The organism is Streptomyces sp. D2-8, from assembly GCF_023184515.1.
Classification (GTDB): domain Bacteria; phylum Actinomycetota; class Actinomycetes; order Streptomycetales; family Streptomycetaceae; genus Streptomyces.
Genome location: NZ_JAAHBP010000020.1, coordinates 1 through 111,815, shown reverse-complemented (window position 1 = coordinate 111,815; position 111,815 = coordinate 1). Strand labels below are relative to the sequence as shown.

Here is a 111,815-nt window from a genome sequence, read left to right as displayed (position 1 = left end):
CGCACAGCTGCTGCACTCGGTCGTCGGGCCGGGCGACGAGGTCGTCTTCGGCTGGCGGTCCTTCGAGGCGTACCCGATCCTCACGGCGGTGGCGGGCGGTACGGCGGTGCGGGTCCCATTGCGTGCGCACGGGCTGGACCTCGACGACATGGCCGAGGCGGTGAGTGACCGGACCCGGCTGGTCTTCGTCTGCAACCCCAACAACCCCACCTCCACCGCGGTCGGCGAGCAGGCGCTGCGCGACTTCGCGGACCGGGTGCCGGAGGACGTACTGATCGTCGTCGACGAGGCGTACCGGGAGTACGCCGACCCGGAGCTGGTCCCCGACGCCCTCGCGCTGCTCGGCGACCGGCCGAACGTGGTGGTGCTGCGGACCTTCTCCAAGGCGTACGGCCTGGCCGGGCTGCGGGTCGGCTACTGCGTGGGCCCGCCCGGCATCGCCGCGCACGTCCGCAAGACCCAGATCCCGTTCAGCGTCAGCGCGCTCGCTCAGGAGGCGGCGATGGTCGCCCTCGGCGAGCACGCGGAGGTCGTGCGGCGGGCCGCCCTCACGGTCGCCGAACGGCAGCGGGTGACACGGCGGTTGCGTGCCCTCGGCTTCGACGTCCCCGACTCCCAGGCCAACTTCGTCTGGCTGCCGCTCGCCGCTGACAGCGGGGACTTCGCCCTGCACTGCCTCGGCGACGACGTCGTCGTGCGCCCGTTCATCGGCGAGGGCGTCCGGGTGACGATCGGGCTGCGGGCGGAGAACGACGCCCTGCTCACGCTCGCCGCGAGCTGGAGAGGCTGAGGCCATGCGCGTGGGGCCGTACGAACGGCATCGCGAGCTGCTCCAGCAGGCGGTACGGGCCGTGGCGGCCGGTGAGTGCTGCGCACCGTTCACCCGCGCGGGGCGGGGCGGCACCGATGCGGGCATGAGGTCGACACGGACCGCGGAGAAGGTGTTCGGCTCGCTGCTGGGCCGCGCCTTCGAGCTCGGCCAGCCCGGTGAACTCGGCCGGGTGTGCACCGAGTCCTCGCCGTACGGGGTCGCCATGGACATCGGCTATCCGCGGTGCGACCCCGCGGCGCTGGTGGCGGCGGCCGGCCGGGCGATGGCCGGCTGGCGGGCCGCCGGGCCGTACCAGCGGGCCGGGGTGGCGGTGGAGATACTGCGCCGGCTGAACACCCGCAGCCATGAGCTGGCGCTCGCCGTGCACCACACCACGGGCCGGTCCCTCGCGGCGGCGTTCCGGGCCGCCGGGCCGCCCGCCCAGGACCGCGCACTGGAGGTGGTGGCCCGCGCGTTCGCCGAGTCGGAGCGCGTTCCCGTGGACCTGCACTGGGAGAGTCCGCGCCGCCGCAAGGAACCGCTGGCGATGGCGGGCACCTGCGCCCTGGCGCCGCGCGGTGTGTCGCTGCTCGTCGGCTGCCCCGAGCATCCGACGTGGAACGGCTGGCCGGGGCTGTTCGCCAGCCTGGTGACCGGCAACCCGGTGATCGTGGCCCCGCATCCCAGGTCCGTGCTGCCGCTGGCGATCACCGTGCGCGTCGCGCGGCAGGTGCTGGCGGAGGCCGGACACGACCCCGACCTTGTCACCCTGGCGATGGCGGCACCCGGGGAACCCCTGCGGCAGCGGCTGGCCACGGACCCGGCGGTGCGCATCGTCGACTTCACCGGTCCGGCCCGGTTCGCCGACTGGCTGGAGCAACACGCCCGGCAGGCCGCCGTGTTCGCCCACCGGACCGGCCTGAACACGGTGGTCGTCGACTCCACCGAGGACTATCGGGGCCTGCTGCGCGGCCTCGCGCTCTCCCTGTGTCTGTCCAGCGGAACGGTCCGTACGACACCCCAGAACATCCTGGTGCCGGTGGCGGGCGTCGCGACCGACGAGGGGCGCAAGACCCTCCGGGACCTCGGCGCCGACCTCGGTGAGGCCGTCGACCGGCTGCTCGGGCACCCGGTACGCGTGGCGAGGCTGCTCGGCGCGATCGTCGACGACGAGGTGCGGACGGGACTGACACAGGCCGCGCGGTACGGCACGGTGGTGCACGCCTCCGGGGCGCTGCACCATCCGGACCATCCCGGCGCCGACCTGCGCAGCCCGCTCGTGGTCCGAATGGGGGCGCGGGACGAGCGGGTCTACGCCCGGGAGTGGCCCGGGCCGGTCTCCTTCCTGGTGGGCACCGATTCGACCTCGCACAGCCTGGAGATCTTCCGCCGCACGGTCGGCCGCCGCGGTGCGCTGTTCGCCGCGGTGCACTCGACCGACCCGCTGGTGCTGGCGGCCACCGAGGCGGCGGCGCTGGACGCCGGGGTCCACCTCGTGGAGAACCTCGCCGACGACCTGCCCGCCGACCCCTCCTCGGCCGCGCCCGAACCGCCGGGCGGCGGCGCGCACTTCGTCACCGGCCGGTTCCGAGTGGTGCGCTCGCGCGGCCGCCTCGCAACTGGCGTACGTCCGCCCGTGCGCCACCCCGAGGAACTCGTCGGCGCCTGACGGGCCGGCCACCCCTGCCAGGTCAGCCCGTCAGGGCCGGCAGCACCCCGTCAGCCCGTCGGGGCGGCCCGGCGCCGGTCAGTGTGGTCGAGGCGGCCGGTACCCCGGTCAGCCCGTCCAGTCCGCCCCGCGCCCCCGCACCTCGTCGAACACCAGCCAGGTCCGCGTCGCACGCACCCCGGCAACGCAGTGGATGCTCTCCAGCACGACCGACCGCAACACCTCGTTGTCCGGCGCGCGCACCAGCACCAGGACGTCGAAGTCGCCCGTCACCAGGGAGACATGCTCCACGTACGGGATGTCGCGCAGCTCGCGCGAGATGTTCCGCCAGGCAGCCTGCTCGGTGCTCACCGTGACGTAGGCGCTCGTGCCGAGGCCGGCCCGCTTGGGATTCAGCTGCGCGGTGAAGCCGGTGATCACCCCCTCGGTCAGCAGCCTGCCGATGCGTGTGTAGGCGTTGGCGCGCGAGATGTGCACCTGCTCGGCCAGCGCGCGGACCGACTGGCGGGCGTCCTGCAGCAGCCGGGCCAGGATCTGGCGGTCGGTGTCGTCGAGCGGGACGGCAGTTCGTCCGGGCACGGGCCCCGCCGGCGAGTCCATCTCAGACACATTGCTCTCCAGAACATTGGGATTCGGCACTTCATCTGCGGTTCACGCGAAGTCTTGAACACATATTCCCTCGTCGTCACCATTCTCCTGTCAAGCGTCCAGAGAAAGCGAGCGCCCTCCATGTCCGTGAAGAGCCTCCGACAGACGGTCCAGGGCCTCCTGCCGTCCCTCACGCCGGTGCGGTTCGTGGCCGAGGACGGCACCCCTGTGGCCAAGCCCCCGGCCGGCTACCGCGAGCCTTCGGTTCAGGCCCTGCGCGAGGCCTACCGGCGGATGGTCCTGGGGCGCCGCTTCGACACCCAGGCCACCGCGCTCACCAAGCAGGGCCGGCTCGCCGTCTACCCGTCCAGCCGGGGCCAGGAGGCCTGCCAGATCGGCGCCGTCCTCGCACTACGCCCGGACGACTGGCTGTTTCCGACCTACCGGGACTCCGTCGCCCTGGTCACCCGAGGCATCGACCCGGTCGAGGTGCTCACCCTGCTGCGCGGCGACTGGCACTGCGGCTACGACCCGGCCGCCACCCGCGTCGCCCCCCAGTGCACCCCGCTGGCCACCCAGGTGCTGCACGCCACCGGCATGGCGGAGGCGCAGCGCCGCAAGGGGGAGGACGGCGTGGCGATGGCCCTGACCGGCGACGGTGCCACCAGCGAGGGCGACTTCCACGAGGCACTGAACTTCGCGGCCGTCCTCCGCGCGCCGGTCGTCTTCTTCGTCCAGAACAACAAGTACGCGATCTCCGTCCCACTGGCCCGGCAGACCGCGGCGCCCGCCCTCGCCTACAAGGGCATCGGCTACGGGGTGCGCTCCGAGCAGGTCGACGGCAACGACCTGGTCGCCGTGCTCGCGGTGCTCACCGACGCCGTCGCGCACGCTCGCGCAGGGCATGGCCCCGTCCTGGTCGAGGCGCACACCTACCGCATGGACGCGCACACCAACGCCGACGACGCGACCCGCTACCGCGATGCCGAGGAGGTCGAGCGCTGGGGCACCGCGGACCCCCTCAGCCGGCTGGAGGCACACCTGCGGGCCCGTGGCGCCCTCACCGACGCCGACGCGGCGGCGGCACGGGAGGAGGCGGAAGCCCTGGCCGCGGACCTGCGCACCCGCATGAACGCGGACACCACCGCCGACCCGATGGAGCTCTTCGACCACGTCTACGCCGAGCCCACCCCGCAACTGCTGGAGCAACGCGCCCAGTTGGCGGCCGAGCTCGCCGAGACCGCCCTGACTCAGGAGGACTGACCCATGGCCGAGACCACCCAGGCCACCAAGGTCACCATGGCGCAGGCGCTCAACACCGCGCTGCGCGACGCACTGCGCGAGGACGACCGCGTGCTCGTCTTCGGCGAGGACGTCGGCCCGCTCGGTGGCGTCTTCCGCATCACCGACGGACTGACCCGCGACTTCGGCGAGGAGAGGTGTTTCGACACCCCGCTGGCCGAGGCCGGCATCGTCGGGCTCGCCGTCGGCATGGCGATGGGCGGCTTCCGGCCCGTGGTGGAGATGCAGTTCGACGCCTTCGCCTACCCGGCGTTCGAGCAGATCGCCTCCCACGTCGCCAAGCTGCGCAACCGGACCCGGGGGCGGCTCACGCTGCCCATGGTGATCCGCATCCCGTACGCGGGCGGCATCGGCGGAGTCGAGCACCACTGCGACTCCAGCGAGGCCTACTACGCGCACACCCCCGGCCTGAAGGTCGTCACCCCGGCGACGGCCGAGGACGCGTACTGGCTGCTGAGGGACGCCATCGCCGACCCCGACCCGGTGGTCTTCCTGGAGCCGAAGAAGCTCTACTGGTCGCGCGAGGACACCGACCTGGAGCGCCGGGGCGCACTGCCGTTCGGGCGGGCCGCCGTACGGCGGGAGGGCCGTGACGCCACGGTCGTCGCGTACGGGCCGTCGGTTCCGGTGGCCCTGGCCGCGGCCGAGGCCGCGGCGGCCGAGGGCATCGAGCTGGAGGTCGTGGATCTGCGCACGATCGTCCCCTTCGACGACGAGACGGTGACGGCCTCCGTACGGCGCACCGGGCGCTGTCTGGTCGTGCAGGAGGCCCAGGGATTCGCCGGGGTCGGGGCGGAGATCGCCGCGCGCGTCCAGGAACGCTGCTTCCATTCGCTGGCGGCACCCGTCCTGCGCGTGGCCGGCTTCGACATCCCGTATCCGCCGCCGAAGCTGGAGCACGCGCATCTGCCCGGCGTCGACCGGATCCTCGACGCCGTCGACCGCCTCCAGTTCGGCGACGAACCGGACACCCGGCATCTGCTGAAGGGAGCGGTCGCATGACCACGGCAACGCGCTTGGAGCAGTTGTTCCGGCTGCCCGACCTCGGCGAAGGGCTGACCGAGGCGGAGATCGTCGAGTGGAAGGTCGCCGTCGGCGACACCGTGACCGTCGACCAGGTCGTGGTCGAGGTCGAGACCGCCAAGGCCGCGGTCGAGGTGCCGGTCCCGTACGAGGGCACGGTGCTCCGGCTGCACGCGGAGGCGGGCACGGCGCTGGCGGTGGGGGAGCCGCTGATCACCGTGGGGGCCGACGCCCCCGCCGGGGCCGACGGACCCGCCTGCGGGCCCCGGCCTGAGGAGGCGGGTGGCGCACCGGAGCCGGTGGTGCCGGCCGACGCGGCGGCCGAGCGTTACCGGGAGGAGGAACAGGCCGGATCCGGCAATGTGCTGATCGGCTACGGCACCGGCCACGGCCCGACGACCTCGCGCCGCCGTCGCCGCGCCGCCGCAGCGGGCCCGTCCGCGAGCGCCGCGCCTGCCGGAGCCGCCTTGAGTGCCAGTGCCGCGCCTCGATCCGGCACGGTCGACAGTGCCGTACCGGCGTGCGGCGCCGTGACCGCGTCGCCTGCCGCCCCCGACACCTCGGCCGCCACTGCGTCGCACGCCCCCCGGGCGATCTCGCCCCTCGTGCGGAGGATGGCCCGGGACCACGGCGTCGACCTCACCGGCGTGTCACCGTCCGGCCCGGCGGGAGTCGTCCTCAGAAGGGACGTCGAGCAGGCCATCGCCCGGGCCGGGCAGACCGCGAGCCCGGACCCGGCCGACAGGGCTCCCGCCCCCGCCCCCGCACCACAGGAGCCGACCACGGCGGCCGGCCCCGAGCGCATCCCCCTGCGCGGAGTCCGCCGCGCCGTCGCCGACAAGCTCTCCCGCAGCCGGACCGAGATCCCCGACGCCACCACCTGGGTCGACGTGGACGCGACCGGGCTGCTCGAGGCCAAGAAGGCGCTGGAGTCCGCCGGAACCGGCACCCGCATCGGTCTGCTGGCGCTGTTCGCCCGCATCTGCGTCGCCGGACTGCGCCGCTTCCCCGAGCTGAATTCCACGGTCGACACCGAGCGCCGGGAGATCCTCCGCTACGACGGGGTGCACCTGGGCTTCGCCGCCCAGACCGAACGGGGGCTGGTCGTCCCGGTCGTCCGCGACGCCCACCTCATGACGACCGTTCAACTGGCCGCCGAACTCGCCCGGTTGACCGAGCTCGCGCGCGGCGGGAACCTGCCGCCGCATGCGCTGACCGGAGGCACCTTCACCCTCAACAACTACGGGGTGTTCGGCGTCGACGGATCCACACCGATCATCAACCACCCGGAGGCCGCCCTCCTCGGCGTGGGCCGCCTCGTCGACAAACCATGGGTCGTGGACGGCCAGTTGACGGTCCGCAAGGTCACACAGCTCTCCTTCAGCTTCGACCACAGGGTCTGCGACGGCGGAGTGGCCGGTGGCTTCCTGCGCTTCGTGGCCGACTGCGTGGAGCGCCCGGCGATCCTGCTCGCGGACGTCTGATCCACCGACCTCACCCTTAGGGGGCCTTTCGCTGTGCCCGTCCGGGTCGCGCGGCCTGGCACACCGCACCTCGCCGCGTTGCCGAAACGCCCACGTGGCTCCTCCCTCAAGCTCTCGGCTCCGCTCGAACAGGGGGCACCCCCATCGAGGCCGCTCTGGCGCCTTGCGATGCACGGCACCAGACCACGCGACCTGATCGGACGCTCATGTGAAAGGACCCCTTAGGCCCTCAGCCCGGCCCATCGCTCCTCAGCCCGTCGCCTCTCAGTCCCCGACCCCAGCCCTTCCGCGCATCCGCCCCTGGGCGGCCTGCGTCCACCGATCCACCGAACGTTCGGCAGGAGTTCCCGATGTCCACCGACTTCTACACCCGCCACGCGGACCTGCTCCAGCAGGCCGTGGAGCACGCCGCCGACCGCGGCTACTGGACGCCGTACCCGGAGACACCCAGCACCTCCGTCTACGGAGCCGAGGCGCCCCAGCAGGGCGAGGCCGCCTTCCACGCCCTCCTCGGCAACCCCTTCCCCCTCGAAGGACACCCCACCGCCGGTACCGTCCCCGCCACCGAGTACTCGCCTTACGGCTTCCCGCTCGACGTCAGCTACCCCTACCTCGCCCCCGACGCTGCCGTCGCCACGGCCAAGGCCGCCGCCGCGAAGTGGCGCGCCGCGAGCCCCGACACCCGGGCCGGAGTCGCGGCCGAGATCCTGGCCCGGCTGAACGCGGCGAGCTTCGAGATCGCGCATGCTGTGCAGCACACCACCGGCCAGCCGTTCGTGATGGCCTTCCAGGCAGGCGGCCCGCACGCCCAGGACCGCGGGCTCGAAGCGGTGGCGTACGCCTGGTACGAGCAGAAGCGCCACCCGGCCACCGCCCGCTGGAGCAAGCCGCAGCGCAGGGGCGGCCCGCTCGCCATGGACAAGACCTTCACCCCGGTCGGACGCGGCGTCGCCGTGCTGATCGCCTGCAACACCTTCCCCACCTGGAACGGCTACCCGGGCTTGTTCGCGAGCCTGGTCACCGGCAACCCGGTGATCGTCAAGCCGCATCGGCGGGCCGTGCTGCCATTGGCCATCACGGTGCGCATCGCCCGTGAGGTCCTGGCGGAGGCCGGATTCGACCCGGACGTGGTGCTGCTCGGCGCCCAGCGCCCCGACGAGCGCACCGCCACCACCCTGGCCACACACCCCGATGTGCGCATCGTGGACTTCACCGGGTCCAGCGAGTTCGGCGACTGGCTGGAGACCAACGCCCGCCAGGCCGCCGTGCACACCGAGAAGGCCGGACTGAACACCGTCCTCGTCGACTCCACCGATGACTACGCGGGACTGCTGCACAACCTGGCCTTCTCTCTCGCCCTCTACAGCGGCCAGATGTGCACCACCCCGCAGAACATCCTGGTCCCGCGCGAGGGCTTCACCACCGACCAGGGGCCGCGCACGGCCGACGAGTTCGCCACCGACCTGGGTACGGCGCTGGACAAGCTGCTCGGCGACCCCGCGCGTGCTGCCGGCACCCTGGGCGCCATCGTGAACGAGGGCGTCCTGAACCGGCTGGAGGAGGCGGCGACGGTCCTCAGCGGCCGTATCGCGCACTCTTCACGGGAGCTGGCGCACCCCGAGCACCCCGGCGCGGTCGTCCGCACCCCGTTGGTGGCCCGGCTTGACGCCGGGGCCGACGAGAAGACGTACAGCAGCGAGTGGTTCGGACCGGTCTCGTTCGTCATCGGCACCGACTCCACCGAGCACGGCCTGCGGCTCCTGCACGAAACCGTCCGGCGGTACGGCGCGCTGACCGCCTCCGTGTACACCACCGACGACGACGTGCTGGAGGCGGCCCGCGATACCGCTCTGGACGCGGGCGTGCACCTGTCGGAGAACCTGACCGGCGCCGTCTTCGTCAACCAGTCCGCCGCCTTCAGCGACTTCCACGGCACTGCGGCCAACCCCGCCGCCAACGCCGCCCTCACCGATCCGGCTTTTGTCACCGGCCGCTTCTCGGTGGTCCAGTCCCGCCGCCACGCCCCCGAGGAGGAGAGCAGCCGTGTCTGATGCCTAGGTCTATCTGACCGACGGGGCCCCCGCACCCCGCAGGGCCGTCACGGGGGCGCCCTGACCTCGGCACGCCCCGACGGCCTGGCCGCCCTCGTCGTCGGTGAGGCGGTACGGCGCTCGGCGATCTCGGCCGGCGCCGTGGACGAGGTGATCCCTGGCGCGGCCGACCAGGCCGGCGAGGACAACCGGGACGTGGCCCGTATGGCGGTACTGCCGGCCGTGTTGCCGCACACCGTCACCGTCAACGGGCTGTGAGCCTCCGCCCTGACGGCCGTGACGCGACGAGGGCGGCCTGACCGGGTGCCTGGGCGGACACGGCCGTCGTGCTGCCCCCTTCACTCGGCGCCCGGTCTTCCTGCGGTGCCGGCGCGAGTACCGCCGGTCCAGCCGGAGGGATCGGCGCGGCTGTCGCCTGTTCAGCAGCCGGATTCGGCGATGTCGAAGTAGCCCGGCGAGGTCTCCCGCAGTGTGTGCGAGACGGCGACGTCGTGCAGACCCATGTTCTGGTCGAGCCGTTGGCAGACGACCGGCGTGCGGAGGACGGCCGCGAAGTTCAGCGCCTCATGGAAGTCGCCCTCGCTGGTGGCACCGTCGCCGGTCAGGGCCATCGCCACGCCGTCCGCAGAAACGTCTTCACCTGGCTTACGCGCTGCCGTACGTCAGGAGGAGCGGACCAACCGCGACGGGGATCCCGTCGTCTGACTGCCCTCGTCCTCCAGGGTCAGGACGTCGGCGCCGGTCTTCGTCAGCGTGTAGAGGTTGCCCCGCGTGCACAGTACGCCTGCGGAGGGGTCGGTGGGAGCGCTCGTGACCGCCTCGAAGACCATGGTCGTTCGATGCGACTCTTGCAGGCGAAGAGTTTCCGTACACCCGATGTCCCGGCCCGTGGTGGCCTCGGTCACCTTGCTGACCTGTCTGCCAACGATCTCGCCTCGCTCCGCCGCATGGAGCGTGACGGTGACGGACACCTTGGTCGTGCGGGCGCTGGTGATGCCGTCACCGGAGGAGTTGCCGGGGCCGCTGCCCCGCCAGGTGCCCACCCACGACGCGGGCAGGGCATCCGAAGACGTCGAGGCGGAGGGGGTCGGAGATGTGGATGTGCCTTCGGTTCCATCCGGCCAGGTGATCGCTGCGGTGGCAGCCGCCGCCGTCACCATGCCCGCGAGGACGGCGACCGTAAGGGCGTGAGCCGACCGCCGACCGGGTGCGGGGCCGGATCCCATGCCGGGAGGGACGGAGGACGGAGGTCTCGGAGCAGTCCCGGGTGGGAGGGGCGGAGGGGGGAGGTAGGCCATCGGCGGTCCGAACCCCGCCGAGGGCGTCGGGTTCGGCGAGGGGGAGGGGACGGCATACCGCTCCAGCGCCGCTCGCAGCTCGGCCTCCCTCGCGGCGATCTCCGCCTCCAGGCCCGGTGACAGCGCCGTGACCCAGGCACGGGGGCCGGTGCCGAGCTGCTCGAGCAGTTCGTCCGTGGTGGGACGGGCCTGGGGCGACTTGTCCAGGCAGGCGGCCGCCAGTGGCATGAGGGCGGGTGGTACGCCGTCGAGCACCGGCTCCTCGTGAACAATCCGGTAAAGCAGCTGTGCCGCCGACAGATCCTCGCCGGGGCGCAGGAAGGGGCCCTTCCCGGAGGCCGCGTAGACGAGTACGGCCCCCAGGGCGAAGACGTCGCCGGGTTCGGCCGAGCTTCCTCCGGTTGCCTGCTCCGGTGCCATGTATCCGGGTGAGCCGATGACCCCGCCGGCCCGGGTGTGGCGGGTGTCTTCGGCGGCTCGGGCGATGCCGAAGTCGATGAGCAGGGGGTGGCGGCGGGCGAGCAGCACATTCGAGGGCTTCACGTCGCGATGCGCGAGGCCCGTCCGGTGCACTGCCCGCAGGCCCTCTGCGAGTTCCGCCGCGAGGGCGCGGACCACGGGCTCGGGCAGCGAGCCGTGCCGTTCCACCCAGTCCGCGAGGGAAGGTGCGGCGACGTACTCGGTGGCCAGCCACTGTGGCCTGTGTCCCGCGGGACTGTAGTCGACGACTGCCACCGTCCACGGAGAGCGCACCTGATTGCTGCTGGCGATCTCGCGGGCGAATCGTTCCTCGAAGCCCGGATCCGCGCCGAACTCGGTCCGTATGGTCTTGAGCGCCAATGGCCGGCCCGACACGGTACGGGACAGGAACACTTGTCCCATGCCGCCGGCGCCGAGCTGTGCCAGCAGAGGATAGCCGCCAATGGCCGGTGGATCCGTGGGGTCCAGGCTTCTCATGAACCTCTCCGAGCGCTACTTGGTCCACAGCAGGGCCGCACGTGCGGATGCCCGCGACCGACTGCCATCGCCATTGGCACGGGCTTGTGGGCTTGCCGTACGGATGATCAATTAATGTACTTTGCGTTGGTTGGGTGGGTGTGCGGTGGGGAGACTCGGCCGGCATACCTGCCGGCCAGTGCCCCGCCAAGCCGTGCGCATGGTCAGGCGGTACCGGACGGCATCTGTCCGCGGATCGCGAACCCTGTGGCAGTGGCCTCGGCCAGGTACATGCTCTGCCGCAGCCGGCCGTCGGCTCCCACCGAGACCCTGCCGCGCGGTCCGGCCAGAGTGAGACCGTGCAGGGCCCGGGAGACCTCACCGCCCCGCGGCGCCCCCGCTTTCCGCGCGGCCCGGGCGAACAGATGAAGGCCCTCGTACGCCGACTCCGTCAGCGCCGACGGCGACGGGGCCCAGGGACCGAAAGCGGCCCGGTAGCGTCGCAGGAAGTCGGTGTTCTCCGCCGTGTCCAGGGCGGAGAAATACGGCAGGCAGGACCAGAGCCCGCTGCCCGCGGCGCCCAGATGCTCTCGGGTGCTCTCCTCCAGCAGGGGTGCGAGCGTACGGATACGGCGGCGCAGCCCCGCGGCGTGGAACCGCCGCTCGAAGTCGATGGAACTCCACCCCACCAGGCTGGAGAGCACCAGGTCGGCGCCGGACGCCTCGATGTCCTCCAGCACGTCGTCGAAGGACGACTCGCCGAGCCGGACGAGGCGTTCGCCGACGACATGCCCGCCGTGGTGCTCCGCGATGCGGCGGCCTCGCGTGCAGACGGCCCGGGGCCAGGAGTAGTCGTTGCCGATCAGGTACCAGGAGCGACCGCCGCTCTCGCGCATCAGCGACGGAACCGCCTGCGCGAGTTGGTCCGCCACCGACTCACCGAGCCGGAACAGCGTTCCGTCCTGCACGCGGCTGCCCTCGTTCGCGGCGGTGTAGAGATACAGCAGACGTGACGCCCGCGCGTAGCGGCTCACCGCGTTGAAGGTCGCCGAGCTGTGTACGCCCACCACGGCCGCCAGGCCGCGCCGCTGGTCGAGTTCCCGCAGCCGGGCCAGCCCCGTGGCGGCGTGGGTGCGATCGTCGATCACCTCGATCCGCACCGGCCGGCCGCCGATCCCGCCCTCGGCGTTGATCTCCTCGGCTGCCAGCGCCGCGCAGTTGGCGGCGGCCCGGCCGAACAGGCCGGCGCTCCCCGACATACTGGTCAGCAAGGCGATACACGTCTCGTCGGTTCGGCTCTCGCTGTCCGGCGCCGCGCAGCCCAGGCTGCCCGTCATCCAGCCGAGAGCCTCCTGATCGAGTTCGGTGACCGTGCGCACCCGCGTGCCCCCGGGCTCACGGGCGAAGGTGATGGTGATCCGCCCGGTCCACGGCGTCTCGTGCTGCAGCACGATCCGCCGGTACGGCCGCATCTCCACGATGCGTGCCGTGCCCCGTACGGTCGTCTCGCCTCCTGGGGCCGCGAACGGCAGGGGTATGTCGACGCCGGCCACCGCGCCGGGCTCCGCGTGCTCGAACCGCGCGGAGAACAACCAGCCCGGGCCACCGGTTCGTCCGAACATGCCGAACGCCTCGTGCGGGGGCATACCGAGGTGCGTCTCGTTGACGAGGGCGATCTCGTGCATGGGCTCTCCTCAGCAGGCCGTGACAAGGCCCGGCTGACGGGCACGCCGGGAGGCGTGCCCGCGGCCGTCATCCGCTCTTCGCTTCACGCAGCCCGCCCTCCGGCCGGTCCGCTGCCACCCCTTGGTCCGTGGGCAGCGACTGCTCATAGATCTGACGCAGGAACGCGATCGCCGCGTCCGCACGGTTGGGGCCCAGGCGGTACCGCCGGTGTTTGCCGTCGCGGATCTCGGAAACCAGCTGCGCGTCCCGCAGGACCCTCAGGTGCGCCGAGACCGCGGTCCGGCCGATCGCCGGGAACGCGGCCGCGATGTCTCCGGCCGTGGGTTCGTGTTCCGAGGCCAACAGGGTCAGAATGGCCCGACGGGTCGCGTCGTTGAGGGCACGGAATACCAGGTCGCTCTCGTGGCTGTGGTCGATCACTTCCTGGGACCTCTCATCCTTTCGGAATGCGGCGGCACCGTGATGCGGCGACAACGTGCCAATGTATGTGTACCCGTTGACTTTACCCGTTTCCGTGCCCGCCGGGCCAGACCGGCGTGGATCCTCAGGGCGCCATCCGGCCCGCCACATGCCCGACGATTCCCTCGTGGACCTGCCCTTCCTCGGCGATCTGCCCCTTCTCCATCAGGTACCACCGGTCCGCTACGCCCAGCGCCATGTCCAAGTGCTGCTCAGCGAGGAGTACGCCGACGCCGGCGGCGGCGATCCGACGTACCGTCTCGGCGAACCGGTCCACATTGGCGGGCTGCTACTGCCAGGCGGGCCAGAAGCGGGTCGGTCCAGAAGGTCGTCAGGTTCTGCACCACCGCCAGACCCAGCGCTGCGATGAGCACCGGTGCCACGCGCCGTCCGGCCACGATGACCACGAGGAAGGCGGTGAGGACGTAGTCCAGGCCCATGTCGGGCTGGACGTTGGTGACGGGGTGCGACCAGTGCCCCGGCGGTCGCGGCGAGGCCCGCGCTCGCCGCGAACACCACGAGGTTCACCCGCGTGGAGCGCACCCCCAGGGTCTCCGACAGCGCGGTGTCGCTGGCGACTGCTCGGACCCGCAGCCCGAGGGAGGTGAACCGCAGCACGGCAAGCACCGCCACGACGACCGTCACCGCGAGCCCGGTGAGCAGCAGCTGGTAGGCGGGGAAGGGGACGCCGAGCACCTTCGTGGCACACAGCGGATTGGCAACCGTCCGGTAGTCCTTGCCGAACCCCAGCTGGATCAGCCGGCGGACGACGATCGACAGGCCGAAGGTCGCCAGGATGGACAGCTCCGGCGACCCGTACAGCCGGCGTACCGACAGCAGCTCGGTCAGGGCGCCCACCCCGAGCCCGACGGCGACGGCCGCCGCCAGGCCCACCGCCCAGGGCGGGCCGTGGTCGGCGGAGACGACGGAGCTGTACGCGCCGATGGTGAGGAACTCGCCGTGCGCCAGGTTGATGATGCGCATCAACCCGAAGGACAGTGAGAGTCCGACGGCCGTCAGTGCCAGGACGGCGGCGGAGGACAGTACACCCAGCGTCAGGGCGATGGTCTGGTCCATGAGTCCGTCACCCCGTGCACTGGCTGTCGGCCGCGACGTCCGGGAAGGTCTTCTTGATCTTGACGACCCCGTCGGTCACCTGCCGGCTTCTCGGCGCTCGACTTCCCGCTGTCGGTGGCGCAGCCCGTCAGGGCGAGCGCGGAAGCCGCCGTGACGGCGAGCCAGGTCCTGCTTTTCAGGTGATGGGGCTTGATGGTGGGCACTTTATCCTCCAACATGTCATCGCGTGAGCGAGCGATGACATGACCTTCAAGGGTGGTCAACCCTCGAAAAGCCGCAACCAAAGCCGGCCTCGTGCGGGCGGCGGCGCAGTGATCGTCCGTGAGCTGTCGAAGCGGATCCGCACGAAGGAGCAGGCCATGAGCGAACCGACCACGAAGGAACCCGGCACGCAGACCGGCCGGGCGGCGCTCGCGGGCGCGCGCAGCCGGCACGAGGCCGTGCAGACGTCCTTGGAACGCGCCGAGGAGGCGGCCTACCTCGGTGGCTTCATCACCCTCGACCGTGATGCCTCCGCCAAGATCTCCGATGAGCCGGGCCCGCTGTCCGGCATGACCCTCGCGATCAAGGACAACATCCACGTCGCGGGGCTGCCCAACACGGCCGGCACCCCCGCCCTGCGGGACTTCGTCCCCCCGTGCGACGCGCCCGCGGTACGGCGGCTGCGTGAAGCAGGTGCCGCCATCCTCGGCAAGGCCAACATGCACGAGCTGGCGTTCGGCATCACCAGCAACAACCAGGCGTTCGGCCCGGTCCGCAACCCGCGTGACCCCAGCTGTTTCGCCGGTGGCAGCAGTGGCGGGGTCGCCGCGCTCGTCGCGGCCGGGGTGGTGCGGGCGGGCCTGGGCACCGACACGGGCGGCTCCGTACGTGTCCCCGCGGCCGTCACCGGCACCTGCGGGCTGCGGCCCACGGTCGGGCGCTACCCCGGGGAGGGTGTGACGCCCCTGTCGAGCACCAGGGACACCATCGGCCCCATGGCGCGCCGGGTGGCAGACCTGGCTCTGCTGGACGGCGTCCTCAGCGGTGACGACGCCCCGGTCGTCGCCCGACCGCCGCGGTCGATCCGGCTGGGCGTGCCGACCGGTCACTTCACCGAGCCGCTGCAGGACGAGGTAGCCGTCCAGTGGGAGACGGCCCTGCGCAACCTGGAGGCGGCCGGTGTGGACCTGGTCCCGGTCGATGTCACCTCGTTCACCGCAGGCGAGTTCGCCACCGGTATGGCCATCGTGCTGTACGAGACCCGGGTGGAGCTGTCCGCCTACCTGGCGAAGCACCGGCCGCAGACGGACCTCGCCACGCTCGCCGCCCTCATCGCGGGCCCCGACGTACGCGGCGTCTTCGAGGGCTGCATCCTCGACGGGGCCCCGGGCCTGGTCTCCGAGGACGTCTACCGCGAGTGCCTGGCCCAGCGGCAGCGGCTGCGTGCGGCCTACGCGGAGACGTTCGCCGCGCACGGTCTGGACGGCCTGGCCTTCCCGACCACCCCGGCCACCGCTCTTGACCTGGCCACCTGCGACCAGGGCATGATTCTGTGCGGGGAAGACGCCGACACCTTCGCCACCTTCATCCGCAACACCGGCCCCGCCAGCGTCATCGGTGCTCCCGGCCTGAGCATCCCCATGGGCGTGGCGACCAACGGCCTGCCGACGGGCCTCGAGATCGACGCTCCCGTCGGAGCCGACCGCGAACTGCTCGCCCTCGGGCTGACCGTTGAGGAGATCTGCGGCTGAAGTTCCCTCGGGCCGGGGTGGGCGATGCGCTTCTCCAGCAGTCCGCCCAGGGTGCCGCGCCCGTCCGCTGTGAGCACCGGGCCCCGTCCTGCTCCGCGTCTTCTGACACCATGCGGCAGGAGCCGTCCGCGGGGGACGGACCGGCCACCGCTGTCGTGGTGGCCCTGTCCGCGGGTTCGGTGGTCTCGTGGACCGTGGTTGGCCTCGCGTCGCCGGGCGCGGCCCGGAGTTCTGTACGGATTGTGGCTCATCACGGCGCCATCCATCCGCATCGCGGAGTGACAGGGCGTACCCGGGCGGGCCCGGCGCACAATGGGTATGGACACCGGTGTCGTGCAGGAGGGCGTTCGGGTGGACGAGCACAGGGCCACGCAGATGCCCCGAGGCGCCGCCGCAGCCGAGGCGGACGCCAAGGGGCTGGTCACCGCGTGGAGCGACGCGGCCCGCAGCCTATTCGGCTTCGACACCAGGGACGTGCTGGGCCGCCCTGTGGCAGATCTGCTGGCCGAACCCCTGCCGCCTGATGCCCTGCACAGCCTCGCCGAGTCGGACGGGTGGACCGGTACGGTCACGGTCCGGCACCAGGACGGCCACCACGTCGAGGTGCGGCTCGAGGCATACCCGCTGCTGAACTCGGACAACGCGGTCCGCTGGTTCCTGACGGCCACCGTGCCGGAGCCGACTGCGCGCCTGCAGAAGTGGGCTTTGGAGCAGTTCCCCGTGCCGGTGGCTCTCTTCGACCGGGACGGGCTCATAGTGTCCACCAACTCCGCGATGGAGAGGGTGACGGGCAGCCCCTCCTGGCAACTGCAGGGCCGGCGGGTGGGCGAGTCCGCCGACAGCCTCCGGCGCCTTCCCGGATTCGAGGGTCTCGGCGACGCGGGGCAGCGAGTCCTGCGCACGGGGAAGACCGTGCCGTACGAGGCTTGGCTGCAACCCCCCGGCGAGCCCCGCGAACACGCCTGGCTGGTGTCCCTCAGCCCGCTGAAGGACAGTGCCGACCGCGTACGAGGCATGTGCCTGGCGGCCATGGACAGTACGGACCAGTTCCGCGCCCGACGCAGACTGAGCGTCCTGAACGAGTCCAGCGTCCGCATCGGCTCCACCCTCGACGTGACCCGCACTGCCGAAGAACTGACCGAGGTGTGCACGGAGCACTTCGCCGACTTCGCACTCGTGGACCTGCTGGATTCCGCGCTGGCCGGGGACGAGACGGCGCCCCCGCCTGCAACCGCGCCCGTCTTCCGTCGCACCGCCTGTCGCTCAGTGCTGGAGGGCTGCCCCGAGGTGACGATTCCCGTCGGCGCCCGCCACGGCTACCGCGAGGGCTCGCCGCAAGGGCGCGTGCTGACCGACGGCCGCGGCATGTTCCACGCGGTCGACGACGCAGGCCGACGCTGGTGGGCCGCGGACTCCCCTGACAGCGTCCGCAGCATCGACGAACACGGCATCCACGCCCTGTTGGTCGTGCCCCTGCGCGCCCGCGGTATTACTCTCGGCCTGGCAATCCTCGGCCGCCATCGAACCCCTGAGCCTTTTGACGACGACGATTTGCTGCTCGCCAAGGAACTCGCGGCGCGCGCGGCGGTCTGCGTCGACAACGCCCGCCGCTACACGCAGGAACGCGAAACGGCACTCGCCCTTCAGCGCAGCCTGCTCCCGCAGCACACTCCCCGGCAGGCGGCTGTCGAGGTCGCGTCCCGCTACTGGCCCACAAGCTCCCGTGCCGGCCTCGGCGGCGACTGGTTCGACGTCATCCCCCTGTCCGGAGCCCGGGTCGCTCTCGTCGTCGGCGACGTCGTCGGCCACGGGGTGCAGGCGTCCGCCACGATGGGCCGTCTCCGCACCGCCGTACGCACCCTCGCCGACGTCGATCTGGACCCCGACGAGCTCCTCACGCACCTTGACGACATCGTCCTGCGTCTGGACTCCGAGCGGGCACCGGACGCGGCCGGCGAACCACAGAGCCCGGGCGAGGTCGGCGCCACCTGTCTCTACGTTGTCTACGACCCCGTCTCACGCCGCTGTACCGCAGCCCGCGCCGGTCACCCCGTCCCGGCCATGGTCACCCCACATGGGCACGTCTCATTCCTCGACCTGCCGAGCGGACCCCCCCTCGGGCTGGGCGGTCTGCCGTTCGAAACCGCAGATTTCGAACTTCCCGAGGGCAGCGTCCTCGCCCTCTACACCGACGGACTGGTCCACGCCCCCGACCGCGACCTCGACGACGGACTGGCCCTGCTCCGCCGAGCCCTCGGCGAGCCCCGCCGCGCGCTGGAGGAGATTTGTGACGGACTCCTGCACAACCTGCCCGACCAACCCACCGACGACGTCGCCCTCCTTGTGGTCCGCACCCGCGCGCTGGAAGCGGGCCGGGTCGCCACCTGGGAGGTACCGGCGGACCCCTCATCCGTCGCCCAGGCCCGTGCGCTGGTATTCAAGCAATTGGCCGCCTGGCATCTGGAGGACCTCGGATTCGTCACCGAACTCGTCGTCAGTGAACTCGTCACCAATGCCATCCGGTACGGCGGATCCCCCATCCAGCTCCGCCTGATTCGTGAGACCGCACTCATCTGCGAGGTCTCGGACTCCAGCAGCACCGCCCCTCACATGCGCCGAGCCCGGGTCTTCGACGAGGGGGGCCGCGGTCTGCTGCTCGTCGCCCAGCTCACCCAGCGCTGGGGCAGCCGCCCCACCCGCACCGGCAAGACGATCTGGGCTGAACAGGCTCTCCCCACCAGTCCCGCGGGCCGTGGCTCGTGAGATGCCCGTCCCGGCCGCATCATGCGCGACCGGGAGGAAACCGAGCGTCAGTTTGTCTTGCGGGTAACCACCTACACACATACGCGCTCCGGCGGCGGCATACGAGGGCGCGGCCGGTCCGGCTTGTGTATGTTTCCATTCCGGGTCCCGTACGCAGAACACCGTCGAGACGGGCCGCGCACGCCTGCTGTGGGCACGGCATGCGGGGTGGAAGAAGGTCAACGGTGCGCGCGGAATCGCGGGAGGCAGTGCTACTTCGACCGGGCCGGACCGGACCGGGCCGGACCGGACCTGGCAGGGCCGGCACTGGCTCGTGGTGAGGCGGGCCACGATCAGTGGGGCGGCGGTCGGCGAGGAGGCCGGGTCGGGGCCGTGCCGGCCGCGGCTGGTTTGGCCTTGTGGGCAGGTGCCCTGCCGGCGGTCGAAGTCGATGTGGAAGGCGTCGCGGGCGAATCCTTCACCCCGGCGGTGCAGGCGGGAGGAGTTGGCCGGCAGCGGTCCGGCGAAGGTGATCCGGTGTCGCGCTCGGCCTTGCCCGGGTGAGGCGGAGAGGTGTAGCCGATGTCGACCAGCGGTTTCGGCTCACGGCCCGATGAGGACTGACTGCCGCGGCAGGCACACCCCGCGCTCGGCCTCGAATTCGTAGCGCCAGGACGCCAAGGACTTCGCAGGATCCAGCGTCGGCTCTCCGTACCGGCCGCCCGCGTCCGTGACGTGACCAACCTCGGGACTCCGGCCGAGACGCCTGGCGGTCTCCGCCATGCCCGTGCCGCCGACACCGCGGTCGTTGAGGATGGCGACAGCGACTTCCGGTGCGGGATCACGGTCGTGGACGGGCTGGTCACGACGGCCGGTACGGCCTCGTGCGGCCGTTCTGCTCAGTTGGCCATTTCTCGCCGGATCGGCTGTCACGCCCGCCGGAGATCCTTGACGCGACGGAGCTTGCCGAGGGACCGCTCCAGGGTCTCGGGGCCGACGATCGCCACCTCGACGGTGACGCCCACGCCGTCCTTGATGCCCTGACCGATCGACCTGGCGGCGGCCTCACGCTGTTCGGGGCCGGTGCCGGGGCGGGCCTCGACCTGCACGACCATGTGATCCATGCGTCCGCGCTCGGTGAGCTGGATCTGGAAATGCGGGGCGACTGCGGGCGTGCGCAGCACGATCTCCTCGATCTGGCTCGGGAAGACGTTCACGCCGCGCAGGATGATCATGTCGTCGCAGCGGCCGGTGATCTTCTGGATCCGGCGGAAGGCAGGCCGGGCCGTGCCGGGCAGCAGCCGGCTCAGGTCGCGGGTGCGGTAGCGGATGATCGGCAGGGCCTCCTTGGTGAGTGAGGTGAAGACGACCTCTCCCTCCTCGCCCTCCGCGAGCACGGTGTCCGTGACCGGGTCGACGACCTCGGGGTAGAAGTGGTCCTCCCAGACGTGCAGGCCGTCCTTGGTCTCCACGCACTCCTGGGCGACGCCGGGGCCGATCACCTCGGACAGGCCGTAGATGTCGACGGCGTGGATGCCCATGCGCTCCTCGATCTCGCGGCGCATCCCCTCCGTCCACGGCTCGGCCCCAAAGATGCCCACCTTCAGTGAGCTGGTGCGCGGGTCGATGCCCTGCCGCTCGAACTCGTCGAGCAGGGTGAGCATGTAGGACGGGGTGACCATGATGATCTCGGGCTCGAAGTCCTGGATGATCTGCACCTGGCGGGCGGTCATGCCGCCGGAGGCCGGGATCACCGTGCATCCGGCGCGTTCGGCCCCGTAGTGCGCGCCGAGGCCGCCGGTGAAGAGTCCGTAGCCGTAGGAGATGTGCACCTTGTGGCCGGGGCGGCCGCCGCCGGCGCGGATCGAGCGGGCGACCACGTCCGCCCACATGGAGAGGTCGTTGTCGGTGTAGCCGACGACCGTGGGGCGGCCGGTGGTGCCGCTGGAGGCGTGGATGCGCCGTACGTCCGCCACCGGTACGGCGAACATGCCGAAGGGGTAGGTGTCCCGCAGGTCGGCCTTGGTGGTGAAGGGGAACCGGGCGAGGTCCTCCAGCGACCGGCAGTCGTCGGGCCTCACACCGGCCTCGTCGAACTTCTTGCGGTACAGCTCCACGTTGTCGTAGGCGTGCCGCAGCGTCGATCGCAGACGGTCGAGCTGAAGTTCTCTCAGCTGCTCTCGCGTCAGGCGCTCGCCGTCGTCCAGCAGGTCGTGGGGGAGGGGTTCTCCCAGGCGGGACGCGGGGGCCGCCATGGCCGTCGTCTCGCTGCTCATCGCGACTCCTTCGTGGTCGTGCTCGGCGTCCTGTGCGCCGTCGTGTCCCTGGTCGACTCCGGTGGCGTGCCGACGATGCTGCGGCTGCGTCCGCGGAACTCCGCGATCACCTTTTCGCCGCGCCGGACGCTCACGCCGTAGATGCCGCTGCGGCCGAACCGGGTGCGCTCCTCGGCGGTCGCCACGAGCACGTCGCCCTCGTACGCCGGGGCGACGAAGGTGATGTCGGCGCCCGCCGCGACGGTCACGGGGCCGTGGCTGTTGCAGGCGCAGGCGAAGGCTGTGTCGGCGAGCAGGAACACATAGCCGCCGTGGGCGATCCGGTGTCCGTTCACCATCGCCGGGTTCACCGTCATGCGGAGCGCGGCGGTCCCCGGGCCGTGTTCGAGCAGCTCGATACCCACACCTTGGGACGCCTCGTCCGCGGCGAACATCGCCTGCGTAGGACTCGACTGAGTGATCTGAGTCATGATTTATGCCACCTTGTCTCCCGACCGAACATTCGGTTAGCCTGCGGCACGGCTTAGTAATCCAGTCGCACCGCTGCCTGTCAAGAGGTGGAATGCATGCCCCAGAACCCCCCTGACCGCCCGGACTTCTTCATCCGCCACCGCGCTCTGCTGGAACAGGCGGTCGCCGCCACCGCCGCCCGGGAGCATTGGACGCCGTATCCCGAGTCGCCCGGCAAGTCGGCGTACGGCGAGGACGCCGCCAAGACGGGAGAAGCCGCGTTCCGGGAGTGCCTGGGAGGCCACTTCGAGCTCCGCGGCCATCCGGGGCACGGCGCGGTACCGGCGACCGAGACGTCCCCGTACGGCCTTCGGCTGGGCGTGACCTACCCCCGTGTCGCCCCGAAGGAGGCGCTGGCCGCCGCGAAGGCCGCCACCGGTCCGTGGCGTGACGCCGGGCCGGACGCCCGTGCGGGGGTGGCCGCGGAGATCCTCGCCCGGCTGAACGCGTCGAGCTTCGAGATCGCGCACGCCGTGCAACACACCACCGGCCAGGCCTTCGTGATGGCCTTTCAGGCCGGCGGCCCGCACGCCCAGGACCGTGGCCTGGAGGCGGTCGCCTACGCCTGGGCGGAGCAGAAACGGCACCCGGCTGCGGCTCGCTGGAGCAAGCCGCAGCGCAAGGGCGGGCCGCTGGTGATGGACAAGAGGTTCACGCCCATAGGGCGCGGGGTGGCGCTGCTGATCGCCTGCAACACCTTCCCCACCTGGAACGGTTACCCGGGCCTGTTCGCCTCCCTGGTCACGGGCAATCCGGTCGTCGTCAAGCCGCACCCGGGCGCCGTCCTGCCGCTCGCGATCACCGTGCGCATCGCCCGCGAGGTGCTGGCCGAGGCGGGCTTCGACCCGAACGTGGTGATCCTGGCCGCCGAGAGTCCTGAGGACCGTACGGCGTCGGTGTACGCCCTCCACCCGGACGTACGGATCATCGACTTCACCGGCTCCACCGAGTTCGGCGACTGGCTGGAGACGCACGCCCGCCACGCCGCCGTGTACACCGAGAAGGCCGGTCTGAACACGGTGGTGCTGGACTCCACCGACGACTACCGCGGGCTGCTGGGCAACCTGGCCTTCTCGCTCTCCCTCTACAGCGGTCAGATGTGCACCACCCCGCAGAACCTGCTGATCCCGCGCGATGGCATCGCCACGGACCAGGGCGTCAAAAGCGCCGACGAGTTCGCCGCCGACCTCGGCGCCGCCCTTGACCGGCTGCTCGGCGACCCGGCCCGCGCGGCCGGCACCCTGGGCGCCGTCGTCAACGACAGTGTGCGCGAGCGCCTGGAGCAGGCCGCCGGGCTCGGCCGTACGGTGCGCGCGTCGGCGCCGGTCGAGCATCCGGAGTACCCGGAGGCGGTCGTCCGTACGCCGCTGGTGGCACGGCTCGACGCGGAGACCGACCGGGAGACCTACACCCGTGAATGGTTCGGGCCCGTCTCCTTCGTCATAGGCACCGACTCCACCGAGCACAGCCTCTCGGTCTTCCGGGAGACCGTGCGTGAGCACGGCGCGCTGACCGCCGCCATCCACTCCACGAGCGAAGACGTGCTGGCCGCCGCCGAGTCGGCCGCCCTGGACGCCGGTGTGCACCTGTCGGAGAACCTCACCGGCGGGGTCTTCGTCAACCAGTCCGCCGCCTTCAGCGACTTCCACGGCAGTGCCGCCAATCCGGCGGCCAGCGCCACCCTGTCCGACCCCGCCTTCGTCACCGGCCGTTTCGCGACGCTGCAGTCGCGCCGGCCCGTTCCCTCCGAGGAGTCCGCCCATGTCTGACGACGTCTTCCTGATCGACGGCGCGCGCACCCCGCAGGGCCGCTATGGCGGCGTACTGGCCTCCGTGCGTCCCGACGACCTGGCCGCCCTGGTGGTGGGTGAGGCCGTGCGCCGCGCGGGGATCCCGGCGGAGGCGGTGGACGAGGTGGTCCTGGGGGCTGCCAACCAGGCCGGTGAGGACAATCGGGACGTGGCGCGCATGGCCGTGCTGCTGGCGGGGCTGCCGCACACCGTCCCCGGCTACACGGTCAACCGGCTCTGTGCCTCCGGGCTGACCGCGGTCGCGAGCGCCGCCCAGGTGATCCGCTCGGGGGAGGCGGACCTGGTGGTCGCGGGCGGGGTGGAGTCCATGACCCGCGCCCCCTGGGTGATGGCCAAGCCCGGCACCCCCTGGGCCAAGCCGGGGGAGGTGCACGACACCTCACTGGGCTGGCGCTTCACCAACCCGCGTTTCGCCGCCACCGACCGGGTCGTGCCCGCGGGGGCCGGTCCCGAGACGGTCAAGGTGACCCTCGCGATGGGGGAGACGGCCGAGGAGGTCGCGGCCCTGGACGGCATTACCCGTGCCGAGTCCGATGCGTTCGCGTTGCGCAGTCACCAGCGGGCCGTGGCGGCGCGGGAGGCGGGGCGCTTCGACCGCGAGATCGTGCCGGTCCCGGTGAAGGACGGCGAGGTCAGTCGTGACGAGGGGCCGCGCCCCGGCACGACGCTGGAGAAGCTCGGCGGACTGCGGACCATCTTCCGCAAGGACGGCATCGTCACCGCTGGTTCCTCCTCGCCGCTGTCGGACGGCGCCGCCGCGCTGGTGGTCGCGAGCGCCGAAGCCGTACGGCGGTACGGGCTCACCCCGCGGGCGCGGGTCGTCACCTCCGCATCGGCCGGCGTCCAGCCCAACATCATGGGCCTCGGCCCGGTGCCCGCCACGGAGAAGGCCCTGGCCCGGGCCGGATGGCGGGCCGGGGACGTGGGCGCGGTCGAGCTGAACGAGGCGTTCGCCGCCCAGGCGCTGGCCGTCATACGCCGTCTCAAGCTCGACGAGGAGCGGGTCAACGCCGACGGCGGCGCCATCGCGCTCGGCCATCCCCTCGGCTGCTCCGGTGCCCGCATCCTGCTGACGCTGATCGGCCGGCTGGAGCGCGAGGACGCCCGCCGGGGCCTGGCGACGCTGTGCGTGGGAGTCGGCCAGGGCGTCGCCATGCTCGTGGAGCGGGCGTGAGCACCGCCTACGAGACGCTGCTCGTCGAGGAGCGAGAGGACCGGGTCGTCGTCACCCTGCACCGGCCCGAGGCCCGCAACGCCATCAGCGGCCGCATGATCGCCGAACTGCACGAGGTGTGCGGGCTGCTGGAAGCCGATCCGAAGCTGCTGCTGCTCACCGGCCACGGCCGGGTCTTCGCGGGTGGCGCCGACATCGCCGAACTGCTGCGACGCGGCCGCGACGAAGCCCTCCAGGGCATCAACAGCCGTCTGTTCGAGCGGGTGCGCAGACTCCCCATGCCCACGCTCGCCGCCGTCGACGGCTGGGCGCTGGGTGGCGGGGCCGAACTGGCGTACGCCTGCGACCTCCGCATCGCAGGTCCGGACGCCGTCTTCGGCAACCCTGAGCCGGGGCTCGGCATCCTCGCCGCGGCCGGGGCCTGCTGGCGGTTGCCCGAGCTGGTCGGCGAGTCGATCGCCAAGCAGGTGCTGCTCGCCGGGCGGAACCTCGACGCGGCCGCGTCACTGGCGGCAGGGCTGGTCATCGACGTCGTACCGGCGGAGAAGCTCCCGGAGGAGGCGCATGCCCTGCTCGACCGCATGGCCCGCTCCTCCGCCACCGCTCTGCGGCTGACGAAGCTCGTCGTCGACTCGCCGGGCGCCCACCCGGTCGCCGACGATCTGGCGCAGGCCGTGCTGTTCGAGGGCCAGGACAAGAAGGATCGCATGACACGCTTCCTGGAGAAGAGGAGCCGGGCATGACCTCAGCACCCGCAGTCGTCGGGGTGATCGGCGGCGGCCGCATGGGCGCCGGTATCGCACAGTCCTTCGCGACGGCCGGTTCGGCCGTGACCGTCGTGGAGAGCGGCGAGCAGGCCGCGGCCGCGGCACTGGGCCGCGTCGCCGCCGGACTGAAGAGAGCGGCCGAACGCGGCGCACTCGCAGAGCCCGCGGAGGACGTGCTGGCCCGGGTGACGACGGTTCCGTCCGTCGACGCCCTGCCCTCGCACGCCGACCTGGTCGTCGAGGCCGTCCCCGAGGACGCCGCGCTCAAGGCCCGGCTCCTCGCCGCCGCTGAGCAGACGGTGAGCCCCGGAACGGTACTGGCCAGCAACACCAGTTCCCTGTCGGTCACCGATCTCGCCGCCGCCCTCACCCGGCCCGATCGCTTCCTGGGTATGCACTTCTTCAACCCCGTGCCCGCCTCCGAACTGGTCGAGATCGTCGTCGCCCCCGACACCGGCGCCGGCACCCTCGACGCGGCCCTCGGCTGGACCCGCTGCCTCGGCAAGAAGGACGTCGTCGTCCAGGACTCGCCCGGCTTCGCCAGCAGTCGCCTCGGCCTGGCTCTGGGCCTGGAGGCGATCCGCATGGTCGAGGAGGGCGTCGCGGAACCGGATGCGATCGACGACGCCATGCGGCTCGGCTACAAGCACCCCATGGGGCCGCTGCGCCTGACCGACCTGGTCGGACTCGACGTACGCCTTGCCATCGCCGAGCACCTGCACGCCACGCTCGGCGAACGCTTCGCCCCTCCCCGGTTGCTGCGGGAGAAGGTCGCCCGTGGCGAGCTCGGCCGCAAGACCGGAAAGGGGTTCTACACGTGGGAATGAGCGCTACGAGCCGGCCTCCGGCCGACGAGACGCGGCATGGCGTCGGCTACACCCTGGACGGCGGCGTTGCCGTCATCGAACTACGAAGGCCCTCCGCGGGAAACGCCCTGGACGTGCCGTTGCGCGCCGGACTGATCGCCGCCGTACGCCGGGTGCGCGGCGACGGCGACCTCGTCCGGGCGGTGCTGCTCACTGCTGAAGGCCGGCACTTCTGCGTCGGCCAGGACCTCAAGGAGCACGCGCGAGCCCTGGAGAGCGCACCCGCCTCCGCCTTCACCATCGTGCGAGACGAGTACAACCCGCTCGTCGAGGAACTGCACGCGCTGCCGCAGCCTGTGGTTGCTGCCGTCGAGGGCGCCTGCGTCGGCGCGGGGCTGGGGCTCGCGCTCTGTGCCGACGTGCGGGTCGCGGGAGCCGGTGCCCGCTTCTCGACCGCGTTCACCGGGATCGGCCTGGCTGCCGACAGCGGTCTGAGCGGGGCTCTGGTACAGGCGGTCGGTCCGTCGCGAGCCGCCGCCCTGATGCTGCTCGGCGACCGCTTCGACGCCGAGGCGGCGCGGCAGTGGGGCCTCGTCCACAGCGTCGTGCCGGACGGCGGTGCCGCTGCGGAGGGCCTGACCCTCGCCAAGCGCCTCGCCGCCGGCCCCACCGCCGCGTACACCGAGGTCAAGGCGCTGCTGCGGGCCGACGAAGCGCCTTTGCGCGTGGTGCTGGAGCGCGAGGCGGCCGCCCAGGAGCGGCTGGGTACGACCGAGGACCACCGGGCTGCTGTGCGGGCCTTCCTAGAAGGCCGACAGCCGTCCTTCGGTGGACGCTGACCCGACTGCGGCACTTGCCGAAGCACGAAGAACTCAGCCATGATGACGACCGAACGAACGGTCGGTAGGGAAGGTGGGGCAGATGGCCGCGATACACGCCGATGCGTCGGCGGGCTGCGCAGAGCCGGAGCTGCAGGAGCACTTCGAGGCGACGATCGCCCGCGACCGGCGGATCGAGCCGCGCGACTGGATGCCGGACGGCTACCGCAGGACGCTGATCCGGCAGATCGCGCAGCACGCGCACTCGGAGATCATCGGCATGCAGCCGGAGGGCGAGTGGATCACTGGGGCGCCCTCGCTGCGCCGCAAGGCGATCCTCTTCGCCAAGGTGCAGGACGAGGCCGGGCACGGGCTGTACCTGTACTCGGCGGCGGAGACGCTGGGCGCCGACCGCGCGGATCTGACCGAGCGGCTGATCGAGGGCCGCCAGAAGTATTCGTCGATCTTCAACTACCCGACGCCGTCCTTCGCCGACGTCGGTGTGATCGGCTGGTTCGTGGACGGCGCGGCGATCTGCAACCAGGTGCCGCTGTGCCGCAGTTCGTACGGGCCGTACGCGCGCGCGATGGTGCGGATCTGCAAGGAGGAGTCGTTCCACCAGCGGCAGGGCTACGAACTGCTGATGACGATGATGCGCGGCACCGAGGCCCAGCGCGAGATGGTGCAGGACGCGGTGGACCGCTGGTGGTGGCCGTCCCTGATGATGTTCGGCCCGCCCGACGACGCCTCACCCAACTCCGCGCAGTCCATGGCCTGGAAGATCAAGCGGCACAGCAACGACGAGCTGCGACAGCGCTTCGTCGACATGACCGTCCCGCAGGCCGAGAAGCTCTGTGTCACCCTGCCCGACCCCGAGCTGCGCTGGAACGCCGAGCGTGGCCACCACGACTTCGGCACCCCCGACTGGGACGAGTTGACCAGGGTGATCTCCGGCGACGGGCCCTGCAACGCCGAGCGCGTCGCCCGGCGACGGGCCGCCCACGAGGAGGGCGCCTGGGTGCGGGCGGCGGCCGCCGCGCACGCCGCCAAGCGGGCCGACCGTACCAGCCGTACGCATACACAGAAGGGGGCTGTGGCATGACAGCCGAGAAGAACGACTGGCCGCTGTACGAGGTGTTCGTACGCGGCAAGCGCGGGCTGAACCACGTCCACGTGGGCTCGCTGCACGCCGCCGACGACCGGATGGCCCTCACTCACGCCCGCGACCTGTACACCCGGCGCAACGAGGGCGTGTCGATCTGGGTGGTGCGCAGCGAGCACATCGCCGCCTCCACCCGCGACGAGAAGGACCCCTTCTTCGCGCCCAGCGCCGACAAGGTCTACCGCCACCCCACCTTCTACGACATCCCCGACGACGTCCCCCACATCTGAGGAGCAGGGCATGAGTGACGACCACGTCCACCTGACCCTGGCCGAGGGACACGAGGACGACACCCGCTGGGCGTACGGCACCGGCTTCGAGGACCCGCTGCACGGCGTGGACAGCGCGGTACCCGACGGCATCGACACCGGTGAACTGGCCGCCGTCTGCGTCGCGCTGGCCGACGACGCCCTCGTCCTGGCGCAACGGCTGGCCGAGTGGACCACCCGCGCCCCCGAGCTGGAGGAGGAGGTGGCCCTGGCGAACATCGGACTCGACCTGCTCGGCCAGGCCCGCCTGCTCTACTCCCGGGCCGGCCAGGTCGACGGCACCGGCCGCGACGAGGACGCCTACGCCTACTTCCGCGACGCCCACGACTTCCGCAACGTACGCCTCGCCGAACTCCCGGGCGGCGACTTCGCGTTCTGCGTCGCACGCCTGCTGGTGCTCTCCGCCTGGAGGCTCGCTCACTTCGAGCGGCTCACCGCACACGGCGACCCGGTGCTCGCCGCGATCGCCGCCAAGGGTGTCAAGGAGCTGAGCTATCACCGGCAGTACGCCGCCGAGTGGGTCGTCCGCCTCGGCGACGGCACCGCCGAGTCCCACCACCGGATGCGGGACGCGCTGGAGCAGGTCGCGCCGTACCTGGACGAGCTGTTCACCGTGTACGACGTCCGAGGCGAGGTCGGGGCGGTGCTGAGGCAAGTCACGGAGGCGGCCGGAGTGCCCCTGCCGGAGTGCCGGCCGCTGCCCGGCGCCGGCCGCGACGGCGAGCACACCGAGCACCTCGCCCCACTGCTGGCCGAGCTGCAGAGCGTGGCCCGCGCCCACCCGGACGCGACATGGTGACCGTACTGACGGACGTGCGCCGCGCTCGGCACATCGCCGCGTGCGTGCCGGATCCCGAGTTGCCCATGCTCACCCTGGCCGACCTCGGCGTGCTGCGGGGCGTCGAGGTCGGTGAGGACGGGACGGTCGTCGTCAGCCTCACCCCGACCTACTCCGGCTGCCCGGCCATGGCTGAGATGCGCGCCCAAGTGGCTGCGTGCCTCACGTCGGCCGGATACGGAAAGGTCCGGGTGCGCACGGTGCTCGATCCGCCGTGGACCACGGACTGGATCACACCGAGCGGCCGCCGCACTCTCGCCGAGCACGGCATCGCGCCCCCCGGACCGGCGCCGCGCCCCGCCCCCGGCCCGGTGCCGCTCACACTGTCCCCCACCCGCCCCGCGGTTCCGTGCCCCCGGTGCGGCTCGGCGGACACCGAGGAGACCTCCCACTTCGGCGCCACCTCCTGCAAGGCGCTGTGGCGCTGCCGCGCCTGCCGCGAACCCTTCGAGTACGTCAAGGAGATCTGATGGAGGACCTGCTGCCACCCGGCACCTCCGCCCGCACGCCCGTGCGGCGACGCCGCCCGGCCTTCCACCACCTGCGCGTGGCCGCCGTGCAGCGGCTGTGCGAGGACGCGGTCGCGGTCGACTTCGACATCCCGGACGACCTGGCTGAGGAGTTCGCCTTCACCCCGGGCCAGTCGCTCACCCTGCGCCGCGAGGTCGACGGGCGGGACGAACGGCGCTCCTACTCGATCTGTTCGCCGGTGGGCGCACGGCCGCGAGTCGGGGTGCGCGAAGTGCCCGGCGGGCTGTTCTCCTCCTGGCTGGTCCACGACGTACGGCCCGGCGACACCCTGGAGGTGATGGCCCCGACCGGCGCCTTCACCCCCGACCTCACCGCACCCGGACACCACGTCCTCGTAGCCGCGGGGTCCGGCATCACCCCCATGCTCTCCATCGCCGAGTCGGTCCTCGCCGCCGACGACCGCTCACGGGTCACGCTGTTCTACGGCAACCGCCGCACCGGCTCGGTCATGTTCGCCGACGAACTCGCCGACCTGAAGGACCTCCACCCGGTGCGCTTCCAGCTCGCACACGTCCTCTCCCGCGAGCCCCGCGAGGCCGAGGTGCTCTCCGGCCGCCTGGACGCCGACCGTCTCTCCGCCCTCATCGGCGGGCTGGTCGACGTCAGAGCCGCGGACCACTGGTGGCTGTGCGGGCCCCACGGCATGGTCCGCGATGCCCAACGGGTCCTGGCCGGCCTGGGTGTGCCCGACACTCGTATCCACCAGGAGCTGTTCTACGCGGACGACGCGCCGGTACGGCAGACGCGGGGGCACGAGGAAGCCGCTGCCGAGGGCCCGGTCAGCCAGGTCACCGTCACCCTCGACGGCCGGTCCACCACCGCCGCGCTGCCGCGCGCGGCCACGGTGCTGGACGGCGCCCAGCGGATGCGCCCCGACCTGCCCTTCGCCTGCAAGGGCGGTGTATGCGGTACCTGCCGCGCCCTGGTCACCGAAGGGGAGGCCGACATGCGCCGCAACTTCGCCCTCGAAGCCGCAGAGGTCGAGGCCGGCTATGTGCTGACCTGCCAGACCTTCCCCGTCTCCGAGACGCTGACCGTCGACTTCGACAGCTGAGGAAGCCCATGTCCGTGCACGTGGAAGTCGCCGAAGGCGTCGGCACCATCCGCCTCGACCGCCCTCCGATGAACGCCCTCGACATCGCCACCCAGGACCGGCTCGGCGAGCTCGCCGCAGAGGTGACGGAGCGCGACGACATCCGCGCGCTGATCCTGTACGGCGGCGAGAGGGTGTTCGCGGCCGGAGCAGACATCAAGGAGATGGAGCTCCTCGACCACGCGGGCATGGTCAGGCGCTCGCGCCCGCTCCAGGACGCCTTCACCGCCGTGGCTCGCATCCCCAAGCCGGTCGTCGCCGCGATCACCGGATACGCACTCGGAGGCGGCTGCGAGCTGGCCCTGTGCGCCGACTACCGGATCGCCGCCGACAGCGCCAGACTCGGCCAGCCCGAGATTCTCCTCGGCCTGATCCCCGGCGCGGGCGGCACCCAGCGCCTGTCCCGGCTCGTGGGCCCCTCCAAGGCCAAGGACCTCGTCTTCACCGGCCGGATGGTCAGGGCCGACGAGGCTCTTCGGATCGGCTTGGTCGACCTCGTGGTCCCGGCCGCCGAGGTGTACGAGCAGGCGCGGACCTGGGCCTCCCGGCTGGCCAAGGGCCCCGCACTCGCCCTGCGGGCCGCCAAGGAGTCGATCGACCAGGGCCTGGAGACCGACCTCGAGACCGGTCTCACCATCGAGCGCAACTGGTTCGCGGGCCTGTTCGCGACAGAGGACCGCGAGCGGGGGATGCGCAGCTTCGTCGAGGAAGGCCCTGGCAGGGCGACGTTTCTCTGATACGGACACCACCAGCCCCGGAACGTGACCACCGCGGCCGGGACGGTCGAGGTCAAGGCTCCACGTGTCAACGACAAGCGCAATCGACGCGGAGACGGGCGAGCGCAAGCGGTTCTCCTCGGCGATCCTGCCGCCCTGGGGCAGGAAGTCCCCGAAGATCAGCGAGGTGTTGCCCGCGCTCGAGCAGTTCCTCGGCTCCTAACCGGCCTTTCCCCGGCCACCGTGACCCGGCTGACCACCCGGTGGCAGGCCGACCACAAAGCGTTCGGCGAGCGCGACCTGTCCGCCACGGACTACGTCTACGTCTGGGCCGACGGCGGCATCCACCTGCGCATTCGACTGGAAGAGGCCAAGGCCGCCGTCCTGGTCGTGAAGGGCGTGCGCACGGACGGCACCAAGGAATGGATCGCCATGGCCGACGGCTACCGTCCTCGCCGTCGGCGACGGCGCCCTCGGCTTCTGGAATGCCCTTCACGAGGTCTTCCCCGAAACCCGCCACCAAAAGGTGTTGGGTTCACAAAACGTGTCACCAAGGGGGCCGGCTACCGCGCGCGGCCACCCTGGCGATGGTGTTCAAGCTCGTCGAGCCCTCCCAGCCCCGAAGCCGGGCCGTCAACGCACCCCACTTGTCGCCCTGCTGAGGGCCGGAGCCCGCTTCGAACGCGGCGAGCTTCTCGAACGCCCCGAGACCCTCGCGGCATAAGGCAAGACCACCATGACCGACTACGACACCAGCACACACACCGCGAGTGAACTGGTCCGCCTCGTCACCGGCCACCTCGACGTGATCTTCACCGAGCGCGAAAGTGACTACCGGGGCGTCTACCACCTCGACCAGGGCACTTACGGACGCATCGAGATCCAACCGAACGCCATCCCCGGAGACGACGACCAGGACGACCTCTACACCCGGAACACCCGGCGGTCCGGGTCCTCGTGCTCACCAACACCCCGGCCCCAGAGCCCACCCTGCACACCCGCCCGGGCACCATCCAAGGTCTCGTGCACCTGGGCCGCGAATCATGGTGAGCCGCTGCTGACCCACAACTCTTGACAATTTCTTGTGTCGGCGGCCGTTGACTGCTGTACAGGCGTTCTACTGGGCCAGCCTGTCTGCTACATCTGCCCAGCGCCCTGGCTCGTCGCCGCAACCTGAACGGAGTGGAAGCGGGCTGTCAGCTTTGCCGCCGACTGTTCTTCCTGTCGCGGTACGCCGGGGCCCTGCCGCCGCCCCGCGCGTGCGTCGCCAACAGCGGCAGTGTGCGGGGCTCCACCACCGTGGAAAGGACCACGACGCTGGTCGAGCGTGCGATGTGCGGGGAACGGGTGACTTCCAGGAGAGCCTCCTGCAGTTCCTCCTGGTTCCGGGCGGCCAGGCGGCAGAGCACATCGCCGGTTCCGGTGGTCGCGAAGGCGTCCAGCACCGCTGGATGGCGCTCGAGTACTTCGCGGACCTCGTGCAACGCGCCCTGTGCGATCTCGAGCGTCACGAAGGCCTGGACGACGTAGCCCGCGGCATGCAGATCGATGTCTGGCCCGTATCCGTTGATCACGCCGGCGGATTCCATCTTCTCGATCCGGGACTGCACCGTCGCTCGCGCTACGCCGGTCAGTCTGGACAACTCCAGGTGCCCCCCGCGGGGGTGGTCCTTGAGGGCGTTCAGCAGGGCGACGTCCAGCTCGTCGAGGCCGCTCATGGGCAGCTACCTTTCACCAGTGCCAGGGTCAAGCGCTATAAGTAGGCACAACGTATAGCAGAGGCGCAATACTGCCAGGCTGGCTTGGCAGACCGACTAGTCAATGATGGCTATGTTGCGCAGTTGCGGGCCTGCCCGTTCATACTCCTGCTGCCAACCCGTGTCGCCCGGCGACATCGAGCCAGCGGAGAGAACCATGAGCCTCGAGCAGACCCTTACCGACCAGGAGCGACTGGCAGACCTCGGCCTCGACCAGCTGAAGCAGCTGGTCGGCCTGGTCTCCTACGACGACACCACGGACCCCTTTCCGGTGACCGGATGGGATGCCGTCGAGTGGGTGGTCGGCAACGCCAAGCAGACGGCGCACTTTTTCCAGTCCGCCCTGGGAATGGAGCTCGCGGCCTACTCCGGCCCCGAGCACGGCAATCGCGATCACCACGCCTACGTCCTCAGAAGCGGCGCCGTCCGCTTCGTCGTCAAGGGCGGCGTGGACCCTGACAGCCCGCTGCACGACCACCATCGCAAGCACGGTGACGGCGTCATCGACATCGCTCTCGAGGTGCCGGATGTGGATCGCTGCATCGAGCACGCCCGCAGCCAGGGTGCGACGGTGCTGGAGGAGCCCCACGACGTCGAGGACGAGCACGGGGTGCTGCGCGTCGCGGCCATCGCCACCTACGGCGAGACCCGGCACACCCTGGTGGACCGCTCGCGCTACGAAGGCGTGTACCGGCCCGGCTATGTCGGCAAGGCCTCGTCCTATGTCAAGCGCCCGGGCGCGCCGAAGCGCCTGTTCCAGGCCCTGGACCACGTCGTGGGCAACGTGGAACTCGGCCGCATGGACGAATGGGTGGACTTCTACAACCGCGTCATGGGCTTCACGAACATGGCGGAGTTCATCGGCGACGACATCGCGACCGACTACTCGGCCCTCATGTCGAAGGTGGTGGCCAACGGCAACCACCGGGTGAAGTTCCCGCTCAACGAGCCGGCCGTCGCCAAGAAGAAGTCGCAGATCGACGAGTACCTCGAGTTCTACCAGGGACCGGGGGCGCAGCACCTGGCTCTGGCGACGAACGACATCCTCCGCACCGTGGACTGCCTCCGGGAGGAGGGCATCGAGTTCCTCGCCACCCCGGACTCCTACTACGAGGACCCGGAGCTGCGCGCGCGCATCGGTGAGGTCCGCGTCCCCATCGAGGAGCTGCACAACCGCGGCATCCTGGTCGACCGTGACGAGGACGGCTACCTCCTGCAGATCTTCACCAAGCCGATCGGGGACCGTCCCACCGTCTTCTTCGAGTTCATCGAACGTCATGGCTCCCTCGGCTTCGGCAAGGGCAACTTCAAGGCGCTCTTCGAGGCACTGGAGCGCGAGCAGGAGCGGCGGGGGAACCTTTAGCCGTCGTCCGCGCCGGGCCACCATCATCGAAGGAGCGAAAGATGGCTCACTACCTCAGCGTCGGACCTGTCCCGCCCAAGCGTCACACCCAGTACCGCGCTCCCACCGGCGGGCTGTACTACGAGGAGTTGATGGGCGAAGAGGGGTTCTCCTCGGACTCCTCCCTGCTGTACCACGCAGATATCCCGTCGGCCATCCTGGGCGCGCGGAACTGGGAGCTTCCGGACCAGAACACCGTGGCGAACCACCCCCTGAAGCCCCGTCATCTCAGGCTCCACGACCTGTTCCCCAACCAGGACTGGACCACCACCGACGCAGTGACCGGGCGGCGTCTGGTGCTGGGAAACGCCGATGTGCGGCTCGGCTACGCCGCGGTCGGCCGGCCCTCACCGCTGTACCGGAACGCCACCGGCGACGAGTGCGTCTACGTCGAATCCGGATCGGGGGTGGTCGAGACGGTCTTCGGTGACCTGACGGTGGGGCAGGGCGACTACGTCGTCCTCCCTCGGGCCACCACCCACCGATGGGTGCCCTGCGGCGAAGTACCGCTGCGGCTGTATTTCATCGAGGCGAACAGCCACATCACTCCGCCCCGGCGCTTCCTGTCCCGCTACGGGCAGTTCCTGGAACACTCCCCCTACTGTGAGCGTGACCTGCGCGTGCCGACGGCACCTCGGGTGGTCGATGAGCAGCACGTCGAGGTCTACATCAAGCACCACGGCCATGGTGCCGGTGGGCTCGCGGGTACGGTCCATGTCCTGCCGCGGCACCCCTTCGACGTGGTGGCATGGGACGGGTGCCTGTATCCGTACGCCTTCAACGTCTCGGACTACGAGCCGATCACCGGGCGTATCCACCAACCGCCTCCAGCGCACCAGGTGTTCGAGGGCAACAACTTCGTGATCTGCAACTTCGTGCCTCGCAAGGTGGATTACCACCCCTCGGCCGTACCGGTCCCGTACTACCACGCCAATGTGGACTCCGACGAGGTCATGTTCTACGTCGACGGTGACTACGAGGCACGCAAGGGCTCCGGCATCGGTCAGGGCTCGGCCTCGCTTCACCCCGGCGGTCATTCGCACGGGCCGCAGCCGGGCGCCGTCGAGCGCAGTCTGGGGGCGGAGTTCTTCGATGAGCTGGCGGTGATGGTCGACACCTTCCGGCCGCTGGAACTCGGCGAAGGCGGCCAGGCGGTCGACGACGGGACGTATGCCTGGTCGTGGGCCCGAGGAGCCGCATCGTGACCACGCAGCCGTCACGCACGGGCGCCGGCGCGCCGAGCACGCCGTGGGCGGAGGAGTTCGGCCGATTCCTCGACGACGCCGCGCTCTTCCCGCCGGGCAACGCCCCCATGGCCACGGCGGTGGCCCGACACTGGAAGCATCGCGCCGCCTGGTACGGGCCGGTGGTGGGGACCTTCGTCTGCCCCGACCGACGCTGGGACGAGCTCGTCGGCCAACTGGACGGTGAGGGGCCGGTGCTCGACCTGTCTCTGGTCGTCGTCGACGGTCCGGAATCCCTTGCCGCCGGCGTGGCCCGCGCACAGGCGCACCCACGCGTCCGCCTCAGGGCGGTGGAGCTGCCGGTCACGGGCAGCACGCCCGGTGAACCGGAGGCGCTGATGCAGACCATCGCCGCGGCCGTTCCCCGGACGGTGGCCGTCTACGCCGAGGTGGGACTCGGCCCAGGTGTGCACCAGACCGTACAGGCTGTGGCCCAGGCCGGTTTCTGTGTCAAGTTCCGCACGGGCGGAACGCGGGCGGACTCCTTCCCCGACGAAACACGGCTCGCCGCGGCACTGGTGTGCGCCCTGCGGCTCGGTGTCCCGTTCAAGCTCACTGCCGGTCTGCACCACGCCGTCCGCCACACCGGGCCCGGTGCCGGGTTCGAGCACCACGGGTTCCTCAACGTGATGGCAGCAGTCGCCGCGGCTCACGAAGGAGCGGGCGAGGAGACCGTCGCCTCCGTACTGGCCTGCAGGGAACCGGAGAGCGTCGCACGCAGGTGCACACCGCACGCACGGGCCGCGGCCCGTGCCTGGTTCACCTCCTTCGGAACCTGCAGTATCGACGAACCGCTGGACGACCTCAGCGCTCTGCGGTTGGTGGGAAGGGACTGACTGACATGCCACCTCACTCCACACCTCGCCTCATTCGGTCCTGGGTGCCGATGCGACAGGACCACCCCTTCGGCATCCAGACCCTGCCCTACGGGTCGTTCACCCGAGCGGACGGCCGCGCCCGGGTCGGCGTCGCGATCGGGGACCACGTCCTCGACCTGTCGGCGGCCTGGCCGGCGCTGGCCCCTGCTGAGGAAGACCTCTTCGCCACGGGATCACTGGACCGGTTCCTCGCCGCAGGCCCCTCGTCATGGGACCGCGTCAGATGCGCTGTCACCAGGTGGCTCAGCGACGAGCGGGAACGTGAGCACGTCCACGGTTTCCTGCTGCCCTCCGCGGAAGCGACGATGGTCCTGCCCTTCACGGTTGCCGACTACGTCGACTTCTACGCCTCCGAGCACCATGCCGCGAACCTGGGGAGGATGTTCCGGCCCAGCACCGATCCCCTGACGGCGAACTGGAAGCACATGCCGATCGGATATCACGGCCGCGCGGGGACCGTCGTCGTCTCCGGAACCCCCATCGCCCGGCCCCAGGGCCAGCAGCGCACCGCGGAAGGCGCCATCACGGTCGGCCCCAGCCTGCGGCTCGACATCGAGGCCGAACTCGGCTTCGTCGTGGGAGTGCCCACCGCCCTGGGCGAGCAGGTCCCCGTCAGCGCCTTCGACCAGTATGTCTTCGGTGTCTGCCTGGTCAACGACTGGTCGGCACGCGACATCCAGGCATGGGAGTACGTCCCGCTCGGGCCGTTCCTGGGCAAGTCCTTCGCCACCTCCCTCTCGCCGTGGATCGTGCCTCTCGCCGCGCTGGAGGAGGCGCGCACCGCGCCCCCGCCGCGTGACCCGCGACCGGTCACCTATCTCGACGACAGCGGTGAGGCCCCGTGGGGGCTGGATGTGCGGCTCCAGGTCAGCGTCAACGGCACCCAGGTCAGCGAGCCGTGCTTCGCGGACATGTACTGGACCGCCGCCCAGCAACTGGCCCACATGACCTTCAACGGCGCGAGCCTGCGGACCGGTGACCTCTTCGCCTCGGGAACGATCAGCGGTCCCACCGAGCAGAGCCGGGGATCGCTCATCGAACTCACGTGGAACGGCCGGGATCCGCTGGAGATCAACGGCGGTCGGCGCACTTTCCTCGAAGACGGTGACGAGGTGGTCATCACGGCGACCGCCCCAGGCCCGGCCGGAACCTTCGTCGGTCTGGGCGAAGTAAGAGGCAGGGTGACGCCTCCCCTCGCGGGAGGGTGGTCCAGCGGATCATCACCGACCTCGCTGTCCTCGACATCACCGAATCCGGCCTGAGTCCCGCTGGGCACGGGATAAGCCAGCAGGATCGTCGACGCGAACAGTGGTCGGCGGCTCTGCCTTATCCGACCAATCCCGCTCCCGAACGGTGCATCGGACCGGGCACACAGGTCACGAACGAGCATCGGTCTCCGGCTATCACTGAGACACTTGCCCGCTCTGCCCGTAGTCGATCAAGCGGGTGCCCCGCCTGGACGTTGGTGAGACAGGAGGGGCTCTGAGATATGCGCGCTGTTCATAACCTAGCCCGCGCCGCCCTGGCCCTCGCCGAACTCGGCTACCGGGTCGAGGAGATACTCGGCGGCTTCGAGTACTGGGTGCGCGAGGGCCTCGCGTTCAAGACCTGGCAGGGGCGCGAGCGCCGGGCCCCGGACCCTCTGACGGCGCCCGCGGACGCAGGCGACTGCGGCAGCTGAACCCCCGATTTTTTGCCGCGAGTTGACCCTGTAGGTTCTTGCGCCATGGTGCGATACGCGGAGCCGGGCGCAGTGGAATGGGTGGAGTCGGGCGGCGGGCCGCTGATAGCGGTGCCGGAGACCGTCCTGCCGTTCTGGGCGGGTGCCGACGGCGAGGAGACGGCCTCGGACTACGACCGGGCCTGCGAGGTGGACGGCCATGTCGGCCTCCTCCCGGTCGGCGACTGCACCGCCCTGGTCCTCGGTGACGAGCCCGCCTCGACCGCCTATCTGCCCGACCACGGCATGTTCGTCCGGTGGTGCGCCGGCAACTCCGAGGACGAACTGCTGGCCAGCGTCCCGCCCTCGATCGCCGGGGCGGAGTGGGAGCCGGAGGTGCACTGGGACGTGCCGGGCACGGTCCTGCTGTTCGACGCGGCGTGGCCCGGGTCGGACCCGTCGGGGTCCGACCGCGTGCGGGTGGTGCTGGAGCCGGGCCGGTACGCGGTCCGCGCGGCAAGGGTCGAGCCGGGCCCGGAGACCTGGCTCGGCCTGGTCCAACTCCGGTTGCTCGCACGGAGATAGCGCCCCGAGCGACTGACGGGGAGATCGGCATCGGGCATGCCCGACGACCCGCCCGCCTCATCGCCTGGCTCGCAACCGACGAGGCGGGCTGGATCACCGGTGAGGTCATCAGCTCCGAGGGCGGATTCCGGCGCTGATCAGAGGGCTGACAGCTCGTCCACCAGGTCGTCGAGGCCCAGCGAACCCTGCGACAGCGCCGCCATGTGCCAGGCCTTCGGGTCGAAGGCGTCACCGTGCCGCTTACGGGCGTTCTCGCGGCCCAGCAGCCAGGCCCGCTCGCCGAGCTTGTAGCCGATGGCCTGGCCCGGCATGGACAGGTAGCGGGTCAGCTCGCTCTCCACGAAGTCCGCCGGCCGGCTGCTGTGCGAGCCGAAGAACTCCTGCGCCAGCTCGGCCGTCCAGAGCTCGCCGGGGTGGAAGGGCGAGTCGTCCGGGATCGTCAGCTCCAGGTGCATGCCGATGTCGATGATGACGCGCACGGCCCGCATCATCTGTGCGTCCAGGTAGCCGAGCCGGCGCTCCGGGTCGGTCAGGAAGCCCAGTTCGTCCATCAGCCGCTCCGCGTACAGCGCCCAGCCCTCGGCGTTGGCGCTCACCATGCCGACGCTCGCCTGGTAGCGGGAGAGGTTCTCCGCCACGTGCTTCCACTGGGCCAGCTGGAGGTGATGGCCCGGCACGCCCTCGTGGTACCAGGTCGACACCAGGTCGTAGACCGGGAAGCGCGTCTCGCCCATGGTGGGCAGCCAGGTGCAGCCCGGGCGTGAGAAGTCGTCCGACGGCGGCGTGTAGTAGGGGGCCGCGGCGCTGCCCGGAGGGGCGATGCGCGACTCCACCCGGCGTACCCGCTCGGCCAGGTCGAAGTGGGTGCCGTCCAGCGCGTTGATCGCCTCGTCCATGAGGCTCTGGAGCCAGTCGCGGACCTCGTCGACGCCCTCGATGTGTGTGCCCTGCTCGTCGAGGTGGGCCAGCGCCTCCCACGGCGTGCCGGCACCCGGCAGGATCTTCTCGGCCTCGCTCTTCATCTCGCCGAGCAGGCGGTGGTACTCGGACCAGCCGTAGGCGTACGCCTCGTCCAGGTCGAGGTCCGTCCCGTTGAAGTAGCGCACCCAGCGCGCGTACCGCTCCCGGCCCACCACGTCCGGCGCGCCCTCGATCGCCGGGGCGTACACGTCCCGCATCCAGTCGTGCAGCCGGACGACGGCCTCGGTGGCCGAGCGGGCCGCGGCGTCCAGCTCGGACCGCAGGGAATCGGGGCCGGCGGCCGCGTACTGCTCGAACCAGCCGTGGCCTTCGCCGTCCGCGTCGGCCCACTCGCCGAGCTGCTGCACGAAGGTGGCCGTGGCGCGGGGCCCGCCGTACAGCTTGCGCTCCAGGCCGAGCGCCAGGGACTCCCGGTAGCCCTCGAGCGCGGCCGGGACCGCGCGGAGCCGCTCGGCGATCGCCGTCCAGTCCTCCTCCGTCTGCGCCGGCGTCACGGTGAACACCTGCCGCACCGCATGGGCGATGGAGCTCAGGTTGCTGACGGACCGCAGGCTCTCGTCGGCCTCGTGCACCGCGAGTTCGGCGCCCAGCCGCTCACGCAGCAGCCGCGCGCACCGGCGTTCGATGTCACTGTCCGCGCCGGGCAGCCGCTCGGCCTCGTCCAGCCGGGCCAGCGTCCGGCGCGCCAGCTCCGCGAGTGCCTCCTGGCCCGCGGGCGAGGTGTCGGGCAGCCTGCTCGAACTCTCCTTGTCGCCGAGGAATGTGCCGGTGATCGGGTCGAGGGCGACGAGCTCGTCGACGTACGCGTCGGCGACTTCACGGGGCAGCGGGCTCTTGATCTCAGACATGCGGCCATCCTCGTACGACGGACCGCGCACGTCACGCGGATTGAGCCGAGGGCGAAGGCGGCAGCAGCGGCCCGCACTCCCACTGCTGGAAGATCAGCCGGGTCTCCACCCGGGCCACCTCCCGGTGCGCGGTGAACTCGTCCAGCACGAGCCGCTGCAGATCGGCCATGTCGGCGACCGCGACATGGACGAGATAGTCGTCCGGCCCGGTCAGGTGGAAGACCGTCCGCGACTCCGGCAGGGCCCGGATCCGCTCCACGAACGGCCCCACCAGCTCCCGCCGGTGCGGCCTGACCTGCACCGACAGCAGGGCTTCCAGTCCCCGCCCCAGCTTGGCCGGATCCAGCTCCAGCCGGTGCCCGAGGATCACCCCCGAGCGGCGCAGCCGCGTCACCCGGTCCAGACAGGTCGACGGCGCCACCCCGACCTGCGCGGCGAGATCCCGGTACGTCGCCCGGGCGTCGTTCTGCAACAGCCTCAACAGATGGAGATCCACCGGATCCAGTACGACAGATTGAGCCATTGGCCGAACGTAGCACGGGATACTCACCCGGCAGCCCGTTCGATGTTCACCCTTGCCCACCATGGACATGGACACAACGAGCCCGCGCGCCCACGACGACATACGCACCGCACGGCGAGCCCTCGCCACCGAGGCCGTGCACGCCGGGCGGGACGACCTCGCCCGGCAGGGGCTGCACGCCCCGCCGATCGACCTGTCCACCACCTACCCGTCGTACGACAGCCGGGGCGAGGCGGCCCGGATCGACGCGTTCGCCACCACCGGCGCCGAGCCGGACGGCCCGCCCGTCTACGGGCGGCTCGGCAACCCGACCGTGGCCCGCTTCGAGACCGCCCTGGCCCGCCTGGAGGGCACCGAAGCGGCGGTCGCCTTCGCCAGCGGCATGGCCGCACTGAGCGCCGTCCTGCTCGTCCGCGGTTCGATGGGCCTGCGGCACGTCGTCGCCGTACGCCCCCTCTACGGCTGCAGCGACCACCTGCTGACCGCCGGGCTGCTGGGCTCGGAGGTGACCTGGACCGACCCGGCCGGCGTCGCCGACGCCATGCGCCCGGACACCGGACTGGTCCTGGTCGAGTCCCCGGCCAACCCCACGCTCGCCGAGGTCGACCTGCGGGCCGTCGCGCACGCCTGCGGGTCGGTGCCGCTGCTCGTGGACAACACCTTCGCCACGCCGGTCCTGCAGCGCCCCGCCGAGCACGGTGCCCGGCTGGTCCTGCACAGCGCCACCAAGTACCTCGGCGGGCACGGGGACGTCCTCGCGGGCGTGGTCGCCTGTGACGAGGAGTTCGCGGGCCGGCTGCGCCAGGTGCGCTTCGCCACGGGCGGCGTCCTGCACCCGCTGGCCGGCTACCTGCTGCTGCGCGGCCTGTCCACCCTCCCCGTCCGGGTCCGCGCGGCCTCCGCCACGGCAGCCGAACTGGCCGGCCGCCTCGCCGCCGACCCGCGCATCGCCCGCGTGCACTACCCGCGCATCGGCGGCGCGATGGTCGCCTTCGAGGTGTGCGGCGACCCGCACGAGGTGATCGGCGCGGTACGCCTGATCACCCCGGCGGTGAGCCTCGGCAGCGTGGACTCCCTCATCCAGCACCCCGCCTCCATCAGCCACCGCATCGTGGACGCGGATGACCGCAGGGGAGCCGGCGTGAGCGACCGGCTGCTGCGCATGTCGGTGGGCCTGGAGGACGTGGAGGACCTCTGGTCGGATCTCGACCAGGCGCTGGGGCGCCCCGTCGGGGGCGCGGGGACCTGCGCGACAAGCCACAACGAATCCGCACCCGCCCACTGACGAACGCCCTACGGTGCGGAGGCGCTCCCGAGTCCCTCCGCACCTGTCACGACCGCTTCACCCAGCCGCGCAGTGATCACCAGCGTCCCCTCCTCGACCTGGTAGTCGAGAGGCAGCCCCAGCCCGCGCATGGCGGCCACCATGCCCGTGTTGGACGCCTGCGTCACGGCGTACACGCTGGAGCACCCCGCCTCCACGGCCAGGGCCACGAGCCGCGCCAGCAGCTCCGCCCCCACACCCCGTCGCTGCCAGGCGTCCTCGACGAGCAGAGCGACCTCCGTTTCGTCCCCGTCCCACAGGAGGTGACCGAGCCCGACGATCCGTCCGGAGGCCGTCTGCACGGCGAGGGTGCGGCCGTAGCGGGGACTGAGCAGGTGGTTGAGATACCGGTCGGCGTCACGGACGGGCCCGTGATAGCGCAGCTTCAGCGTGCGCGCCGAGCACCGCTCGTGCATGTCCTTGGCAGCATCCAGGTCACGCGTGTCGGCTCTCCGCACGGTGATGTCGCTGCCCTCGGCGAGCGTGAGCGCCTCCCGCCCGTGCGGGAGGCGCGGACCGAGCCGGGCGTCCAGTTCCACCAGCGCCCTGGCCCGGGCGAACTCGGTGGGCGTGAACGGCAGATACGGCCGCTCCACGGTGATCACTCCGCCTTCCGGGGCGCGCAGCCGCATCACCGTGTCGTCGAGGGCCCCCTCCACCGCGAGGCCCCCCGGCGCCCGGCCGCCGCCGGCCGGAGCGGGCCGGGACCGGATGGTGCAGCGGCCCAGCAACTGCCGCAGGGCCAGGGGCAGTTCCGCCGAGTCCAGGGCGGTGCGGGCGGCCAGTCCGAGGACCCGGGTCGGCGCGTCCACCAGGTCGTGGGCGTCGGCCCGCTCGATCCAGGTGTCGGCGCCGCCGGCCGACTCGACGGCCGTGCTGATCGCGGACGCCGGCAGGCCGGCCGGGCCCCGCAGCAGGAACTCGTCTACCGTGCCCTCGGCCAGCGGGTGCGTCTGGAGGCTCAGGATGTCGACGCGCTGCCCGGCCAGGGCGATGCACAGGGCCGCCAGTGACCCCGGCTCGTCCTGAACCGTGGTCCGCATCCGCCACAGGGAGTTTGCCCCCGGCACCGGCTCCGGTGCCGGGGACTCGGTATCACTCGTCGGTGGTGCGTGTTCTTGCCGTCGTGTCCGCCAGGCGTGGAACGCCGCCGCGACCCGCTGCCACGAGGTGGCGGGGCGGCAGTTGTCTGCGGGCTGCGTCACGTGAGTCACTTCTCGGGTCATGCACCCACTGTGACGGAACGGTGTTGCGTGATCGCGAACGCATTGTGACCGGCGGGTAAAGGGGCCAGTTTGCCCCCTTCGTCAACGCTTCAAACGTTGCGCTCCGTACCTACTGGCCGACCAGGCCCGGCTGGAGCGTCCTGGTGAACAGTACGGTGCCGTCCTGTTCCCGCAGACGCACCGTCAGCTCGCCGCCGTGGCCGTCGATGTCGACCTCGCCGAAGAACTGGTAGCCGCCGGCGGGGGAGACGTTGGCGGTCGTCGGTGCCTTCACGAACACGCGGTCCGGGCCGAATGTGCCGTCGAGCGCGTTCGCGGGGAAGGCACCGGCGTTGAGCGGGCCCGAGACGAACTCCCAGAACGGTTCGAAGTCGGCGAAGGCGGCCTTCGACGGCCGGTAGTGCTGCGCCGAGGTGTGGTGCACATCGGCCGTCAGCCACACCGTCCCCGTGATCCGCCGGTGCTTGATGTGCCGCAGCAGTTCGGCGATCTGCAGCTCACGGCCGAGCGGCTTGCCGGGGTCGCCCTGGGCGACGGCCTCGATGTTCTGGGCGTCCGGGACGACCAGCCCGAGCGGCATGTCGGCGGCGATCACCTTCCACACCGCCCGGGAGCGGGACAGTTCGCGCTTGAGCCACTCCAGCTGCTCACGGCCGAGGATGCCCTGCGGGTCGGTGGGCTGGTCGTCCGGCGAGTTGGCGTTGCGGTAGGTGCGCATGTCCAGGACGAACACGTCGAGCAGCGGGCCGTGGTGCTGCACGCGGTGGACCCGACCGTCGGGGCGGCGCAGCGTGGAGATCGGGAAGTACTCGGAGAAGGCCTGGCGGGCACGGGCGGCGAGCACGTCGACGCGCTTCTCGGTGTACCGGGTGTCGGTGAGAATCTCGCCCGGGTACCAGTTGTTGGTGACCTCGTGGTCGTCCCACTGGACGATGGACGGGACCCGGGCGTTGAACGCACGCAGGTTCTCGTCCAGCAGGTTGTAGCGGAAGTTGCCGCGGAACTCCGCCAGCGTCTCGGCGACCTTCGCCTTCTCCTCGGTCGTGATGTTCCGCCAGGTCCGGCCGTCGGGGAGGGCCACGGTCTCGGTGATCGGGCCGTCGGCGTAGATGGTGTCGCCGCTGCACAGGAAGAAGTCCGGGTCGAGGGCGCCCATGGCGTCGTAGATGCGGTAGCCGCCCAGCTCCGGGTTGATGCCCCAGCCCTGCCCGGCCAGGTCGCCGGACCAGACGAACCGCACGCCGTCGCGGCGCTTGGCGGACGCCGTGCGGAAGGTGCCGGTGACCGGCTCGCCGGTGCGGCGCGGGTCGTCAGGGTCGGCGAGCAGCACGCGGTAGTGGATCTGCTCGCCGGACGGCAGGCCGCGCAGCCGGGTCGTGCCGGTGAAGTCGCTGCCCGGGCCCAGCAGCGGGCCGTGCCATCGGTGCGGGCTGCGGAACGACTCGGTCGCCGACGTCTCGACGATCATCCGGGCCGGCCGGTCGGAGCGCACCCACACCAGCCCGGAGTCGCAGGTCACGTCTCCCGCCTGCACACCCCACCCCGCCGCCGGGCGCCCGGAGCGTGCGAAAGCGGGCGCGGCGCCGAGAGCGGCGGGCAGGGACAGGGCCGCCGACGCGGCGAGGGAGCCACGCAGGACGCTACGGCGCCCGGGCAACGGACGGTGGGACATGGATACGCCTCCAGGGACGGGATCCGGCCAAGTGTGCAGAGCCATACCTACGGGCACACCGCAGCGCGCACACGAACCCCAAGTGAACAACTGACCGCAGGGTGAGGGAACCTGCGAACCGGTCGGATCACCCGGTCGCGGCCTCCGCCATCCGGCGCACCCCCTCGGCGATCCGGGCGGGCGGCACATGGGCGTACCCCAGGACGAGCCGAATCTCCTCGGCGCCCGCCGGCCCCGTCCGCGTGTGGGCGTAGGCCGAGAGCGGGCGCACCGCCACCCCGGCCTGCGCCACGCGCGCGAGGAACCGCTCCTCGGGCCCGTACCGCTGCGGCAGAGTGGCGATCACATGCAGGCCCGCGGCGATCCCGGACACCGCCGATCCGGGGAAGTGCGCGTCCAGGGCGGCGACCAGCGCGTCGCGCCGGTCGCGGTAGGCGCGCTGGCAGCGACGCAGCTGGCGGTCGTAGTCGCCGCGCTCAAGGAAGCGGGCGAACAGGGCCTGGTCGATGGCCGGGTGGCCGAGATCCATGGTGCGCTTGCGTTCGACGATCTCCTCCGCCCAGGACTCCGGCACCAGCAGCCAGCCCAGCCGCAGGCCCGGCGCGAGGGACTTGCTGACGGAACCCGTGTAGGCCACATGGTCCGGGTCGAGGCCCTGGAGCGCGCCGACGGGAGCACGGTCGTAGCGGAAGTCGCCGTCGTAGTCGTCCTCCAGGACGATGCCGTCCACCGACCGCGCCCAGTCCAGCAACTCGGCGCGACGCCGGGCCGAGTAGGCGATGCCGGTGGGGAACTGGTGGGCCGGAGTCGTCACCACGGCCCGTACGCCCGAGGCCCGCAGCGGCTTTGGGGCGACCCCCTCGTCGTCCACCGGCAGTGGCACGGCGGTGACGCCGGCCGAGGCGTACAGCGCGTCGTGCTGGGGGCTGCCCGGGTCCTCCACCCCGACGGTGCGCAGCCCGCGCGCGTGCAGCGCGAAACCGAGCAGGGTCGTCGCCTGGGCCACCCCGGAGACGACCACGATCCGCTCCGGGTCGGCCACCACGCCCCGCCGCCGGGCGAGCAGTTCGGCCAGCGCGGTCCGCAGCCTCGGCAATCCGCGCGGATCGGGGTAACCGAGCTCCTGGTGCGGCAGTTCCGCCAGCACACCGCGCTGCGCCGCGGCCCACGCCGCGCGCGGGAACAGCGCCAGGTCCGGCGTCCCGGGCACGAAGTCCGCGCGGGCACCGGGCGAGCGCGGAGCGAGGTCGTGCGCCCGCGGCTGTGCGGCCCGTACGGCCGCGCCCACCCAGGTCCCGGCACCCCGGCCGCTGCGCAGATACCCCTCGGCCGTCAGCTGCTCGTACGCCTCCGTGACCAGACCGCGCGACACCCCCAGGTCCGCCGCGAGATCCCGGCTCGACGGCAGCCGGGTGCCCGGCGCGAGCCGGCCCGAGCGGACCGCCTCGCGCAGCGCCGCCTGCAGGGAACGGCCCCGCGTGCGTGCCGGTGCCGAGGCGGCGGGGAGCAGCAGCTCCCAGGCGGCGGACGCGGCACCTTCGCCCGGGTCGCTCTGCGGTGGCCTCATGAGGAAAGACCCTAGAGGCTTCAGACCTTGAAGACTCTGCCGCCCCGGACCCGTCAGCGGCTGCCGTCGAGGACCACCCGGGCCACCAGCGCCGGGTCGTCGTTCATCGGGACGTGGCCGCAGCCGGGCAGCCGCACCAGCCGGGCACGGGGGATGACGGCCTTGGCGCGCACGCCCTGGCGGGGGATGAGCAGCCGGTCCCGGTTGCCCCACGCCACGGTGACCGGCGTGCCCACGATGTCGTCGGTGAACTGCACGCTCCGGCCGGAGCGCAGCGTCTCGGAGAACCCCTGGGCCCGGGCGAGCGCGAGCGTCTCGGCGACCACGGCCTCGGGGGAACGGCGGCCCGGGCGGGCGTAGATGGTGCTCGTCAGCAGGGTGCGGCCGAGGGCCGGGCGGGCCAGCCGCTCGACCACGGGCGGCGGCATCCGCTGGGCGATCTGCCGCATCGTCATCAGCACGGTGAAGGCGTAACGGCGTTCCGCCGCGTTCCAGAACCCGGCGGGGGACAGGGCGGTGACCGAGCGGACGAGCTGCGCCCGGGCCAGGTCCAGTGCCAGCAGGCCGCCCAGCGAGTTGCCGGCCACGTGCGGCCGCTCGATCTCCAGCGCCCCGAAGAGCGCCCTCAGGACCGTGCTCATCGTGGGCAGGTCGTGCGCCATGCCGTCCGGGAGTGCCGGCGACTCGCCGCAGCCGGGCAGGTCCACGGCGATCACGTCGCGTTCGGCCGCCAGCGCGGGGAGCACCGGGTCCCACACCTGGCGGTGGTGGCCGATGCCGTGCAGCAGGAGCAGCGGTTCGCCGCTGCCCCGGCGCGTGTAGGACAGGGTCACGCTCTGCTCGCCCTGCGCGGAGGCGACTTTGAAGGAGACGGTGGCGGACATGGGGTGCTCCTCGGCTGTACTCGCTGACGGACGCCGTAGACAGCTTGTCAGCAATTGCTACCCGCGGGTAGCCCCAGGGTGCCGCCACCTCACTCCCGTCGGCCGCTCATCGGGCCCGGCGCACCTCGAGGTTGAACTCCCCGTGCCCGAACTTCTGGAACAGGCCGACCCACAGGGGCAGCCACATCTCCACGGCTCGGGCCGCCCGGATTCCGCCGAGGTCGAGCACGCGGTCCGCCGGCCAGCCGAACTCCCCGAGCAGCGCCGTCACCTGCTCCTTGGCGCCCGGGTCCTCCCCACAGACGAAGACGTTGTGCTCGCCCGGCACCCTGGCCGGATTCACCATCACCCGGCAGTTGACCGTGTTGAGCGACTTCACCACGCGCGCCCGCGGGAACGCCCGCTGGATCTGCTCGCCCACGCTGTCCGACTCGACGGGGGACAGCCGCAGCTCGTCGTCCTCGAACGCCAGCGGGTTGGACACGTCCACGAGGACCTTGCCCTCGAGGTTCTCCGCGCCGGCCGCCTCCAGCACGGCGAGGGCCACCCGCCCGCCGACGGCGTTCACCACGACCTCACCGAACTCCGCCGCCTCCGCGAACGTCCCCACGCTCGCCCGGGGGCCCGCGGTGGCGGCCCACTGCACGGCGGCGGTGTTGTCCCTCGTGCGCGAGCCGAGCCGCACCTCGTGCCCCAGCTCCACCAGCCGTCCGCCGAGCGTGCGCCCGACCTGTCCCGTGCCCAGCATCGCGTACCGCATCGCCACCTCCGGGAACCGTGCCGCCGATCACCGGCGTCCTGTCGGCCATTCTGTCCGGGAAGGGATGGTTCCGCCTGGACAGGGGCGCATCAGTGGGCTGGGATGGAGCCGTGACCACCGAGACCGCGACCGATGTCTTCGAAGCGCACCGTCCCGTCCTGCTCGGCGTCGCCTACCGCATGCTGGGACGCGTGGCCGACGCGGAGGACGTGGTCCAGGAGGCCTGGCTGCGCTGGACCGGCAGCGACCGCGGCGGCGTGTGCGAACCGCGCGGCTACCTCGTCCGGATCACCACCCACCTCGCCATCGACCGGCTGCGCCAGATCAAGGCCCGCGGCGAGACGTACGTCGGCCCCTGGCTGCCCGAGCCGTACGTCACCGACTTCGGCGACACCGTGCCGGACACCGCCGAGCGGGCCGTGCTCGCCGACTCCGTCTCCCTCGCCGTCCTCGTCGTGCTGGAGTCGCTGTCACCGCTGGAGCGGGCCGTGTTCGTGCTGCGGGAGGCCTTCGGATTCCCCTACGCCGACATCGCCGCCATGCTCGACCGCGGCGAACCGGCGGTGCGCCAGCTGGCCGGGCGGGCCCGCAGGCACGTCGAGGAGCGGCGGCCGCGCTACGAGGTCGACCCCGCCCAGCGCCGCGACCTCACCGAGCGGTTCCTCGCCGCCGCGGCCGAGGGCGACCTCGAAGGCCTGATGGCGCTGCTCGCCCCGGAGGTCCGGCTCGTCGGCGACAGTGGCGGCAAGTCGCGGGCGCCCCTGCGGGTTTTGCAGACCGCCGACAAGGTGGGCCGCTTCCTCGTCGGCGCCGCGCAGAAGAGCCCTCCGGAACTGTCCGTGCGGTTCCTGGAGCTCAACGGCGGCCCGGCCGTGCTGATCCTGTCCGGCGGCAAGCCCGACTCCGTCTTCCAGCTCGACGTGGCCGAAAGCCGCGTGCAGTCGGTCTACATCATCCGCAACCCCGACAAGCTGCGGTCCCTGGACGCATAGGGGGCTTCCGGGGCCGGTCCGGGCCCCGGCATGAACGCCCCGTGAACGTTCCCGGCCATTGGTCTTGACCAAGGATCAGGGCCGCCCTATGGTCGCAGAGAAGTGCAACAACCTTTAATAAACAAGGGCGCTAAAACGCCGCCGACCACGGCGATTGCGGAGGACAGGGTGGGGACCACGCAGCTGGAATCGGTGCAGGAACCGAAGTACTGGCATCTCAAGACGGTGCTCAGTGAAGCGCTCGACTCGGAGTTCTCGGTGGGGGAGATCCTTCCCAACGAGCGCGATCTCGCGGCCCGCTTCGGCGTGGCCCGCGCCACGCTCCGCCAGGCCCTGGAGCAGCTCGAACTCGAAGGCAGGCTGCAGCGCCGCCGCGGTGTCGGGACGACCGTCGCGCCGCCCCGCGTGGGCGTCTCCCTCGGCACCGGTCCGCACACCTGGCCGGGCGGCCCCGAGGACGCCTGGCAGCCCGCCGACTGCACGGCGGCCGTGCCGCCGCCGGCCGTCGCCGACGCGCTGGAGACCGGCCGCGACGAGTCCGTGCACATCGTGCGGCGCTCCCGCGTCTCGCACGGCCGGCCGGTGGCCGCGGAGCTGCTCTACATCCCGCAGTCCTCGGTGCCCGAGCTCTCCGGCATCGACGCGCCGTCCGGAGCGGCACGCGCGCGTGCGGTGCTGCGCGAGCTGCAGCGGCTGGAGCTGGAGCGGCAGGAGAACGCGGTGGAGCTCGGCTCCGCCGGAGCCGGCGAGGCGAAGGAGCTGGACCGGCTGCCCGGGGCGCCGGTGCTGGTGGTGACCACGGGCTTCGTCGCCGGGGGGCGTACGGCTGCGCTGTCGGTGGCGACGTATCGCGCTGACACGTGCCGACTCACCTTCGGTGACGCGGGGGGTGTGGAGATCCACGCCGGTCTTCAGAAGCAGGCGTCCTGAGCCTGGCCCCGTAGGGGTGCGGGGTGTGGGGCTGCCGGCGCGCTGTGGCTTTTCGCCCCCACGCGGCGGAGCCGCACATCAGTGCAGCCCCGGCCCCTGAAGGGGGCGTTGCTCCACCGCGAAGAGCTGTTCCTCCACGTGGTCCAGGGCCAGGCGCAGCGCGCCGGTTGCCACTGCCGCGTCTCCCAGGCCGGAGAGGGTCACCTCCGGGGGGCGCAGGCAGTAGCGGGCGAGTTCCCGGCGGAGAGGGTCCAGGACGCCGTCCAGGCCGGCTGCCCAGCCGCCGATGACGACCAGCTCCGGGTCCAGGGCGAGGACGAGGGCCGCCACGTCGTGGACCAGGCGCTGGATGAAGCGGTCGACGGCCGCGCGGGCCCGCTGGTCGCCCTCGCGGGCCTGTGCGAAAACCTCGGCCACTGCCTGCTCGTCCAGGGGGTGGAGGGGTTCGTCCGTGGTCGACAGGAGCGTCTCGGGCGTCACCCCCCGGCCGAGCAGATGCAGCGCGCCGATCTCGCCGGCCGCTCCGCCGTAACCCCGGTGCAGCCGGCCCCCGATCAGCGCACCGGCGCCCGGGCTGAGCCCCGCCAGCACGAACACCACGTCATCCGACTCGGTGGCCGCGCCCTTCCAGTGCTCGGCGACGGCCGCGGCATTGGCGTCGTTCTCGACCAGCACCGGGCACTTGAACGACCGGCTCAGGCGCTCGCCCAGCCGCAGCCCCGTCCACCCCGGCAGCGCCGTGCCCAGCCGCACCGTGCCGTCGGCCTCGACGATCCCGGGCGTCGCCACGCCCACGGCCCGCAGCGAGCCGCGTGCGACTCCGGCGCGGCGCAGCAGCTCGGCGACGGCCCCGCGCAGCCGCTCCAGCCGCTCGTCGGCCCCCGCCGTCTCGGGCACCTCCTTGGCCTGGGCGCCGATCACCCGGCCGTCCAGGTCGGACAGCAGCGCGGCCACCCGGTGCGCCCCGATCTCCAGCCCCAGCAGATGCCCGGCCTCCGCCCGGAACCGGAACCGCCGTGCCGGACGCCCCTGCCGTCGGGCAGCGCCCTCCTCGGCCGCCTTCTCGACGACGAGCCCGGCCTCGATGAGCCCTTCGACGACGCCCTCGACGGTCGGCCGGGACAGCCCCGTCACCCCGGTGATCTCGGTGAGCGTCGCGCAGTCCGTGGCACGCAGCGCGTGCAGCACCACCGCGGAGTTGATCCTTCGCAGCAGCGAGGGATCCCCGCCGGTCAGCCGCCCCACCGTCCGTCCTCCCAGGTCGTGCGCGTGTTGGCCGGATCGTACTTCGACGCGGCACACCCCGGCGAGGGGCGGGGCACCGGCCCGCCGCCGATCAGCCCGGTGCCACGAACCCCGACTCGTACGCCGCGATCACCGCCTGGGTGCGGTCCCGCGCCCCCAACTTCGCCAGCACCGCGCTGACATGCGACTTCACGGTCTCGGTCCCCACGACGAGCCGGGCCGCGATCTCCCCGTTCGACAGGCCCCGCGCCATCAGCCGCAGCACCTCGGCCTCACGCTCGGTCAGCCGGGCCCGCTCCAGCACGGCCCGTGCCGCGCGGTTCCCGCCGGTGTCGCCGTACTCGGCGGCGAGCTGCCGTACCGAGGCCGGGAACAGCAGCGACTCGCCCTCGGCGATCAGCCGCACCGCGTGCACGATCTCGGCGGGCCGGGCCCGCTTGAGCAGGAACCCGTCGGCTCCCGCCCGCAGCGCCTCGTACACGTACTCGTCGTTCTCGAAGGTCGTCACCACGAGGATCCGCGGCGGATCGTCGACCGTCCGCAGCAGCACCCGGGTGGCCTCGATACCGTCCAGCAGCGGCATCCGCACGTCCATGGCGACCACGTCCGGCCGCAGCCGGCGCACGAGCGGGATCACCGCCGCCCCGTCCGCGGCCTCCCCGACGACCTCGATGTCGGGCTGCGCCTCCAGCACGGCCCGCAGACCGGCGCGCACGAGGGGTTCGTCGTCGACGAGGAGAACGGTGACCGGCATCGCGCCAGCGTAGATCAACGCAGCGGCAGTTCTGCATGGACCTGCCAGTCGCCGTCATCGGGCCCGGTCCGGGCCCGCCCGCCGAGCAGGGCCGCGCGTTCCCGTATCCCGCGCAGGCCGCTGCCGTGCCCCGGGCCGGGTGGTGTGCCGACCGGCAGCGGATTGCGTATCGCGAGGACAAGGGTGTCGTCGGCGACCCGCACGCGGACGCGCACCGGGACCGCACCCGCGTGCCGCAGCACGTTGGTCAACGACTCCTGGAGGATCCGGTAGCCCTCCCGGGACGCCGGCCCGGGCACGCTCTCCACCGGGCCGGTCACCTCGGCGTCGACCTTCGCCCCGGAGGTACGGGCCGACTCCAGCAGGCGGTCGGCGTCCGCGAGGGTCGGTCTGCCGCTCACCGGCTTCCCCGACTCGCGCAGGACACCGAGCACCCGCTCCAGGTCCTCCAGGGCGGCCCGGCCGGTCTCCTCGATGGCGCCCAGGGCGCGATCGGTGAAGGCCGGATCGCCCGCCGTACGGGCGGCCCCCGCCTGCACGACGGCGACCGTGAGCGCGTGACCGATGGAGTCGTGCAACTCGCGGGCGATCCGGGTGCGTTCCAGGAGCTGTTCCGTGCGTTCCTCCAGTGCGGCCAGCCGCTCGGCGGGGGAAGGGCCGAGCAGGCGCAGGGCGATGCGGGTGATGAGGTGCCCCGAACCGACCACGACCGCGGCCCCCAGGACCAGGGGGAGGGGCGCGAGCAGGGCGTGCCACCAGTGAGGGCCCTCGACGCGAAGCCAGGCACCGCCCGCGCGCTCGCCGCCGAGCGCCGTCGACACCAGGTCCGTCGCGAGGAGGAGGAGCTGGACGCAGAGATGGGACACCAGGACGCCGAGGAGCAACCGCGCCCCCAGCCACACCACGGTACGCCCGCGGTCGCCCCATGTGGCCGAGGGGGTGACCACGATCTCCGCGCTCTCGCTGCCGTTCCGCTGGCCGGTCAGCAGCAGCCGCGCCTGGAACCCCTCCACGACCCGCATGGCGGGGACGAGGCCCGCGAGCCCGAGCAGCACGGTCGCCGTGCCCACGGTCCACCACGCCTCGTCGATGAACAGCCACAGGGCCGGCCACACGATGGCCATGCAGAGATGCAGCCACCGCGTGTACGTCACCGCCCGCGTGAACGGGCGCAGCATGCGGACCATGGCGTCATCGTGCCAGCCGGCACGGACAGCGAACCTCCCCCGCACGGGGGAGACGATCTCCACCGCCGGGGGAGGACCGCACCCCGGACCGGCCGCCACGCTGCTGTCATGACCAGCATCGACGTCCAGGACCTCACCAAGGAGTTCGGCGACCGGCGAGCCGTGGACCAGCTCACCTTCCGCGTGCTGCCCGGCCGCGTCACCGGCTTCCTCGGCCCCAACGGCGCCGGGAAATCCACCACCATGCGGCTGGTGCTCGGCCTCGACCGGCCGACCGCCGGTTCCGCCACGATCGGCGGCCGGCCCTACCCGACGCTCCGCGAACCCCTGCACCACGTGGGCGCCCTGCTCGACGCGCAGGCCGCGCACGGCTCCCGCACCGCCCGCGACCACCTCCGTGTCCTGGCGGCGAGCAACCGCATCCCGGACCGGCGGGTCGACGAGGTCCTGGAGGAGACGGGCCTGGCGTCGGTGGCCCGGCGCCGCGTGCGGACGTACTCCCTGGGCATGCGCCAGCGGCTCGGCATCGCCGCCGCCCTGCTGGGCGACCCCGAGGTGGTCATGCTGGACGAGCCGTCCAACGGCCTCGACCCCGAAGGCATCGTGTGGATCCGGACGTTGCTGCGCCGGCTCGCGGCACAGGGCCGCACGGTCCTGGTCTCCAGCCACCTGATGAACGAGACCGCGTCCTTCGCCGACCACCTCGTCGTCCTCGGCCGGGGCCGGCTCCTCGCCCACACCCCCATGCGGGACTTCATCCACGCGCGCGTGCAGCCCCGCGTCCGTATCCGCACGACCGACCCCGGCGCCCTCGAGTCGGCCCTCGCCCGGCACGGCCACCACGCCGAGGAACACGCGGACGGGCACTGGACCGTGCCCGACGCACGGGTGGACGACATCGGCCGCATCGCCTCGGCCGCGGGCGTACCGGTCCTGGAACTGACCGCGGAGGAAGGCACGTTGGAGCAGGCCTACTTCGACCTCACCGGGGCCGAGACCGAGTTCACCGCACAGCCCCAGGAGGCCTGACCATGGCATTCGCGCCCGTACTGCGCTCCGAGTGGCTGAAGATCCGCACCCTGCGCTCGCTGCCGGGAGCGCTGCTGGCCCTGTTCGCGGCGACCACGGCGTTCTCCGCCATCGCCGGAGTCTCCGATGCCTCGGACCCGGGGTTCGATCCGCTGTTCACGGCCCTGTCCGGCGTCATACCGGGCCAGATCGCGGCCATTTCCTTCGGGGCCATGGCCGTGTCGTCGGAGTTCCACGGGGGTGCGCTCCGGCTCTCACTGGCCGCGGTGCCGCAGCGTGGCCGGTGGTTCGCGGCCAAGGCGGCCGTCATCGCCGTACCGGCGCTCCTCGTGGGGCTGGTCACGGCCCTCGTCGCCCTTCTCGTGGCGCGGGCGGGGCTCGGCCCGGCGTCCGAGGGGCTCAGCACCGTCGAGCAGGTGCGCGGTGTCCTGGGCTGCGGCGTCTACCTCATGCTGATGGCCCTGTTCGCCGCGGGTGTCGCCGCCCTGCTCCGCAGCGGCGTGGCCACCCTCTCCCTGCTGGTGCCGTTCATCCTGGTGGTGTCGTTCGTGATCGGCGACGCCACGGGCACCGTCGCCGACTTCCTGCCCGACAAGGCCGGGCAGGCGGTCCTGCGGGAGACGTACGAGGGCACCCTGGGGCCGTGGTCGGGGCTCGCGGTGACCGCGCTGTGGACGGCCGCCGCCCTGCTGGCGGGAGCCTGGAGCGTGCGCCGCAGGGACGCCTGACGGCGAGCCGGTTGACGCCCCGCCAAGTGTCAGTGGGGGCGGGTTTACTGGACCCATGAACATCGCACAGCACCTCGCCCTCATCGACGAGCTGTGCTACCGCCCTTTTCCGGCGGAGCACGGCCCGTCGGACGTCGGCGTCTCGGGACCCGGTCACCACATCGCGGTGTTAGAGGCCGCGACCGACGGCGACCCGGCGGCCCGGGCGGTGACGATCGACCAGTACGAGAAGGACCGCGACGCCGTCTGCGAGCTCCTCGCCTCCCGCTGGGGCGACACCGCTCCGTACAACCTGCAGACCGTCCTGCTGCGCACCGAGCGGGAGGAGATACCCCGGCCGTGGGCCGAGTTGAGCGCGCGGGCGAGCTTCGCCCACCTGTGGGAGGTGGAGGGCACGGGCCGCTGGGTCGCCGTGGCGGTCGGGGACCGGGACGCGTCGCGGGAGGTCCAACTGCTGGCGTTGGTCACGGAGACGGACCCGCCGTAGGGGCTCAGCTCCCGGCGGCCTCCCGCAGCCGCCCGAACTCCTGCGCCATCGTCTCGACCGTCCAGTGCGCGTTCAGCCCGCTCGGATTGGGCAGCACCCACACACGCGTGTCCCCGATCGTCCGAGCCTGCGGCCCCACCTGCGCCTTGCGGTCGTCGAACGCGGCGCGGTAGGCGGTCACCCCCACCACGGCCAGCCAGCGCGGCCGCAGCCGCTGCACCTTCGCCGCGAGCAGCCGCCCGCCCTCCCGGTACTCCTCGGCGCTCAGCTCGTCGGCCCGCGCGGAGGGCCGCTCCACGACATTGGTGATGCCGAGCCCGTACGACAGCAATTCCTGCTGCTCGGACGGCCTGAGCAGGCGCGGAGTGAACCCGGACCGGTGCAGCACCGGCCAGAAGCGATTGCCCGGGCGGGCGAAGTGATGGCCCGTCGCGGCCGTCATCAGGCCGGGGTTGATGCCGCAGAACAGGACGTGCAGACCCTCCGCGACCACGTCGGGCACGACGCGGTCGCGGGCGGCCTGAAGCTCCTCGGGCGTGAAACGCGGCACCGTCGGCTACCCGGCCGGCGCGTCAGAGAATCGCCCCGGGCGTGTAGCCCGCGGCCTGGGGGTGCTGCTTCACGATCTCCTCGACCCGGGCGACGACGGTGGCGACCTGGTCGCCCGCGGCACCGGTGAAGGACAGCTTGTCGGCCATCAGCGCGTCCAGCTGTGCCCGGTCCAGCGGAATCCGCGTGTCGGCGGCCAGCTTGTCGAGCAGCTCGTTGCGCTCGGCGCCCTGCTCGCGCATGGCCAGCGCGGAGGCGACGGCGTTCTCCTTGATCGCCTCGTGCGCGATCTCCCGGCCGACGCCCGCGCGCACGGCGCCCATCAGCACCTTGGTGGTGGCGAGGAACGGCAGGTAGCGGTCCAGCTCACGGGCGACGACCGCCGGGAACGCGCCGAACTCGTCGAGCACCGTCAGGAACGTCTCCAGCAGACCGTCCAGCGCGAAGAACGCGTCCGGCAGCGCGACCCGGCGCACCACCGAGCAGGACACGTCGCCCTCGTTCCACTGGTCGCCCGCCAGCTCGCCGGTCATCGAGGCGTAGCCGCGCAGGATCACCATCAGGCCGTTGACGCGCTCGCAGGAGCGGGTGTTCATCTTGTGCGGCATCGCCGAGGAGCCGACCTGGCCGGGCTTGAAGCCCTCGGTGACCAGCTCGTGCCCGGCCATCAGCCGGATCGTCTTGGCCAGCGACGCCGGCGCCGCCGCGAGCTGCACCAGCGCGGTGACGACCTCGTAGTCCAGCGAGCGCGGGTAGACCTGGCCGACCGAGGTGAACGCCTGCGAGAAGCCCAGGTGCGTGGCGATCCGCTGCTCCAGGTCCGCGAGCTTCGCGGCGTCCCCGCCCAGCAGGTCCAGCATGTCCTGCGCGGTGCCGACCGGGCCCTTGATGCCGCGCAGCGGGTAGCGGCCGAGCAGCTCCTCGATACGGCCGTGGGCGACGAGCAGCTCGTCGGTGGCGGTCGCGAAGCGCTTGCCGAGGGTGGTGGCCTGCGCGGCGACGTTGTGCGAGCGGCCGGCCATGACCAGCTCGCCGTACTCGCCGGCGAGCTTGCCGAGCCGGGCCAGGACGGCGACCGTGCGGTCGCGCATCAGCTCCAGCGAGAGGCGGATCTGCAGCTGCTCGACGTTCTCGGTGAGGTCGCGGGAGGTCATGCCCTTGTGCACGTGCTCGTGCCCGGCGAGGTCGTTGAACTCCTCGATCCGCGCCTTGACGTCGTGCCGCGTGACCTTCTCGCGCTCGGCGATGGAGGCCAGGTCGACGGTGTCGAGGACGCGCTCGTAGTCGGCGAGCGCCGCGTCGGGCACCTCGATCCCGAGGTCCTTCTGGGCCCGCAGCACGGCGAGCCAGAGCTGCCGCTCCAGCTTCACCTTCTGCTCGGGCGACCAGAGCGTGGCGAGCTCGGCGGAGGCGTAGCGTCCGGCGAGGACGTTCGGGATGCGGGGCTTGGCGGGCGCAGAAGTCACGTGACCGGATTCTACTGGCGATTCGTGCAGGCCAGCGCCGCGGGTGTCCTTGTCGGAACCTACGAGAGCGTCCCGGCCGCCTTCACCTGCGCCTACGCCAGATCCTCGTACGGCGACAGCTCCGGCCGCTTGGGCGGGAGGCCGTCGCCCGAGGAGCGGCCCGTCAGACGGCGGCCTATCCACGGCAGCAGGTACTGCCGGGCGAACCGCGCGTCCGCCACGCGCCGCATCGCCCACCCCGGCGGCAGCGTCGCCGGCATCGGCGTGCGCCACTCGGCGTCCTCGGGGTCGTAGCCCAGCGTCTGCCACACCGCCTCCGCGACCCGGCGGTGGCCCTCGGCCGTCAGGTGCAGCCGGTCCACGTCCCACATCCGCGGGTCGCTCAGGGAGGGCGCGCCGTACAGGTCGACGACGATCGCGCCGTGCCGCGCGGCCAGCTCGTCGACGCAGGTGAACAGCTCCTCCATGCGGGGCCGGAACCGCTCCAGGACGGGGCCCTGCCGGCCCGGGCTGCGCATCAGGACGAGCCGCCGGCAGGCGGGGGCCAGCTTCTCCACGGCCTCCTCCAGGAGCCCGCGGACCCGGCCCATGTCGCACTTGGGCCGCAGCGTGTCGTTGAGCCCGCCGACCAGGGTGATCACGTCGGCCCCCATGGCCGCCGCGACATCGACCTGCTCGTCGACGATCTGCCGGATCAGCTTGCCGCGCACCGCGAGGTTGGCGTACCGGAAGCCGGGCGTACGGGCCGCCATCCGCGCGGCGAGCAGGTCGGCCCAGCCCCGGTAGGTGCCGTCGGGCATCAGGTCCGACATGCCCTCGGTGAAGGAGTCGCCGACCGCGACCAGGCTGCTGTAGGTGGGGTTCGTCTGCATGGCGACGGAAATGGTATCCCGTGCACATACCCATCAGTCGGTCGGCCTCCGGGCCCCGCAACGCACAGGAGCCGGGCGTGCCCTCAGGCGCGCTGGCCGAACAGCTCCCGCAGCACGTCCTCCATGGTCACCAGCCCGGCCAGCCGCCCGTCCGCCCCGAGGACGGCCGCGACGTGCGTACGGCTGCCCCGCATCGCCGTCAGGACGTCGTCCAGCGGTGTGTGCTCCCGCACGCGTGCGATGGACCGCATGTCGCGCAGCCGGAACGGCACGTCGCGCCCGGCGGCGTCCAGGGCGTCCTTCACATGCAGATAGCCCACGATCCGCCGCCCCTCGTCCACCACCGGGAAGCGGGAGAACCCGGACTCCGCCGACAGCCGCTCCAGCTCCTCCGGTGTGATGCCGACGCTCGCGTACACCACGCGTTCCAGCGGCAGCACCACGTCCCGCACCGGACGGCGGCCCAGCTCCAGCGCGTCGCGCAGCCGCTCCTGGGCGCGGTCGTCGATCAGGCCGGCCTCGCTGGAATCCTTCACGATCCGCGCGATCTCCGCGTCCGAGTAGGAGGCGGCCACCTCCTCCCGGGCCTCCACGCGCAGCAGCTTCAGCAGGGCGTTGGCGAACGCGTTCACCGTGAAGATCACCGGGCGCAGCGCCCGGGACAGCGCCACCAGGGGCGGTCCGAGCGCCAGCGCGCTGCGCACCGGCTCGGCGAGCGCGATGTTCTTCGGCACCATCTCGCCGAGCAGCATGTGCAGATAGGTCGCGAGGGACAGCGCGATCACGAAGGACACCGCGTGCCCCACGCCCTCGGGCATGCCCACCGCGTGGAACACCGGCTCCAGCAGATGCGCGATCGCCGGCTCGGCCACCACACCCAGCACCAGCGTGCACAGCGTGATGCCGAGCTGCGCGGCCGCCATCAGGGCGGACACGTGCTCCAGGCCCCACAGCACGCTCTTCGCGCGCCGGTCGCCCCGGTCGGCGTGGGGCTCGATCTGGCTGCGGCGCACCGAGATCAGCGCGAACTCGGCGCCGACGAAGAAGGCGTTGACGACGAGTGTCGCCAGTCCGATCAGCAGCTGGACGGCGGTCACAGCTCCACCCCCTTCTCGTCCCGCTGGTGGTCGTCGAGGGGTGCGCGCAGCCGGACGCGCGCCGCCCGGCGCCCCGTCGCGTCCAGGACCTCCAGGTGCCAGCCGGCGACCTCGAGGGTGTCACCGGCGGCCGGTATCCGGCCGAGCACCGTGGCCACCAGCCCGGCGAGCGTCTCGTAGGGCCCCTCCGGCGCGCGCAGCCCGACGCGTTCCAGGTGGTCCACGCGCGCGGAGCCGTCGGCCGAGTACAGCGCGTGCCCGGCCTCGTCCGTGCCGGCCGCGGCCAGGTCGGGGTTCTCGTGCGGGTCGTGCTCGTCGCGGACCTCGCCGACGACCTCCTCGACGATGTCCTCCAGCGTCGCCACGCCCGCCGTGCCGCCGTACTCGTCGATCACGACGGCCATCGTGCGCTTGCCGGAGAGCCGGTCCAGGAGCCGGTCGACGGTGAGCGTCTCGGGGACCAGCAGCGGCTCGCGCATCAGCTCGGAGACGTAGATCCGGGTCCGGCGCTCGGCCGGCACCGCCAGCACGTCCTTGACGTGCGCCGTTCCGACGACCGAGTCGAGGGTCCCGCGGAACACCGGGAACCGGGACAGGCCGGTCGCCCGGGTCGCGTTCGCGACGTCCTCCAGGGTCGCCTGCACCTCCAGTGCGACGACCTGCACCCGGGGCGTCATCACGTTCTCCGCGGTCAGGTCGGCGAGGTTCAGCGTGCGCACGAACAGCTCGGCGGTGTCCGGCTCCAGCAGGCCTTCCTTGGCGGAGTGCCGGGCGAGGGCCGCCAACTCCTGCGGTCCGCGCGCCGAGGCGAGCTCCTCGGCGGGCTCCACGCCGATCCGCCGCACGACCCGGTTTGCCGTGTTGTTGAGATGCGTGATGAACGGCCGGAACGCGGCGCTGAACCAGCGCTGGGCGTTGCCCACGGTCTTCGCGACGGCCAGCGGCGAGGAGATCGCCCAGTTCTTGGGCACGAGTTCGCCGACGACCATCAGGAACACCGTCGACAGAGCGGTGCCGAGCACCAGCGCGATGCTGTGCGACGCCGAGCCCGAGACGCCGAGGTCCTCCAGCGGCCCGGCGATCAGGGCGGCGATCGACGGCTCGGCGAGCATGCCGACCACCAGGTTGGTGACCGTGATGCCGAGCTGCGCGCCGGAGAGCTGGAACGTCAGGTTCCGTACGGCCTTCAGTGCACCCTGCGCGCCCCGCTCCCCGCGCTCCACGGCCTGCTCCAGCTCGGCGCGCTCGACCGTGGTGAGGGAGAACTCGGCCGCCACGAAGGCGCCGCAGGCGAGCGAGAGCAGGATCGCCGTCAGGAGGAGGAGCACTTCGGTCATCGGTTCACCCCCGTTCCATGGTTCTCCAGGACGGGGCGGAACGCGCGGTGTCGCGCACGGGGACGCTCGCCCATGGGCGGACGCTCACAACCTTTCATGCAGGACCGAGTGGCCCATCAAGAGTAAAGGATGGGCAAAGTCCTCCGGGCTCGCCCGGGCGGGGTCGCTCAGACGGTGGCGGGGGAGAGCCGGTAGGCGTCCCCGTGGGTGACGACCCGCCCCGCGGTGGGCGGTGCGAAGTGAGTGCCCAGAAGGAGGGTGTCCGTGCCGGCGAGCGAGCCGAGCAGTGCGCGCCGCGTGGCCTCGGACCGTGCGGGATCGATGTCCACGCAGGCGCCGATGCCGGGGTGGGCGAGCTGGACGGGGTGGTGGACGCAGTCGCCGGTGATCAGAGCCGTCCGCCCCCGGCTGGTCACTTCGACGGCGAGGTGGCCGGGGGTGTGCCCCGGCGTGGGGATCAGGCGCAGGCCCGGGGCGACTTCGGAGCCCCGGGCGGAGACGTCCACGGGGTCCAGCAGCCCCGCCTCCTCCACCGGGATCACGGAGTCGCGGAACATCTGCCGGCGGGCCTCGTCCATGGCGTACCCGGCCCAGAAGTCCCGCTCGACGCGGGAGGTCACGTAGCGGGCGTCGGGGAAGGTGGGCACCCATGCGCCGTCGATCCGCCGGGTGTTCCAGCCGACGTGGTCGGCGTGCAGGTGGGTGAGGATCACCAGGTCGACCGACTCCGGGGGGAATCCCGCGGTGGTGAGCCTCTCCAGGTAGTCGGTGTCGAGGTCGTGCCAGGCCGGGTTGGCCCGCTCCTTGCCGTTGCCGATGCCGGTGTCCACGACGACGCGCAGCCCGCCGGCGATGAACGCGAAACTGTGGCTGTCGAGGCGCAGGACGCCCTCGGCGTCGGCGAAATGAGGACGCAGCCAGTCCTGCCCGGCGACGACACCGGGGGTGGCGTCGGGGAGCAGCCAGGGGCCGGTGGCGGGCGGCAGGGGTGCCTCGTCGACGCGGTGGACGGCGATGTCGCCGACGGTCCAGGAAGTGGGTGCACTCAAGGCTCCTCCTTCGGGCTAACGCAATCTCTTTGCGTTAACGCGACGGTAGGCCCTACAGTCCACTAACGCAAACAGTTGGCTTTTGGGATAGGGGGCGATCATGTCCGACCTCACGCCGCACGAAGCGGCCCGCTGGGCGCTCCGCGCCGGGCTGGTCCTGCCGGCCGACCGCCGCACCGCCGTCGCGGCCACCGCCGACCACATCCACCACGTCGTCGCGATCCTGCGCGAGCTGGACTTCGGAGAGACCCCGCCCGCCCCCGCCTACCGCGCGGCACCGGAGGCGCACGATGCAGCCGTATGAAATGACCCTCGCCGTCGCGGCCGACGCGATCCGGGCCCGGCAGATGTCCCCCGTCGAGCTGGTGGACTCCGTGCTGGAGTGGATCGAGCGGGTGGAGCCGCGGGCGGGGGCCTACGTCACCGTCACCGCCGAGCGCGCCCGCCGGGCCGCGCGCGAGGCGGAGGGCGACATCGCGGCCGGTCGCCACCGCGGCCCGCTGCACGGCATCCCGATGGGCCTGAAGGACCTGATCGATGTCGCGGGCACCGCGACGTCCGCCAGTTCCCGGGTCAGGGCCGGCCACCGCGCACCGGCCGACAGCACCGTCGCCGCGCGCCTGTCGGCGGCCGGTGCCGTCCTGGTCGGCAAGACCCACACCCACGAGTTCGCCTACGGGCTGACCACCCCGCAGACCGGCAATGCCTGGGACCGGGACCGGGTCGCCGGCGGCTCCAGCGGCGGGTCCGCCGTCGCCGTCGCCGCGGGCACGGCCACCTTCGCCCTGGGCACGGACACGGGCGGTTCCATCCGGGTGCCCGCCGCACTCAACGGCGTCGTCGGCCTCAAGCCGACCTACGGCCTCGTCCCGCGCCACGGCGTGACCTCCCTGTCCTGGTCCCTGGACCACGTCGGCCCGATCACCCGCACCGCCGAGGACGCGGCCCTCGTCCTCACCGCCCTGGCCGGCCACGACCCCCGCGACCCCGCCTCGCTGACGGCACCGCCCACGGCCTATCGGCCGGGCTCCCGCACGGATCTGACCGGGCTGCGGATCGGTGTGCCGCGCACCTACTACTTCGAGCACGTCGACGCGGAGGTGGAAGCCGCCGTCCGGAGCGCGATCGACGCACTGGAGGCCCTCGGCGCACGCCTCGTCGAGGTCGGGATCCCCCTGACCCGCTACGTCCGGGCCACCCAGTGGGGCCTGATGGTGCCCGAGGCCACCGCCTACCACGAAGCCACCCTGCGCGCGGTCCCCGAGCTCTACCAGGACGACGTTCGCGTCCTGCTGGAGGCCGGGGAGCTGATGCCCGCCGGGGACTATCTGCGCGCCCAGCGCTCCCGCACCCTCATGCGGCAGGAGTGGGCCCGCCTGCTGCGGGACGTCGACCTCATCGCCGCCCCCACCGTCCCGGCGACCGCGGTCCGGGCCGGCCAGGAGACGATCACCTGGACCGACGGCACCGTCGAGGGCGTCTCCGACGCCTATGTGCGGCTCTCCGCCCCCGCCAACATCACCGGCGTGCCGTCCCTGTCCGTACCCGTCGGCCACGACACGGCAGGCCTCCCGATCGGCATGCAGCTCGTCGGCCGGCCGCTCGAAGAGAGCCTGCTCCTGCGGGTCGGCCACGCCTACGAGTCGACCCGGCCCGCCCGCTCGCTCGCGCCCGTACCGCCGACGACAAAAGCCATGGATGCGCTTTAAGGTGGGATCCGTGAGCAGACAGATGGTGCGCCCCGGCGGCCGCAGCGCCCGGGTCCAGGCGTCGGTCCACACGGCCGTGCGCGAACTCGCCGCCGAGGTCGGCCGGGACGCCCTGACCGTGCCCCTGGTCGCCCAGCGCGCCGGTGTGACACCGTCGACGATCTACCGCCGCTGGGGAGACCTCCAGGAGCTGTTGTCGGACGTGGCGGTCGAGCGGCTGCGGCCCGACACCACACCCGGGGACCACGGCACCCTGCCGACCGACCTGACGTCCTGGGCCGAGCAGTTCCTCGACGAGATGGCCTCACCCGCCGGCCGCGCCTACATCCGCGACGCCCTGCTCGGCGACCCGGACGGCGGCAACGCCGGGCGGTGTTCGGCCTACGCCGCCGAGCAGATCGACGTCATCCTCACCCGCGCGACCCGGCGCGGGGAGCGGACCCCCGACACCGAGTCGGTCATCGACCAGGTCGTCGCGCCCATGATGTACCGCATCCTGTTCCGCCCGGACGGCCTCGACGCCGCCTACGCCCGGCGGCTCGTGGCCGGAGTCCTGCGCGGCGTCTAGTGACCTGAGTCAGAGATTCGTCGGCAGTAGGCGGCGACTTTGTCGCGCCGAGGGCACGGGCTCAGCCGGTGAGCGGCTTCACCCAGCGCCGCCACTGTTCCTCGGGCCCGTATCCGGCGGCGTCCCACGCCCGGTGCGCGGTCTCGTTGCGGGTGAGCACCATCGCGTCCGCGCGGCGCCCGCCGAGCCGTACGAACCGCTCCTCCGCGGCGCCGAGCAGCGCGGAGGCGATGCCCTGGCGGCGGTGGTCCGGGTGCACGGCCAGCCGGTACAGATGGCAGCGCCAGCCGTCGAACCCGGCGATCACCGTGCCGGCCAGTTCGCCGCCGAGTTCGGCCAGGATCAGCGCCCCGGGGTCACGCGCGACCAGCCGCTCCACACCGGCGCGGTCGTCGCTGATGCTCGTGCCCTCGGCGGCCACCTTCCAGAAGGCCAGCACGGAGTCGAGATCCTCGGGCGTCGCGGCCCGGATGCGCACGTCGGTCATTCCAAGATCAGATCATGCACGGCGACCCGTGACAGACCGTTTCAGCATGCGGACCTCACTCGTGCGCGATGGCCGCCAGGACGTTCATGCGGGACGCGCGCAACGCCGGCAGCAGGGCCGCCACGACCCCGACCACCGCCGAGCCGACCACCACCAGCACGATCGTGACCCACGGGATCGCCAGGGCCGTCATACCCTGGAGCGCCAGCACCTGTTGCATGCACACCCCCCACACCAGCCCCAGCACCAGTCCGAGGACCGCGCCGAACACCGCGATCACCACCGACTCCAGCCGGATCATCCGCCGCAGCTGGCGCCGGGCGAGCCCGATGGCCCGCAACAGCCCGATCTCCCGGGTGCGTTCGACGACCGACAGCGCGAGGGTGTTGACCACGCCCAGCACCGCGATGATGATCGCCAGCCCGAGCAGCGCGTACACGAGGTACAGCAGGACGGCGATCTGGTCGCGGACCAGCTGCTTGTAGTCGGCCAGGTCCCGCACCTGCACCTGCGGGTAGGGATCCAGGGTCTCCTCCAGGTTCGCGCGCAGGTCGCCGTCGCTCGTGCCGGCCCCGGCGTTGACGTACAGGGCGGAGTCCTGCCCGCCCGGCGCGTACCGCACCAGGGTGTCGAGCCCGAAGAACAGCCCGCCCTGGGTGCCGAACCCCTCGGCGGAGTCCTGGTCGGTGAGCGCGCCGACCGAAAGCTCGGCCGAGCGGCCGCCCGGGAACTCCACCGGGAGGGTGCTGCCCACCCGCACCCCGTGGTCGCGTGCGAAGTCCCGGTCCATGGCCAGGTGCCCGCTCGCGAGCGCGGCCGCGGAGTCCCCCTGCGCGTAGGCGATGTCGGCGACCTCGTCGAGCCGCGGATCGTAGCCCGCGGCGGTCGTCTCCACGCGGTCCCCGTCCGGGAGGCGCACCGCGACCGGTGTGAACCGCCCGCGCACGACCAGGCCCACGCCGTCGGTGCCGCGCACCTTGTCGGTGACCTCCTGCGGGAACGGCCGGAAGTTGGTGTTCTGGATCACGAAGTCGGCGCCCAGCGTCTTGTCGATCTGCCGGTCGAACGACGCGGTCATCGACTCGCTCGCCACCGACATCCCGCCCACCAGGGCGATCCCCACCATCAGGGCCGCAGCGGTGGCCCCGGTACGGCGGGGATTGCGCAGGGCGTTGCGCTGGCTCATCCGGCCGATCGACCCGAACAGCGCGGGAAAGCCCGCGCCGAGCACCCGGATCACCGGACGCACCAGCAGCGGCCCGGCGATCACGGTCGCGATCAGGGTGAGCACCACACCGAGCCCCAGCAGGGACGCCGCCGACGACGTCTGCCGCGACACCGCGCAGCCCGCGAGCGCCGCCGCCCCGGCCGCCCCGACGAGCCCGCCCGCCACCGCACGCACCCGCAGCGGCCGGCCCACCCCCGCGACCTCGGTGTCCGAGAGCGCGGCCATCGGCGACACACCCGCGGCCCGCCGCGCCGGGAGGTACGCGGCGACGAAGGTGACGCCGAGCCCGACGACGTACGCCGCCACCGGGGTCACCCAGCCGATCTCCATCTCGTCGGCGTCGATGTTCATGCCGAGCAGGCCCATCAGCGCGATCAGCCCGGCCGCGAGCCCGATGCCCGCGGCGAGCCCCAGCGTGGAGCCGACCAGCCCGAGCAGCAGGGCCTCGGTGAGCACCGAACGCCGGACCTGGCTCCGGTTGGCACCCAGCGCGCGCAGCAGGCCCAGTTCGCGGGTGCGCTGGGCGATGAGCATGGAGAAGGTGTTGACGATCAGGAACACGCCGACCAGCACGGCGATCCCGGCGAAGCCGAGCATCACGTACTTGATGACGTCGAGGAACCCGCCCAGCCGCTCGACGTCCGACTCGGCCTGCTCGTCGGCCGTCCTGAAGTCGTAGGTGTGCGCGCCGAGCGCGTCGGCCACGCGCTGTTTGAGCTGCTCGTCGCCGACGCCCTGCGCCGCGTCGACCGAGATGCCGGTGGCCGTCCCCGCCCGGCCCAGCAACTTCGTCTGCGCCGTGGGGGTGTCGAAGTAGAGCAGCGCGGAGCCGGGGTTGGTGGTCGTGAACGTGACGATGCCGACCACCCGGACCTGGAACGACCCGGGGGGCGCAATGACGGTGAGGGTGTCACCGATGCGCACGTTCTTGCGGCCGGCGGTCTCGGAGTCGAGCAGGGCCTGGGCGGGACCGCGCGGGGCATGGCCCGAGGTCAGCTTCACGGGGCTGCGCTCGTTCGGGTTCCAGGCGTTGCCGAGCGTCGGCGCCCCGGTGGTCGGGCCGACCGGTTCGTTCCTCTCGTCGACGACCGTGAGGCCGTCGACGTCCACGTCGGCGCGGGCCGCCGCGACCCCGTCGATCTTCCGGACGCGTTCGGCGAGCGCCGCCGGCAGGGTGGCCGTCCGGCCGGAGGGTACCGCCTCGTCGAGGTCCTCCTTCGGGCTGACCGTGACATCGGCCGCGGTGGAGGCGAACAGCCGGTCGAACGTGCGGCTGACGGTGTCCGAGAAGATCAGGCTCCCCGTGACGAACGCGACGGACAGCAGGACGGCGAGCGCGGAGAGCAGCAGCCGCCCCTTGTGCGCCAGGAAGCTCCGCAGGGTCGCCTTGAGCACGGACTCAGCTCTCCTCGGGTGACGCCGGGGCGTCCTCGTACCGGGTGCGGATCACGTCGAACCGCTTCATCCGCTCCAGGACCGCCTCCGCCGTGGGGCGCTGCATCTCGTCGACGATCCGGCCGTCCCCGAGGAAGAGCACCAGGTCCGAGTGGGCGGCGGCGCCCGGGTCGTGGGTGACCATGACGACGGTCTGCCCGAGCTGGTCCACCGCCTCGCGCAGGAAGCCGAGCACCTCCAGGCCGGCGCGCGAGTCGAGGTTGCCGGTCGGCTCGTCCGCGAAGATCAGCTCGGGCCGGGAGGCCAGCGCCCGCGCGCAGGCCACGCGCTGCTGCTGCCCGCCGGAGAGCTGCGACGGCCGGTGCCCGAGGCGGTCCCGCAGGCCCAGAGTGTCGATCACCTGGTCCAGCCACTTCCCGTCGGCCTTCCGGCCCGCGATGTCCATGGGCAGGGTGATGTTCTCCAGCGCGTTCAGGGTCGGGATGAGGTTGAACGACTGGAACATGAACCCGATCCGGTCGCGGCGCAGTCGCGTCAGCTCGCGCTCCCTCAGCCCCGTGATCTCCGTGTCGCCCAGCCACACCTGACCGGCCGAGACGGTGTCGAGCCCGGCCAGGCAATGCATCAGCGTGGACTTCCCGGAGCCCGACGGGCCCATCACGGCGGTGAACCGGCCCCGGACGACGTCCACGTCCACCGAATCGAGTGCGAGGACGGTCGTCTCGCCCGATCCGTACGCCTTGGTCAGACCGCGGGCGCGGGCCGCGATCCCGTCGGCCGGCGCGAGGCCGGGAGCGTGCTCCGCAGCAGGTGTGGACAAGGCCGCCTCCTCTGGGTGGACGTCAGGACCTCCTGGCCCTGCCCGAGGGTAATGTGACCCGGCCCACACTCGGTATCCTCCGCGGGGCGGACTCCGCCCTTGCCGGCGCTAGCGTCTGCGCGCTAGCTTCGAGGTATGGCGAAGACCCAGCTGAACGTGCGAGTCGACGAGGGCACCGCCCGCGCCGCCCGTGAACGCGCCCTGGCCCGCGGGATGAGCGTCAACCGCTACATCGAGGAGCTGGTCAGACAGGACACCGGCGAGGTGGGCCACACCTTCGTGGAGGCCGCCGCGGACTTCATGAAGCAGTACGAGTCCGTCTTCGCCGAGGAGTTCGACGGGGGTGCCCCCGCTCGAGCGACGACGTCGCGAGTGGCGGAGAACCACGAGGGCACGCGCGAAGGTCGGCACTGAACCGTTGAACAACCTCGAGATCGACCTCGCCTGGCTGCTGATGCTCGCCGAGCAGAAGACCCCCGGAGACCCCCAGGTCACCGACTGGGGAGCCCTCGTCGCCGCCGTCGCCCGCCACCAGGCCGCCATATTCGACGTCCCCGTCTACGACAGTCCGCACGCCCGCGCCGCCGCCCTGCTCCAGCTCCTCCTCCACGTCCCCGCGCTGGAACGCTCCAACGCCCTGTTCGCCTCCGCCGTCGCCTACGCCTACCTCGTCGCCAGCGGCGCCAAGGTCGTCACCTCACCCGAGCAGGTCCGCGACCTCGCCCGGCTGGTCAAGAGCGGCGAGGCGTCCGTCCGGGACATCGAGCAGGAACTGCGCCAGTGGAGCCTGTGACCTACCCGCCGGCAGGGCGCCACGCCGTGCCGAGCACGCAGTACGAACTGGGCAGCCGCGGCCCCTCCGCGGGCATCAGCACCTGCCGGTAGGGCCCGAGTTCGAACCCGGCGTCCCGCAGCGCCCGCACCGGCTCCCGCGCCACATGGCAGCCCCCGCTCAGCACCGGCCACACCGTCCGGTCCAGCGCGTGCTGCGTGAAGGTCATCACCCGGCCGCCGCCCCGGCCGTGCTCGAAGAACCGCACCTCGCCGCCCGGCCGCAGCACCCGCCGCAGCTCCCCGAGCGCCCGGGGCACGTCCCGCACACTGCACAGCACCAGCGACACCACGGCCGCGTCGAAGCCCTCGCTCTTGACCGGCAGTGCCTCGGCCACACCCGGCACCACGTCCACCGGCACCTCGGCACGCAGCGCGGCCTCCACGGCCAGGTGCCGCAGCCGCCGCTCCGGTTCGATCGCCACGACCTCCGCGACGCTGCCCGGGTAGTGCGCGAAGTTCAGCCCGTTGCCGGCGCCGATCTCGATCACCCGCCCGGACAGCCCCCCCAGCAGTCTCTCGCGTATCCCGCCCATACCCATCCGGGTCTCGGCGGCCACACTGACCCGGGCGTAGCAGCGTGCGAACAGCGGATGGTGCACGGTGTCCCGCGGCACCTTGCCGGAACGGAGCGGCATGGGGACCTCCCAGACGAGGCTGGCCTTGCGCCTTACCGAGATTGTCCCCCGGGCGAGCCCGGCGCACCCCTGACGCCTACCGCAGGCGTACCCGGCCCAGCACCGGACGGTGATCGCTCCCGGTCGCCGCCAGCGCCGACACCTCCGTCACCTCGGCATCGCGCCCCAGCACCTGGTCGATCCTCGCCACCGGCAACGCGGCCGGCCAGCTGAACGCGAATCCCCTGGGAGGGGCCTGCAGTTGGGACGTGAGCGGTCCGAGCCCGCGGTCCTGCACCGTGCCGTTGAGGTCGCCCACCACCAGCAGCCGGCCGGCCGGGTCGTCGGCGATCCGGGCCCCGAGCAGGGCCGCGCTCTCGTCACGGGCCGCGGAGGTGAGGCCCGCCGGGCCCAGGCGCACGGACGGCAGATGGACCACGTACACCGCGAGCTCGCCGCCCGGCGCGGACACCGTGGCCCGCAGACCGCGCCGCCAGCTCTCCGGGAAGCCCTCGGGCCGGATGTCCACCGGCCGCACGTCCGACAGCGGATACGTCGACCAGAGCCCGACCGTGCCGTGCACCGCCCGATGCGGATGGGAGCCGCCCAGGATGTCCTGGTACGCGGGCCGCGCCGCGGGCGTCAGTTCCTGCACGGCGATCAGGCCGGCGCGGGTGGCGAGCAGGGCCCGTGCGGTGCCGGAGGGGTCGGTGTTGTCGTCGGCCACGTTGTGCTGGACGACGCTCAGGTCGTACGGGCCAGGGGCCGGGGAGAACCACATCCCGCCGAACATCCAGAGCCACACGCCCACGGGCGCCAGGCAGGCGAGCAGCCCCGCCCTCGACCGCCTGAGCAGGGCGAGGCAGCTGAGCAGGGGCACGGTCACCCCCAGCCACGGCAGGAACGTCTCCAGCAGGCTCCCCATCCGTCCGGCCCCGTTGGGCACGGCCGAGTGCAGGGCGAGCAGGCCGGCGGCGCCGAGCGCACCGCCGGCGAGCCAGGCATCTCCAGGTCCCGGGCTGCCCTTGACTGCCACGCGGCTCCCTAGGCGAGTTCCGCCGCCAGCAGTGCGGCCGTCCTGGCCACCAGCGGATTGTCGGCCGGGGCGTCCTCCTCCGGCTGGGTGGTCAGGACGGACAGCACGATCGGCGGGCCGTCGGGCGGCCAGGTGATGCCCACGTCGTTGTTGCCGCCGTACCGTCCGCCGCCGGTCTTGTCGGCGACCAGCCAGTCGGCGGGCAGGGCCTTGCGGAACTTCTCGGTGCTGGTGGTGTTGCGCAGCAGCCAGTCCGTGAGCCGCGCGCGGTCCCGGGGCTCCAGCACGGTGCCGAGCACGAGCCGGGCGTAGGTCGTGCCGATGGCGCGCGGGGAGGTCGTGTCGGTCACGCGCCACGGCTCCGCGGAGTTGAGCTCGGGCTCCCAGCGGTCGAGCCGCGTGACCCGGTCACCGGTCGAGCGGCAGAAGCGCGTGACGGCGGTCGGGCCGCCCAGCTCTTCCAGGAGCAGGTTGCCCGCGGTGTTGTCGCTGAAGCGGATGGTGGCGTCGCACAGTTCCCCGACGGTCATGCCCGTCGCGACGTTGTCTTCGGTGACGGGCGAGTAGCCCGACTTCGTGACGTACTCCTGGGTGAAGTGGACGCGCCGGGCCAGGAACTCGCCGTCGCGGTCGAGGTCGCGCAGGACGGCCGCGGCGGCGAGCGTCTTGAAGACCGAGGCCATCGGGAAGCGTTCGTCGGCCCGGTAGGCCACGGTCCGGCCGGTGCGCACATTGCGGGCGTACACACCCAGCCGGGCGGTGTGCTCCTGCTCCAGTTCCCGCAGCCGCGCGGTGACACCACCCGTGCCGGGTAACGCGTGGGCCGTGCCGCCGCCCAGCGAGAGAGCGGCGGCCGTGCCCAGCGCGAGGGCCGTACGGCGGGACGGGCGTGATCCGTTCGTGTGCAAGGTGGTCCCTTCGGAGGTGATCACGTACGTAGTTCAACACGCGATCACGTCCGCGCCGGTTTCACCACCCGCCCGCCCGGATGCTCAGAACGCCTCGGGCGCCTCCCGGACCCGGAACGCCTCCGCGTCCCACGAGCCGTCCAGCTGCGGCGCCAGCCAGTGCGGCGCGGCCGCCCGGAAGCCGGCGGGGGAGAGGGCGCCCGACCCGGCCGGAACCGAGCCCAGCAGCGGGGCTCCGGCCACGTCCGGCAGGTCCGCGAGATTGCAGCGCGCGGCGAGATCCGGGGCGGCGGGCCAGCTCCCGATCACGACCCCGGCCAGGTCCAGCCCCCGGGAACGCAGTTCACGGGCCGTCAGCTCCGTCGTGTTCAGGGTGCCGAGCCCCGCGGGCGCCACGACCAGCACCGGCGCCGACAGCAACCGGGCCGCGTCCGCCAGGGTGCCGCCGGCCGCGTCGAACCGGACGAGCAGTCCGCCCGCTCCCTCGACCAGCACCAAGTCGTGCTCGGTGGCCAGCTTGGCGGCGGCCTCCGCGACCTCGTCCGGGTGGACCGGGGCCCGGCCGGCCCGGCGCGCAGCGGTGGCCGGCGCCAACGGCTCGGGGTACCGGGCGAGTTCGGCCGTCGTCACTGGTCCCGCGAGGCGCGCGACCTCGGCGGCGTCCCCCGGCTCGTCCGGCCGTACGCCCGTCTGCGCGGCCTTCAGCACGGCCACCGAACGGCCGGCGGCCAGGGCCGTCGCGGCGACGGCGGCGGTCACGACCGTCTTGCCGACCTCCGTGCCCGTGCCCGTGATCACCAGTACCGGCATGTCATCCCTCCCGCGCCGCCGCGCACACGGCCCGCGCGATCCGCGCCAGGTCCGCGTCGCCCGTGACGTACGGCGGCATGGTGTAGATCAGATTGCGGAACGGCCGCAGCCACACGCCCTCGCGCACGGCCGCCTCCGTCGCCGCCTTCATGTCCACGGCGTGATCCAGCTGCACGACGCCGATGGCGCCGAGCACCCGCACGTCCTTCACGCCCGGCAGGTCCGAGGCCGCCGCGAGCCCGTCCAGCAGGCCCGCCTCGATCCGCTTGACCTCCGTGAGCCAGTCCTGACCGGTCAGCAGCTCGATCGACGCGCAGGCCACCGCCGCCGCCAGCGGATTGCCCATGAACGTCGGGCCGTGCGCGAGCACCGGCACCTCGCCCCGCGAGATGCCGTCGGCCACCCGAGCGGTGCACAGGGTCGCCGCCATCGTCATGTAGCCGCCGGTCAGCGCCTTGCCCAGGCACATCACGTCCGGCGTCACGGCCGCGTGCTCCGCCGCGAACATCGCGCCCGTACGGCCGAATCCGGTCGCGATCTCGTCGAACACCAGCAGCACGTCATGCGCGTCGCACGCCTCGCGCAGCACCCGCAGATACGCGGGGGAGTGGAACCGCATCCCGCCCGCGCCCTGCACCACCGGCTCGACGATCACCGCCGCCAGTTCACCGGCGTGCTGTTCGATCAGCGAGCGCAGGTGCTCGGCGTACGCCTCCTCGTACTGTGCCGGAGGCGGGTCGGCGAACACCTGACGTTGCAGCACCCCGGTCCACAGATCGTGCATCCCGCCCTCGGGATCGCACACCGACATCGGCTGCCAGGTGTCGCCGTGGTAGCCGCCGCGCCAGGTCAGCAGCCGCTGCTTGCCGGGGCGGCCCAGCGAACGCCAGTACTGCAGGCACATCTTGACCGCGACCTCGACCGACACCGACCCGGAGTCGGCGAGGAAGACGTGCTCCAGCCCTTCGGGCGACATGTCGACAAGGAGCTTCGCCAGCCGCACGGCGGGCTCGTGGGTGAGCCCGCCGAACATCACGTGGCTCATCCGCCCGAGCTGCTCGCGCGCGGCCTCGTTGAGTACCGGGTGGTTGTAGCCGTGGATCGCGGACCACCAGGACGACATCCCGTCGACCAGCTCTCCCGAGCCGTCGGCGAGCCGCAGCCGCACCCCGCTCGCCGACTCCACGACGAGCGGTTCCTGCCGCCCGGGCATCGGGCCGTACGGATGCCACACGTGCCGCCGGTCGAGCTCCAGCAGCTCGGAGACGGTCGGCTCAGGCATTGGGCGCGAGGTCCGTCCCGGCGCCCCGGCGGCGCACGGCGACCAGGTCGGTCCGCGGCTCGCCCGCGTGAGCCTCAGCGGCCTGCGGCTCCTCGCCGGAGCCGCAGGCCCCGCCGCCGGAGCCGCAGGCCCCGCCGCCGGAACCGCAGACCCCGCCGCCGTCGTGGCAGCCGCCGGCCGCCCGGTGCTCCGGCAGCGTCACCTGGTCGGTGCCCTCCACCTCGAACCCGGCGTCGGCGATCATCTCCAGGTCGGCCTTGCCGGCCTGGCCCTCGCTGGTGAGGTAGTCGCCGAGGAAGATCGAGTTGGCCAGGTGCAGCGCGAGCGGCTGCATCGTGCGCAGATGGACCTCGCGCCCGCCCGCGATCCGCACCTCGGCATCCGGGCAGACGAACCGCGTCATCGCCAGGATCCTGAGGCACCGCTGCGGGGTCAGGTTCCACTCCTTGCCGAGCGGGGTGCCCTCGAACGGGATCAGGAAGTTGACCGGAACCGAGTCCGGGTCCAGCTCACGCAGCGAGAAGACGACATCCACCAGGTCCTCGTCCGTCTCGCCCATGCCGGCGATCAGCCCGGAACAGGCGGACAGACCGGCCGCGTGCGCCTTCTGCACGGTGTCGACGCGGTCCTCGTAGGTGTGCGTGGTGGTGATCTCCCCGTACGTCGCCTCGGACGTGTTGAGGTTGTGGTTGTAGGCGTCGGCGCCGGCCTCGCGCAGCCGCTCCGCCTGGCCGTCGGAGAGGAGTCCGAGGCAGGCGCACACCTCGACGCCCTCGTTGTTGTCCTTGATCGTCCGAATCGTCTCGGAGACCCGGTCCACGTCCCGGTCGGTCGGGCCGCGCCCGCTCGCCACCAGGCACACCCGCTTGGCCCCTCCGGCCACACCGGCCGCCGCCGCGTCGGACGCCTGGTCGGGCTTCAGCCAGGTGTACTTCAGGATCCCGGCCTGGGAGCCGAGCCGCTGCGAACAGTAGGAGCAGTCCTCGGGGCACAGGCCGGACTTGAGATTGACGAGATAGTTCAGTTTCACCCGTCGGCCGAACCAGTGCCGACGCACCTTTCCGGCCGCGGCCACCACATCGAGCAGGTCGTCGTCGGACGTCGCGAGGACGGCCAGTGCCTCGTCGCGGGTCGGCAGCTCGCGCCGAAGCCCCTTGTCCACCAGCGTGTTCAGCAGGTCCATGGAAGCCGATCCTGTCCTAAGGAGGCGCCCCGGGCCAAGGAGACTTCGCACAACAGAGTGGCTTCGAGGTGTGGGTATTGCCACACAGTGACCTGCTGGTGATCCCGCTAGTGTCTGTGCACTGCCTACAAATTCCGCGGAGGACCACCCATGACGTTCGGCTGGATCGACGAGCAGGCGGAGCTGCGCGCCCGCGCCGGACTCGTACGGACTCTGCGCCCCCGTCCGGCCGATTCGCCGCTCCTCGACCTGGCGAGCAACGACTACCTCGGGCTGGCCCGCCACCCCGAGGTCACCGAGGGCGCGGCCCGGGCCGCGCGGACCTGGGGCGGTGGCTCGACGGGCTCACGGCTCGTCACCGGCACCACCGAACTGCACGCCGAACTCGAGCGGGAACTGGCCGATTTCTGCGGTTTCGAGGCAGCCCTCGTCTTCTCCTCCGGCTACGCCGCCAACCTCGCCGCCGTCACCGCGCTGGCCCCGCACGGCTCCCTGATCGTCTCCGACGCGGGCAACCACGCCTCGCTCATCGACGGCTGCCGGCTGGCCCGCGGCACCACCCAGGTCGTGGCGCACGCCGAGCCGGACGCCGTGCGCAAGGCGCTGGCCACCCACGAGGGCACGGCGATCACCGTGTCCGACACGGTCTTCTCGGTCGACGGCGACGCGGCCCCGCTCACGGCGCTGGCCGAGGCCTGCCGGGAGCACGGCGCCGGGCTGGTCGTCGACGACGCCCACGGGCTGGGCGTCCTCGGCGACGGCGGCCGCGGCGCCCCGCACGCCATGGGGCTCGCGGGCGCCGACGACGTGGTCGCAACGGTCACGCTCTCCAAGTCGCTCGGCAGCCAGGGCGGAGCCGTCCTCGGTCCCGCCCGGGTCGTCGACCACCTGGTCAACGCGGCCCGGACGTTCATCTTCGACACCGGACTCGCCCCCGCCGCGGCGGGGGCGGCCCTGTCTGCCCTGCGGCTGCTGCGCCGCGAGCCGGAACGGGCGGCACGGGCCCGTGCGGTGGCGGGCGAACTGTACGCACGCCTGACCGCCGCGGGTCTGGAAGCGGTACGACCGGACGCCGCGGTGGTCTCGGTGCGGGCGCCCTCACCCGAGGACGCCGTGCGCTGGGCGGCGGAGTGCCGCGCGGCGGGCCTGGCCGTGGGCTGCTTCCGGCCCCCTTCCGTGCCGGACGGCATCTCACGGCTCAGGCTGACCGCCCGCGCGGACCTGACCGGTCAGCAGATCGAACGCGCTGTACGGCTGATCGGCGAGACGCGGCCATGAGTCGGCGTGACACGGCCGTGCGTCGCACGATGACGGTCTGTCTGATCAAACACGGTCACATACGGTCGACCCCGGCCGCGAACGCGGCCCAGCTCCCCGGAGAGAAGAGCAGCGCGGGTCCGGCCGGGTCCTTGGAGTCGCGCACGGCGAGCAGTCCGGCCCAGGGCGGGGCATCCGGACACGCGGTTTCGACGCAGTTGTTCGCGCCGGTGCTGTAGCTGCTGCGCAACCACCGCACACCGTGCAGTTCGCTGCTTGAGGGGACGTGACGAGGCAGTGCACGCATGGTGCCTCCTTACGCGCCGGCGGCTGTCCCGGCGATGAAATCCAACGAGTCCTCGGGCGAAAGGGCGTGGATCTGAAGGGCGTTGAAGGCCTCCGTGTAGGCCTGGAGGTCTTCTTTCCGTTCGAGGTAGAGGCTACTCGTCAAGTGGTCGAGAACAACTACATCCAGATCAGAAGTGCTCGAAAATGAGAAGATAACGAAAGGTCCGGTGACACCGATGTGCGCCCCGGCGGCGAACGGCAGGACCTGGAGGCGCACTTGGGGCAGCCGGGCCGCCTCGACCAGTCGTTCCAGCTGGCGGGCCATGACCCCGGGCCCGCCCACCTCCCGCCTCAGCACCGCCTCGTCCAGGACGGCGCTGAGGTTCAGCGGGGGATCCGCGCGCAACACGTCCTGCCGGGCCAGCCGCACCTCGACCAGCGTGTCGAGCCGGTCCTCCGGGAGTCCCTCCACCGCGGCCTTCGTCACCGCACGGGCGTACTCGGGCGTCTGGAGCAGGCCCGGGACGACGGTGGTCTCCAGCGTGCGCATCGCGCCGGCCTGCGACTCCAGGCTGATGAAGTCCCGGTAGGTCGGCGGCAGTACCCCGCGGTAGGCGTGCCACCAGTGGTGCCGGCCGCCGCTGTCGTCGGATCCGGCCAACATCATGAGGAGGCCGCGAAGTTCGGAGTCTGCCACGCCGTAGGCGTCGAGTAGTAACCGCACGTCGGGCGGTCTCACCCCGCTCGTGCCCGTTTCGATCCGGCTGACCTTGGACTGGTGCCAGCCCACCAGCCGGGCCGCCTCACCGCTCGTGAGCCCCGCCGAGGTGCGCAGCGCACGCAGTTCGGCGCCCAGTTTCCGGCGGCGCACCGCGGGACCGTGCTGCATGGGCTCCTCCTTACTCCTTCCGAGCCACCCAAATACGGTCTCGCGTCGCAGAGTTCACCGCTTTGAGCGACAGATATATGCATATCTTGGTGGATCGCCGCCCTTCAGGGGGGTTCTGGTGGCAGTCTGGCGACGAAGCACCAGTCCGGGACCGTACTCGAACCATCCGCTCCGTGTCGGGCCGCGGTCCCGTGGGAAAGGGACGACGTCGCCATGGCAGACCATCTGGAAGCATCCCTCACTCTGCCGAGCGATCCCGCCTCGGTCTCCGCAGCGCGTGCCTATGTGGTGGGCACGCTGGCGGAGTGGGGCCTGCCGGCGGACACGGAAGTGTCCGACACCGTCCGGCTCATCATCTCCGAACTCGCCACCAACGCCGTCCAGCACACCTTCGGCCAGTCGCCCACGTTCACCGTGGACGTCGAGCTCGACCGCGACGAGCACCTGCGCATCGGTGTCACGGACAGCCACCCGCGCTTTCCCAGACGCCTGCCCGCCGCCGTCCAGCAGGACAACGGCCGCGGCCTGGTCATCATCCGCTGGCTGACCGCGGAATGCGGCGGCAGACTCCGCATCCGCCCCACCCGCGAAGGCGGCAAGACCATCTCGATCGAACTGCCGTGGGTCGTTCCGGTCCAGCCGGCGACGACGGCGGTCCAGCAGGAGCTGTAGACCTCACACACATCCGCCGCTCCACCCCGCCTGCCGCGGCACAGGGCCACGCCCTCGCAGCAGGACCGAGAGACCTCCCCAACCCCTCCGCCGAACGGGCCGTCTCGCCCGCCCCGGCCCGCGCGACCGACATCCGGGCCGCCCGCACGGCTACGACGCCTCCTCCGAGCCTCGCGACCCGCCGGAGCCCGTGGCCGTCACCGCTGCCGTGCCGACGCCTCCCGGCGCGCTGCCGCTCCTCGAAGCCCCGACGGCTGCCTGACGGTGCGCCGCAGCGGTGCGGGGACCCTCACGTCGCCCCGGGCAGGCTCCTCCTCGGTGGTCCCCTCGGTGCCGTCCGCCTCCCCACGCGGCCCCGCCCGCCGCACCAGCCTCGGGAGCAGCCCCCACAGGCCGACGCAGACCAGGAAGGTCGCGGCGCCCGCGGCGATACCGCCGGTCCGGCCCGTGGTCACGTCGACCACCAGCAGCACGGAACCGCTGAACGCGAACACCAGCACGCTCAGACCGGTGGTGGCCAGGCGCGAGGAGACCTGCACGATGCGGGGCTTGGCGCCCTGCTGGAAGAGGGAGCGGTGCAGTGCGGCCGGTGCGGTGAAGAGCGCGGCGGCCAGGACCGCCAGCAGCAGCGTGATGACGTAGGTGACGCGCTGGACCGTGTCGAGGTCCTCGAAACGTGACGTGAAGGCCAGCGACAGAAGGAAGGCGAAGAGGATCTGCACACCCGTTTGGGTGACGCGGAGTTCCTGGAGCAGCTCGACGAAGTTGCGGTCGGCGCGTTGCAGCGGAGTCTCGTTGCGCGCGGTGCAGGGTCGATGCTCGGCCATGGGGTCACGGGTATCCACGTGAGCCCGTGTCACGCTCCGGCGGGCGGCGGCGCGTCAGGACGCCGCCGCACGCCGGGCTGGTCACTTCACGCGCCCGTACCAGACGCTCTTGGTCCAGATCTTCTGCAGCCGCACCACGTCCCCGCTCTTCGGGGAGTGCCAGAGCTTGTTCTTACCCGCGTAGATACCGACGTGGTACACGTTGCTGCCCGAGTGGAAGAACACCAGGTCTCCGGCCTTGCGGTTCTTGGCGGAGATGTGGCGCGTCTTGTTGTACTGCTGGGCAGCCGTGCGGGGGAGCTTCTTGCCGGCCTTCTTGAACGAATAGAGCGTGAGCCCGGAGCAGTCGAACCGGTGCGGACCGGTGGCCCCGTACTTGTAGGGTGAACCCTTCTTGGAGGCCGCGATCTGGAGTGCCTTGGTCGCCGGTGCGGCTGCCGCGGCGTCGGAGGCGAAGCCGGGCGCCACGATCGAGCCGCCCACCGCGGCGATGGTGAGCGCCGAGGCCGTTCCGGCCCGGGCCATGAGCGACGGGACACGATTGAGCGCAGTCATGCGCAACCCTTCGTCAGCCGCCTGTGAAGGATGACCTGTCGGATTCGGGCTGGCGAAGTTGCCCGGCCGCTGACGCGGCTTCACCCCAAGGGCTGCTCGGGTCCGGTCATGGTGTGACCGTCCCGGCGACCCGTCGTGCTTGGGTCCTCCACTCCTGCCGATCCACTCCTGTCGACCGGTCATCCGGGTGGCGGCAGGACTCGGCGTCCGCCCGGATCGCCCCGCCACAGCGGCGGGGGCTTGTCGTCAGACAGGGATCTTGGCTCATGGCTGTCCGGATTTCCCAACGGAACCGGGGGTTTGTGTTGTTACTCACCACTCACCCGTTCGGGTGGACACGTGTGCGTTCGAGCCACTGTCCACGGGTTCGCGAAGCATCGGACCAGCGACGGAATGCCCCATTGCGCCCGCGGGCTACGCGCGTTGCGCAACCGGATCGGTCCCAAAATCGGTCGTCCCCCTACTCCGAACAGGGGTACGTCTTTTGGTCCGTTTCAACTCAGGTCCGGACGCTTCGCCGACAGGGCGGGCGTCCGGACCGACGGTCGCGCGTCAACTGACGGACTCCGGGGGCAGGGTGAGCCGGGCCGTGCGCCGCTCGCCGTCCAGCACCCGCAGTGCCCGGGCCAGCGTGCCGGCGTGCAGCTCGGTCTCGCCCCGCTGGTGCATCAGGGCCAGTGCGTCACGCAGCGCGGTCGCCTTGCCGACCAGGGCCTGGGCGGCGCGCAGTCCGCGGTAGGTGTCCCCGTCCTGGGCCGGGTTGATACGGCCGAGCAGGTCGACGACCTCGAGGTAACGGTCGATCAGTTCCGCCTCGGCGCGGGTCAGGGCGGGCAGCGGCGGCAGTTCGGGCGGCAGCACCAGGGCCTCACTCGCCGGTCGGCGGAGCCAGGGTGGCCTTGCGACTGGGGATGATCCCGTCCACCAGGCCGTACTCCACCGCCTCCTGGGCGGTGAGGACCTTGTCCCGCTCGATGTCCGCGCTCACCTGCTCGCGGGTGCGGCCCGTGTGCAGCGCGAGCATCTCCTCCATCCGGCTCCGGACGCGCGTCAACTCGTCGGCCTGGATGGCCAGATCGTCGGCCTGGCCCCGGACCGGCTCGGGCAGTGCGGGCTGATGGATCACCAGGCGTGCGTCGGGCAGTGCGAATCGCTTGCCGGGCGTGCCCGCCGCCAGCAGGACCGAGGAGGCGGCGCCGGCCTGGCCCAGGCAGATCGTCTCCACGTCGCAGGAGAGGTACCGCATCGTGTCGTAGATCGCCGTCATCGCGTGGAACGTGCCGCCGGGGGAGTTGATGTAGAGCGAGACGTCGCGCTCGGGGGCCTGGTGCTCGAGGTGCATGAACTGGGCCATCACGTCGTTCGCCGAGGTCTCGTCCACGGGTGCCCCTAGGAAGACGATCCGCTCCTCCAGAAGCTTGGAGTACGGATCCATCGTCCGGAGCCCGGACCCCGTGCGTTCGGTGAACTCGGGCAGCACGTAGCGGGCGGACGATCGGGTCATGGCGAACCCCTCCTCGCGGGCGGAGCTGTCTCCGGCGACAGCCGTCTCTGTGAAAAATGTACAGGACGTACGTCACGTTATGATGGGGACATGGCCTACGAGATTCCGGTGACGCAAGCCAGGGCTGAACTCGCCGACCTGATCAACCGCGTGGTGTACGCCGGCGAACGCGTCGTCGTGACCCGGCACGGCAAGCCCCTCGTCGCCCTCGTATCGGCCGATGACCTGCGGCGACTCGAAGAGACTCAGGAGCTCGCGGAGGTCGCGGAGGAGCAGGTGATCAGCGCGGTCTCCACGGTCCGGGAGGTCGCGTCCACTCCTGTCGAGCCACGGCGATTGGGCATCGCGGCGGAGCACCGGAGCGCCGGCCCGGCCTGACGAAAGGCCGTGCGTCCCCGTCCGCCACAGCGGGGACACACGGTCGTCTGCTGTGAGGTCGCCCGGGCGCGGGCGGGGCGGTGGTCAGCCGACGGCCGACAGCTCCCGCCGGTCGGCCGCGGGCTCACCGCCCGTCTTCCGTGCCCGGAGCGAGCTGCCGAGCAGTACGGCACCCAGCCCCAGCACCGCCCACCAGGCCAGGGTCAGCGCGGGCCCGGTCGCCGCCGCGCCGTCGAAGTACGACACCGAGCGCAGGAGTGTCGTACCCGCGCCGGGCGGCAGCCACTGGCCGATCGCGCCGGCCGGTTCCGGCAGCATCTGCGGGGCCGAGGTGGCGCCGGAGAAGGGGTTGCCCAGCAGCATCACCACGGCGGCGCCGATGCCCGTGCCGGCGGGACCGACCAGGGCGGCGAGGCCGGCGACGGCACCGCCGACGGCCGCCGTGGACAGGCCGAGTACCGCCGCCTCCGCCCACCAGTCGCCGCCGAGCGTCCCGAGCCAGCTGTGCGCGATCCCGGCCGCGACCACGCCCACCAGGGCGGACGCGCCGAGCAGCGCGAGCACGGCCCGGATGCCGCGCAGCCCCAGCAGGGTGACCACCGCACCCGCCGCGATACCGGCCAGGGCGAGCGGCAGTACGGCGGCGTTCAGCACCGCGCCGCGCGGATCACTGGCCGGGGTGGGCACGACGTCGACCGTTTCGACCTGTGCGCCTCCGGCGGCGGCCTGCTGCGCCACGGCCTGCTGGAGGAACTGCGCGACAGCCGGTCCGGCCGCGGACGCGGTGAGCAGTTCGGGCCCCTGCGGCGTGACCACGACCGCGCCGTAGACCTTCCGGTCCTCGATGGCGTCCCGGGCGGCGGCCTCGTCGGCGTAGCGGTGGATCTCGAAGGCGCCCTCGTGCCGCTCCAGTCGCCGCTCGACCTGGGCCGCCGCGGCGGGCGGTCCGGCCACGCCCAGCGGCAGGTCGCGGGGGGCGATACGGGAGGCAGGCCAGGCGAAGGCCCACAGGGCGAGGGCCGCCAGGACGGGCACGAGGACGACGACCGCGATCAGGTGGCGGTTGCGGGAAGGCATGAGGGTCTCCTGAAGCGAGCGGAACCGGAGGGCACCGGAAGCGGGAGCGCTAAAAAGAAGGATCGTTCGTTTTTATTCTGCCCCTACCGTGCCCCGCTCGCGGCGGCTTGTCAAGAATGAATATTCGTTTTAAGTTGGGGATCATGGCCCGCGTGTCCCAGGAACATCTCGACGCCCGCCGCCGCCAGATCCTCGACGGCGCCGCGCTCTGCTTCGCCCGCAACGGCTTCCACGCCACGTCCATGCAGGACGTGCTGAAGGAGGTCGACCTCTCGGCGGGGGCGGTGTACCGCTACTTCAGCGGCAAGGAGGAGCTGATCGGCGCCATCGTCGCCGAGGTGCTCGGTTCGGTCCGCGGGGCCTTCGAGGAGGCGGCCCGGCAGAGTCCGCCCCCGCCGCCGGACGAACTCGTCGCCTCCGTCCTCGGCAAGACGCTCGCCGCTCGTGAGTCCCTGGTCGTCGACGGCCGGCCCGCCTTCCCGCGGCTCGTCATCCAGGTGTGGACGGAGACGCTGCGCAACGAGGAGCTGGCGGACCTCCTGCGGGAGGGCTACAGCTCGGTCCGTGCGGCCTGGGGGAGGATCGTCGAGGGCTACCAGGAGGCCGGGATGATGCGGGCGGACGTGGCGCCGGACCATGTGGCCCGCACGATGATCGCCGCCGTGCTCGGGTTCATCGCACAGCAGTCCCTCTTCGGGCCGGCCCCGGTCGAGATCCTCCGGGACGGTCTGCGGGCACTGACGAGCATGCGGGACGAGAACACCGCAAACGGTGGATCACAGCTCGGTTAACGTGTCCGAAACGCGGTCCAACTAGCCTGCCGCTCCACGCCACCTGGCACTTTGCCCCGTGGCCGCGGCAACCGGGCCCCGCACGGCCCGGAGCGAGGACTGTGAGGTGGGACGTGCAACTGACCCCGCACGAGCAAGAACGACTGCTGATCCACGTGGCGGCCGACGTGGCCGAGAAGCGCCGGGCCCGCGGACTGAAGCTCAACCACCCCGAGGCGGTCGCGCTCATCACCTCGCACATCCTGGAGGGCGCGCGGGACGGCCGGACCGTCGCGGAACTCATGTCCTCCGGACGTAATCTCCTGACCAGGGACGACGTCATGGAGGGCATCCCGGAGATGATCCACGACGTCCAGGTCGAGGCCACCTTCCCGGACGGCACCAAGCTCGTCACCGTCCACGACCCGATCGTCTGACGGGGAGGCCGCCGTGATTCCCGGAGAGATCCTGTTCGCCGAGGACCCGATTGCCTACAACGAGGGTCGCGAGGTCACCCGGCTCACCGTCCTCAACGCCGCCGACCGGCCCGTGCAGGTCGGCTCCCACTACCACTTCGCCGAGGCCAATCCCGGCCTGGAGTTCGACCGCGCCGCCGCGCGCGGCAAGCGGCTGAACGTCGCCGCCGGCACGGCCGTGCGCTTCGAGCCCGGGATCCCCGTCGACGTCGAACTCGTTCCGCTGGCCGGCGCCCGTGTGGTGCCCGGTCTGCGCGGGGAGACCGGAGGTGCCCTCGATGCCTGAGATCTCGCGTGCCGCGTACGCCGACCTGTTCGGCCCGACGACCGGCGACCGGATCCGCCTCGCCGACACCGACCTGCTGGTCGAGATCGAGGAGGACCGCACCGGCGGCCCCGGACTCGCCGGTGACGAGGCCGTGTTCGGCGGCGGCAAGGTCATCCGCGAGTCCATGGGCCAGGCACGTGCCACGCGGGCGGAGGGCACCCCGGACACCGTGATCACCGGAGCGGTGATCATCGACCACTGGGGGATCGTCAAGGCCGACGTCGGCATCCGCGACGGCCGGATCACCGGCATCGGCAAGGCCGGCAACCCCGACACCATGGACGGCGTCCACCCGGACCTGGTCATCGGCCCGGAGACCGAGATCATCGCCGGCAACGGGCGGATCCTCACGGCCGGTGCGATCGACGCGCACGTCCACTTCATCTGCCCGCAGATCGCCGACGAAGCGCTGTCCTCCGGCATCACCACCCTCGTCGGCGGCGGTACGGGCCCGGCCGAGGGCTCCAAGGCCACCACCGTGACCCCCGGCCCCTGGCATCTCGCGCGGATGCTGGAGGCGATGGAGGCCTATCCGCTCAACATCGGCCTGCTGGGCAAGGGCAACACCGTCTCGCACGAGGCGATGCTGTCGCAGATCCGCGGCGGCGCGCTCGGCCTGAAACTGCACGAGGACTGGGGCTCCACCCCGGCCGTCATCGACGCCTCGCTGACCGTCGCCGAGCAGACGGGCACCCAGGTCGCGATCCACACGGACACGCTCAACGAGGCGGGGTTCGTGGGCGACACCCTCGCCGCGATCGCCGGGCGGGGCATCCACGCGTACCACACCGAGGGCGCCGGCGGCGGGCACGCGCCGGACATCATGACCGTGGTCTCCGAGACGTACGTGCTGCCCAGCTCGACGAACCCGACCCGGCCGTTCACCGTCAACACCGCCGAGGAACACCTCGACATGCTGATGGTGTGCCACCACCTCAACCCCGCGGTGCCGGAGGACCTGGCCTTCGCCGAGTCCCGGATCCGGCCGTCCACGATCGGGGCCGAGGACGTGCTGCACGACCTGGGCGCGATCTCGATCATCTCCTCCGACTCCCAGGCCATGGGGCGCGTCGGCGAGGTCGTCATGCGCACCTGGCAGACCGCGCACGTGATGAAGCGGCGGCGGGGCGCGCTGCCCGGGGACGGACGGGCCGACAACCGTCGCGTACGTCGCTATGTCGCCAAGTACACGATCAACCCCGCGTTCGCCCAGGGCCTGGCCCGGGAGATCGGATCGGTCGAGAGCGGCAAGCTGGCCGACCTGGTGCTGTGGGAGCCGGCGTTCTTCGGCGTCAAGCCGCAACTCGTCATCAAGGGCGGGCAGATCGCGTACGCGCAGATGGGCGACGCGAACGCCTCGATCCCCACGCCGCAGCCGATCCTGCCGCGCCCGATGTACGGGGCGATCGGGCGGGCACCGGCCTCCAACTCCGTCAACTTCGTCGCGCCCCTGGCCGTCGAGGCCGGACTGCCGGAGCGGCTGGGGCTCGGGAAGCGGTTCGTGGCGATCGAGTCGACGCGCGGCGTGACCAAGGCCGACATGCGGGAGAACGACGCGCGGCCCGAGGTGCGGGTCGACCCCGACAGCTTCGCCGTGCACATCGACGGGGAGCTGGTCGAGGCGGCTCCGGCGGCCGAACTGCCCATGGCTCAGCGGTACTTCCTGTTCTGAGGTGGTCTGATGTCGCGTGCAGCGCTTCTCGTCCTGGCCGACGGGCGGTTTCCCGCCGGTGGACATGCGCACTCCGGTGGTGCCGAGGCGGCGGTCAAGTCCGGGCGGATCAGTGGGGCGGCGAGCCTGGGGGAGTTCTGCCGGGGACGGTTGCACACGGCGGGGCTGGTGGCGGCGGGACTGTCCGCGGCGGCGGCCCTCGGGATCGATCCCGTCGCGCTGGACCGTGCCGCGGACGCGCGCACGCCGTGCCCGGCGCTGCGGGTCGCCGCCCGGAAGCTGGGACGGCAGTTGCTGCGGGCCGCGCGGGCGACCTGGCCCTCCGCCGAACTGGACGCCCTCGGCAGGGAGTTCCCCAAAGGGGCGCATCAGCCGGTGGTGCTGGGGCTGGCGGCCCGGGCAGCGGGGCTGGGGCCGGTGGACGCGGCGTACTGCGCGGCGTACGAGAGCGTGAGCGGGCCCGCGTCGGCGACGGTGCGGCTGCTGAGTCTGGATCCGTTCGACGCCACGGGGGTGCTGGCCCGGCTGGCGCCGGAGGTGGACCGGGTCGCGGACCGGGCGGTGGAGGCGGCCCGGAAGGTGGTCGACGAGGGGGTCGACGCCTTGCCGGCGGGGTCGGCGCCGTTGCTGGAGATCGGGGCGGAGGTGCATGCGGCGTGGCCAGTACGCCTGTTCGCATCATAAGGACGCTCAGGTAACCCACTCAGGCGCGCGGGGCTGTGTTCGGTATGCGGCTCCGCCGCGTGAGCCCGACCAGCCCTCACCCACCCGCACCCGACCACGAGCCCTCAGGAGCCGCACATGCACCTCGAACACCACCGCGACACCCCCACCGCCCTCAGCGCGGACGCCCACCGCCCCGACGGCACCCGCAGAGCGCTCCGCATCGGGCTCGGCGGCCCCGTGGGGTCCGGGAAGACCGCCACCGTCGCCGCGCTCTGCCGGGCGCTCAGGGACGAGCTGGCGCTCGCCGTCGTCACCAACGACATCTACACGCGCGAGGACGCCGAGTTCCTGCTCCGCGAGGCCGTGCTGCCGCCCGAGCGGATCACGGCCGTGGAGACGGGCGCCTGCCCGCACACCGCGATCCGGGACGACATCTCCGCGAACCTGGAGGCGGTGGAGGATCTGGAGGACGCGGTCGGGCCCCTGGATCTGGTCCTGGTGGAGTCCGGCGGGGACAACCTCACCGCGACCTTCTCCAAGGGGCTCGTCGACGCGCAGATCTTCGTGATCGACGTGGCCGGGGGCGACGACATCCCGCGCAAGGGCGGGCCGGGCGTGACCACCGCCGACCTGCTCGTCGTCAACAAGACCGACCTCGCCCCGTACGTCGGCTCCGACCTCGCCCGGATGGCCGCCGACGCCAAGGCGCAGCGCGCTGAACTGCCGGTCGTCTTCCAGTCGTTGCGGAGCGAGGCCGGAGTGGCGGACGTCGCCGCGTGGGTGCGTGCGCAGCTCGCCGCGTGGACGGCCTGAGCGTGAGTGCCGGTGCCGGGGTGCGGTCCGTCGCGCGGATCGTCGCCCGTGACGACGGGCGCGGCGGGACCTCGCTGCCCGTGCTGGAGAGCGACGGGCCGCTGGCGCTGCGGCGCACCCGGGCCACCGGCGCCGAGGCGCGGGTCATGCTGGTCGGCGCGATGAGCGGGCCGCTCGGCGGTGACCACTTCACCCTGGTGGGCCGGGTGGAAGAGGGAGCGCGGCTGTCCGTGGGCTCGGCCGCCGCCACGATCGCGCTGCCCGGGCAGGCGAAGGGCGATGCCCGTTACGACGTCCGGCTCAATGTCGCCGATCACGGCGAACTGCACTGGCTGCCCGAGCAGTTGATCTCCGCCCACGGCAGTGACCTGTCTGTCACCACCCGGGTCGAGCTCGCCGCCACCGCCCGGCTCGTGCTGCGCGAGGAGCAGGTGCTCGGGCGCGTCGGTGAGGAACCCGGGCGGCTCACGAGCCGTCTGACGGTGCGGGTCGCCGGGCAGGTCGTGCTCGACCAGGAATTGGCCTGCGGGCCCGGCGCGCCGGGCGGCTGGGACGGGCCCGCCGTGCTGGCGGGTCATCGGGCGGTCGGCCAACTGGTCGTCGTACAACCGGAGTTCGCCGCCGAGCCGGTGGCGGCCCGGGTGCTGGGGGAGGGGGCCTCGGTGGTGCCGCTCGCCGGGCCCGCCGCGCTGGTGACGGCGGTGGCGCCGGACGCCCTCCGGCTGCGGCGGCTGCTCGACGAGGCCCTCACGTCGCTCCCGCGGACGTAGGCGTCCGCAGAACAGAACGAACTCTCCGTTTATCGGATTGGCAAAGAAGGGCGCCCGACTCTGTTGTCAGGAACCTAACAACAGGGAGGATCCTCCGTACTGATCGCAACGAGGTACGGGGAGGTCCCCCTTGAGGGGTTCGAGACCGAAGAGGCGGGTGGCGGCGCTGGGTTCGGCCGGCGCGCTCGTCACGGCCACGCTGATAGCCGGCGCCGTCGCGGCGCCCACCGCGAACGCGAGCGCGAGCGCGGGCAGCGGCCACGGCCAGGACCGGGAGGCCCGCGGCACCGCGATCGCCGCCGCCCGGGCCGCGAAGGCGGGCATCGACTGGCAGGACTGCCCCGCCGACTGGAACCTGGCCAAGCCGATCCAGTGCGGGTACGTCACCGTGCCGCTCGACTACGCCAAGCCCCACGGCAAGCAGATCAAGCTCGCCGTCGACCGCATCGGCAACACGGGCACGAAGGCCGAGCGGCAGGGCGCGCTGATCTACAACCCCGGCGGCCCCGGCGGCTCCGGACTGCGCTTCCCGGCCCGGGTCACCAACAAGAACGCGGTCTGGGCCAACGCGGCCAAGGCCTATGACTTCGTGGGCTTCGACCCGCGCGGTGTCGGCAAGTCCACGCCCATCTCCTGCGTCGACCCGCAGGAGTTCGTCAAGGCACCCAAGGCGGACCCGGTGCCCGACTCCGAGGCCGACAAGCTCGCCCAGCGCAAGCTGGCCCGCGAGTACGCCGAGGGCTGCCAGGAGCGCAGCGGTTGGATGCTGCCGCACATGACCACGCCGAACACCGCGCGCGACCTCGACGTCATCCGCGCCGCCCTCGGCGAGAAGAAGCTCAACTTCCTCGGCGTCTCCTACGGCACCTACCTGGGCGCCGTCTACGGCACCCTCTTCCCGGACCACGTGCGCCGCATGGTCGTCGACAGCGTCGTCAACCCGTCCCGCGAGAAGATCTGGTACCAGGCCAACCTGGACCAGGACGTCGCGTTCGAGGGCCGCTGGAAGGACTGGCAGGACTGGGTCGCCCAGCACGACGCGACCTACCACCTCGGCACGACCCGTGCCGACGTCCAGGCGAAGTGGCTCGAGCTGCGCGCCACCGCGAAGAAGAACCCCATCGGCGGGGTGGTCGGCCCGGCCGAGCTCATCTCCTTCTTCCAGAGCGCCCCGTACTACGACTCCGCTTGGGCGCCGGTCGCGTCGGTCTTCAGCAAGTACGTCGCCGGGGACACCCAGGCGCTCGTCGCCGCCGCCGCCCCCGACCTGTCCGACACGGCGGGCAACGCGTCCTCGGAGAACGGCAACGCCGTCTACACGGCCGTGGAGTGCGCCGACGCCAAGTGGCCCACCAGCTGGCGCAAGTGGGACCGCGACAACACGCGGCTCCACAAGGACCACCCCTTCATGACCTGGGCCAACGCCTGGATGAACCTGCCGTGCGCCACCTGGCCGGCCAAGCAGCAGACGCCGGTGAACGTCAAGACCGGCAAGGGCCTGCCCGGCGTGCTCATCGTCCAGTCCGAGCGGGACGCGGCCACCCCGTACGCGGGCGCCGTGGAACTGCACAAGCGGTTCAAGGGCTCCCGCCTGATCACGGAGAAGGACGCCGGCTCCCACGGCGTGACCAGCCTCGTCAACCCGTGCATCAACCCCCGGGTGGACAGCTACCTGCTCACCGGCAAGCTGGACGGCGCCGACGTGACGTGCACACCGCACGCCACGCCCAAGCCGTAGTCCGTACGCTGACGAGGGGCGGCCGGAAACCCGGCCGCCCTTTCCTCATGCCGACCGGACCGCGAACCAGGCGTCCTCGGCCGCGTAGTCGAAGAGGTCCGGGTAGGCACGGGCGAGGGTGGGGAACGCCTCGCGCCAGTCCTGCCCGGACAGCCGGCGGGTGAGCCGGTCGACCGTCTCCGGCAGGCTGTCCTGGTAGGACACGACCGGCCGGTAGCCCAGCTCCCGTTCCGCGGCGGACATATCGCACACCACCGGCAGCTCCACCGACCAGGGCGAGCTGCCCACGGAGGCCTGCGCCGGTCCGTTCAGCAGGACGGTCTCCGTCTCCACTCCCATGACCGCGTCCACAGCGGCCCCGATCTCCTTCACTGTCGGCGGCTGCGGATCGCAGGCGTTGAGCACCCGCGAGCCCGGCCGGGTCGCCGCCAGCCGGATCAGTTCGGCGATGTTGCGCGCGGCCGAGGTGTGGAAGAGGCTCTCGCCCCGGAAGGCGAGCACCCTTCTGCGCCGGCCGTCGAGGATCCGTTTGACGAAGTACAGCTCCCGGGGGAGCGGGCTGTACGGTCCGTGGATCGCGGCCGGGCGCAGTACGGTCGTGGGCAACCGGTCGCCCACCGAGAGGAGTTCACGCTCCAGGGCCACCTTGCGGGTGCTGTACGTGGCGTCCCCCGGCGGGACCGTCGCCTGATCCTCCGCGATCGGAACCGGGTACTGCGGGAGGCCGTCCGGCTCGCCCATGGTGTCGAAGCCGCGGCCCTTGCCGTCCGCGTACACCGACGCGGTCGACACCACCACGGCCGAGCCGATCCGGTCGGCCAGGCCCGTCAACTGCTCTGCGTGCCGGGCCTCATAGGCGACCATGTCGACCACGAGGTCGCAGCCGTCGCCGATCAGCGCGCCGAGCGCTGCGTCGTCCTCCCGGTCCAGCCGCCGCGCGCGCACCTCGCCGGGCCAGTTCTCGGCCCGTCCGCCGCCGCGCGAGGCGGCCGTCACCTCCCAGCCGTCCCGCGCCAGCGCCTCCACGGCCGGCCTCCCGATCTGCCCGCCCGCTCCGATCACCACAGCACGTCTCATGCCGCGACCGTAGGCCGCCGGAAGCCGCCCCGGGAACCGGCTCAGCCGACAGCAGAGCTCAGCTGAGGGGCATGCGACGGAACTTGCGTTCCTTGTTGGCGGCGGTCTCCTCGGCCTTCACCACGGCCGCGTACCGGTCGACGTACTCCTGCTCGGACAGGGAGAGGATCGCGTACATGATCTCGTCGGTGATGGCGCGCAGGATGGCCTTCTCGTTCTCCATGCCCTCGTAGCGGGAGAAGTCGAGGGGTTTGCCGAAGCGGATCACGACGGGGTGGACGTTGGGGATGACCTTGCCGGGCGGCTGGGCCTCGAAGGTGCCGATCATCGCGCAGGGGATCACCGGGACGCCGGCCTTGAGGGCCATCACCGCCACCCCGACCTTGCCCTTGTAGAGCCGGCCGTCGTGCGAGCGGGTGCCCTCGGGGTAGATGCCGAGCAGCTCGTCCTTGCTCAGCACGCCGAGGCCCTCGCGGATCGCGGCCTGGCCCGCGTCCTTGCCGGAGCGGTCGACCGGGATCTGTCCCGCGCTGCGGAAGAAGAAGGCCGTCAGGCGGCCCTTGACGCCCGGGCCCGTGAAGTACTCGGCCTTCGCGAGGAAGGTGATGCGCCGTTTGAGGATCGCCGGCATCAGGAAGTGGTCCGAGAACGACAGATGGTTGCCGGCGATGATGGCCGCGCCCTCCGAGGGAACGTGCTCCAGGCCTTCTATGCGAGGCCGGAAGACCAGTCGCAGCAGCGGGCCCAGAAGTACGTATTTCAGCAGGTAGTAGAACAAAGCGGGCGCTCCTCGACTCTCGCGGTGGACTCAACCGCCGCGTTCCAGCAGGTCAACCGGCATGTCGTGGGGTGCCAGTGTAGGTGCAGGAGCGGCCACCGGGCACCTCGTGCGGGCGGACCGCACAGATCCTTCGCCATTTGACTGATGGTCAGTCAGGTGGGTGTATCCGGTGGTGCTCATGCGGCTGGGGAGGACCGCGGGACCAGCGTGCTGCGCCGCCCGGGTGACGGGCAAGCCGAACGGGTGGCCTGGCGCGATAGCGGTGGTGCGTGGCGGGCCGGTGGCTCTTGCAGGCGGACGGCTGCTGTGGGCCGGTGGCCCCGGCCGCCCAGCCGAGTAACCTGCCAGGCATGCGGATCTCTGTTTCCTCGGACATGGACGAACCCGTCGCCCGCTCCCTCGTGGCCGCCCTGCGCGAGCGGGGGCACGAGGTGCGCCCGCACGGCGCGCTGCTCGCGGACGACGACCCGCAGTGGGCGGTGTGCTCCGAGGCCGCGGCCCGCGAGGTCGCCGAGGGTACGGCCGACCAGGCGGTGGTGTGCTGCTGGACCGGCACGGGCGCCTCGATCGCCGCGAACAAGGTGCCCGGCGTGCGGGCCGCCCTGTGCACGGACGCCTACACGGCCGACGGCGCGCGCCGCTGGAACGACGCCAACGTGCTCGCGCTCAGCCTGCGGCTGACGTCGGAGCCGCTGCTGTCGGAGATCCTCGACGCGTGGTTCGCCGGTGAGCCCAGCGCGGAGGCCGAGGACCGGCAGAACGTCGACCGCGTCCGGCTGCTCGACCACGGCAAGACCCGTCTGTAGGTCCAGGCTGCCGGTCACAGGCGCACGATGATCAGCGCGGTGTCGTCGGTGGCGCCGCCGGGCGGCAGCAACTCCAGCAGCACGGTGTCGGCGAGGGTCTCGAGGTCCTGGGCCCGATGCTCGCGCAGGGAGTGGGCGAGCCGGTCCAGACCCGTGTCGATGTCCTCACGCCGCCGTTCGATCAGGCCGTCCGTGTACAGCACGAGCGTGGCGCCCGGCGAGAACGTGGTCTCGGCCTGAGGTCTGGGGATCGGGTCCGGGCGGGCGTCGAGTGGTGTGTCCGTGGCCTGGTCGAGAAACTCCGTGCGGCCGTCGGCGTGGACGAGCACGGGCGGGGGATGGCCGGCGCTGCTGTACGTGATGACGTGCCGGTCGCAGTCGATGAAGGTCGTCACGGCGGTCGCCGACTCGGCCCCGTCGATCACGTGGGCGTAGCGCCCCACCACGTCCAGGGCCTGGGCCGGCCCCGCGGCGACCCGGGAGGCCGCGCTGAGCGCACTGCGCAGCTGGCCCATCACGCCCGCGGCCTCCAGCCCGTGCCCGACCACGTCTCCCACGGCCACGCCGATCCGGTCGCCGCCCACCAGATCGACCAGGTCGTACCAGTCCCCGCACACGTTGAGCGCGCCCACGGCGGGCCGGTACCGGACGGCGGCCGGGTGGTTGCCGACCTGCCGGGGCGCGGGCAGCATCGCCTCCTGCAACGCCAGCGCCACCTCCCGCTCCCGGGAGTGCGCCTGGCGCAGCCGCTCGTTGAGCTCCTGCAACTCACGGGCGCGGGTGTACAGCTCGGCCTCCAGCACCTGGGCCCGGCCGCCCCGGTTCCCCGGGGAGCTGCCCCGGGCCCGGATCAGCTCCGTGACCTCCTCCACGCGGTGCAGGATCAGCACGACCTTGCCGTCGGAGCCGAGCAGCGGCGCGTTCACCGGGCTCCAGTAGCGCTTCTGCCACTCGCCGGGCCGCTCCGGGTCCTCGATGTCGTAGCGCTGCAGGGCCATGGTGTCGCGCTCGCCGGTGGCCAGGACGCGGTACAGCGAGGCCTCCAGGTTGCGCATGCCCGTCGCGGCCGAGTCGTTCGGGTTGTCCGGGAAGACGTCGAACAGGTACTTGCCGATCAGCTGCTCGCGCGAGCGGCCGGAGACGCGGACGAACTCCTCGTTGACGTCCGCATACACGAGTTCGGGTGTCAGGAGCGCCACCATGCCGGGCAGGGCCTTGAACACCGCACCGTAGTCGATCGCCGTCTCCGCCATGGCCACCGCCTCACCGCTGCCGGGGTCACACCAGTTTCGCACGGTATGGGGGAACCTCAACCGGCCTCATGCCGGGAGTCCGGCAGGGCCTGCTCGGCCCAGATGATCTTCCCTTCGGGGACGAACCGGGTGCCCCAGCGCTGCGTGAGCTGGGAGACCAGCAGTAGACCGCGCCCGCCCTCGTCCGTCGTACGCGGATGGCGCAGATGGGGCGCGGTGGCGCCGCCGTCGAGGACCTCGCAGACCAGGGCGCGCTCCCGGATCAGCCGGAGCCGGATGGACCCGGTGGCGTACCGGATGGCGTTGGTGACCAGCTCGCTCACCACCAGCTCGGTGGTGAAGGCCAGCTCGTCCAGGCCCCAGTGCGCCAGCTGCCGGGTGGCCGTGCGGCGGGCGTCGGCGACCACGGCCGGGTCCGACGGCAGCTCCCAGACCGCGACCTGCCCGGCGCCGAGACGTTTCGTCCGGGCCATCAGCAGGGCCACGTCGTCGTACGGGCGGGCCGGGACCAGCGCGTCGACCACGGCCCTGCAATGCGACTCGAGCGGACCCACCCGCTCCAGTGCCCGGCGCAGCCGCTCCCGGCCCGCGTCGACGGCCCAGGTCTCCCCCCGGGCCAGCAGCCCGTCGGTGTGCAGCGCGAGCGTGCTGCCCTCCGCCAGGGGCAGCTCGACCGCCTCGAAGGGCGGGCCGCCCACGCCGAGCGGCGGCCCCTGCGGCAGATCGACGAACAGGACGGAGCCGTCGGGCCGGACCACGGCCGGGGCGGGATGCCCCGCCGCGGCCATCGTGCACCCGCCGTCGACCGGGTCGTAGACGACGTACAGGCACCCGGAGCCCACGCCCTGCGTCCCCGCGGAGCCCACCGGGCCGGGCTCCGCACCCTCCTCCCGCGCCGACCGCGCCACCAGGTCGTCGAGGTGCGCCAGCACCTCCTCGGGCGGCAGATCCAGAGCCGCCAGGGTCCGTACGGCGGTCCGCAGCTGCCCCATGGCCGCGGCGGCGTCGATGCCGTGCCCGGGCACCTCGCCCACGACCAGCGCGACACGCGCCCCGGACAGCGGGATGAGGTCGTACCAGTCGCCGCCGAGACCGGTCAGCTCATCGGCCGGCCGGTAGCACGCGGCCACCTCGACGGCGTCCTGCTCGGGCAGCCGGTGGGGGAGCAGACTGCGCTGCAGGACGAGCGCGGCGTCCCGCTCGCGGGTGTAGCGGCGGGCGTTGTCCACGCAGACGGCCGCGCGGGCGACGAGGTCCTCGGCCAGCCGCAGGTCCCCCTCGTCGAAGGGCTCCCGGTGGTGGCGACGGTAGAACGTCGTGATGCCCAGGGTGGTGCCGCGCGCGCTGATCGGCACGGTCATCACGCTGTGCAGGCCCAGCTCCCGGAACGTGGCCCGGCGGCCGCTCGGGGTGTCCGTGGTCCAGTCCCGGGTCAGCGGGTCGAGCCGCTCCTCGCGCCAGGACCGTCCCGTGGCCAGGCAGCGGAAGGGCGGTGTGCCGGCCCGGAAGGCCACCACCTCGCCGATCTCGATGACGGCCTCCGCGAGGTCGTCCCGCACACACCGGTAGCCGGCGCGGCGCAGTTCCACCGGCTCCTCCGAGTCCGCGAGCGGCCCGGGGGCCGGCTCGGCGCCCCGCAGCACCGACTCCAGCAGGTCCACGGTGACGAAGTCGGCCAGCCCCGGCACGGCCACGTCCGCCAGCTCCTGCGCGGTGCGTGTGAGGTCCAGGCTGCGGCCGATGCTCTCGCCGGCCCGGTCGAGCAGCGCCAGCCGCTGCCGCGCGCGGTGCCGCTCGGTCATGTCCACGACCGTGTAGTACACGCCGATCGCATGGCCCCGGTCGTCCTCGAGCCGGGTGAAGGACAGCATGTGCGCCGTCTCGCGCAACGGGGCCGAGCGCACGTGACCCACGTGCTCGTAGCCGACCACCGCCTCGCCGGTCTCCAGCACGTGCCGCATCTGGGCCTCGACCGCCTGGGCGTCCATGCCCGGCTGGACGTCCGCGAAGCGCAGACCGAGCCGCCGCGCCGCCGGACCGCCGCCGAACTGCTCCAGGGCGGCGTTCGACCAGACGAAGCGCAGGTCCGTGTCCACGATCGCGATACCGACCGGGGCGCCGGCCGCCATCTGCTCCAGGACCGTGCGGCTCATGCTCCAGCCGGGGGCGTCGGCCAGCTCCGACAGGAGCATCAGCCAGCGCGAGCCGCCGTGCGCCTCCTCGGCCGAGGCGATCCGGGCCATGACCCTCACCGGCCGCCCGTCCCTGCGGCGGGCCGTCAGCAGTCCCGTCCAGCCGCCGTCCCTGCGGCACCGCTCGACCAGGTCCGGCACGCGCTGCGCGTCCTCGGCCACCAGCAGGTCGGCCAGTTTCCTGCCGACCGCCTCGGAGGCGGGGTACGCCAGCAGCCGCCGGGCACCGCTGGTCCAGCCCGTCACCACGCCCTGTGGATCGAGCAACAGGGGCGCCGCGTCGGCCACATCGAACCGCTGCCGGGCGACGCCGCACACCTCTTCTGTGCCCACGGCCGACCTCTCTGTCGCTGAGAGTGGTCTACCACCTCTTGCCCCAATCTTCACCCTTACGGCAACGGGGGGCGGCTTGTGCAGGGCCGGTTGGGGCGACGGTGTGGGTGGGGTGGGTGCTGATGTGGGTGTCGGGCAGCAGGGGGCGGCCGGCCTTCGGCGAGCACGCTGCCCCGGTTCCGCTTGCGTGGGAGAGAGCCGGTCCGCGGCACGGGCAAATCGCCCGCCCCGGGGCAGGCCACCGCCGCCGTTCCGCTTGCGCAGGGGGCGGCTCGGTGGGTCCGGGGGAGCAGGCGCCTGGGTTGGTCGCGCGCGGAGAGAGGCGGGCTGGGGAAGGTCGGGCAGGCAGGCAGGCAGGCCGCCGCCGTTCCGCTTGCGCGGAGGCGGCCCGGTGGGTCCGTGCGGGGCAGGCGCCTGGGGTTGGTCGCGCGCAGAGAGAGGCGGGCTGGGGGAGGCCGGGCAGGCAGGCCGCCGCCGTTCCGCTTGCGCGGAGGCGGCTCGGTGGGTCCGTGCGGGGCAGGCGCCTGGGGTTGGTCGCGCGGAGAGGGGCGGCCGACCGGCGCGGGCCGGGTGGACCGTCGCCGTTCCGCTGCGCGAGAAGGGGCCCGCTCGGTCCAGGCCGGGCAGGCCCCCGTGGTGCCGGCACGCGGAGGGGGAGCGGTCGGTCCGTGCCGAGCCTCCGCTCCCGCCCCCGGTGAGGTCAGCCCCCTCAGCCCAGTGCCTTCTCCAGCGCCGCGAACGCCCTCATCAGCTCCTCGGCCGTGATGGTGAGCGGTGGGGCCAGGCGGATCGTGGAGCCGTGGGTGTCCTTCGCCAGGACCCCTTCCCGCATGAGGCGTTCGCTGATCTCACGGCCGGTGCCGAGCGCGGGGTCGATGTCGACGCCCGCCCACAGGCCGCGCGAGCGGAACCCGACGACGCCCTTGCCGACCAGCCCCGTCAGACCGTCGCGCAGGATCACGCCCAGCTCGGCCGCCCGGCGCTGGAACTCGCCAGTCTCCAGCAGCTCCACGACCGCCGTGCCGACCGCCGCCGCCAGCGGATTACCGCCGAAGGTGGAGCCGTGCTCCCCGGGATGCAGCACCCCGAGCACCTCCCGCCGCCCGACCACCGCCGACACCGGCACGATGCCGCCGCCCAGCGCCTTCCCCAGCAGCAGCACGTCCGGCACCACGGGCTCGTGCTCGACCGCCAGCGTGCGGCCCGTGCGGCCGAGCCCGGACTGGATCTCGTCGGCGATGAACAGACAGCCCTTGCGGCGAGTCAGCTCCCGCACGCCGGCCAGATAGCCGTCGTCGGGAATGATCACCCCCGCCTCGCCCTGGATCGGCTCGATCAGCACCGCCGCCGTCGTCTCGTCGACCGCCGCCTCCATCGCGGCCAGGTCGTTGTACGGCACCACCCGGAAACCCGGGGTGAAGGGCCCGAAGCCCGCCCGGGCCGTCTCGTCCGTGGAGAAGCTGACGATCGTCGTCGTACGCCCGTGGAAGTTGTCCGCCGCGACCACGATCGTCGCCCGGTCGGCCGGCACGCCCTTGACGTCGTAGGCCCACTTGCGGGCCACCTTCACCCCGCTCTCCACCGCCTCCGCGCCGGTGTTCATGGGCAGCACCATGTCCATGCCGGTCAGCGCGGCCAGCCGCTCCGCGAACTCGGCGAGCCGGTCGTTGTGGAAGGCACGCGAGGTGAGGGTCAGCCGGTCGAGCTGACGATGGGCCGCCTCGATCAGCGCCGGGTGCCGGTGGCCGAAGTTGAGGGCCGAATAGCCGGCCAGCATGTCGAGGTAACGCCGCCCCTCCACGTCCTCCACCCACGTGCCCTCGGCGCGGGCGACGACCACCGGCAGGGGGTGGTAGTTGTGCGCGAGGACCGGCTCCTCCGCGCGGATCAGCTCCTGCGAGCCACGGGCCGGCTGCGAGCCCCGGGCCCCCTGCGGGTCCTCGGTGCGGACGGGTGCGGTCATGAGCGGATCTCCCGGATCTCCTGGGTGCAGCACTTGATGCCGCCACCGGCCTTGTGGAACTCGGACAGGTCGACGGGGACGGGGACGTAGCCGCGGCCGGCCAGCTGTTCGGCCAGGCTCGTCGCCCCCGGTGAGATGAACACGTGGCGCCCGTCGGAGACGGAGTTGAGCCCGAAGGCCATCGCGTCCTCGCGGGTGGCGAGCACCGCGTCCGGGTACATCCGGGCCAGCACTTCGCGGCTGCCCGGCGAGAACGCCTCGGGGTAGTAGGCGATGTTCCCGGCGTGCCCCTCGTCGAGGACGAACAGCGCCGTGTCCAGGTGGTAGAAGTACGGATCCACCAGCGTCAGGCCGATCACCGGCGTCCCGAAGTGCTCCTGCACCTCGGAGTGGGCCTCCCGGGTCGTGCGGAAACCCGTCCCGGCCAGGATCCAGCGGCCGGCCGGCACCAGGTCGCCCTCGCCCTCGCACACCGACTCGGGGTGGTACACCTCGTAGCCCTCCGTCTTGAACCATGCCTCGTAGGGCAGGGACTCGGGACGGCGCTCGGGCGCGTGGAAGAGCGAGCCGAAGACGCGGCCGTCGACGACGACCGCCGCGTTCGCGGCGAAAACCATGTCGGGCAGGCCGGGAACGGGTTTCACACTGTCCACGGTATGGCCGTGGGCACGGTAGGTGTCGACCAGCGCCTGCCACTGGTCCAGGGCGCGGATGACGTCGACGGGTTCGTCGGGACGCATCCACGGATTGATCGCGTACTGCACGGCGAAATGTCTGGGTTCGCAGACGAGGTAGCGCCGCCGGCGCGGCACACGGGAGTCGGGCACAGAGGGGTCCCTCCGCTTCCTCACGGTGTGTTACGGGGAGTTGACACAACGGTAGGAACTGACGGAGGTGGACGACAAGAAACAATGGTTGCGCGTTCGCGCAGGAACGCTGCGTCTTCCGGTCGCTCAGCGCACGTCTGCTGCGCCGCCCGGGACCCCCTCCGGGGCCGGCTGACTCGCCCCCGCCTCGGGGCTCTCCGGCAGCAGATGGGACAGCACCATCACGCTGATCGTCTTCCGGATGAACGGCTCCTGCCGGATCCGCTCCAGCACCTCCTCGAAGTGCTCCACGTCCCGCGCCCGCACATGCAGCAGCGCGTCCGCGCCGCCGGTCACGGTCATCGCCGCGGCGATCTCCGGGTAGTCGCGCACGACCTCGGCCAGCCGCCGCGGCGGGGCGGCGCCCTCGCAGTACACCTCGACGTAGGCCTCCGTGCGCCAGCCCAGCGCCGACGGCTTCACCGTCGCGGAGAACCCGGTGATCACGCCCGTCTCGCGCAACCGGTCGACCCGCCGCTTGACCGCCGTGGCCGACAGCCCGATCGCCGTGCCGATCTCGGCGAACGACGTCCGGGCGTTCGCCATCAACGCGGTGATGATCTTCCGGTCGAGTTCGTCGAACGGCGTGGACCTGCTGTTCATGCGGGCACTGTATCCACCGGCACCCCGGCCCGCGCCCGGCCCGGCGCGGGCACCGTGTCCAGCGCGGACGTCCGCCCCGGCACATGTCCAGACGTACGGATCACCCCTACACTCCGGGTTCATGCTGCGCGCCCTGGCTGTCGACGACGAACGCCCCTCCCTGGAGGAGCTGCTCTACCTGCTGCACGCCGACCCCCGCATCGGCAGCGCGGAGGGCGCCGGCGACGCGACCGAGGCGCTGCGCCGCATGAACCGCGCCCTGGAGTCCGGCCCGGGCGGACCCGAGGCCATCGACGTCGTCTTCCTCGACATCCAGATGCCGGGCCTCGACGGGCTCGACCTGGCCCGGCTGCTCACCGGTTTCGCCCGGCCGCCGCTCGTTGTGTTCGTCACCGCCCACGAGGACTTCGCCGTGCAGGCCTTCGACCTCAAGGCCGTCGACTACCTGCTCAAACCCGTGCGCAAGGAGCGCCTCGCCGAGGCCGTCCGCCGGGCCGCCGAGCTGCGCGGTGCGGCGCCCCGCATACCCGTGAGCGAGCCCGACCCCGACCACATACCCGTCGAGCTCGGCGGCGTGACCCGCTTCGTCGCCGTCGACGACATCACCCACGTCGAGGCCCAGGGCGACTACGCCCGCCTGCACACCGACAAGGGCAGCCACCTGGTGCGCATCCCGCTGTCCACCCTGGAGGAGCGCTGGCGCACCCGCGGCTTCGTCCGCATCCACCGCCGCCACCTCGTCGCCCTGCGCCACATCGGCGAACTCCGCCTCGACGCGGGCACCGTCAGCGTCCTCGTCGGCTCCGAGGAACTCCAGGTCAGCCGGCGCCACACGCGCGAACTGCGCGACCTGCTGATGAGGAGGCCGTGACGGTGCCCCAGGACCACACCGAACGCCGCGTCGTCGTCACCGGCCCGCCCCGGCAGGCCGGCCGGGCCCCCTCCGCCTACTACCGCCCGCGCACCGAGATCGACGAGCAGACCACCCTCGGCCACACCTACGTCCGCTCCCTGATGCGCACCCAACTGCGCGCCGCCCTCACCGTGTTCGCCGTCCTCGGCCTGCTCGTCGGCCCGCTCCCGCTGCTCTTCGCGGCGATGCCGGACGCCCGCCGCCTGGAATGGGCCGTCCTCGGCTTCGGCCTCTACGCCCCCCTGATCCTCCTCGCCCGCTGGTACGTCCGCCGGGCCGAGCGCAACGAACGCGACTTCGTACGCCTCGTGGAAGACCGCTGAAGCCCCACCGATGAACTCCAGCTACGCCATCCCCGCCGTCGCCCTCGTCGTCGTCGCGACCGTCCTCGTCGGCGCCTTCGGTCTGCGCATCTCCCGCACCACCTCCGACTTCTACGTCGCCTCCCGCACCGTCGGACCCCGCCTCAACGCCGCCGCCATCAGCGGCGAGTACCTCTCCGCCGCCTCCTTCCTGGGCATAGCGGCACTCGTCCTGGTCCAGGGCCCCGACATGCTCTGGTACCCGGTCGGCTACACCGCCGGCTACCTGGTCCTGCTGCTCTTCGTCGCCGCCCCGCTGCGCCGCTCCGGCGCCTACACGCTCCCCGACTTCGCCGAGGCCCGCCTGGCTTCCCAGGCCGTGCGGCGGCTGGCCGGCGCCTTCGTCGTCGGCGTCGGCTGGCTGTACCTGCTGCCCCAGCTCCAGGGCGCCGGACTGACCCTGACCGTGCTGACCGGGGCGCCCGACTGGCTCGGCGGAGTGATCGTCGCCGTCGTCGTGACCGCCACCGTCGCCGCCGGCGGCATGCGCAGCATCACCTTCGTGCAGGCCTTCCAGTACTGGCTGAAGCTCACCGCCCTGCTCGTCCCCGCCCTGTTCCTGGTCCTCACCTGGCAGAGCGACGGAGCGCCCCGGCACGCCTTCGACGAACCGGCCACCTTCCGCGAGCAGCGCGTCGTCCGCGTCGACGACAGCATCGACCTCACCCTCGACCGGCCCCTGAGCGTCACGGTGACCGGCACCGTCGACGGCCGACGCCACACCGGCACCCGCCTCGCACTCCCCGCCGGCACCCACCGCATCGAGCGCGGCACCAGCCTCACCTTCGCCGCGGGCGCCCCCGTCCCCCGGGCCGAGCGCGGCGGCGGCGGCGACCTGTCCCCGTCGCAGGCCGAGAGCCGAGAGGAACGCCCGCTGTACGCCACGTACGGGCTGATCCTGGCCACGTTCCTCGGCACCATGGGCCTGCCGCACGTCGTGGTCCGCTTCTACACCAGCCCGCACGGCGTCGCCGCCCGCCGCACCACCGTCGTGGTCCTCGGCCTGATCGGCGCCTTCTACCTGCTGCCCCCCGTCTACGGCGCCCTCGGCCGCCTGTACGCCCCCGAGCTCACCCTCAGCGGCAATCCGGACGCCGCCGTCCTCCTGCTGCCCGACCGCATGATCGGGGGAGTGGGCGGCGACCTGCTGGGCGCTCTGGTCGCCGGGGGCGCCTTCGCCGCGTTCCTGTCCACGGCCTCGGGCCTGACCATGGCGGTCGCGGGCGTCCTCACCCAGGACGTCCTCCCGTCCCGGGGCGTACGGCACTTCCGGCTCGGCACGGTCCTCGCCATGGCCGTGCCCCTCGCGGCGAGCGTCCTGGTCGGGGGGCTGCCGGTCGCCGACGCCGTGGGGCTCGCCTTCGCCGTCTCGGCGTCCTCGTTCTGCCCGCTGCTCGTCCTCGGCATCTGGTGGCGGCGGCTGACCCCGCCCGGCGCCGCCGCCGGGATGCTGGTCGGCGGCGGCTCCGCCCTGCTGGCCGTCGCCGCGACCATGGCGGGCTACCCGGGCGAGGGCGCCGCCCTGCACGCCCTGCTCGCCTGGCCCGCCCTGTGGTCGGTGCCGCTGGGCTTCCTCACCATGATCCTGGTGTCCCTGGCCACCCCCGGCCGGGTCCCGCCCGGCACCGCGGCGGTCCTGGCCCGGTTCCACCTGCCCGAGGAACTGCGCACGGAGGTGACGGCATGAGCGGGTTCCTCGCAGGCCTGTGCGTCGCCGTGCTCCCGGTACTCGCCCTGGGGATCTGGCTCGGCCGGCGCACCGCACGGGCCAATAGCCTCGCCGGTCTCGGCACCCCCGTCGAGCACGCCACCTTCGAAACCCTGCACACGGCGTCGCTCGCCGCGCCCCCGCTCCGGTCCGGCCTGACGGAGGAGACCGCCCGCAAGTCCGCCCGCAAACTGCGCTCCCTGCTCGGCACGGATGCCCTCTGCCTCACCGACCGGGGGCAGGTCCTGGTCTGGGACGGGGACGGCGCGCACCACCGCACCGAGATCATGGAGCGCCTCGCGGGACCCCTGGAGACAGGCCGCGGCGAGGCCTTCCGGCTCACCTGCGACAGCCTGGAGTGCTCGGTGCGCTGGGCGGTCGTCGCCCCGCTCACCGTCGACGACCGGGTGCACGGCGCCCTCGTCGCCTGCGCGCCCCGCGAGTCGGCGGTGCTCGTCCGGGCCGCCGGCGAGGTCGCCCGCTGGGTCTCGGTCCAGCTGGAACTGGCCGATCTCGACCAGTCCCGCACCCGCCTCATCGAGGCCGAGATCAAGGCGCTGCGGGCCCAGATCTCCCCGCACTTCATCTTCAACTCGCTCGCGGTGATCGCCTCGTTCGTCCGCACCGACCCCGAGCGCGCCCGCGAGCTGCTCCTCGAATTCGCCGACTTCACCCGCTACTCGTTCCGCCGGCACGGCGACTTCACCACCCTCGCCGAAGAGCTGCACGCCATCGACCACTACCTGGCGCTCGTGCGGGCACGCTTCGGCGACCGCCTCACCGTCACCCTCCAGATAGCCCCGGAGGTGCTGCCGGTGACCCTGCCGTTCCTCTGCCTGCAGCCGCTCGTGGAGAACGCCGTCAAGCACGGCCTGGAGGGCAAGGCCGTGCCCTCGGGCAAGTGCCACATCCAGATCACCGCCCAGGACGCGGGCGCCGAGGCCCTCGTCGTCATCGAGGACGACGGCGCCGGCATGGACCCCGGCCTGCTCCGCCGCATCCTCGCCCGCGAGATCAGCCCCTCGGGCGGCATCGGCCTCTCCAACGTCGACGACCGGCTCCGCCAGGTCTACGGCGACGACTACGGCCTCGTCATCGAGACCGCCGCGGGCGCGGGCATGAAGATCACCGTGCGGCTCCCGAAGTACCAGCCGGGCGTGCACTCGGCGGGCCGGCTGCCCCGGGAGTGAGCCGTCAGGTGCTGCGCGCCGTGACCACCATCCCCAGAGTGATCAAACCCAGGACGACCCAGCCGAACCACAGCCAGCCGTTGCTCCCGAGCGCCACCGTGTAGGCCGTCACCACGACCAGCCCGCCCAATGTGAGCGCTCCCATGGTCTTCGTCGAGTTGGAACCGTTCGTGGAACCGGGCATCGCAACACCCCTCCTCATGGTTCGGTCCTTCCATGGTGCCCGGCGGACGCCCGGCGCGCACGGCCCGTACGGAAGAGGTCTTCAGCGCCCCTGCGTGTTCAGCGAGGCCAGATAGGCGTTGTACGCCACCAGTTCCTTGTCCCCGTCGCGGTCGGCGGCCCGGTCGGTGCGCCTGGCTTGCCGCTGGTCCGAGGCGTACCACTGGAACAGCAGTGCCACCAGCACCAGCACGGAGGGGATCTCGCTGAACGCCCAGGCGATGCCCCCCGCCGCGTTCTGGTCGGAGAGCGCCTCGATGCCGAGCGAGGCGGGCGGGTTCTTGAACGTCTCGACCATCGGCTCGGACGCCATCATCAGCGCGATCCCGAAGAACGCGTGGAACGGCATGCCCGCGAACAGCTCCAGCATCCGCATCAGGTAGCCGGGGCGGTGCGGGCCAGGGTCGACGCCCATGATCGGCCAGAAGAACACCAGGCCGACGGCGAGGAAGTGCACCATCATGGCGATGTGGCCGGCCGTGGAGCCCATCAGGGTGTCGAAGAGCGGCGTGAAGTACAGCCCGTAGAGGCTCGCGATGAACAGCGGGATCGTGAACGCCGGATGCGTGATGATCCGCATGTACCGGCTGTGCAGGAACATGAGCAGCAGCTCACGCGGCCCCTTGCGCCCCCGCCCCGCGGTCGGCAGCGCCCGCAGCGCCAGCGTGATCGGCGCCCCGAGCAGGATGAGGATGGGCGACACCATGCTGATGACCATGTGCTGCACCATGTGCACGCTGAACATGACCATGCCGTAGTCGTTCAGCTGGGTGCACATCATGAGCATGATGCTCAGCACGCCCAGGACGTAGGCGACCGTCCGCCCCACGGGCCACTTGTCCCCGCGCCGGACGAGCCGCACGACACCCCACCCGTACAGGGCCAGCCCGGCCAGGCAGGCGACGAGGAAGAACGGGTCCGCCGACCACTCCAGACCTCGCCCCAGCGTGAACGGCGGCAGATCCATCGTCATGCCGTGCCCGCTGTGATCCATTCCGCCGGCTCCTGTTTCGTGGGGGTGTGCAGCAATCTGTCCGCCCCAAGACTAGAACCGCCCCCGGCCGCACAAGCGACCGGGGGCGGTTCAGGGGCGCGGGGAACTGCGCGACAAGCCACAGACCATCCGCACCCGGCTGACTACGGCAACCTCAGAGAACGCACTCCGCCTCCTCGTACCGATCCTCCGGCACGGTCTTCAGCGTCTTGACGGCCTCGGCGAGCGGCACCATCACGATGTCGGTCCCCCGCAGCGCGGTCATGTGCCCGAACTCACCCCGGTGCACGGCCTCCACCGCATGCCAGCCGAACCGCGTGGCCAGCACCCGGTCATAGGCGGTCGGCGTACCGCCCCGCTGCACATGCCCGAGGATCACCGGCCGGGCTTCCTTCCCCAGCCGTCCCTCCAGCTCCACGGACAGCTGCCGGGCGATCCCGGCGAACCGCTCGTGGCCGTAGATGTCCTTGCCGCCCTCGTCGAACTCCATGGTCCCGGCACGGGGCTTCGCCCCCTCCGCCGCCACCACGATCGCGAAGCGCTTGCCCGCCTCGAACCGCTCGCCGACCCGCTTGGTCAGCTCCTCTATGTCGAAGGGCCGCTCGGGGACGACGATGGCGTGCGCGCCGGCCGCCATACCGGAGTGCAGCGCGATCCAGCCGGTGTGCCGGCCCATGACCTCGACCACCAGGACCCGCTGGTGGGACTCGGCGGTGGTCTTCAGCCGGTCCAGGGCCTCGGTCGCCACCCCCACGGCCGTGTCGAAGCCGAACGTGACGTCCGTGACCGCGATGTCGTTGTCGATGGTCTTCGGCACACCCACGATGGGCAGACCGCTGTCCGACATCAGCCGCGCGGCCTTGAGCGTGCCCTCGCCGCCGATGGGGATGATCGCGTCGAGGCCGAGCTCCTCGACATGGCCCCTGGCCCGCTCCACACCGTCCCGCAGATGGGAGGGCTGGACCCGGGAGGACCCGAGAATCGTGCCGCCGCGGGCGAGGATGCCACCCACCGCGTCGAGGTCGAGCTTGAGGTAGTCGCACTCCAGGAGGCCCTTCCAGCCGTCCCGGAAGCCGATGACCTCGTCGCCGTGGTCGACGACGGCGCGGTGCACGACGGACCGGATGACGGCGTTCAGGCCGGGGCAGTCGCCGCCGGACGTGAGCACACCAATGCGCATAGCCCGAAATACCTTCTCAACGTGGGCCGGGTACCGGACCACGTTGTCCGGCTGGAATCCCCGCCACCCTAGCGGCATCGAGGGGCCGGACCGAAGCACGCGTCCGCCTGCTGGACGAACCCGCTCACCTGTGCGGATGGGGCGTCATACGGGCTGTTGACCAGCAGGTTGACGCGTGCTTCGCGCACGCTGCCCAGCAGCGTCTAGGCGGGCTGCTGAGCTGCCGCGATGCGCTCGTTGCGGAGTGCCTCGTACCAGCGGTCGTCGGTCGGCGGCAGCGCGTTGACGTCGAGGGCCAGCTTCAGCAGCAGGTCCGCGATCAGCGGGTTGCGCGCGAGCACCGGCCCGTGCATGTACGTGCCGAAGACGGTGTCGTTGTACGCGCCCTCCGTGCCGTCGCCCGTGCCGTTGCCGTTGCCGAAGCGGACCCGGGCGAGCGGGCGGGCGGTGGGGCCGAGCCGGGTGACGCCCTGGTGGTTCTCGAAGCCGGTCAGCGGGGGCAGCCCGAGACGCGCGTCGACGTCGCCCAGCACGTCACCGACGCACCGCGCGCCCTCGCCGCGCACCGACACCACGTCCAGCAGCCCGAGGCCGGGCTCGCGCTGGCCGAGGTCGTTGATGAACTCGTGGCCGAGGATCTGGTAGCCGGCGCAGACGGAGAACACGATGGCCCCGTTCTCCACGGCCCGCTGCAGTCCGCCGTCCCGGCGCAGCCGCTCGGCGGCGAGCCGCTGCGGACGGTCCTCGCCGCCGCCGATCAGATAGATGTCGCCGGAGGTCGGGATCGGCTGGTCGCTGCGCACGTCCAGCCGGGCCACGTCCAGGCCGCGCTGCTGGGCCCGGCGCTGCACGACGAGGACGTTGCCCTGGTCGCCGTAGGTGCTGAGCAGGTCGGGATAGATCCAGACGACCCGCAGTTGGTTGTCGCTCACAAAAGTCCCCTGACGTCTCGTGCTCAGTTGCCGACGCGGCGGCGCAGGTCCTGGAACGCCGTGTAGTTGGCGATGACCTCGATCCGGCCGGGCGGGCACGCCGCCACGGCCTGGTCGAGGTTCTCGTAGACCTGGAAGTGCTGGTCGGCGACCTCCAGGCGCACCGCCAGGTCCAGTCGCCGGTCGCCGACGACGCAGATCGGGTGGCCGGTCAGACGCGTGTAGTCGACGTCCCACAGCCAGGAGGTGTCGGTGCCGTCGGCGCCGCGGGCGTTCACGGAGAGGATGACCGGCGTGGGCGGCGGGTCGATCAGGGAGAACGTCTCCAGCCAGCCGGCCGGGTTCTTCGCGAGCAGGAGGCGCAGGTCGCGGCCCTGGAACTGGACGATGTCGTACCGCCCGGCCACCGCCTGCACCTGGTACATGCGCTCCAGCGCGACCTGCGGCGGCACCCCGAACACGGCGGCGACGGCGGCCGATGAGGCGGCGTTGGCCTTGTTGGCGCGGCCGGGCAGCTGGAGGTGGATCGGCCAGGCCGAGCCGTGCGGGTCGAGCACATGGTCGCCGGAGAGCGCCCAGCTCGGCGTCGGACGGCGGAAGCCGCACTCGCCGCAGAACCAGTCGTCGCCCGGGCGCTGCATCACGCCGCCGCACGACGGGCAGGACCAGGCGTCGTCCTTCCACATCTGCCCCGCTGCGACCCAGATCACATTGGGGGAGGACGACGCCGCCCACACCACCAGCGGGTCGTCGCAGTTGGCCACGACCACGGCCTTGGAACCCGCGAGCCCCTCCCGCCAGTTCTCGGCGAGCATGCGGGTCTCGGCGGCGCGGTCGAGCTGGTCGCGCGAGAGGTTGAGCAGGGCGATGCACTTCGGGGCGGTGTCCCGGGCGACGCCGGCGAGGTACTTCTCGTCGACCTCGATGACGCCGTAGCGGGCGTCCGAGCTGCCGGCGAGGGCCGAGGTGATGCCGGCCGGCATGTTGGCGCCCAGCGCGTTGGAGACGACGGGTCCCGCCGCGCGCAGGGCCTCGGCGATGAGCCGGGTGGTGGTGGTCTTGCCGTTCGTCGCGGAGACCAGGATCACGTCCAGGTGCTGGGCGAGCCGGGCGAGGAGGTCGGGGTCGAGTTTGAGCGCGACCCGGCCGCCGATCACCGAACCGCTGCCGCGCCCTGCGGCGCGAGATGCCGCCGCGACCGCCTTGCCCGCGGTCACGGCCAGCTTGGCCCGTGGCGAGAGCGGGTCCGAGTTGCCTGCCATCAGTTCTCGATCCTCCTTGCGTACGCGCCGCGCCTTGAAGCCTGACGGCCACGTGGTGTGGACCTCAGCCTATCGAGATCCATTCGCACTCCCGAACCGCGGCACTGTGGCGAACTCGTGTGGGAGACGCGGACCGACAGGACCTTACTCTTGCCGCCATGCGACACAGCTCCATCCCCGGCGCCCACGGCCGCGTGAGACCCCTCATCCTGCACGGTGATCCGCTCCTGCACACACCCTGTGCGGAGGTCACCGACTTCGGCCCCGAACTGGCCCGGCTCGTCGAGGACTTGTTCGCGACGATGTACGCCGCCCAGGGCGTCGGACTCGCCGCCAACCAGGTCGGCGAGCCCTTGCGGGTCTTCGTCTACGACTGCCCGGACGACGAGGACGTCCGCCATGTGGGCCATGTGGTCAATCCTCGCCTGACCGAAAAGGACGGCGTGGTGATCCGGGGCCCGGAGGGCTGCCTGTCCCTGCCGGGCCTGGAAGCGGGCACGGAACGCCACGACCACGCGGTGGTGGAGGGCTTCACGGTGACCGGGGACCCGATCACCGTCCACGGCACCGGCTTCTTCGCCCGCTGCCTGCAACACGAGTGCGACCACCTGGAGGGCCGCATCTACGCGGACCATCTCAAGGGCTGGCGCCACCGCAGACTGATGCGCCAAGTGGCCCGGGCTTCATGGCGCCGGTGAGCGTATGTCCCTCGGGGGCGCGGGGCTGTATCCGCTATGCGGCTCCGCCGCGTGGGCGCGAACAAGCCCCACCGGCCCGCAGTCGAGACCCGCCGGTCAGAACCCCGGACCGCCGACCTTGTCTCCCGCAGCGGCAAGGCGACCCCACAAGAGGTCGGCCAAACTCCGCACCAACTCACCACGAGAACAAGGCCGTTCCCCCAGCCACCAGTCCCCGGCCGCATGCATCATGCCGACGATCCCGTGCCCCCACACGCGCGCCAGCTGCTGCCCGCCCGGCCCGAGATCCAGCCGCTCCTCGATGACCTGCGCCAGCTCCTCGCCCATCCGCCGCAGCAACGGCGCACTGTGCTTGCCGACATCGAACCCCGGATCCCCCGGCTGGCCCCCCTCCGCCGGGTGCATCAGGAACCGGTACACCTGGGGCCGCGCCTCGATCGCCGCGAGGTAGGTGTCCAGCGTCGCCTCGACCCGCTCCCGCCGGTCCGCCGGCGCGTCCAGCGCCGCCCGCAGCGAGTCCAGCAGCGCGTCCGTGTGCCGCATGGCAAGGGCCGCGTAAAGTCCGCCCTTGTCGCCGAAGTGCCGGTAGAGAATCGGCTTGGTGATGCCGGCTTCCGCCGCGATCGCGTTCATCGAGGCCTGCGGGCCGTCGCGCAGCACCACTCGGTCGGCGGCTTCCAGCAGCTCACGCCGACGGCGATCGGCGGACCGTTGCTGATCGGTCCGCTGCGTGGTGTCCATGGTCTCTCCCCACCCGTGCTGTTTCGATAACGCCTGCGCAAACTAACACTGAAGCATGCCCAGGGCACCGATCGGGTGCCGACCGGTCGGTGGGAGTTGACTTCGACTACCCACCGGTAACAGACTGCTGTTACCGCAAGTAACATGCACGTGTGCCGCTGGAGGGGACGACATGGCCGAGTTCACCATGGAGCTCAACGACGAACAGAAGGAGGTCCGGGACTGGCTGCACGGCTTCGCGGCCGATGTGATCCGCCCCGCGGCCGCCGAATGGGACGAGCGTGAGGAGACTCCCTGGCCGGTCATCCAGGAGGCCGCCAAGGTCGGCATCTACTCCCTGGACTTCTACGCCCAGCAGTACTTCGACCCCACCGGCCTCGGCATCCCCATGGCGATGGAGGAGCTGTTCTGGGGCGACGCGGGCATCGCCCTGTCCATCGTCGGCACCGGTCTCGCCGCCGTCGGCGTCCTCGCCAACGGCACCGAGGAGCAGATCGGCACCTGGATCCCCCAGATGTACGGGGACGCCAACGACGTCAAGGTCGCCGCCTTCTGCTCCTCCGAGCCCGACGCCGGCTCCGACGTGGCCTCCATGCGCACCAGGGCCGTCTACGACGAGGCCAAGGACGAGTGGGTGCTCAACGGCACCAAGACCTGGGCGACCAACGGCGGCATCGCCAACGTCCATGTCGTCGTCGCGGTCGTCGACGCCGAACTCGGCTCCAAGGGGCACGCGTCCTTCATCGTCCCGGCGGGGACGCCGGGTCTGGCCCAGGGGCAGAAGTTCAAGAAGCACGGCATCCGCGCCTCGCACACCGCCGAGGTCATCCTCGACAACGTGCGCGTTCCCGGCTCCTGCCTGCTCGGCGGCAAGGAGAAGCTGGACGAGCGGCTGGCCCGCGCGCGGGAGAAGGCCAGGCAGGGCGGGGAGCGCGTGAAGAACGCGGCGATGGCCACGTTCGAGGCCTCGCGCCCGGCCGTCGGCGCCATGGCCGTCGGAACCGCCCGGGCCGCGTACGAGGTCGCCCTCGACTACGCCACCACCCGGGAGCAGTTCGGGCGGCCGATCGTCGACAACCAGGGCGTGGCGTTCCAGCTCGCCGACATGCGGACGTCCATCGACGCGGCCCGGCTCCTCGTCTGGCGTGCCTCCTGGATGGCGGTCAACGGCAAGCCGTTCACCGCGGCCGAGGGCTCGATGTCCAAGCTGTTCGCGAGCGAGACCGCCAAGAAGGTCACGGCCCAGGCGATCCAGATACTCGGCGGCAACGGCTACACCCGGGAGTACCCGGTCGAGCGGATGCACCGGGACGCGGCCATCTACACCATCTTCGAGGGCACGAGCGAGATCCAGCGCCTGGTCATCGCCCGGACCCTGGCCGGCGTACCGATCCGCTAGCTGTATTGACCTGAAGCGTTGTTCACACGGCTGATCGGTGGGTGGCCGCCGAGTGCGGTGTGGCAGCGGTGGTGGTTGTAGGTGTGGAGGAAGTCTGCCAGGGCCTCGGTGCGTTCGGTGTTG

Annotated in this window: 107 protein-coding genes, 5 pseudogenes and 1 riboswitch (1 of these 113 running past the window's edge); of the genes and pseudogenes, 57 read left to right on the top strand and 55 right to left on the bottom strand. The window is 72.0% G+C overall.

The features are described 5' to 3' along the window. Positions 1-790 carry the 3' portion of a histidinol-phosphate transaminase gene (gene hisC / locus G3I77_RS29900; protein ID WP_248508468.1) on the top strand. It extends 257 nt beyond the left edge of the window, so the window shows 790 of its 1,047 coding nt (coding positions 258-1,047); its start codon lies beyond the left edge, outside the window; it ends in the stop codon at positions 788-790. A gap of 4 nt (positions 791-794) precedes the next feature. Further along, on the top strand, positions 795-2,480 hold the full coding sequence (locus G3I77_RS29895) for an aldehyde dehydrogenase family protein (RefSeq protein ID WP_248508467.1): 1,686 nt from the start codon (positions 795-797) through the stop codon (positions 2,478-2,480). 108 nt (positions 2,481-2,588) lie between these two features. Here G3I77_RS29895 and G3I77_RS29890 read toward each other — a convergent pair whose 3' ends face one another. Beyond that, entirely contained in the window at positions 2,589-3,080 is a 492-nt protein-coding gene (locus tag G3I77_RS29890; protein ID WP_282574139.1) for an Lrp/AsnC family transcriptional regulator, read from the bottom strand. A gap of 129 nt (positions 3,081-3,209) precedes the next feature. Between G3I77_RS29890 and pdhA the strand changes: the two genes are divergently transcribed. From pdhA to G3I77_RS29865, 5 genes and pseudogenes are all read left to right on the top strand, one after another. Further along, positions 3,210-4,331: a pyruvate dehydrogenase (acetyl-transferring) E1 component subunit alpha gene (gene pdhA / locus G3I77_RS29885; RefSeq protein WP_248508465.1), complete on the top strand. Its 1,122-nt coding sequence runs from the start codon at positions 3,210-3,212 to the stop codon at positions 4,329-4,331. Positions 4,332-4,334: 3 nt separating this feature from the next. Beyond that, on the top strand, positions 4,335-5,372 hold the full coding sequence (locus tag G3I77_RS29880) for an alpha-ketoacid dehydrogenase subunit beta (RefSeq protein WP_248508464.1): 1,038 nt from the start codon (positions 4,335-4,337) through the stop codon (positions 5,370-5,372). Then, positions 5,369-6,877, top strand: coding sequence for a dihydrolipoamide acetyltransferase family protein (locus G3I77_RS29875; RefSeq protein WP_248508463.1), 1,509 nt, complete (start codon positions 5,369-5,371; stop codon positions 6,875-6,877). The genes G3I77_RS29880 and G3I77_RS29875 overlap by 4 nt, the downstream gene beginning before the upstream one ends. Positions 6,878-7,227: 350 nt before the next feature. Further along, positions 7,228-8,928 carry a phenylacetic acid degradation protein PaaN gene (gene paaN, locus G3I77_RS29870; RefSeq protein WP_248508462.1) on the top strand — a complete coding sequence of 567 codons (1,701 nt, stop codon included), beginning with the start codon at positions 7,228-7,230 and terminating at the stop codon, positions 8,926-8,928. Between the two features lie 13 nt (positions 8,929-8,941). Further along, positions 8,942-9,183 (top strand): annotated as a pseudogene (locus G3I77_RS29865) (3-oxoadipyl-CoA thiolase); the annotation flags it as partial. A 242-nt stretch (positions 9,184-9,425) separates the two neighbouring features. On the opposite strand, the pseudogene G3I77_RS29860 reads toward G3I77_RS29865, so the two are convergent. The 5 genes and pseudogenes from G3I77_RS29860 to G3I77_RS29840 all read right to left on the bottom strand — a co-directional run. Beyond that, positions 9,426-9,584, bottom strand: a pseudogene (locus G3I77_RS29860) (thiamine pyrophosphate-dependent enzyme); the annotation flags it as partial. 6 nt (positions 9,585-9,590) lie between these two features. Then, complete coding sequence (locus tag G3I77_RS29855) at positions 9,591-11,183, bottom strand: serine/threonine-protein kinase (protein WP_248508461.1); 1,593 nt, start codon at positions 11,181-11,183, stop codon at positions 9,591-9,593. 203 nt (positions 11,184-11,386) lie between these two features. Next, positions 11,387-12,847, bottom strand: a complete 1,461-nt coding sequence (locus tag G3I77_RS29850) for a substrate-binding protein (protein ID WP_248508460.1) — start codon at positions 12,845-12,847, stop codon at positions 11,387-11,389. 67 nt (positions 12,848-12,914) lie between these two features. Then, a complete protein-coding gene (locus tag G3I77_RS29845; protein ID WP_248508459.1) occupies positions 12,915-13,268 on the bottom strand; it encodes a metalloregulator ArsR/SmtB family transcription factor in 354 nt (117 codons plus the stop codon). A gap of 222 nt (positions 13,269-13,490) precedes the next feature. Continuing rightward, entirely contained in the window at positions 13,491-14,384 is an 894-nt protein-coding gene (locus G3I77_RS29840; protein ID WP_248508457.1) for a branched-chain amino acid ABC transporter permease, read from the bottom strand. Positions 14,385-14,743: 359 nt separating this feature from the next. On the opposite strand from G3I77_RS29840, the gene G3I77_RS29835 reads away from it, so the two are divergent. After that, positions 14,744-16,117 carry an amidase family protein gene (locus G3I77_RS29835; RefSeq protein ID WP_248508455.1) on the top strand — a complete coding sequence of 458 codons (1,374 nt, stop codon included), beginning with the start codon at positions 14,744-14,746 and terminating at the stop codon, positions 16,115-16,117. 375 nt (positions 16,118-16,492) lie between these two features. Further along, complete coding sequence (locus G3I77_RS29830; protein WP_248508627.1) at positions 16,493-18,880, top strand: SpoIIE family protein phosphatase; 2,388 nt, start codon at positions 16,493-16,495, stop codon at positions 18,878-18,880. 908 nt (positions 18,881-19,788) lie between these two features. Here the strand turns inward: G3I77_RS29830 and paaK are convergent. After that, positions 19,789-21,135 carry a phenylacetate--CoA ligase PaaK gene (paaK, locus tag G3I77_RS29825; RefSeq protein ID WP_248508454.1) on the bottom strand — a complete coding sequence of 449 codons (1,347 nt, stop codon included), beginning with the start codon at positions 21,133-21,135 and terminating at the stop codon, positions 19,789-19,791. Then, the gene (gene paaI / locus G3I77_RS29820) at positions 21,132-21,605 is read right to left on the bottom strand and encodes a hydroxyphenylacetyl-CoA thioesterase PaaI (protein WP_248508453.1); all 474 of its coding nucleotides are present in this window, start codon (positions 21,603-21,605) and stop codon (positions 21,132-21,134) included. Before paaI ends, paaK begins: the two co-directional genes overlap by 4 nt. A gap of 96 nt (positions 21,606-21,701) precedes the next feature. Between paaI and paaN (G3I77_RS29815) the strand changes: the two genes are divergently transcribed. From paaN (G3I77_RS29815) to G3I77_RS29755, 13 genes and pseudogenes are all read left to right on the top strand, one after another. Beyond that, positions 21,702-23,414, top strand: a complete 1,713-nt coding sequence (paaN, locus tag G3I77_RS29815; protein WP_248508452.1) for a phenylacetic acid degradation protein PaaN — start codon at positions 21,702-21,704, stop codon at positions 23,412-23,414. Continuing rightward, positions 23,407-24,630, top strand: a complete 1,224-nt coding sequence (locus G3I77_RS29810) for a thiolase family protein (RefSeq protein ID WP_248508451.1) — start codon at positions 23,407-23,409, stop codon at positions 24,628-24,630. Before paaN (G3I77_RS29815) ends, G3I77_RS29810 begins: the two co-directional genes overlap by 8 nt. Continuing rightward, the gene (locus G3I77_RS29805) at positions 24,627-25,373 is read left to right on the top strand and encodes an enoyl-CoA hydratase/isomerase family protein (protein WP_248508450.1); all 747 of its coding nucleotides are present in this window, start codon (positions 24,627-24,629) and stop codon (positions 25,371-25,373) included. The genes G3I77_RS29810 and G3I77_RS29805 overlap by 4 nt, the downstream gene beginning before the upstream one ends. Next, positions 25,370-26,224, top strand: coding sequence for a 3-hydroxyacyl-CoA dehydrogenase family protein (locus G3I77_RS29800; RefSeq protein WP_248508449.1), 855 nt, complete (start codon positions 25,370-25,372; stop codon positions 26,222-26,224). Before G3I77_RS29805 ends, G3I77_RS29800 begins: the two co-directional genes overlap by 4 nt. Further along, positions 26,221-27,042: an enoyl-CoA hydratase/isomerase family protein gene (locus tag G3I77_RS29795; protein WP_248508447.1), complete on the top strand. Its 822-nt coding sequence runs from the start codon at positions 26,221-26,223 to the stop codon at positions 27,040-27,042. The genes G3I77_RS29800 and G3I77_RS29795 overlap by 4 nt, the downstream gene beginning before the upstream one ends. A gap of 82 nt (positions 27,043-27,124) precedes the next feature. Continuing rightward, positions 27,125-28,123, top strand: a complete 999-nt coding sequence (gene paaA / locus G3I77_RS29790; RefSeq protein ID WP_248508445.1) for a 1,2-phenylacetyl-CoA epoxidase subunit PaaA — start codon at positions 27,125-27,127, stop codon at positions 28,121-28,123. After that, positions 28,120-28,413, top strand: coding sequence for a 1,2-phenylacetyl-CoA epoxidase subunit PaaB (gene paaB / locus G3I77_RS29785; RefSeq protein ID WP_248508443.1), 294 nt, complete (start codon positions 28,120-28,122; stop codon positions 28,411-28,413). Before paaA ends, paaB begins: the two co-directional genes overlap by 4 nt. Before the next feature lie 10 nt (positions 28,414-28,423). Beyond that, on the top strand, positions 28,424-29,251 hold the full coding sequence (gene paaC, locus G3I77_RS29780; RefSeq protein WP_248508441.1) for a 1,2-phenylacetyl-CoA epoxidase subunit PaaC: 828 nt from the start codon (positions 28,424-28,426) through the stop codon (positions 29,249-29,251). Further along, entirely contained in the window at positions 29,245-29,760 is a 516-nt protein-coding gene (gene paaD, locus G3I77_RS29775; protein WP_248508439.1) for a 1,2-phenylacetyl-CoA epoxidase subunit PaaD, read from the top strand. Before paaC ends, paaD begins: the two co-directional genes overlap by 7 nt. Next, positions 29,760-30,875 carry a 1,2-phenylacetyl-CoA epoxidase subunit PaaE gene (paaE, locus tag G3I77_RS29770; RefSeq protein ID WP_248508437.1) on the top strand — a complete coding sequence of 372 codons (1,116 nt, stop codon included), beginning with the start codon at positions 29,760-29,762 and terminating at the stop codon, positions 30,873-30,875. Before paaD ends, paaE begins: the two co-directional genes overlap by 1 nt. An 8-nt stretch (positions 30,876-30,883) precedes the next feature. Continuing rightward, positions 30,884-31,651 (top strand): enoyl-CoA hydratase/isomerase family protein, encoded by a 768-nt coding sequence (locus G3I77_RS29765; RefSeq protein WP_248508435.1) that lies wholly within the window; start codon positions 30,884-30,886, stop codon positions 31,649-31,651. A gap of 3 nt (positions 31,652-31,654) precedes the next feature. Next, positions 31,655-32,354: pseudogene (locus G3I77_RS29760) on the top strand (transposase); the annotation flags it as partial. Positions 32,355-32,366: 12 nt separating this feature from the next. Further along, complete coding sequence (locus G3I77_RS29755; protein ID WP_248508433.1) at positions 32,367-32,705, top strand: hypothetical protein; 339 nt, start codon at positions 32,367-32,369, stop codon at positions 32,703-32,705. A 121-nt stretch (positions 32,706-32,826) separates the two neighbouring features. On the opposite strand, the gene G3I77_RS29750 is transcribed toward G3I77_RS29755, so the two are convergent. Continuing rightward, the gene (locus G3I77_RS29750) at positions 32,827-33,348 is read right to left on the bottom strand and encodes an Lrp/AsnC family transcriptional regulator (protein WP_248508431.1); all 522 of its coding nucleotides are present in this window, start codon (positions 33,346-33,348) and stop codon (positions 32,827-32,829) included. A 196-nt stretch (positions 33,349-33,544) separates the two neighbouring features. Between G3I77_RS29750 and hppD the strand changes: the two genes are divergently transcribed. The 6 genes and pseudogenes from hppD to G3I77_RS29720 all read left to right on the top strand — a co-directional run bounded on the left by hppD (position 33,545) and on the right by G3I77_RS29720 (position 39,156). Next, positions 33,545-34,750: a 4-hydroxyphenylpyruvate dioxygenase gene (hppD, locus tag G3I77_RS29745; protein WP_248508429.1), complete on the top strand. Its 1,206-nt coding sequence runs from the start codon at positions 33,545-33,547 to the stop codon at positions 34,748-34,750. A 41-nt stretch (positions 34,751-34,791) separates the two neighbouring features. Further along, positions 34,792-35,994, top strand: a complete 1,203-nt coding sequence (locus tag G3I77_RS29740) for a homogentisate 1,2-dioxygenase (protein WP_248508427.1) — start codon at positions 34,792-34,794, stop codon at positions 35,992-35,994. Beyond that, positions 35,991-36,869 carry a hypothetical protein gene (locus G3I77_RS29735; protein WP_248508425.1) on the top strand — a complete coding sequence of 293 codons (879 nt, stop codon included), beginning with the start codon at positions 35,991-35,993 and terminating at the stop codon, positions 36,867-36,869. Before G3I77_RS29740 ends, G3I77_RS29735 begins: the two co-directional genes overlap by 4 nt. A gap of 5 nt (positions 36,870-36,874) precedes the next feature. Beyond that, the gene (fahA, locus tag G3I77_RS29730; protein WP_374387265.1) at positions 36,875-38,173 is read left to right on the top strand and encodes a fumarylacetoacetase; all 1,299 of its coding nucleotides are present in this window, start codon (positions 36,875-36,877) and stop codon (positions 38,171-38,173) included. 251 nt (positions 38,174-38,424) lie between these two features. Then, positions 38,425-38,592 (top strand): annotated as a pseudogene (locus tag G3I77_RS29725) (rhodanese-like domain-containing protein); the annotation flags it as partial. A gap of 45 nt (positions 38,593-38,637) precedes the next feature. Next, positions 38,638-39,156: an immunity 21 family protein gene (locus G3I77_RS29720; protein ID WP_248508421.1), complete on the top strand. Its 519-nt coding sequence runs from the start codon at positions 38,638-38,640 to the stop codon at positions 39,154-39,156. Between the two features lie 137 nt (positions 39,157-39,293). Here G3I77_RS29720 and G3I77_RS29710 read toward each other — a convergent pair whose 3' ends face one another. Both G3I77_RS29710 and G3I77_RS29705 read right to left on the bottom strand, forming a co-directional pair. Beyond that, positions 39,294-40,985, bottom strand: coding sequence for a DUF885 domain-containing protein (locus tag G3I77_RS29710; protein ID WP_248508419.1), 1,692 nt, complete (start codon positions 40,983-40,985; stop codon positions 39,294-39,296). Positions 40,986-41,016: 31 nt separating this feature from the next. After that, positions 41,017-41,508 (bottom strand): Lrp/AsnC family transcriptional regulator, encoded by a 492-nt coding sequence (locus G3I77_RS29705; RefSeq protein WP_248508417.1) that lies wholly within the window; start codon positions 41,506-41,508, stop codon positions 41,017-41,019. Between the two features lie 67 nt (positions 41,509-41,575). Between G3I77_RS29705 and G3I77_RS29700 the strand changes: the two genes are divergently transcribed. Further along, complete coding sequence (locus G3I77_RS29700; protein WP_248508626.1) at positions 41,576-42,793, top strand: PLP-dependent aspartate aminotransferase family protein; 1,218 nt, start codon at positions 41,576-41,578, stop codon at positions 42,791-42,793. A gap of 8 nt (positions 42,794-42,801) precedes the next feature. Here G3I77_RS29700 and G3I77_RS29695 read toward each other — a convergent pair whose 3' ends face one another. The 5 genes from G3I77_RS29695 to G3I77_RS29675 all read right to left on the bottom strand — a co-directional run bounded on the left by G3I77_RS29695 (position 42,802) and on the right by G3I77_RS29675 (position 48,941). Further along, the gene (locus tag G3I77_RS29695; protein WP_248508415.1) at positions 42,802-44,058 is read right to left on the bottom strand and encodes a GNAT family N-acetyltransferase; all 1,257 of its coding nucleotides are present in this window, start codon (positions 44,056-44,058) and stop codon (positions 42,802-42,804) included. 109 nt (positions 44,059-44,167) lie between these two features. Continuing rightward, positions 44,168-45,730, bottom strand: coding sequence for an alkaline phosphatase (locus tag G3I77_RS29690; protein ID WP_248508413.1), 1,563 nt, complete (start codon positions 45,728-45,730; stop codon positions 44,168-44,170). Between the two features lie 127 nt (positions 45,731-45,857). Continuing rightward, on the bottom strand, positions 45,858-47,297 hold the full coding sequence (locus G3I77_RS29685; protein WP_248508411.1) for a PLP-dependent aminotransferase family protein: 1,440 nt from the start codon (positions 47,295-47,297) through the stop codon (positions 45,858-45,860). Between the two features lie 53 nt (positions 47,298-47,350). Continuing rightward, positions 47,351-48,181, bottom strand: coding sequence for an alpha/beta fold hydrolase (locus G3I77_RS29680; RefSeq protein WP_248508409.1), 831 nt, complete (start codon positions 48,179-48,181; stop codon positions 47,351-47,353). A 106-nt stretch (positions 48,182-48,287) separates the two neighbouring features. Beyond that, positions 48,288-48,941, bottom strand: coding sequence for an NADPH-dependent F420 reductase (locus G3I77_RS29675; protein WP_248508625.1), 654 nt, complete (start codon positions 48,939-48,941; stop codon positions 48,288-48,290). Positions 48,942-49,051: 110 nt separating this feature from the next. On the opposite strand from G3I77_RS29675, the gene G3I77_RS29670 reads away from it, so the two are divergent. Continuing rightward, the gene (locus tag G3I77_RS29670) at positions 49,052-49,933 is read left to right on the top strand and encodes an RNA polymerase sigma-70 factor (RefSeq protein WP_248508407.1); all 882 of its coding nucleotides are present in this window, start codon (positions 49,052-49,054) and stop codon (positions 49,931-49,933) included. 168 nt (positions 49,934-50,101) lie between these two features. Continuing rightward, complete coding sequence (locus tag G3I77_RS29665; RefSeq protein WP_248508406.1) at positions 50,102-50,863, top strand: GntR family transcriptional regulator; 762 nt, start codon at positions 50,102-50,104, stop codon at positions 50,861-50,863. A gap of 78 nt (positions 50,864-50,941) precedes the next feature. Here G3I77_RS29665 and G3I77_RS29660 read toward each other — a convergent pair whose 3' ends face one another. The 3 genes from G3I77_RS29660 to G3I77_RS29650 form a co-directional block, all read right to left on the bottom strand. Then, on the bottom strand, positions 50,942-52,108 hold the full coding sequence (locus tag G3I77_RS29660) for an ROK family protein (RefSeq protein ID WP_248508405.1): 1,167 nt from the start codon (positions 52,106-52,108) through the stop codon (positions 50,942-50,944). A gap of 91 nt (positions 52,109-52,199) precedes the next feature. Beyond that, positions 52,200-52,862, bottom strand: a complete 663-nt coding sequence (locus G3I77_RS29655) for a response regulator transcription factor (protein WP_248508403.1) — start codon at positions 52,860-52,862, stop codon at positions 52,200-52,202. A gap of 14 nt (positions 52,863-52,876) precedes the next feature. Then, on the bottom strand, positions 52,877-54,049 hold the full coding sequence (locus G3I77_RS29650) for a sensor histidine kinase (protein WP_248508401.1): 1,173 nt from the start codon (positions 54,047-54,049) through the stop codon (positions 52,877-52,879). Between the two features lie 108 nt (positions 54,050-54,157). On the opposite strand from G3I77_RS29650, the gene G3I77_RS29645 reads away from it, so the two are divergent. Genes G3I77_RS29645 through G3I77_RS29635 form a run of 3 tightly spaced genes read left to right on the top strand, consistent with a single transcriptional unit; the run spans position 54,158 to position 56,293 of the window. Then, on the top strand, positions 54,158-55,078 hold the full coding sequence (locus G3I77_RS29645; RefSeq protein WP_248508399.1) for an ABC transporter ATP-binding protein: 921 nt from the start codon (positions 54,158-54,160) through the stop codon (positions 55,076-55,078). Between the two features lie 2 nt (positions 55,079-55,080). Next, positions 55,081-55,806 (top strand): ABC transporter permease, encoded by a 726-nt coding sequence (locus G3I77_RS29640; protein ID WP_248508397.1) that lies wholly within the window; start codon positions 55,081-55,083, stop codon positions 55,804-55,806. Between the two features lie 55 nt (positions 55,807-55,861). Further along, positions 55,862-56,293, top strand: coding sequence for a hypothetical protein (locus tag G3I77_RS29635; RefSeq protein ID WP_248508394.1), 432 nt, complete (start codon positions 55,862-55,864; stop codon positions 56,291-56,293). 4 nt (positions 56,294-56,297) lie between these two features. Here the strand turns inward: G3I77_RS29635 and mug are convergent, their stop codons facing one another. The 6 genes from mug to G3I77_RS29605 form a co-directional block, all read right to left on the bottom strand. Continuing rightward, entirely contained in the window at positions 56,298-56,843 is a 546-nt protein-coding gene (mug, locus tag G3I77_RS29630; RefSeq protein WP_248508392.1) for a G/U mismatch-specific DNA glycosylase, read from the bottom strand. Between the two features lie 22 nt (positions 56,844-56,865). Further along, on the bottom strand, positions 56,866-58,308 hold the full coding sequence (purB, locus tag G3I77_RS29625) for an adenylosuccinate lyase (RefSeq protein WP_248508390.1): 1,443 nt from the start codon (positions 58,306-58,308) through the stop codon (positions 56,866-56,868). 92 nt (positions 58,309-58,400) lie between these two features. Next, complete coding sequence (locus G3I77_RS29620) at positions 58,401-59,180, bottom strand: SGNH/GDSL hydrolase family protein (protein ID WP_248508389.1); 780 nt, start codon at positions 59,178-59,180, stop codon at positions 58,401-58,403. 83 nt (positions 59,181-59,263) lie between these two features. Continuing rightward, positions 59,264-60,277, bottom strand: a complete 1,014-nt coding sequence (locus tag G3I77_RS29615) for a hemolysin family protein (protein ID WP_248508388.1) — start codon at positions 60,275-60,277, stop codon at positions 59,264-59,266. Beyond that, positions 60,274-61,614: a hemolysin family protein gene (locus G3I77_RS29610; protein WP_248508387.1), complete on the bottom strand. Its 1,341-nt coding sequence runs from the start codon at positions 61,612-61,614 to the stop codon at positions 60,274-60,276. The genes G3I77_RS29615 and G3I77_RS29610 overlap by 4 nt, the downstream gene beginning before the upstream one ends. Positions 61,615-61,781: 167 nt before the next feature. Further along, on the bottom strand, positions 61,782-62,663 hold the full coding sequence (locus G3I77_RS29605) for an MBL fold metallo-hydrolase (protein ID WP_248508386.1): 882 nt from the start codon (positions 62,661-62,663) through the stop codon (positions 61,782-61,784). Positions 62,664-62,763: 100 nt separating this feature from the next. On the opposite strand from G3I77_RS29605, the gene G3I77_RS29600 reads away from it, so the two are divergent. From G3I77_RS29600 to G3I77_RS29590, 3 genes are read left to right on the top strand one after another with little or no spacing between them, the layout of a single operon-like run. Next, on the top strand, positions 62,764-62,967 hold the full coding sequence (locus G3I77_RS29600) for a hypothetical protein (RefSeq protein ID WP_248508385.1): 204 nt from the start codon (positions 62,764-62,766) through the stop codon (positions 62,965-62,967). Continuing rightward, entirely contained in the window at positions 62,954-64,372 is a 1,419-nt protein-coding gene (locus tag G3I77_RS29595; RefSeq protein ID WP_248508384.1) for an amidase, read from the top strand. Before G3I77_RS29600 ends, G3I77_RS29595 begins: the two co-directional genes overlap by 14 nt. Before the next feature lie 22 nt (positions 64,373-64,394). Further along, on the top strand, positions 64,395-64,940 hold the full coding sequence (locus tag G3I77_RS29590; RefSeq protein WP_248508624.1) for a TetR/AcrR family transcriptional regulator: 546 nt from the start codon (positions 64,395-64,397) through the stop codon (positions 64,938-64,940). A gap of 61 nt (positions 64,941-65,001) precedes the next feature. Here the strand turns inward: G3I77_RS29590 and G3I77_RS29585 are convergent, their stop codons facing one another. Genes G3I77_RS29585 through G3I77_RS29575 form a run of 3 tightly spaced genes read right to left on the bottom strand, consistent with a single transcriptional unit; the run spans position 65,002 to position 68,870 of the window. Next, complete coding sequence (locus G3I77_RS29585; protein WP_248508382.1) at positions 65,002-65,427, bottom strand: GNAT family N-acetyltransferase; 426 nt, start codon at positions 65,425-65,427, stop codon at positions 65,002-65,004. Positions 65,428-65,482: 55 nt separating this feature from the next. Beyond that, positions 65,483-68,050 carry an FtsX-like permease family protein gene (locus G3I77_RS29580; protein WP_248508380.1) on the bottom strand — a complete coding sequence of 856 codons (2,568 nt, stop codon included), beginning with the start codon at positions 68,048-68,050 and terminating at the stop codon, positions 65,483-65,485. 4 nt (positions 68,051-68,054) lie between these two features. Beyond that, positions 68,055-68,870: an ABC transporter ATP-binding protein gene (locus G3I77_RS29575; RefSeq protein WP_248508379.1), complete on the bottom strand. Its 816-nt coding sequence runs from the start codon at positions 68,868-68,870 to the stop codon at positions 68,055-68,057. Between the two features lie 135 nt (positions 68,871-69,005). On the opposite strand from G3I77_RS29575, the gene G3I77_RS29570 reads away from it, so the two are divergent. Together G3I77_RS29570 and G3I77_RS29565 are read left to right on the top strand one after the other, a co-directional pair. Next, on the top strand, positions 69,006-69,284 hold the full coding sequence (locus tag G3I77_RS29570) for a toxin-antitoxin system HicB family antitoxin (protein WP_248508377.1): 279 nt from the start codon (positions 69,006-69,008) through the stop codon (positions 69,282-69,284). 4 nt (positions 69,285-69,288) lie between these two features. Continuing rightward, on the top strand, positions 69,289-69,663 hold the full coding sequence (locus tag G3I77_RS29565; protein WP_248508376.1) for a fic family toxin-antitoxin system, toxin component: 375 nt from the start codon (positions 69,289-69,291) through the stop codon (positions 69,661-69,663). 1 nt (position 69,664) lies between these two features. Here G3I77_RS29565 and G3I77_RS29560 read toward each other — a convergent pair whose 3' ends face one another. From G3I77_RS29560 to bioB, 6 genes are all read right to left on the bottom strand, one after another. Beyond that, on the bottom strand, positions 69,665-70,339 hold the full coding sequence (locus tag G3I77_RS29560; RefSeq protein ID WP_248508375.1) for a class I SAM-dependent methyltransferase: 675 nt from the start codon (positions 70,337-70,339) through the stop codon (positions 69,665-69,667). A 76-nt stretch (positions 70,340-70,415) separates the two neighbouring features. After that, entirely contained in the window at positions 70,416-71,354 is a 939-nt protein-coding gene (locus tag G3I77_RS29555; protein WP_248508374.1) for an endonuclease/exonuclease/phosphatase family protein, read from the bottom strand. An 8-nt stretch (positions 71,355-71,362) separates the two neighbouring features. Continuing rightward, a complete protein-coding gene (gene bla, locus G3I77_RS29550; RefSeq protein ID WP_248508373.1) occupies positions 71,363-72,262 on the bottom strand; it encodes a class A beta-lactamase in 900 nt (299 codons plus the stop codon). 84 nt (positions 72,263-72,346) lie between these two features. Further along, entirely contained in the window at positions 72,347-73,072 is a 726-nt protein-coding gene (gene bioD, locus G3I77_RS29545) for a dethiobiotin synthase (protein WP_248508372.1), read from the bottom strand. A 1-nt stretch (position 73,073) separates the two neighbouring features. Continuing rightward, complete coding sequence (locus tag G3I77_RS29540; RefSeq protein WP_248508371.1) at positions 73,074-74,354, bottom strand: adenosylmethionine--8-amino-7-oxononanoate transaminase; 1,281 nt, start codon at positions 74,352-74,354, stop codon at positions 73,074-73,076. Then, on the bottom strand, positions 74,347-75,537 hold the full coding sequence (gene bioB, locus G3I77_RS29535) for a biotin synthase BioB (RefSeq protein ID WP_248508369.1): 1,191 nt from the start codon (positions 75,535-75,537) through the stop codon (positions 74,347-74,349). The genes G3I77_RS29540 and bioB overlap by 8 nt, the downstream gene beginning before the upstream one ends. A 150-nt stretch (positions 75,538-75,687) precedes the next feature. Between bioB and G3I77_RS29530 the strand changes: the two genes are divergently transcribed. Beyond that, entirely contained in the window at positions 75,688-76,815 is a 1,128-nt protein-coding gene (locus G3I77_RS29530) for an 8-amino-7-oxononanoate synthase (RefSeq protein ID WP_248508367.1), read from the top strand. A gap of 55 nt (positions 76,816-76,870) precedes the next feature. On the opposite strand, the gene G3I77_RS29525 is transcribed toward G3I77_RS29530, so the two are convergent. Both G3I77_RS29525 and G3I77_RS29520 read right to left on the bottom strand, forming a co-directional pair. Further along, entirely contained in the window at positions 76,871-77,101 is a 231-nt protein-coding gene (locus tag G3I77_RS29525) for a DUF397 domain-containing protein (protein ID WP_248508365.1), read from the bottom strand. 9 nt (positions 77,102-77,110) lie between these two features. After that, positions 77,111-77,971 carry a helix-turn-helix transcriptional regulator gene (locus G3I77_RS29520; protein ID WP_248508363.1) on the bottom strand — a complete coding sequence of 287 codons (861 nt, stop codon included), beginning with the start codon at positions 77,969-77,971 and terminating at the stop codon, positions 77,111-77,113. A gap of 213 nt (positions 77,972-78,184) precedes the next feature. Between G3I77_RS29520 and G3I77_RS29515 the strand changes: the two genes are divergently transcribed. Further along, complete coding sequence (locus tag G3I77_RS29515) at positions 78,185-78,643, top strand: ATP-binding protein (RefSeq protein ID WP_248508361.1); 459 nt, start codon at positions 78,185-78,187, stop codon at positions 78,641-78,643. 197 nt (positions 78,644-78,840) lie between these two features. Here G3I77_RS29515 and G3I77_RS29510 read toward each other — a convergent pair whose 3' ends face one another. From G3I77_RS29510 to G3I77_RS29495, 4 genes are all read right to left on the bottom strand, one after another. Beyond that, positions 78,841-79,470, bottom strand: coding sequence for a DUF6328 family protein (locus tag G3I77_RS29510; protein WP_248508359.1), 630 nt, complete (start codon positions 79,468-79,470; stop codon positions 78,841-78,843). Positions 79,471-79,551: 81 nt separating this feature from the next. Continuing rightward, positions 79,552-80,025 carry a C40 family peptidase gene (locus tag G3I77_RS29505; protein WP_248508357.1) on the bottom strand — a complete coding sequence of 158 codons (474 nt, stop codon included), beginning with the start codon at positions 80,023-80,025 and terminating at the stop codon, positions 79,552-79,554. Between the two features lie 3 nt (positions 80,026-80,028). Further along, positions 80,029-80,241: riboswitch (cyclic di-AMP (ydaO/yuaA leader) on the bottom strand. A gap of 336 nt (positions 80,242-80,577) precedes the next feature. Then, on the bottom strand, positions 80,578-80,886 hold the full coding sequence (locus G3I77_RS29500) for a hypothetical protein (protein WP_248508354.1): 309 nt from the start codon (positions 80,884-80,886) through the stop codon (positions 80,578-80,580). Between the two features lie 7 nt (positions 80,887-80,893). Further along, positions 80,894-81,529 carry an ATP-dependent Clp protease proteolytic subunit gene (locus G3I77_RS29495; protein WP_248508351.1) on the bottom strand — a complete coding sequence of 212 codons (636 nt, stop codon included), beginning with the start codon at positions 81,527-81,529 and terminating at the stop codon, positions 80,894-80,896. A gap of 90 nt (positions 81,530-81,619) precedes the next feature. Between G3I77_RS29495 and G3I77_RS29490 the strand changes: the two genes are divergently transcribed. After that, a complete protein-coding gene (locus G3I77_RS29490) occupies positions 81,620-81,907 on the top strand; it encodes a type II toxin-antitoxin system Phd/YefM family antitoxin (protein WP_248508349.1) in 288 nt (95 codons plus the stop codon). 84 nt (positions 81,908-81,991) lie between these two features. Here G3I77_RS29490 and G3I77_RS29485 read toward each other — a convergent pair whose 3' ends face one another. Further along, a complete protein-coding gene (locus tag G3I77_RS29485) occupies positions 81,992-82,984 on the bottom strand; it encodes an ABC transporter permease (RefSeq protein ID WP_248508348.1) in 993 nt (330 codons plus the stop codon). 143 nt (positions 82,985-83,127) lie between these two features. On the opposite strand from G3I77_RS29485, the gene G3I77_RS29480 reads away from it, so the two are divergent. The 8 genes from G3I77_RS29480 to G3I77_RS29445 all read left to right on the top strand — a co-directional run bounded on the left by G3I77_RS29480 (position 83,128) and on the right by G3I77_RS29445 (position 90,217). Then, positions 83,128-83,775, top strand: a complete 648-nt coding sequence (locus G3I77_RS29480) for a TetR/AcrR family transcriptional regulator (protein ID WP_248508347.1) — start codon at positions 83,128-83,130, stop codon at positions 83,773-83,775. Between the two features lie 113 nt (positions 83,776-83,888). Further along, a complete protein-coding gene (locus tag G3I77_RS29475) occupies positions 83,889-84,191 on the top strand; it encodes an urease subunit gamma (RefSeq protein WP_248508346.1) in 303 nt (100 codons plus the stop codon). A 13-nt stretch (positions 84,192-84,204) separates the two neighbouring features. Beyond that, positions 84,205-84,516: an urease subunit beta gene (locus tag G3I77_RS29470; protein ID WP_053674249.1), complete on the top strand. Its 312-nt coding sequence runs from the start codon at positions 84,205-84,207 to the stop codon at positions 84,514-84,516. Beyond that, positions 84,509-86,230, top strand: coding sequence for an urease subunit alpha (locus G3I77_RS29465; protein ID WP_248508345.1), 1,722 nt, complete (start codon positions 84,509-84,511; stop codon positions 86,228-86,230). Before G3I77_RS29470 ends, G3I77_RS29465 begins: the two co-directional genes overlap by 8 nt. A gap of 9 nt (positions 86,231-86,239) precedes the next feature. Continuing rightward, positions 86,240-86,914 (top strand): urease accessory protein UreF, encoded by a 675-nt coding sequence (locus G3I77_RS29460; RefSeq protein WP_248508344.1) that lies wholly within the window; start codon positions 86,240-86,242, stop codon positions 86,912-86,914. Between the two features lie 117 nt (positions 86,915-87,031). After that, positions 87,032-87,709, top strand: a complete 678-nt coding sequence (gene ureG, locus G3I77_RS29455; RefSeq protein ID WP_248508343.1) for an urease accessory protein UreG — start codon at positions 87,032-87,034, stop codon at positions 87,707-87,709. A gap of 2 nt (positions 87,710-87,711) precedes the next feature. Next, entirely contained in the window at positions 87,712-88,479 is a 768-nt protein-coding gene (locus G3I77_RS29450; protein ID WP_374387230.1) for an urease accessory protein UreD, read from the top strand. 130 nt (positions 88,480-88,609) lie between these two features. Beyond that, complete coding sequence (locus G3I77_RS29445; protein ID WP_248508341.1) at positions 88,610-90,217, top strand: alpha/beta hydrolase; 1,608 nt, start codon at positions 88,610-88,612, stop codon at positions 90,215-90,217. Positions 90,218-90,262: 45 nt separating this feature from the next. On the opposite strand, the gene G3I77_RS29440 is transcribed toward G3I77_RS29445, so the two are convergent. Together G3I77_RS29440 and G3I77_RS29435 are read right to left on the bottom strand one after the other, a co-directional pair. After that, positions 90,263-91,294: an NAD(P)-dependent oxidoreductase gene (locus tag G3I77_RS29440; protein WP_248508340.1), complete on the bottom strand. Its 1,032-nt coding sequence runs from the start codon at positions 91,292-91,294 to the stop codon at positions 90,263-90,265. Positions 91,295-91,352: 58 nt separating this feature from the next. Continuing rightward, on the bottom strand, positions 91,353-92,072 hold the full coding sequence (locus G3I77_RS29435) for a 1-acyl-sn-glycerol-3-phosphate acyltransferase (RefSeq protein WP_248508339.1): 720 nt from the start codon (positions 92,070-92,072) through the stop codon (positions 91,353-91,355). A 353-nt stretch (positions 92,073-92,425) separates the two neighbouring features. Between G3I77_RS29435 and G3I77_RS29430 the strand changes: the two genes are divergently transcribed. Then, complete coding sequence (locus G3I77_RS29430) at positions 92,426-92,881, top strand: RpiB/LacA/LacB family sugar-phosphate isomerase (RefSeq protein ID WP_248508338.1); 456 nt, start codon at positions 92,426-92,428, stop codon at positions 92,879-92,881. A gap of 14 nt (positions 92,882-92,895) precedes the next feature. Here G3I77_RS29430 and G3I77_RS29425 read toward each other — a convergent pair whose 3' ends face one another. The 5 genes from G3I77_RS29425 to G3I77_RS29405 all read right to left on the bottom strand — a co-directional run bounded on the left by G3I77_RS29425 (position 92,896) and on the right by G3I77_RS29405 (position 100,091). Further along, the gene (locus G3I77_RS29425) at positions 92,896-94,134 is read right to left on the bottom strand and encodes a PP2C family protein-serine/threonine phosphatase (protein ID WP_248508337.1); all 1,239 of its coding nucleotides are present in this window, start codon (positions 94,132-94,134) and stop codon (positions 92,896-92,898) included. A gap of 56 nt (positions 94,135-94,190) precedes the next feature. Continuing rightward, the gene (locus G3I77_RS29420; RefSeq protein ID WP_248508336.1) at positions 94,191-96,659 is read right to left on the bottom strand and encodes a SpoIIE family protein phosphatase; all 2,469 of its coding nucleotides are present in this window, start codon (positions 96,657-96,659) and stop codon (positions 94,191-94,193) included. Positions 96,660-97,368: 709 nt separating this feature from the next. Beyond that, the gene (gene rocD / locus G3I77_RS29415) at positions 97,369-98,622 is read right to left on the bottom strand and encodes an ornithine--oxo-acid transaminase (protein WP_248508335.1); all 1,254 of its coding nucleotides are present in this window, start codon (positions 98,620-98,622) and stop codon (positions 97,369-97,371) included. Continuing rightward, positions 98,619-99,449: a dimethylargininase gene (gene ddaH, locus G3I77_RS29410; protein ID WP_248508334.1), complete on the bottom strand. Its 831-nt coding sequence runs from the start codon at positions 99,447-99,449 to the stop codon at positions 98,619-98,621. Before ddaH ends, rocD begins: the two co-directional genes overlap by 4 nt. 126 nt (positions 99,450-99,575) lie before the next feature. Then, positions 99,576-100,091: an Lrp/AsnC family transcriptional regulator gene (locus G3I77_RS29405; protein ID WP_248508333.1), complete on the bottom strand. Its 516-nt coding sequence runs from the start codon at positions 100,089-100,091 to the stop codon at positions 99,576-99,578. A gap of 121 nt (positions 100,092-100,212) precedes the next feature. On the opposite strand from G3I77_RS29405, the gene G3I77_RS29400 reads away from it, so the two are divergent. Genes G3I77_RS29400 through G3I77_RS29385 form a run of 4 tightly spaced genes read left to right on the top strand, consistent with a single transcriptional unit; the run spans position 100,213 to position 104,264 of the window. Then, positions 100,213-100,962, top strand: a complete 750-nt coding sequence (locus G3I77_RS29400; protein WP_248508332.1) for a LytTR family DNA-binding domain-containing protein — start codon at positions 100,213-100,215, stop codon at positions 100,960-100,962. Positions 100,963-100,964: 2 nt separating this feature from the next. Beyond that, the gene (locus G3I77_RS29395; protein WP_248508623.1) at positions 100,965-101,327 is read left to right on the top strand and encodes a hypothetical protein; all 363 of its coding nucleotides are present in this window, start codon (positions 100,965-100,967) and stop codon (positions 101,325-101,327) included. 10 nt (positions 101,328-101,337) lie between these two features. Beyond that, on the top strand, positions 101,338-103,053 hold the full coding sequence (locus G3I77_RS29390; RefSeq protein WP_248508331.1) for a cation acetate symporter: 1,716 nt from the start codon (positions 101,338-101,340) through the stop codon (positions 103,051-103,053). Beyond that, entirely contained in the window at positions 103,050-104,264 is a 1,215-nt protein-coding gene (locus G3I77_RS29385) for a sensor histidine kinase (RefSeq protein WP_248508330.1), read from the top strand. The genes G3I77_RS29390 and G3I77_RS29385 overlap by 4 nt, the downstream gene beginning before the upstream one ends. Positions 104,265-104,268: 4 nt before the next feature. Here G3I77_RS29385 and G3I77_RS29380 read toward each other — a convergent pair whose 3' ends face one another. The 5 genes from G3I77_RS29380 to G3I77_RS29360 all read right to left on the bottom strand — a co-directional run bounded on the left by G3I77_RS29380 (position 104,269) and on the right by G3I77_RS29360 (position 108,854). Beyond that, a complete protein-coding gene (locus tag G3I77_RS29380; protein ID WP_248508329.1) occupies positions 104,269-104,448 on the bottom strand; it encodes a hypothetical protein in 180 nt (59 codons plus the stop codon). Positions 104,449-104,529: 81 nt separating this feature from the next. Beyond that, complete coding sequence (locus G3I77_RS29375) at positions 104,530-105,480, bottom strand: cytochrome c oxidase assembly protein (RefSeq protein WP_248508328.1); 951 nt, start codon at positions 105,478-105,480, stop codon at positions 104,530-104,532. Between the two features lie 154 nt (positions 105,481-105,634). Further along, positions 105,635-106,660 (bottom strand): 6-phosphofructokinase, encoded by a 1,026-nt coding sequence (locus G3I77_RS29370; protein WP_248508327.1) that lies wholly within the window; start codon positions 106,658-106,660, stop codon positions 105,635-105,637. Between the two features lie 203 nt (positions 106,661-106,863). After that, positions 106,864-107,592, bottom strand: coding sequence for a glutamine amidotransferase (locus tag G3I77_RS29365; protein ID WP_248508326.1), 729 nt, complete (start codon positions 107,590-107,592; stop codon positions 106,864-106,866). Between the two features lie 23 nt (positions 107,593-107,615). Beyond that, on the bottom strand, positions 107,616-108,854 hold the full coding sequence (locus G3I77_RS29360; protein WP_248508325.1) for a MurT ligase domain-containing protein: 1,239 nt from the start codon (positions 108,852-108,854) through the stop codon (positions 107,616-107,618). A gap of 158 nt (positions 108,855-109,012) precedes the next feature. Here G3I77_RS29360 and def point away from each other — a divergent pair, with 158 nt between their 5' ends. Then, positions 109,013-109,552 (top strand): peptide deformylase, encoded by a 540-nt coding sequence (gene def, locus G3I77_RS29355; protein WP_248508324.1) that lies wholly within the window; start codon positions 109,013-109,015, stop codon positions 109,550-109,552. A 96-nt stretch (positions 109,553-109,648) separates the two neighbouring features. Here def and G3I77_RS29350 read toward each other — a convergent pair whose 3' ends face one another. Further along, positions 109,649-110,293: a TetR family transcriptional regulator gene (locus G3I77_RS29350; RefSeq protein WP_248508323.1), complete on the bottom strand. Its 645-nt coding sequence runs from the start codon at positions 110,291-110,293 to the stop codon at positions 109,649-109,651. 172 nt (positions 110,294-110,465) lie between these two features. Between G3I77_RS29350 and G3I77_RS29345 the strand changes: the two genes are divergently transcribed. Continuing rightward, positions 110,466-111,692 (top strand): acyl-CoA dehydrogenase family protein, encoded by a 1,227-nt coding sequence (locus tag G3I77_RS29345; RefSeq protein ID WP_248508322.1) that lies wholly within the window; start codon positions 110,466-110,468, stop codon positions 111,690-111,692. Here G3I77_RS29345 and G3I77_RS29340 read toward each other — a convergent pair. Beyond that, a pseudogene (locus G3I77_RS29340) lies at positions 111,689-111,815 on the bottom strand (IS481 family transposase); the annotation flags it as partial. The gene G3I77_RS29345 and the pseudogene G3I77_RS29340 overlap by 4 nt on opposite strands.

Coding starts and splice junctions, on each gene's coding strand:
- G3I77_RS29380 (WP_248508329.1), bottom strand. CDS start 104,448: ATGCCCGGTTCCACGAACGGTTCCAACTCGACGAAGACCATGGGAGCG.
- G3I77_RS29650 (WP_248508401.1), bottom strand. CDS start 54,049: ATGGTCCGCATGCTGCGCCCGTTCACGCGGGCGGTGACGTACACGCGG.
- G3I77_RS29895 (WP_248508467.1), top strand. CDS start 795: ATGCGCGTGGGGCCGTACGAACGGCATCGCGAGCTGCTCCAGCAGGCG.
- G3I77_RS29750 (WP_248508431.1), bottom strand. CDS start 33,348: ATGAGCGGCCTCGACGAGCTGGACGTCGCCCTGCTGAACGCCCTCAAG.
- G3I77_RS29590 (WP_248508624.1), top strand. CDS start 64,395: ATGGTGCGCCCCGGCGGCCGCAGCGCCCGGGTCCAGGCGTCGGTCCAC.
- G3I77_RS29855 (WP_248508461.1), bottom strand. CDS start 11,183: ATGAGAAGCCTGGACCCCACGGATCCACCGGCCATTGGCGGCTATCCT.
- G3I77_RS29620 (WP_248508389.1), bottom strand. CDS start 59,180: ATGCAGACGAACCCCACCTACAGCAGCCTGGTCGCGGTCGGCGACTCC.
- G3I77_RS29840 (WP_248508457.1), bottom strand. CDS start 14,384: ATGGACCAGACCATCGCCCTGACGCTGGGTGTACTGTCCTCCGCCGCC.
- G3I77_RS29690 (WP_248508413.1), bottom strand. CDS start 45,730: ATGTCCCACCGTCCGTTGCCCGGGCGCCGTAGCGTCCTGCGTGGCTCC.
- G3I77_RS29850 (WP_248508460.1), bottom strand. CDS start 12,847: ATGCACGAGATCGCCCTCGTCAACGAGACGCACCTCGGTATGCCCCCG.
- G3I77_RS29490 (WP_248508349.1), top strand. CDS start 81,620: ATGGCCTACGAGATTCCGGTGACGCAAGCCAGGGCTGAACTCGCCGAC.
- G3I77_RS29645 (WP_248508399.1), top strand. CDS start 54,158: ATGACCAGCATCGACGTCCAGGACCTCACCAAGGAGTTCGGCGACCGG.
- G3I77_RS29720 (WP_248508421.1), top strand. CDS start 38,638: ATGGTGCGATACGCGGAGCCGGGCGCAGTGGAATGGGTGGAGTCGGGC.
- paaK (WP_248508454.1), bottom strand. CDS start 21,135: ATGAGCAGCGAGACGACGGCCATGGCGGCCCCCGCGTCCCGCCTGGGA.
- paaE (WP_248508437.1), top strand. CDS start 29,760: ATGGAGGACCTGCTGCCACCCGGCACCTCCGCCCGCACGCCCGTGCGG.
- paaI (WP_248508453.1), bottom strand. CDS start 21,605: ATGACTCAGATCACTCAGTCGAGTCCTACGCAGGCGATGTTCGCCGCG.
- G3I77_RS29600 (WP_248508385.1), top strand. CDS start 62,764: ATGTCCGACCTCACGCCGCACGAAGCGGCCCGCTGGGCGCTCCGCGCC.
- paaD (WP_248508439.1), top strand. CDS start 29,245: ATGGTGACCGTACTGACGGACGTGCGCCGCGCTCGGCACATCGCCGCG.
- G3I77_RS29515 (WP_248508361.1), top strand. CDS start 78,185: ATGGCAGACCATCTGGAAGCATCCCTCACTCTGCCGAGCGATCCCGCC.
- G3I77_RS29390 (WP_248508331.1), top strand. CDS start 101,338: ATGAACTCCAGCTACGCCATCCCCGCCGTCGCCCTCGTCGTCGTCGCG.
- G3I77_RS29405 (WP_248508333.1), bottom strand. CDS start 100,091: ATGAACAGCAGGTCCACGCCGTTCGACGAACTCGACCGGAAGATCATC.
- G3I77_RS29755 (WP_248508433.1), top strand. CDS start 32,367: ATGACCGACTACGACACCAGCACACACACCGCGAGTGAACTGGTCCGC.
- G3I77_RS29705 (WP_248508417.1), bottom strand. CDS start 41,508: ATGGCTCAATCTGTCGTACTGGATCCGGTGGATCTCCATCTGTTGAGG.
- G3I77_RS29495 (WP_248508351.1), bottom strand. CDS start 81,529: ATGACCCGATCGTCCGCCCGCTACGTGCTGCCCGAGTTCACCGAACGC.
- G3I77_RS29585 (WP_248508382.1), bottom strand. CDS start 65,427: ATGACCGACGTGCGCATCCGGGCCGCGACGCCCGAGGATCTCGACTCC.
- G3I77_RS29800 (WP_248508449.1), top strand. CDS start 25,370: ATGACCTCAGCACCCGCAGTCGTCGGGGTGATCGGCGGCGGCCGCATG.
- G3I77_RS29350 (WP_248508323.1), bottom strand. CDS start 110,293: ATGGACACCACGCAGCGGACCGATCAGCAACGGTCCGCCGATCGCCGT.
- G3I77_RS29375 (WP_248508328.1), bottom strand. CDS start 105,480: ATGGATCACAGCGGGCACGGCATGACGATGGATCTGCCGCCGTTCACG.
- G3I77_RS29610 (WP_248508387.1), bottom strand. CDS start 61,614: ATGACCGAAGTGCTCCTCCTCCTGACGGCGATCCTGCTCTCGCTCGCC.
- fahA (WP_374387265.1), top strand. CDS start 36,875: ATGCCACCTCACTCCACACCTCGCCTCATTCGGTCCTGGGTGCCGATG.
- paaB (WP_248508443.1), top strand. CDS start 28,120: ATGACAGCCGAGAAGAACGACTGGCCGCTGTACGAGGTGTTCGTACGC.
- G3I77_RS29345 (WP_248508322.1), top strand. CDS start 110,466: ATGGCCGAGTTCACCATGGAGCTCAACGACGAACAGAAGGAGGTCCGG.
- G3I77_RS29570 (WP_248508377.1), top strand. CDS start 69,006: ATGGCGAAGACCCAGCTGAACGTGCGAGTCGACGAGGGCACCGCCCGC.
- paaA (WP_248508445.1), top strand. CDS start 27,125: ATGGCCGCGATACACGCCGATGCGTCGGCGGGCTGCGCAGAGCCGGAG.
- G3I77_RS29655 (WP_248508403.1), bottom strand. CDS start 52,862: ATGCCGGTCACCGTTCTCCTCGTCGACGACGAACCCCTCGTGCGCGCC.
- G3I77_RS29880 (WP_248508464.1), top strand. CDS start 4,335: ATGGCCGAGACCACCCAGGCCACCAAGGTCACCATGGCGCAGGCGCTC.
- G3I77_RS29460 (WP_248508344.1), top strand. CDS start 86,240: ATGTCGCGTGCAGCGCTTCTCGTCCTGGCCGACGGGCGGTTTCCCGCC.
- G3I77_RS29595 (WP_248508384.1), top strand. CDS start 62,954: ATGCAGCCGTATGAAATGACCCTCGCCGTCGCGGCCGACGCGATCCGG.
- G3I77_RS29505 (WP_248508357.1), bottom strand. CDS start 80,025: ATGACTGCGCTCAATCGTGTCCCGTCGCTCATGGCCCGGGCCGGAACG.
- G3I77_RS29370 (WP_248508327.1), bottom strand. CDS start 106,660: ATGCGCATTGGTGTGCTCACGTCCGGCGGCGACTGCCCCGGCCTGAAC.
- rocD (WP_248508335.1), bottom strand. CDS start 98,622: ATGACCGCACCCGTCCGCACCGAGGACCCGCAGGGGGCCCGGGGCTCG.
- G3I77_RS29560 (WP_248508375.1), bottom strand. CDS start 70,339: ATGCCGCTCCGTTCCGGCAAGGTGCCGCGGGACACCGTGCACCATCCG.
- paaC (WP_248508441.1), top strand. CDS start 28,424: ATGAGTGACGACCACGTCCACCTGACCCTGGCCGAGGGACACGAGGAC.
- G3I77_RS29700 (WP_248508626.1), top strand. CDS start 41,576: ATGGACACAACGAGCCCGCGCGCCCACGACGACATACGCACCGCACGG.
- bioD (WP_248508372.1), bottom strand. CDS start 73,072: ATGCCGGTACTGGTGATCACGGGCACGGGCACGGAGGTCGGCAAGACG.
- G3I77_RS29635 (WP_248508394.1), top strand. CDS start 55,862: ATGAACATCGCACAGCACCTCGCCCTCATCGACGAGCTGTGCTACCGC.
- G3I77_RS29540 (WP_248508371.1), bottom strand. CDS start 74,354: ATGCCTGAGCCGACCGTCTCCGAGCTGCTGGAGCTCGACCGGCGGCAC.
- G3I77_RS29765 (WP_248508435.1), top strand. CDS start 30,884: ATGTCCGTGCACGTGGAAGTCGCCGAAGGCGTCGGCACCATCCGCCTC.
- G3I77_RS29795 (WP_248508447.1), top strand. CDS start 26,221: ATGAGCGCTACGAGCCGGCCTCCGGCCGACGAGACGCGGCATGGCGTC.
- pdhA (WP_248508465.1), top strand. CDS start 3,210: ATGTCCGTGAAGAGCCTCCGACAGACGGTCCAGGGCCTCCTGCCGTCC.
- G3I77_RS29685 (WP_248508411.1), bottom strand. CDS start 47,297: ATGAGGCCACCGCAGAGCGACCCGGGCGAAGGTGCCGCGTCCGCCGCC.
- G3I77_RS29875 (WP_248508463.1), top strand. CDS start 5,369: ATGACCACGGCAACGCGCTTGGAGCAGTTGTTCCGGCTGCCCGACCTC.
- G3I77_RS29810 (WP_248508451.1), top strand. CDS start 23,407: ATGTCTGACGACGTCTTCCTGATCGACGGCGCGCGCACCCCGCAGGGC.
- G3I77_RS29675 (WP_248508625.1), bottom strand. CDS start 48,941: ATGCGGTACGCGATGCTGGGCACGGGACAGGTCGGGCGCACGCTCGGC.
- G3I77_RS29640 (WP_248508397.1), top strand. CDS start 55,081: ATGGCATTCGCGCCCGTACTGCGCTCCGAGTGGCTGAAGATCCGCACC.
- G3I77_RS29520 (WP_248508363.1), bottom strand. CDS start 77,971: ATGCAGCACGGTCCCGCGGTGCGCCGCCGGAAACTGGGCGCCGAACTG.
- G3I77_RS29480 (WP_248508347.1), top strand. CDS start 83,128: ATGGCCCGCGTGTCCCAGGAACATCTCGACGCCCGCCGCCGCCAGATC.
- G3I77_RS29400 (WP_248508332.1), top strand. CDS start 100,213: ATGCTGCGCGCCCTGGCTGTCGACGACGAACGCCCCTCCCTGGAGGAG.
- G3I77_RS29485 (WP_248508348.1), bottom strand. CDS start 82,984: ATGCCTTCCCGCAACCGCCACCTGATCGCGGTCGTCGTCCTCGTGCCC.
- hppD (WP_248508429.1), top strand. CDS start 33,545: ATGAGCCTCGAGCAGACCCTTACCGACCAGGAGCGACTGGCAGACCTC.
- G3I77_RS29525 (WP_248508365.1), bottom strand. CDS start 77,101: ATGCGTGCACTGCCTCGTCACGTCCCCTCAAGCAGCGAACTGCACGGT.
- paaN (WP_248508452.1), top strand. CDS start 21,702: ATGCCCCAGAACCCCCCTGACCGCCCGGACTTCTTCATCCGCCACCGC.
- G3I77_RS29430 (WP_248508338.1), top strand. CDS start 92,426: ATGCGGATCTCTGTTTCCTCGGACATGGACGAACCCGTCGCCCGCTCC.
- G3I77_RS29830 (WP_248508627.1), top strand. CDS start 16,493: ATGCCCCGAGGCGCCGCCGCAGCCGAGGCGGACGCCAAGGGGCTGGTC.
- G3I77_RS29680 (WP_248508409.1), bottom strand. CDS start 48,181: ATGTCCGCCACCGTCTCCTTCAAAGTCGCCTCCGCGCAGGGCGAGCAG.
- G3I77_RS29890 (WP_282574139.1), bottom strand. CDS start 3,080: ATGGACTCGCCGGCGGGGCCCGTGCCCGGACGAACTGCCGTCCCGCTC.
- G3I77_RS29740 (WP_248508427.1), top strand. CDS start 34,792: ATGGCTCACTACCTCAGCGTCGGACCTGTCCCGCCCAAGCGTCACACC.
- G3I77_RS29710 (WP_248508419.1), bottom strand. CDS start 40,985: ATGTCTGAGATCAAGAGCCCGCTGCCCCGTGAAGTCGCCGACGCGTAC.
- G3I77_RS29440 (WP_248508340.1), bottom strand. CDS start 91,294: ATGAGACGTGCTGTGGTGATCGGAGCGGGCGGGCAGATCGGGAGGCCG.
- G3I77_RS29695 (WP_248508415.1), bottom strand. CDS start 44,058: ATGACCCGAGAAGTGACTCACGTGACGCAGCCCGCAGACAACTGCCGC.
- G3I77_RS29360 (WP_248508325.1), bottom strand. CDS start 108,854: ATGGCAGGCAACTCGGACCCGCTCTCGCCACGGGCCAAGCTGGCCGTG.
- G3I77_RS29465 (WP_248508345.1), top strand. CDS start 84,509: ATGCCTGAGATCTCGCGTGCCGCGTACGCCGACCTGTTCGGCCCGACG.
- G3I77_RS29425 (WP_248508337.1), bottom strand. CDS start 94,134: ATGGCGGAGACGGCGATCGACTACGGTGCGGTGTTCAAGGCCCTGCCC.
- G3I77_RS29510 (WP_248508359.1), bottom strand. CDS start 79,470: ATGGCCGAGCATCGACCCTGCACCGCGCGCAACGAGACTCCGCTGCAA.
- G3I77_RS29385 (WP_248508330.1), top strand. CDS start 103,050: ATGAGCGGGTTCCTCGCAGGCCTGTGCGTCGCCGTGCTCCCGGTACTC.
- paaN (WP_248508462.1), top strand. CDS start 7,228: ATGTCCACCGACTTCTACACCCGCCACGCGGACCTGCTCCAGCAGGCC.
- G3I77_RS29835 (WP_248508455.1), top strand. CDS start 14,744: ATGAGCGAACCGACCACGAAGGAACCCGGCACGCAGACCGGCCGGGCG.
- bioB (WP_248508369.1), bottom strand. CDS start 75,537: ATGGACCTGCTGAACACGCTGGTGGACAAGGGGCTTCGGCGCGAGCTG.
- ureG (WP_248508343.1), top strand. CDS start 87,032: ATGCACCTCGAACACCACCGCGACACCCCCACCGCCCTCAGCGCGGAC.
- G3I77_RS29530 (WP_248508367.1), top strand. CDS start 75,688: ATGACGTTCGGCTGGATCGACGAGCAGGCGGAGCTGCGCGCCCGCGCC.
- def (WP_248508324.1), top strand. CDS start 109,013: ATGCGACACAGCTCCATCCCCGGCGCCCACGGCCGCGTGAGACCCCTC.